The organism is Nocardiopsis sp. NRRL B-16309 (assembly GCF_001279585.1).
GTDB lineage: Bacteria > Actinomycetota > Actinomycetes > Streptosporangiales > Streptosporangiaceae > Nocardiopsis.
Genome location: NZ_LGEC01000002.1, coordinates 306,269 through 421,611, shown reverse-complemented (window position 1 = coordinate 421,611; position 115,343 = coordinate 306,269). Strand labels below are relative to the sequence as shown.

The 115,343-nt window shown below is 72.2% G+C and carries 84 protein-coding genes, 2 tRNA genes and 1 pseudogene (2 of these 87 running past the window's edge); 52 read left to right on the top strand and 35 right to left on the bottom strand.

Annotated elements, in window-relative coordinates; genetic code table 11:
• The 5 genes from ADL05_RS01590 to ADL05_RS01570 form a co-directional block, all read right to left on the bottom strand.
• On the bottom strand, nucleotides 1-82 hold the 5' portion of the coding sequence (locus ADL05_RS01590) for an alpha/beta fold hydrolase (protein ID WP_053615001.1). It extends 818 nt beyond the left edge of the window; 82 of the gene's 900 nt are visible here — the first part of the coding sequence; its start codon is at nucleotides 80-82; its stop codon lies off the left edge, out of view.
• 229 nt (nucleotides 83-311) lie between these two features.
• Nucleotides 312-773, bottom strand: coding sequence for a DUF4873 domain-containing protein (locus tag ADL05_RS32095; RefSeq protein WP_053615000.1), 462 nt, complete (start codon nucleotides 771-773; stop codon nucleotides 312-314).
• A gap of 115 nt (nucleotides 774-888) precedes the next feature.
• Nucleotides 889-2,391 carry an NAD(P)/FAD-dependent oxidoreductase gene (locus tag ADL05_RS01580; protein WP_053614999.1) on the bottom strand — a complete coding sequence of 501 codons (1,503 nt, stop codon included), beginning with the start codon at nucleotides 2,389-2,391 and terminating at the stop codon, nucleotides 889-891.
• 325 nt (nucleotides 2,392-2,716) lie between these two features.
• On the bottom strand, nucleotides 2,717-3,631 hold the full coding sequence (locus ADL05_RS01575; RefSeq protein ID WP_053614998.1) for a diiron oxygenase: 915 nt from the start codon (nucleotides 3,629-3,631) through the stop codon (nucleotides 2,717-2,719).
• 15 nt (nucleotides 3,632-3,646) lie between these two features.
• A complete protein-coding gene (locus ADL05_RS01570) occupies nucleotides 3,647-4,498 on the bottom strand; it encodes an SDR family oxidoreductase (RefSeq protein WP_053614997.1) in 852 nt (283 codons plus the stop codon).
• Between the two features lie 116 nt (nucleotides 4,499-4,614).
• Between ADL05_RS01570 and ADL05_RS01565 the strand changes: the two genes are divergently transcribed.
• Complete coding sequence (locus ADL05_RS01565) at nucleotides 4,615-5,397, top strand: MerR family transcriptional regulator (protein WP_053614996.1); 783 nt, start codon at nucleotides 4,615-4,617, stop codon at nucleotides 5,395-5,397.
• A gap of 252 nt (nucleotides 5,398-5,649) precedes the next feature.
• Here ADL05_RS01565 and ADL05_RS01560 read toward each other — a convergent pair.
• Nucleotides 5,650-7,470 (bottom strand): annotated as a pseudogene (locus tag ADL05_RS01560) (GMC oxidoreductase); the annotation flags it as partial.
• A 220-nt stretch (nucleotides 7,471-7,690) separates the two neighbouring features.
• On the opposite strand from ADL05_RS01560, the gene ADL05_RS01555 reads away from it, so the two are divergent.
• Complete coding sequence (locus tag ADL05_RS01555) at nucleotides 7,691-8,338, top strand: DUF6230 family protein (RefSeq protein ID WP_053614995.1); 648 nt, start codon at nucleotides 7,691-7,693, stop codon at nucleotides 8,336-8,338.
• Nucleotides 8,339-8,342: 4 nt separating this feature from the next.
• Nucleotides 8,343-9,680: a DUF6114 domain-containing protein gene (locus ADL05_RS01550; RefSeq protein ID WP_053614994.1), complete on the top strand. Its 1,338-nt coding sequence runs from the start codon at nucleotides 8,343-8,345 to the stop codon at nucleotides 9,678-9,680.
• 407 nt (nucleotides 9,681-10,087) lie between these two features.
• On the opposite strand, the gene ADL05_RS01545 is transcribed toward ADL05_RS01550, so the two are convergent.
• The 3 genes from ADL05_RS01545 to ADL05_RS01535 form a co-directional block, all read right to left on the bottom strand.
• The gene (locus ADL05_RS01545; RefSeq protein ID WP_053614993.1) at nucleotides 10,088-10,651 is read right to left on the bottom strand and encodes a DUF4232 domain-containing protein; all 564 of its coding nucleotides are present in this window, start codon (nucleotides 10,649-10,651) and stop codon (nucleotides 10,088-10,090) included.
• Between the two features lie 28 nt (nucleotides 10,652-10,679).
• The gene (locus tag ADL05_RS01540; protein ID WP_053614992.1) at nucleotides 10,680-11,240 is read right to left on the bottom strand and encodes a hypothetical protein; all 561 of its coding nucleotides are present in this window, start codon (nucleotides 11,238-11,240) and stop codon (nucleotides 10,680-10,682) included.
• A 653-nt stretch (nucleotides 11,241-11,893) separates the two neighbouring features.
• Nucleotides 11,894-13,702, bottom strand: coding sequence for a UvrD-helicase domain-containing protein (locus ADL05_RS01535; protein WP_053614991.1), 1,809 nt, complete (start codon nucleotides 13,700-13,702; stop codon nucleotides 11,894-11,896).
• 787 nt (nucleotides 13,703-14,489) lie between these two features.
• On the opposite strand from ADL05_RS01535, the gene ADL05_RS01530 reads away from it, so the two are divergent.
• The 3 genes from ADL05_RS01530 to ADL05_RS01520 all read left to right on the top strand — a co-directional run bounded on the left by ADL05_RS01530 (nucleotide 14,490) and on the right by ADL05_RS01520 (nucleotide 17,588).
• A complete protein-coding gene (locus ADL05_RS01530) occupies nucleotides 14,490-15,101 on the top strand; it encodes a DUF1707 domain-containing protein (protein WP_197285643.1) in 612 nt (203 codons plus the stop codon).
• 302 nt (nucleotides 15,102-15,403) lie between these two features.
• Nucleotides 15,404-16,009, top strand: coding sequence for a vancomycin high temperature exclusion protein (locus ADL05_RS01525; RefSeq protein WP_053614989.1), 606 nt, complete (start codon nucleotides 15,404-15,406; stop codon nucleotides 16,007-16,009).
• A 121-nt stretch (nucleotides 16,010-16,130) separates the two neighbouring features.
• Nucleotides 16,131-17,588 (top strand): hypothetical protein, encoded by a 1,458-nt coding sequence (locus ADL05_RS01520; protein WP_053614988.1) that lies wholly within the window; start codon nucleotides 16,131-16,133, stop codon nucleotides 17,586-17,588.
• Between the two features lie 88 nt (nucleotides 17,589-17,676).
• Here ADL05_RS01520 and ADL05_RS01515 read toward each other — a convergent pair whose 3' ends face one another.
• Nucleotides 17,677-18,483, bottom strand: coding sequence for a vancomycin high temperature exclusion protein (locus ADL05_RS01515; protein ID WP_231640559.1), 807 nt, complete (start codon nucleotides 18,481-18,483; stop codon nucleotides 17,677-17,679).
• 104 nt (nucleotides 18,484-18,587) lie between these two features.
• Here ADL05_RS01515 and ADL05_RS01510 point away from each other — a divergent pair, with 104 nt between their 5' ends.
• Together ADL05_RS01510 and ADL05_RS01505 are read left to right on the top strand one after the other, a co-directional pair.
• A complete protein-coding gene (locus tag ADL05_RS01510) occupies nucleotides 18,588-20,150 on the top strand; it encodes a DUF885 family protein (protein WP_053614987.1) in 1,563 nt (520 codons plus the stop codon).
• Between the two features lie 289 nt (nucleotides 20,151-20,439).
• Nucleotides 20,440-21,030, top strand: coding sequence for a class IV adenylate cyclase (locus ADL05_RS01505; protein ID WP_053615056.1), 591 nt, complete (start codon nucleotides 20,440-20,442; stop codon nucleotides 21,028-21,030).
• On the opposite strand, the gene ADL05_RS01500 is transcribed toward ADL05_RS01505, so the two are convergent.
• Nucleotides 21,020-22,435: a hypothetical protein gene (locus ADL05_RS01500; protein WP_053614986.1), complete on the bottom strand. Its 1,416-nt coding sequence runs from the start codon at nucleotides 22,433-22,435 to the stop codon at nucleotides 21,020-21,022. The genes ADL05_RS01505 and ADL05_RS01500 overlap by 11 nt on opposite strands.
• 164 nt (nucleotides 22,436-22,599) lie before the next feature.
• Here ADL05_RS01500 and ADL05_RS01495 point away from each other — a divergent pair, with 164 nt between their 5' ends.
• Both ADL05_RS01495 and ADL05_RS01490 read left to right on the top strand, forming a co-directional pair.
• The gene (locus tag ADL05_RS01495; RefSeq protein WP_053614985.1) at nucleotides 22,600-23,019 is read left to right on the top strand and encodes a PPOX class F420-dependent oxidoreductase; all 420 of its coding nucleotides are present in this window, start codon (nucleotides 22,600-22,602) and stop codon (nucleotides 23,017-23,019) included.
• A gap of 85 nt (nucleotides 23,020-23,104) precedes the next feature.
• Nucleotides 23,105-23,980 (top strand): glycoside hydrolase family 16 protein, encoded by an 876-nt coding sequence (locus tag ADL05_RS01490; protein WP_231640558.1) that lies wholly within the window; start codon nucleotides 23,105-23,107, stop codon nucleotides 23,978-23,980.
• Between the two features lie 102 nt (nucleotides 23,981-24,082).
• On the opposite strand, the gene ADL05_RS01485 is transcribed toward ADL05_RS01490, so the two are convergent.
• From ADL05_RS01485 to ADL05_RS01475, 3 genes are read right to left on the bottom strand one after another with little or no spacing between them, the layout of a single operon-like run.
• Nucleotides 24,083-24,364 (bottom strand): hypothetical protein, encoded by a 282-nt coding sequence (locus ADL05_RS01485; protein ID WP_231640562.1) that lies wholly within the window; start codon nucleotides 24,362-24,364, stop codon nucleotides 24,083-24,085.
• Nucleotides 24,365-24,369: 5 nt separating this feature from the next.
• Entirely contained in the window at nucleotides 24,370-24,588 is a 219-nt protein-coding gene (locus tag ADL05_RS01480; RefSeq protein ID WP_053614982.1) for a hypothetical protein, read from the bottom strand.
• Nucleotides 24,589-24,590: 2 nt separating this feature from the next.
• A complete protein-coding gene (locus ADL05_RS01475) occupies nucleotides 24,591-25,109 on the bottom strand; it encodes an ATP-binding protein (RefSeq protein ID WP_053614981.1) in 519 nt (172 codons plus the stop codon).
• A gap of 267 nt (nucleotides 25,110-25,376) precedes the next feature.
• Here ADL05_RS01475 and ADL05_RS01470 point away from each other — a divergent pair, with 267 nt between their 5' ends.
• From ADL05_RS01470 to ADL05_RS29235, 3 genes are read left to right on the top strand one after another with little or no spacing between them, the layout of a single operon-like run.
• On the top strand, nucleotides 25,377-26,228 hold the full coding sequence (locus ADL05_RS01470) for a DUF5753 domain-containing protein (protein WP_053614980.1): 852 nt from the start codon (nucleotides 25,377-25,379) through the stop codon (nucleotides 26,226-26,228).
• Nucleotides 26,229-26,414 carry a DUF397 domain-containing protein gene (locus tag ADL05_RS01465; protein WP_053614979.1) on the top strand — a complete coding sequence of 62 codons (186 nt, stop codon included), beginning with the start codon at nucleotides 26,229-26,231 and terminating at the stop codon, nucleotides 26,412-26,414.
• On the top strand, nucleotides 26,381-26,716 hold the full coding sequence (locus tag ADL05_RS29235; RefSeq protein ID WP_369800873.1) for a DUF397 domain-containing protein: 336 nt from the start codon (nucleotides 26,381-26,383) through the stop codon (nucleotides 26,714-26,716). Before ADL05_RS01465 ends, ADL05_RS29235 begins: the two co-directional genes overlap by 34 nt.
• A gap of 30 nt (nucleotides 26,717-26,746) precedes the next feature.
• On the opposite strand, the gene ADL05_RS01460 is transcribed toward ADL05_RS29235, so the two are convergent.
• Nucleotides 26,747-27,745 (bottom strand): N-acetylmuramic acid 6-phosphate etherase, encoded by a 999-nt coding sequence (locus ADL05_RS01460; protein ID WP_053614978.1) that lies wholly within the window; start codon nucleotides 27,743-27,745, stop codon nucleotides 26,747-26,749.
• 170 nt (nucleotides 27,746-27,915) lie between these two features.
• Complete coding sequence (locus ADL05_RS01455) at nucleotides 27,916-28,902, bottom strand: MurR/RpiR family transcriptional regulator (protein ID WP_053614977.1); 987 nt, start codon at nucleotides 28,900-28,902, stop codon at nucleotides 27,916-27,918.
• A gap of 200 nt (nucleotides 28,903-29,102) precedes the next feature.
• On the opposite strand from ADL05_RS01455, the gene ADL05_RS01450 reads away from it, so the two are divergent.
• The 6 genes from ADL05_RS01450 to ADL05_RS01425 all read left to right on the top strand — a co-directional run bounded on the left by ADL05_RS01450 (nucleotide 29,103) and on the right by ADL05_RS01425 (nucleotide 33,273).
• Nucleotides 29,103-30,830, top strand: coding sequence for an AfsR/SARP family transcriptional regulator (locus ADL05_RS01450; protein WP_053614976.1), 1,728 nt, complete (start codon nucleotides 29,103-29,105; stop codon nucleotides 30,828-30,830).
• Nucleotides 30,831-30,923: 93 nt separating this feature from the next.
• Nucleotides 30,924-31,109, top strand: a complete 186-nt coding sequence (locus ADL05_RS01445) for a hypothetical protein (RefSeq protein WP_053614975.1) — start codon at nucleotides 30,924-30,926, stop codon at nucleotides 31,107-31,109.
• Between the two features lie 120 nt (nucleotides 31,110-31,229).
• Nucleotides 31,230-31,303: transfer RNA gene (locus ADL05_RS01440), tRNA-Lys, on the top strand.
• Between the two features lie 174 nt (nucleotides 31,304-31,477).
• Nucleotides 31,478-31,551 (top strand) — tRNA-Lys (locus tag ADL05_RS01435).
• 343 nt (nucleotides 31,552-31,894) lie between these two features.
• The gene (locus tag ADL05_RS01430) at nucleotides 31,895-32,386 is read left to right on the top strand and encodes a septum formation family protein (RefSeq protein ID WP_053614974.1); all 492 of its coding nucleotides are present in this window, start codon (nucleotides 31,895-31,897) and stop codon (nucleotides 32,384-32,386) included.
• A 278-nt stretch (nucleotides 32,387-32,664) separates the two neighbouring features.
• Entirely contained in the window at nucleotides 32,665-33,273 is a 609-nt protein-coding gene (locus tag ADL05_RS01425; RefSeq protein WP_053614973.1) for a septum formation family protein, read from the top strand.
• Between the two features lie 55 nt (nucleotides 33,274-33,328).
• Here ADL05_RS01425 and ADL05_RS01420 read toward each other — a convergent pair whose 3' ends face one another.
• A complete protein-coding gene (locus ADL05_RS01420) occupies nucleotides 33,329-35,002 on the bottom strand; it encodes an alpha/beta fold hydrolase (RefSeq protein ID WP_053614972.1) in 1,674 nt (557 codons plus the stop codon).
• A gap of 330 nt (nucleotides 35,003-35,332) precedes the next feature.
• Here ADL05_RS01420 and ADL05_RS01415 point away from each other — a divergent pair, with 330 nt between their 5' ends.
• From ADL05_RS01415 to ADL05_RS01350, 14 genes are all read left to right on the top strand, one after another.
• Nucleotides 35,333-36,430, top strand: coding sequence for an ABC transporter permease (locus tag ADL05_RS01415; protein ID WP_053614971.1), 1,098 nt, complete (start codon nucleotides 35,333-35,335; stop codon nucleotides 36,428-36,430).
• Complete coding sequence (locus tag ADL05_RS01410) at nucleotides 36,427-37,311, top strand: ABC transporter permease (RefSeq protein ID WP_053614970.1); 885 nt, start codon at nucleotides 36,427-36,429, stop codon at nucleotides 37,309-37,311. Before ADL05_RS01415 ends, ADL05_RS01410 begins: the two co-directional genes overlap by 4 nt.
• Before the next feature lie 5 nt (nucleotides 37,312-37,316).
• Nucleotides 37,317-38,393: an ABC transporter ATP-binding protein gene (locus ADL05_RS01405; protein WP_053615055.1), complete on the top strand. Its 1,077-nt coding sequence runs from the start codon at nucleotides 37,317-37,319 to the stop codon at nucleotides 38,391-38,393.
• Entirely contained in the window at nucleotides 38,390-39,496 is a 1,107-nt protein-coding gene (locus tag ADL05_RS01400; RefSeq protein WP_231640556.1) for an ABC transporter ATP-binding protein, read from the top strand. The genes ADL05_RS01405 and ADL05_RS01400 overlap by 4 nt, the downstream gene beginning before the upstream one ends.
• Nucleotides 39,497-39,500: 4 nt before the next feature.
• The gene (locus ADL05_RS01395; protein ID WP_053614969.1) at nucleotides 39,501-39,689 is read left to right on the top strand and encodes a hypothetical protein; all 189 of its coding nucleotides are present in this window, start codon (nucleotides 39,501-39,503) and stop codon (nucleotides 39,687-39,689) included.
• Entirely contained in the window at nucleotides 39,686-41,488 is a 1,803-nt protein-coding gene (locus ADL05_RS01390; RefSeq protein ID WP_053614968.1) for an ABC transporter substrate-binding protein, read from the top strand. Before ADL05_RS01395 ends, ADL05_RS01390 begins: the two co-directional genes overlap by 4 nt.
• A 2,593-nt stretch (nucleotides 41,489-44,081) precedes the next feature.
• Nucleotides 44,082-45,767, top strand: a complete 1,686-nt coding sequence (locus ADL05_RS01385; RefSeq protein WP_231640555.1) for an ATP-binding protein — start codon at nucleotides 44,082-44,084, stop codon at nucleotides 45,765-45,767.
• An 88-nt stretch (nucleotides 45,768-45,855) separates the two neighbouring features.
• The gene (locus tag ADL05_RS01380; RefSeq protein WP_053614966.1) at nucleotides 45,856-46,281 is read left to right on the top strand and encodes a roadblock/LC7 domain-containing protein; all 426 of its coding nucleotides are present in this window, start codon (nucleotides 45,856-45,858) and stop codon (nucleotides 46,279-46,281) included.
• Between the two features lie 51 nt (nucleotides 46,282-46,332).
• Entirely contained in the window at nucleotides 46,333-46,692 is a 360-nt protein-coding gene (locus tag ADL05_RS01375) for a DUF742 domain-containing protein (RefSeq protein ID WP_082376014.1), read from the top strand.
• A 22-nt stretch (nucleotides 46,693-46,714) separates the two neighbouring features.
• Complete coding sequence (locus tag ADL05_RS01370) at nucleotides 46,715-47,272, top strand: ATP/GTP-binding protein (RefSeq protein WP_053614965.1); 558 nt, start codon at nucleotides 46,715-46,717, stop codon at nucleotides 47,270-47,272.
• 67 nt (nucleotides 47,273-47,339) lie between these two features.
• Entirely contained in the window at nucleotides 47,340-48,605 is a 1,266-nt protein-coding gene (locus ADL05_RS01365; protein WP_053614964.1) for a styrene monooxygenase/indole monooxygenase family protein, read from the top strand.
• A gap of 528 nt (nucleotides 48,606-49,133) precedes the next feature.
• A complete protein-coding gene (locus ADL05_RS01360; RefSeq protein WP_053614963.1) occupies nucleotides 49,134-57,278 on the top strand; it encodes a type I polyketide synthase in 8,145 nt (2,714 codons plus the stop codon).
• Complete coding sequence (locus tag ADL05_RS01355) at nucleotides 57,265-62,031, top strand: type I polyketide synthase (protein ID WP_053614962.1); 4,767 nt, start codon at nucleotides 57,265-57,267, stop codon at nucleotides 62,029-62,031. Before ADL05_RS01360 ends, ADL05_RS01355 begins: the two co-directional genes overlap by 14 nt.
• A 75-nt stretch (nucleotides 62,032-62,106) precedes the next feature.
• Nucleotides 62,107-69,327, top strand: a complete 7,221-nt coding sequence (locus ADL05_RS01350; protein WP_082376013.1) for a type I polyketide synthase — start codon at nucleotides 62,107-62,109, stop codon at nucleotides 69,325-69,327.
• 154 nt (nucleotides 69,328-69,481) lie between these two features.
• On the opposite strand, the gene ADL05_RS01345 is transcribed toward ADL05_RS01350, so the two are convergent.
• Nucleotides 69,482-70,522, bottom strand: a complete 1,041-nt coding sequence (locus tag ADL05_RS01345) for an NAD(P)-dependent alcohol dehydrogenase (protein ID WP_053614961.1) — start codon at nucleotides 70,520-70,522, stop codon at nucleotides 69,482-69,484.
• 169 nt (nucleotides 70,523-70,691) lie between these two features.
• On the opposite strand from ADL05_RS01345, the gene ADL05_RS01340 reads away from it, so the two are divergent.
• A complete protein-coding gene (locus ADL05_RS01340; RefSeq protein WP_053614960.1) occupies nucleotides 70,692-71,624 on the top strand; it encodes a helix-turn-helix transcriptional regulator in 933 nt (310 codons plus the stop codon).
• A 45-nt stretch (nucleotides 71,625-71,669) separates the two neighbouring features.
• Here ADL05_RS01340 and ADL05_RS01335 read toward each other — a convergent pair whose 3' ends face one another.
• Complete coding sequence (locus tag ADL05_RS01335; protein ID WP_053614959.1) at nucleotides 71,670-72,041, bottom strand: cupin domain-containing protein; 372 nt, start codon at nucleotides 72,039-72,041, stop codon at nucleotides 71,670-71,672.
• Between the two features lie 79 nt (nucleotides 72,042-72,120).
• Entirely contained in the window at nucleotides 72,121-72,336 is a 216-nt protein-coding gene (locus ADL05_RS01330; RefSeq protein ID WP_053614958.1) for a TetR family transcriptional regulator, read from the bottom strand.
• 173 nt (nucleotides 72,337-72,509) lie between these two features.
• On the opposite strand from ADL05_RS01330, the gene hrpA reads away from it, so the two are divergent.
• The 6 genes from hrpA (at nucleotide 72,510) to ADL05_RS01300 (ending at nucleotide 80,895) form a co-directional block, all read left to right on the top strand.
• On the top strand, nucleotides 72,510-76,463 hold the full coding sequence (gene hrpA / locus ADL05_RS01325) for an ATP-dependent RNA helicase HrpA (protein WP_053614957.1): 3,954 nt from the start codon (nucleotides 72,510-72,512) through the stop codon (nucleotides 76,461-76,463).
• 142 nt (nucleotides 76,464-76,605) lie between these two features.
• Entirely contained in the window at nucleotides 76,606-77,703 is a 1,098-nt protein-coding gene (locus ADL05_RS01320) for a lactonase family protein (protein ID WP_053614956.1), read from the top strand.
• A 130-nt stretch (nucleotides 77,704-77,833) separates the two neighbouring features.
• Complete coding sequence (locus tag ADL05_RS01315) at nucleotides 77,834-78,463, top strand: biotin transporter BioY (RefSeq protein ID WP_053615051.1); 630 nt, start codon at nucleotides 77,834-77,836, stop codon at nucleotides 78,461-78,463.
• Nucleotides 78,463-79,164 (top strand): energy-coupling factor ABC transporter ATP-binding protein, encoded by a 702-nt coding sequence (locus ADL05_RS01310; protein ID WP_053614955.1) that lies wholly within the window; start codon nucleotides 78,463-78,465, stop codon nucleotides 79,162-79,164. The genes ADL05_RS01315 and ADL05_RS01310 overlap by 1 nt, the downstream gene beginning before the upstream one ends.
• Complete coding sequence (locus ADL05_RS01305) at nucleotides 79,161-79,769, top strand: energy-coupling factor transporter transmembrane protein EcfT (RefSeq protein WP_053614954.1); 609 nt, start codon at nucleotides 79,161-79,163, stop codon at nucleotides 79,767-79,769. Before ADL05_RS01310 ends, ADL05_RS01305 begins: the two co-directional genes overlap by 4 nt.
• Nucleotides 79,770-79,920: 151 nt before the next feature.
• Entirely contained in the window at nucleotides 79,921-80,895 is a 975-nt protein-coding gene (locus ADL05_RS01300) for a serine hydrolase (RefSeq protein ID WP_053614953.1), read from the top strand.
• 88 nt (nucleotides 80,896-80,983) lie between these two features.
• Here ADL05_RS01300 and ADL05_RS01295 read toward each other — a convergent pair whose 3' ends face one another.
• Nucleotides 80,984-81,742 carry an SDR family NAD(P)-dependent oxidoreductase gene (locus ADL05_RS01295; RefSeq protein WP_053614952.1) on the bottom strand — a complete coding sequence of 253 codons (759 nt, stop codon included), beginning with the start codon at nucleotides 81,740-81,742 and terminating at the stop codon, nucleotides 80,984-80,986.
• Nucleotides 81,743-82,044: 302 nt separating this feature from the next.
• On the opposite strand from ADL05_RS01295, the gene ADL05_RS01290 reads away from it, so the two are divergent.
• Together ADL05_RS01290 and ADL05_RS01285 are read left to right on the top strand one after the other, a co-directional pair.
• Nucleotides 82,045-82,542 (top strand): ATP-binding protein, encoded by a 498-nt coding sequence (locus tag ADL05_RS01290; RefSeq protein ID WP_053614951.1) that lies wholly within the window; start codon nucleotides 82,045-82,047, stop codon nucleotides 82,540-82,542.
• A gap of 262 nt (nucleotides 82,543-82,804) precedes the next feature.
• Nucleotides 82,805-83,644: a helix-turn-helix transcriptional regulator gene (locus ADL05_RS01285; RefSeq protein ID WP_053614950.1), complete on the top strand. Its 840-nt coding sequence runs from the start codon at nucleotides 82,805-82,807 to the stop codon at nucleotides 83,642-83,644.
• Nucleotides 83,645-84,160: 516 nt separating this feature from the next.
• Here ADL05_RS01285 and ADL05_RS01280 read toward each other — a convergent pair.
• The 5 genes from ADL05_RS01280 to ADL05_RS01260 form a co-directional block, all read right to left on the bottom strand.
• Nucleotides 84,161-84,394 carry a DUF397 domain-containing protein gene (locus ADL05_RS01280; protein WP_053614949.1) on the bottom strand — a complete coding sequence of 78 codons (234 nt, stop codon included), beginning with the start codon at nucleotides 84,392-84,394 and terminating at the stop codon, nucleotides 84,161-84,163.
• A gap of 318 nt (nucleotides 84,395-84,712) precedes the next feature.
• Nucleotides 84,713-85,843 carry a metal ABC transporter substrate-binding protein gene (locus ADL05_RS01275; RefSeq protein ID WP_053614948.1) on the bottom strand — a complete coding sequence of 377 codons (1,131 nt, stop codon included), beginning with the start codon at nucleotides 85,841-85,843 and terminating at the stop codon, nucleotides 84,713-84,715.
• Nucleotides 85,844-86,019: 176 nt separating this feature from the next.
• Nucleotides 86,020-86,691 (bottom strand): TrkA family potassium uptake protein, encoded by a 672-nt coding sequence (locus ADL05_RS01270; protein WP_053614947.1) that lies wholly within the window; start codon nucleotides 86,689-86,691, stop codon nucleotides 86,020-86,022.
• Between the two features lie 19 nt (nucleotides 86,692-86,710).
• On the bottom strand, nucleotides 86,711-88,000 hold the full coding sequence (locus ADL05_RS01265; RefSeq protein WP_156365674.1) for a TrkH family potassium uptake protein: 1,290 nt from the start codon (nucleotides 87,998-88,000) through the stop codon (nucleotides 86,711-86,713).
• 371 nt (nucleotides 88,001-88,371) lie between these two features.
• Nucleotides 88,372-89,289 carry a cation diffusion facilitator family transporter gene (locus ADL05_RS01260; protein WP_053614945.1) on the bottom strand — a complete coding sequence of 306 codons (918 nt, stop codon included), beginning with the start codon at nucleotides 89,287-89,289 and terminating at the stop codon, nucleotides 88,372-88,374.
• 157 nt (nucleotides 89,290-89,446) lie between these two features.
• Between ADL05_RS01260 and ADL05_RS01255 the strand changes: the two genes are divergently transcribed.
• From ADL05_RS01255 to ADL05_RS30970, 3 genes are all read left to right on the top strand, one after another.
• The gene (locus ADL05_RS01255; protein WP_053614944.1) at nucleotides 89,447-89,806 is read left to right on the top strand and encodes a helix-turn-helix transcriptional regulator; all 360 of its coding nucleotides are present in this window, start codon (nucleotides 89,447-89,449) and stop codon (nucleotides 89,804-89,806) included.
• A 622-nt stretch (nucleotides 89,807-90,428) separates the two neighbouring features.
• Complete coding sequence (locus ADL05_RS01250) at nucleotides 90,429-93,674, top strand: efflux RND transporter permease subunit (protein ID WP_053614943.1); 3,246 nt, start codon at nucleotides 90,429-90,431, stop codon at nucleotides 93,672-93,674.
• Nucleotides 93,675-93,849: 175 nt separating this feature from the next.
• Entirely contained in the window at nucleotides 93,850-94,005 is a 156-nt protein-coding gene (locus ADL05_RS30970) for a hypothetical protein (protein ID WP_197285642.1), read from the top strand.
• Nucleotides 94,006-94,012: 7 nt separating this feature from the next.
• Here ADL05_RS30970 and ADL05_RS01245 read toward each other — a convergent pair whose 3' ends face one another.
• The gene (locus tag ADL05_RS01245) at nucleotides 94,013-94,450 is read right to left on the bottom strand and encodes an ATP-binding protein (protein ID WP_053614942.1); all 438 of its coding nucleotides are present in this window, start codon (nucleotides 94,448-94,450) and stop codon (nucleotides 94,013-94,015) included.
• A 669-nt stretch (nucleotides 94,451-95,119) separates the two neighbouring features.
• Between ADL05_RS01245 and ADL05_RS01240 the strand changes: the two genes are divergently transcribed.
• From ADL05_RS01240 to ADL05_RS01215, 6 genes are all read left to right on the top strand, one after another.
• A complete protein-coding gene (locus tag ADL05_RS01240) occupies nucleotides 95,120-96,766 on the top strand; it encodes a family 2 glycosyl transferase (protein ID WP_053614941.1) in 1,647 nt (548 codons plus the stop codon).
• 533 nt (nucleotides 96,767-97,299) lie between these two features.
• Complete coding sequence (locus ADL05_RS01235; protein WP_053614940.1) at nucleotides 97,300-98,280, top strand: ABC transporter permease; 981 nt, start codon at nucleotides 97,300-97,302, stop codon at nucleotides 98,278-98,280.
• 85 nt (nucleotides 98,281-98,365) lie between these two features.
• Nucleotides 98,366-99,277 carry an ABC transporter permease gene (locus ADL05_RS01230; protein WP_053614939.1) on the top strand — a complete coding sequence of 304 codons (912 nt, stop codon included), beginning with the start codon at nucleotides 98,366-98,368 and terminating at the stop codon, nucleotides 99,275-99,277.
• Between the two features lie 10 nt (nucleotides 99,278-99,287).
• Nucleotides 99,288-101,483 (top strand): ABC transporter ATP-binding protein, encoded by a 2,196-nt coding sequence (locus tag ADL05_RS01225; RefSeq protein WP_053614938.1) that lies wholly within the window; start codon nucleotides 99,288-99,290, stop codon nucleotides 101,481-101,483.
• A 65-nt stretch (nucleotides 101,484-101,548) separates the two neighbouring features.
• Nucleotides 101,549-103,252: an ABC transporter family substrate-binding protein gene (locus tag ADL05_RS01220; RefSeq protein WP_053614937.1), complete on the top strand. Its 1,704-nt coding sequence runs from the start codon at nucleotides 101,549-101,551 to the stop codon at nucleotides 103,250-103,252.
• A gap of 138 nt (nucleotides 103,253-103,390) precedes the next feature.
• The gene (locus ADL05_RS01215) at nucleotides 103,391-104,425 is read left to right on the top strand and encodes a polysaccharide lyase family 1 protein (protein WP_053614936.1); all 1,035 of its coding nucleotides are present in this window, start codon (nucleotides 103,391-103,393) and stop codon (nucleotides 104,423-104,425) included.
• Between the two features lie 171 nt (nucleotides 104,426-104,596).
• On the opposite strand, the gene ADL05_RS01210 is transcribed toward ADL05_RS01215, so the two are convergent.
• The 8 genes from ADL05_RS01210 to ADL05_RS29220 all read right to left on the bottom strand — a co-directional run bounded on the left by ADL05_RS01210 (nucleotide 104,597) and on the right by ADL05_RS29220 (nucleotide 114,445).
• Nucleotides 104,597-105,379 carry a hypothetical protein gene (locus ADL05_RS01210; RefSeq protein WP_053614935.1) on the bottom strand — a complete coding sequence of 261 codons (783 nt, stop codon included), beginning with the start codon at nucleotides 105,377-105,379 and terminating at the stop codon, nucleotides 104,597-104,599.
• A 1,113-nt stretch (nucleotides 105,380-106,492) separates the two neighbouring features.
• A complete protein-coding gene (locus ADL05_RS01205) occupies nucleotides 106,493-107,356 on the bottom strand; it encodes a hypothetical protein (RefSeq protein ID WP_053614934.1) in 864 nt (287 codons plus the stop codon).
• 96 nt (nucleotides 107,357-107,452) lie between these two features.
• Complete coding sequence (locus ADL05_RS01200; RefSeq protein ID WP_053614933.1) at nucleotides 107,453-108,565, bottom strand: pilus assembly protein TadG-related protein; 1,113 nt, start codon at nucleotides 108,563-108,565, stop codon at nucleotides 107,453-107,455.
• Nucleotides 108,566-108,910: 345 nt separating this feature from the next.
• A complete protein-coding gene (locus ADL05_RS01195; RefSeq protein ID WP_053615050.1) occupies nucleotides 108,911-111,358 on the bottom strand; it encodes a glycosyltransferase family 4 protein in 2,448 nt (815 codons plus the stop codon).
• A 541-nt stretch (nucleotides 111,359-111,899) separates the two neighbouring features.
• A complete protein-coding gene (locus ADL05_RS01190; RefSeq protein ID WP_231640554.1) occupies nucleotides 111,900-112,403 on the bottom strand; it encodes a hypothetical protein in 504 nt (167 codons plus the stop codon).
• 163 nt (nucleotides 112,404-112,566) lie between these two features.
• Nucleotides 112,567-113,073 carry a hypothetical protein gene (locus ADL05_RS31460; protein WP_231640553.1) on the bottom strand — a complete coding sequence of 169 codons (507 nt, stop codon included), beginning with the start codon at nucleotides 113,071-113,073 and terminating at the stop codon, nucleotides 112,567-112,569.
• 30 nt (nucleotides 113,074-113,103) lie between these two features.
• Nucleotides 113,104-113,955 (bottom strand): OmpA family protein, encoded by an 852-nt coding sequence (locus tag ADL05_RS30965; protein WP_197285641.1) that lies wholly within the window; start codon nucleotides 113,953-113,955, stop codon nucleotides 113,104-113,106.
• A 271-nt stretch (nucleotides 113,956-114,226) separates the two neighbouring features.
• Nucleotides 114,227-114,445, bottom strand: a complete 219-nt coding sequence (locus ADL05_RS29220; RefSeq protein ID WP_082376010.1) for a hypothetical protein — start codon at nucleotides 114,443-114,445, stop codon at nucleotides 114,227-114,229.
• Between the two features lie 513 nt (nucleotides 114,446-114,958).
• Here ADL05_RS29220 and ADL05_RS01185 point away from each other — a divergent pair.
• Nucleotides 114,959-115,343: the beginning of a TIGR04222 domain-containing membrane protein gene (locus ADL05_RS01185; RefSeq protein WP_082376009.1), read on the top strand. Its footprint extends 764 nt past the window's final position; only the first 385 of its 1,149 coding nucleotides appear in the window; its start codon is at nucleotides 114,959-114,961; the stop codon falls past the right edge of the window.

The window sequence follows — 115,343 nt, the reverse complement described above, 5'->3', positions numbered from 1 at the left end:
CGCGTACCTCGACGTGCAGCAGCGTGCCGTCGGCGGACGGGACCTGGAGTTCGCGGGCCCGGCCCAGGTGTCGGGTTGCCATCGCGGAAGACCTCTCGCTCGGGGGTCGGGGGTGGTGGAGCAGGGGGAGCGCCCGCGCCGTGCGCGGCCCGCCCCGGAGGCGCGGCCGGTCGGGGGTGCACCACCGGCGGGGTGGTCGGGCGGTGACGCGGATCGGCCGGTGCGGGCGGGGGTGCGGTGCGGACCGGCCTGGGGTCGGGGGCACGGGGGTGGATCGGGCGGTGCGCGCGGGGGCGGCACCGCGGTCGCGGTCAGTCGTCGATCTCGATCCGGGGGACGGCGAAGGGCGGGGTTCCGGTGCCGCGGACGGGGTGCCCGCCCCACAGGTTGGGGTCGTCCAGGACCCCATCGCCCTCGAAACCGTCGGGGGTGCGGACCACGACCGTGCGCACGCCGTCCCGGAAGGCGGCGGTGATCGCCTCGGACGCCGACAGCCGTCCCCGCCACCGGTAGTCGCCGGTCAGGGGGGAGAAGTGGCCCGCCAGGTGCGCCTGGACCTCGACCGGGACGGGCGCGGTCGGGGTTGGGGCCCGGCCGTCCGCAGCGGTCCCGCCGTTCCCGGCCCCGCCGTCCGTACCGGCCTCCCCCTTCCCGGCCTCACCGTCAGCAGCGGCCCCGCCGGTCCCGGCCTCACCGCCGTCCCCGGCCTCGCCGGGCAGGACGACCGTCACCGGCCCCTGGTACTCCTCTTCGTCGTCGCCGAACCCGCTCATGTGCTCCTCGCCCTCCTCCTCGGACGCCGGTGCCGCGGCCGTCGCCCGCGGCGCGGCCCACCCGTCGCCCCTCGTTCTCCCGGTGCCGCCGCGCGGGCGCGCGGGGCTCGCTCCCTCAGCGGACGCCCGCGGTGCGCCGGCTCTTGCGGAGGTCGTAGTTGTGGGGGTCGAACCAGCGGGTGCGCAGCGCGTAGTCCCAGGTGAAGGTGGGCCACAGCGTGGTGTTGCGGCCCTCCTCGTTCAGGTACCAGCTGTCGCATCCGCCGGAGACCCACACGGTGCCCTCCATGGACTTGGCGATCTTCTCGTTGTACGCGCGCTGCGCCTCGGGCCGGGCGTCCAGCCGGTCCATTCCGTTGCGGCACAGGTACGTGAGTGCCTGCATGGTGTACCGGATCTGGGCCTCGATCATGAACACCTGGGAGGTGTGTCCCAGGCCGGTGTTGGGCCCGGCCAGGATGAACGCGTTGGGGAACCCGGCCACGGTGGTGCCGCGGAAGGCCTGCGCGGTCGTCCCCCAGCGCTCGGCGAGGGAGACCCCGTCGGCGTCGTGGATGCGCTGGGCCACCGGCGGGTCGCTGACGTGGAAGCCGGTGCCCATGATGATCGTGTCGACCTCGTGCTCGGTCTCGCGGCCCTCCGCGTCGCGGGTGACGACGGCGTGCGGGCGGACCTCGACGATGCCGTCGGTGACCACGTCGACGTTGGGGCGGGCCAGCGCCGGGTAGTAGTCGTTGGACATCAGGATGCGCTTGCAGCCCGCGCGGAAGTCGGGGGTGAGCTTGGCGCGCAGCTCCGGGTCCTTGACGCTGCGGTGGATGTTGGCCCGGCCGAGCCGCTCCACGATCTTGAGCAGCCGCGGGTTCTTGGCGAAGCCGAGGATGTAGCTCTCCCGGCCCCAGTAGATGCCCTTGCGGGCGACCTGCTGGGCCAGCGGGACGTTCCGGTACAGCCAGCGCTCCGCCCGGGTGATGTCGCGGTCGTGCCGGAACATCACCCAGGGCGCCGTCCGCTGGAAGAGCGTCAGGGAGCCCACCTTCGGCTGGATCCGCGGCACGAACTGGATGGCCGACGCCCCCGTGCCGATGACCGCGACGCGGCGCCCGGTGAGGTCGTGCCCGTGGTCCCACTCCGCGGAGTGGAAGAGCCGCCCCTCGAAGGTGTCGAGCCCCTTGATGTCGGGGTAGGCGGGGTCGGCCAGGGGACCGGCGCCGCTGACGAGGAACTGCGCGGTGACCGTGCCCGCCGCCGTCTCGATCCGCCACCGGTTGCGGTCGGGCTCCCAGTGCGCGGCGGTGACGTCGTGGCCGTAGCGCACGTGCCGGTCGACGCCGTGCTCGCGGGCGACCCGCTTCATGTACTCCCAGATCTCCGGTTGCGGGGAGAAGGAGCGGCTCCAGGCCGGATTGAGCGCGAAGGAGAACGAGTACAGGTGCGAGGGGACGTCGCAGGCGGCGCCGGGGTAGTCGTTGTCCCGCCAGGTGCCGCCGAGGTCGTGGGCCCGCTCCAGGACGGTGAAGTCCGTCAGTCCCGCCTGCCGGAGCCGGACCGCCATGCCGATGCCGGCGAAGCCGGTGCCGATGACGGCCACCCTGTAATGCGGTGGTGCGTCGGTCATGTTCAGGTCCCTTCGTGCGAACCGGCGGTGGGGCACCGGTGCGGGTGAGACCCCGGGGGACGTGGCGCGTACGCCCCCCGGGGGGTGAGGCCCCCCGGGGACGTGGCGCGTTTCGCCCCCGGGGGAGTCTGTGCGGGGTCGGCACGGGGCCGACCCCGGTGGTGGAAGCGCCGGTGCGGTGTTCGGGGCACCGCCGGTGCGGCCCGAGCGCGGGCCCGGGCGCGGTTTCGGAGGTTGGGGGAGTGGCCCGGGGTCGGCCTCTGGCCTGCCCCATGTACGGCCCGGGTACGGACCCAACGCGGTCTCTGGCGGGGCCGGGTCGGGCTCAGCGGCCGAGCAGCCCGGCCTTGCGCCAGAAGTACCGGCCCAGACCCGTGATCGCGCCGGCGGTGCTCAGCGTGCCGACCACCTTGCGGGCGGCCCAGGTCTTGGTGTCGATCCAGTGCGGGTTGGCCTTGGCCACGCGATAGGCCTCCTTGGGGTCGAGGCCGACCTGCGCGTACACCTTCGGGTTGATCAGCCGGGTCGCGGAGTAGTAGGTGACCAGCCCGAGGATGATCCGGCTGTAGGCCCGGTTGAGGGGGCCGCGGCCGGCCCAGTCGCGGGCGAACTCCTCGCGGGCGTAGCGCATGTGCCGGGCCTCCTCCACCACGTGGATGCGGGCGACGGAGCGCACCAGGGGCAGGATCTGCTCGTCGGGCACGGCCTCGCGCTGGATCTGGTCCAGGACCTCCTCGACGAAGAGCGCCCCGGCGAAGATCAGCGGACCGTGCGCGATGGTCTTGAACAGCCGGCCGAGGTGGTGGGCGGCCGGGTCGAGCTTGTGGGCGCGCGACCCGAGCTTCTCGATCATCTTGGCGAACATGACCGTGTGCCGGCACTCGTCGGCGACCTCGGTGTAGGCGTACTGGACGTGGTTGGTGGTCGGGTCGTGGTCGTAGGCGTGGCGGACCAGCATCTGCATGAGGATGGTCTCGAACCAGATGCCGATGGTGGCGACGCTGGCGACCTCCAGGCGGGAGAGCTCCTTGCGCTGGGCGTCGTCGAGGCGGTCCCACAGGTAGGTGCCGTAGAGCGACACGCGCTCGGGGCGGATGGCCCACATGTCGGGGTCGACGGGCGCGTCCCAGTCGATCTCGACCAGGGGGTCGAAGGAGGCCTTCGCCGAGCCGCGCAGCAGGCGCTTGGCGATGTCCTCGCGGTCGGTGAGCTTGGGCTTGGCCGTGGTCTGGACGGTCATGTGTTCCTCTCCTCCTCAGGACGCGGCGGGCCGGACGGTGCCGCGGTGCCGCTCGTGCAGTCCCTGGGCGATCTCCGCGTCGCCGAAGGCCCCGTCCGCGAGGAGCAGGCCGACCTGGAGCGACACGATCTGTTCGGTGGTGCCCGGGAAGTGCCGGGTCAGGTGGAGCGCGGCCGTGCCGAGGGCCGTGGAGGCCACGTCGCGGGGCGCGCGCCTGGCGCCCGCCGCCCGGACCACGCTCATCACGGTGTCGCGTTCGCGCTCGGCTGGCACGAGGCCGTCCAGCGCGACGCCCGTGGCGCGGGAGCTGTCGTGGATGGGGGTGTCGACGTAACCCGGGTAGACGGTGGTGACGCCGACGTGGGAGCCGTACTCGGCCCGCAGGCAGTCGGCGTAGGCGGCCAGGGCCCGCTTGGACACGGTGTAGGCGCCGGCGAAGGGCAGTTGGAGGTGGGCGAGCAGCGACGAGGTGAGGACGACCCGGCCCCGGGTGTTGAGCAGGGCGGGCATCGCGGCGGCGGTGACCCGCCAGGAGCCGAGGAGGTTGACCTCCAGGGCCTGGTGCACGTGGACGTCGGGCTCGCCGCCGATGTCCACGGCCGGGCCGACCCCGGCGTAGTGGATCAGCAGGTCGAGGGTTCCGCCGAGCCGGTCGAGGGCCTCGGCCATCGCCTGGCGCACCTGGGCGTCGTCGGTGATGTCGCATTCGACGACGCCGGGGGCGGCCTTGCGGTCGAGGCCGACGACGTTGACGCCGAGGTGACGGAGGACGGCCACGGTGGCGCTGCCGAAGGCGCCGGACGCGCCGGTGACGACGGCGTTCTGGCCGGGCAGGCGCCGCAGGTGGCGCGGCAGGGGGGTCGTCATGTGATCTCCTCCACAGTCATTGCCGGAACGTTACAACGAGCATTGTCACAATGCAATGGGCTGTCGTCGGAAATTTACTGACGAGTAGCGTCTTCCGGTGTCTCTAGTCTTGGTCCATGGCCGAATACCGCATTGACGAACTCGCCCGGCTCGCGGACACGACTGTGCGCAACGTCCGGGTGTACCAGGACAGAGGTCTGCTGGCGCCGCCGCGCAGGCAGGGGCGTGTGGGGATCTACTCAGAGGCACATCTGGCGCGTCTTCGGCTGATCGGCCAGCTGCTGCGTCGCGGCTACACGTTCGCCAACATCGGCGAGATGTTCCAGGTGTGGGAGCGGGGCGGCGACCTCTCCGAGATCCTCGGCTTCGAGTCCGCGATAGGGGACGCCTGGTCCGACGAGATCGCCGACTACATCACGCTGGGGGACCTGCGCGAACTCTTCGGCAAGGGGGTGACGCCCCGGACCATAAAGCGTTCGCTGGACCTGGGCGTGCTCGAACGCGACGGCCTGCGCTTCCGCGTGCCCAGCCCGCGACTGCTGCACGCCGGCGGCGAGCTGGTGCGGCTGGGCATGAGCGTGGACTCGGTGCTCGACATCGCCGAGAACCTGCGCGACAAGGTCGGGCACGTCGCCGAGCACATGGTCCGGCTCGTGGCCGACCACATCATCGCCGAGCACACCCCGGGCACGGTCGTCCAGAGCGAGGAGACGGCCGAGATCGCCGAACTCGTCCGCCGGGTGCGCCCCCTCGCGCAGCAGGCGGTGGACGCCGTCCTGGCCCAGGCCATGGCCGAGCACCTCAACGACGTCATGGGGGAGCACTTCGCGCAGGCGATGGAGCACCTGCGCGGCGAGAAGGACCTCCAGCGGGGAGCGGGCGGCCCGCCTCCTCCCTGAGAACCGAACACCCGCCCCGCCGGAGGCCCCGAACGCACGGTTCGGGCCCTTCCTGCGTCCGGACGCCCACGACGGGTCCTCGGAACCGGGCGCCCGTGCGACCCGGAAGCCGGGGCCACTCGTGCACCTCCGGGCGCCTTCGACTCCTCAGGGGCCCGCGGGGGCCGTGCGCCGCCGTCCGCGGTCGTCCTTCCCGCACCTCCGGGCGCCCGTGCGCCCTCAGGAGTCCTGCGGGGCAGCGGCGGGCGGATGAGCCGTGTCGGCCGCGGGCTCGACCACCGTCAGCGGCAGCGGCGCCGTGTGGCGCAGCTCGGCGAAGGCGCCCGCCGGAACCGCGGGCGCGTGCGGGTACACCGGCCGGACCCGCTCGTATCCGGCGCCCTGGGCGGGCCGCGTGTCCGGCTCGCCCTTGTTCGGCCACATCGCCATCGCGCGCTCGGCCTGCGCGGTGATCGTCAGCGACGGGTTGACCCCCAGGTTCGCGGTGACCGCGGACCCGTCCACCACGTGCAGGTCCGGGTAGCCGTAGAGCCGGTGGTAGGGGTCGATGACGCCGTGTTCCGCGCTGTCCCCGATCGGGCAGCCGCCCAGGAAGTGCGCGGTCATGGGCACGTTGAACACGTCCCCCCAGGTGCCCCCGGGGTGGCCGTCGATGCGCTCGGCCAGCCGGGTGGCCGCCTCCTGTCCCGCCGGGATCCACGTCGGGTTGGGCTCGCCGTGGCCCTGCCGGGAGGTGAGCGTCTTGCGTCCGCCGAGGAGCCCGCGCCGGACCGACGTGGTCAGCGAGTTGTCCAGCGACTGCATCACCAGCCCGATGATCACGCGCTCGGACCAGCGGCGGTTGGAGAAGCTGCGGGCGAACACCGCGGGATGGCGCAGGGCCAGGCCGAGGAAGCGCAGCCAGCGGGGCACCTTCCCGCCGCCGGGCACCTGGATCGCGGTGAGCAGCCCCATCGCGTTGGAGCCCTTGCCGTACCGGACCGGTTCGATGTGGGTGTTCTCGTCCGGGTGGATGGAGGACGTGATCGCCACGCCCCGGGTGAGGTCCTCCGGCGGCGGGACCTGGTTGCTCATCGCGCCGACGAGCGCCTCGGAGTTGGTGCGCGTGAGCGTGCCCAGCCGTTCCGACAGCCGCGGCAGCAGACCCGCGTCGCGCATGCGGTGCAGCAGCGTCTGGGTGTTGTAGGTGCCCGCGGCCACGACGACCTGGCGGGCGGTGAACGTCCGCGCGTTCTCCCGGCGGCGCGGGGCGTCGGTGCGGACGGTGTCGACGGCGTAGCCGCCGCCCGGCAGCTCGCGCAGGCGCTCGACGGTGGTCAGTGGGTGCACCCGCGCGCCGTCGCGCTCGGCGAAGTACAGGTAGTTCTCGGTCAGGGTGTTCTTGGCGCCGTGGCGGCAGCCGGTCATGCACTCGCCGCACTCGGTGCACGCCCTGCGCTCGGGTCCCGCCCCGCCGAAGTACGGGTCGCCGACGCTCTCGCCCGGAGCGGCCTCGGCGCCGTCGCCGTCCCGCCCGTCGCCGAAGCACACGCCGACCGGGGTGAGCCGGAAGGTGTCGCCGACCCCCATGTCCTCGGCGACCGAGCGCAGGTGCACGTCGGAGGGGGTGACGGTGGGGTTGGTGCGCACTCCGAGCATGCGCCGCGCCTGGTCGTAGAAGGGCGCGAGCTCGGACTTCCAGTCGGTGATGTGCCGCCACTGCGGGTCGTCGAAGAAGGGGTCCATCGGGTGGTAGAGCGTGTTGGCGTAGTTGAGGGAACCGCCGCCGACGCCCGCGCCCGCGAGGATCATGACGTCCCGGAGCAGGTGGATGCGCTGGATGCCGTACATGCCCAACCGGGGAGCCCACAGGAAGTTGCGGAGGTCCCAGGAGGTGGCGGGCAGGGTCTCGGGGGTGAAGCGGCGGCCGGCCTCCAGGACGCCGACGCGGTAGCCCTTCTCCGTGAGGCGAAGGGCGCTGACCGAGCCGCCGAAGCCGGAGCCGACGACGATCACGTCGTAGTCGAACCGGTCGTCGTCCTGCCCGGACGCGGGGTCGGGGGCGGTGGGGGAGCCGATGCGCTCTGTGGCCACGATGTGGTCTCTCTCCTGGTCAGATGCGGGGAGCCCGTACTGCGCCGGATACGAGTCCGCAATATTCACGCTGTCATCTGGAAATGCGACATTGACTATTGTAATGTTCGTCACTACCGCCGAGTAAGGTGTGTCACAAGTAACACACGAGGCGTGCATCGGCGCAAGTCAACTCCCCCCTCGCCGCACCCCCATCAGCGGCGGAACACTGGAGGTACTCATGCCCAAGGCCCCCGACGAGGCGCTCGCACCGCCCGAGGACGTGCCTGAGCAGAACCCGGTCGCCGCCGGCACACGGTGGCGCAGGTTCGCCCTGATCGCGGTGCCCGGACTGGCGGCCGCGGCCGTCCTGGGCGGCATGACCACCCAGGGCCTGCTGGCCGCGTCGTTCGCCGTCTCCGGCGACAACTTCAAGATGTCGGCCGACGAACTCGTCGGCCAGGGCTTCTCGCAGTACGGGGACGTGGCCAACTCGGTCGACGGCTCCGCCCGGCCGATCGGGCTGTCCACGGTCAACACCGCCGAACTGGACAACCTGTGCATGTCCTCCCTGTGGGACCTGCCGATCGGCGACGCCACACTCGTCATCACCGCGGGCGAGAGCGACCCGGTCGAGGGCACCAACCTCGTCATCGACATCGAACAGCTCCAGGGCAACGCCGAGTTCAGCGCGATCGAGATCGGCCGCGACGCCAGCACCCTCGACAAGGCGGACGGGGGCCAGGGCCCCGAGGGCGGCTTCGGCCTGCAGTCGGACAGCATCACCGTGACCGACATGCAGATGACCACGTGGGCGGTCACGTCCGGCTCGCTGCGCCTGTCCGGGCTGAGCCTGGCGGTCAGGCCCGGAAACCACGAGTGCTTCTGATCCCATGGCCCACGCACTCACCCTGATCCGCTCCTGGTGGGGCCGGTTCCGCACGTGGCGGAGCCGGCGCCCCTTCCTGGGCGGGTCCCTGCTGTTGGCGGCCGGCGTCGAGCTCCTCGTGGCGCCGACCGCGCAGACCCTGGTCCTGCCGATCGACCTGATCATCTACTCCGGCATCGCCGGGATCTCCGGTAGCCTCATCGGTCTGCTGCTGATCGCGATCGGCGTGCTGAGCTGGTTCCAGCCCGCGCAGAACAGCTTCTTCGGGCTGGTCGGCCTGCTGCTGGCCCTGGTGTCCTTCGTGACCTCCAACTTCGGCGGGTTCGTCATCGGGATGCTGCTCGGCATCATCGGCGGCGCCTTCGTGTTCGCGTGGGGCCCCCGGACGGCGGCCCGCCCCCGCCGCCGGGGACGCAGGCGGGCGGACCCGCCCGCCGACCCCGCCGACCCCGCCGATGCGGATGTTCCGGGTGAGGCGGACGGGTCGGGCGGGTCGGTACGCCGCTCCGGTCCGGACCCGGTGGCGGCGGTGGCCGCCCCGCTGGCCCTGGCCCTGCTCCTGGCCGCGGCGCCCGCTCCGTCCGTCGACTGGCCCTGGGACTGGTTCACGCCCCCGGACGGGGACGAGGAGTCCACCGAGGAACCCTCCGACGAGCCCTCACCCGAACCCTCCGCCTCGCCCGGGGACGGGACCGGCGAGGAGGAGGCTCCCGAGGGGGAGGAAGAGGACACCGAGGAAGAGGACGCCGAGGAGGAGACCGGGGACGAGGAGGCCGAGGAGACCGACGAAGCCGACGCGGCCGACTGCGCGCTGCTCACCGGCCGGACGGCCCTCGCCGACACCGAGGAGGAGTTCCTGGACGCCGTCCGCGACTGCCAGGCCGCGGAGGACGAGGGCGACCTGCCGGAGGTGCCGGTGGACGCGGCCTACGACTGCTCCCGCGGTTCGGTCCGTACGTCCGGGCTGACCTCGCAGACGCTCATCATGAGCGGCGCCAGCTACGACGGCGTGGTGGAGTGCCCGACCGCCGACGGCCCGCGGCGCTACCTCCGGCTCACCATGAGCCGGGCCGATTTCACCGACGCCGAACTGTGGTTCGAGGACGCGGGCGTCCGGATGTCGCTGGGCCTGCCCACGATGGAGATGAACGGCGACGTCCGGATGCACATCACCCGCATGCACGTGCGCATCCTGGGGATCCCGCTGACCTTCACCCCGGACTTCCCGCCGCCGCTGCTGCTGCCGTACATGATCGTCACCGACGTGGACGTGGACAGCCCTCTTGCCTCCACCGACTCCATGGTCATCCCGGGCCTCAACTCCCAGCACGGGGGGACCTGAGCCCCGCCGGGTCCGAGAACGCGCACCGGCGGGACCGGGCCGAAGGCGGGAGCACCCGGCCGGTTCGCGGGGCCGGGGGCGGGAGGCCCCCGTTCGTGGGCCCCGCCCCCGGAGGGACGCGGCCTCACCGGCGAAGGGGCCCCTGGGGGCAGGAGTACCCCCAGGGGCGAACCCTCGATCGCGCAGCCCGGCCCCGCGTGTCCGGGCGCCCGCGCAACCCGGCTCGGCCGTGTGATCCCAGGGCCGTCTGAGGCCGCGGGACACCCGTGTGCTCCCGGGGTCGTCTGGGGCTTCGGGGCCTCTGCGTGACCCGGGGCCAGCTGAGGCAGTTGGACCCCACGCGCCCCCGGGGCTGCCTGAGTCTTCGGGACCCCTGTGTGATCCCGGGGCGGCCGGGATCGGAGGCCTCAGCTCCCGCCCGGTTCGATGGTGTACCGGGGCACGGCGACCTCGGCGTTGGCGCAGGCGGTGTCGTGGCCCCCGGTTGGCACGACGACCGGTTCCTCGGCGATGTAGAGCGACACCGCGAGACCCGACACGGCAGTCGGCTCGCACAGCTCCGGGTCGTAGTTGGCCGGGTTGGGCTGCGCGACGGTCAGGAGCACGGTCCCGTCCGGCTCCACGGTGTACGAGCCGCTCCCGCCCTCGCGCTCGGCCCAGGCACCGACCAGTTCGCCCTGGTCGTCGACCCAGATCAGATTGGCGTACCGGTAGAGGTGGCACGGCTCCTCGGCGGGCGTCTCCCCCTCGCCGTTCCGCGCCATGGTGAACTCGATGTAGGCGGTGCCCGCGGCCGCGCGGCGGTCGGTCTCGACGATCTCGAAGTCCGAGACGGTGCAGTCGGGCATGGACTCCGGAGCGGTGGCGGCCGCGGCGGGTACGGCGGCGACGGCGGGCGCGGCGATCATCGCGGCGGTGAGCACCGCGAGCCGGGTCCGGACACGGGCGGTGGTCGTGGTCTTCCTCGTCATGCTCATCCTCCTGTGGTCGGTTTGGCGGTCAACGGGCAGCGGTGACGTATCCGGCGATCTCGATGAGTTCCTCGGCTTCGATGCTCGACGTGAAGTAGGTGCTGACCTCGACGGTGAATGGCCCCTCCTCGGAGGGCGTCTCCTGCGGGTCCAACCGGATCAGCACCGCACCGTCGCCGAGGAGCCCCGGCCTGCCCTTGGCGTCGTGGATCTCCTCGGCGCCGTCGAAGCGCTCGTCGCCCTGGGCGATGTTCTCCGGGGTCAGGTCCACGACACCGTCCTCGTAGGCGGTGACCCTGAGGTTGGTGCCGTCGTCGAAGGCGTAGACCCGCTTGGCCCCTTGGAGCTGACCCGTGTCGAAGCGCCGGGTGTCGTCCAGCCAGTCCGCCGTCCGGCCCGCGGGCAGCAGGCCCACGCAGTAGCTCATGACGACTCCGTGCAGCGGTCCTCCGAGACACTCGGCGTCCTGGGGCGCCGGGGCCTGGGCGGCGGCGGGAGCAGCCGTGCCCAGCAGCCCGCAGGTCAGTGCGAAGGCGGCGGCGAGCGCCGTACCCCCGGTCCGGGCGGTGGTCGTGGTCTTCCTCGTCATACTCGTCCTCCTGTTGTGGTTCCTCGATCGGGTCCGGCGGCCTGTGCCGAGAGCCCCGTACTCGGAGAGCGTCGCCCCGTGCGGCCGTTCGGCCGGGAAGGGCTGGTCACGCGGTGGGACCTCGGGGCCCGGGGAAGGTGTTCGCCAAGGGGAGTCACGCATCCGGTCAGGAGTGCGGGTGTGGACCCGGGGAAGCCGGCGGCCTTCGGTGTCATGGCGCGCCCCTCTCGCGTGTGCGTCACGGAGGAGGACGGTCAGGGCACCGTCCGCGGTTGACCGACGCGCGGTCCGCGTTCGTGCCGCTTCCGGTCATGGGGCCAGGTCAACGCGCTCCCGCCGACCGCGTCGGTACCGTCGGAGCGGGTTTCGGAGGAGGAACGCGGACACTGGTGGGACGTCCGAGGCGCCCGTGGCGGCCCGCCGAGCCGGGAGGTGCCCGCGCGGCTCCGCCTTCCCCCGCTGCGCTCTCGGGCCACTTGGGGACCGGGTCCACGGGAATCGAGGGCGACCGGCCGCCGTCCTCTGGACGCCGCAGGGCCCGGGCCGGTCGGTACCGGTCCCGGGCCCTGGCGATCCGGCCCGCGGTGAGCCGGTCCGGGCGTCCGGACCGGCTCACCGGGGCGGCGCTGCCCCGCCCCCTCAGGGGCGGCCGTTCACCACTGCTCGGTGATCAACCGGCTGGGCCGTCCCACATGCGACACGTAGAGCGCGTCGCGGGCGCGGGTGCACGCGACGAACAGCAGGGTGCGCTCCTGCTGGACCGCGTGCTCCAGCGCGACCTGGTCGCCGTCGGCGGCCTCGATGGCCGCCTTGGGCGGCAGCAGGTGGTCGCTGACCCCGACCAGGGCCACGCAGCGGAACTCCTGCCCTTTGAGCCGGTGCAGCGTCCCCACGCGCACGGCCTCGGCCCGTCCGGTGCCCTCCAGCGGCGCGGTGGCCACGCCGCGCGCCTCCAGTTCCTTGGCGATGCCGCGCACGATCCAGTGGTTGCGTCCGGCCACCGAGATGTCGGCCGGACGCACGCCCGCCTCCAGCCACACACGGACCCAGTCGCCCAGGGCGGCCAGTTCCTCCGCGCGGTCGGCGCAGCCGCGCACCACCGGCGCTGGACCGCGCAGCAGCGAGCGGTAGCCGGCCAGGGTGTCGGCGTTGTCGTCCATGCCCAGCGCCGAGCGGCGGCCCAGGATCGGCATGCTCCAGTCCAGGATCTCCTGGGTGACCCGGTAGCTGACCCGCAGCCGGTGCCCGCGCCCGCGCACGTTGATGCCGAGCGAGGCCAGGGAGACCCGGTTGTCGGACACCCTCTGGTGCGGGTCGCCGACGATGAACAGGTCGTCCTCGCCCTCGGGGACGGCCGCCCGCAGCATCCGCCACTGGGTCGGGTGCAGGTCCTGCGCCTCGTCCACCACCGCGTGCCGGAACAGCGGGCCGTCGGCCGCGAGCAGCCGGGCGGCCTCGGCGGCCAGCTGCGGGTAGGCCCACAGCCCCTCCACCCGCATCGCGCCGACGTAGCGCCGCACGGTCTCCCAGACCTGGCGGCGGTGCTCGGGCGCCAGGTGCTGCACCCGTCCGCTGCGCTCGCAGCGGATGTAGGCGGGCAGCAGGTCCAGGCCCTGGGCGAGGATGACCTGTTCCCACTCGTCCACCAGGAAGCGGCCGGAGAAGGGCAGGCCGTCGGCGACGGCGACCGCCCGCCAGCGGCGCGCCAGCTCGTCCTTGCCGATCATCCGGGGCGCCACGCTGCTGTGCGCCTGGACGACCGACCGGGCGAGGCTGTCGATGGTCACCACGCGGACCCGGCCGCGGACGGCGGGGTCGGGGAGGAGCTGGTCGAGCCGGTCGGCCAGGGACTGGGCGAGCGCCCGGTTGTAGGTGGTGAGCAGAACGGACTCGCGGGTGTCCGACGGGTGCGCGGCGGCGTCGAGTTCGGCCAGGTGGGCGGCGCGGTGCAGGGCGATCACGGTCTTGCCGGTGCCGGGCCCGCCGGTGATCTGCGTGGCCCCCTTGTAGTGCGCCTCGGTGATCCGGTGCTGGTCCGGGTGCAGGGTGAGCTGCCACTGGTCGAAGGGTGCGCTGAGGGCGCCCGCGAGCTCGGGCGGGCCGGTGGGCGTGGGCGGGTCGACGCGGGCCGGGCCGCCGGTGTCGACGGGGGTGTCCGCGCGCAGGCCGCGGGCGTAGCGGAGCGCCTCGTCGCGCGGCCGCACGGTGATCAGGCGGTATTGGGCGTCGGACGGCTCGGGCCGGTCCCCGTGGGCACGGGGCGCGGGGACGACGACGCCGGACCAGTCCGGGTCGATGGCGACGACGCGCACGCGCGGGTCCGCGGCGTCGGAGACGGATTCCAGGTCCGCGAGGTCGCCGGTCTGGTAGGCGCGCATCGCGGCGAGGGTGTTGAGCTGGACCTCGGGCGTGAGGCGGGAGAAGTCGTCGAGAAAGGTCGGGGTGATCGCGAGGGCGGACACGTCGTGGATTCCTCCGGTCTTCGACCTGGTGGTGTCTGCGGTGCTGTGCGGTCGGAGCGGATGGTGTCGCGCGCGTAGCTGCTGGCCAGGCTGTTTTCGCGTGCACATGAAAGATGCTCGGTGGGCAATTCCGGCAAACGCCGTCACACAGGCGATGAACGCCAGAAACCAGGCTCGTGGTGAACGCCGTATCGACGCAGGTCACACGGCTGTTTCCGGAAGTGCGTTCGAGTGCTGGGCCCAGGTTTTTTCGGGGTCGGAGCGAGGGTGTCCGTGACCTGCGGTTCCGCGACCGAAGCCAATGTCCGAAAGCGGATTAGATGACTGGCCGAAACTCGGCGCCAAGGGGCGGGAAGGCCAGTTCCGAGCGGGATTCGTGGGGCATCTGTGGCGCGTCGTTCGCGTGGGGATGGAACGACCGAAACCAGCCACGGGGGTCGGGGCGCGAGTCGGGCCGCGACGGGGTAGGTGTGGGCCCTGGCCGGTTGCGGACACGGCCTGTCCAGGGGCGCCCCGACGCGAGATCGTGGGCGGGCGGGAACACGGCACCACAGTGGTTCAGGACTCTGCCGGGGTCCGTCCTGCCCCGGCAGAGTCCTCAACCACTCCAGAGGAGCGGTACCCAGTCCCCGACCCGCCCAAAGCGCCGCACCCGGCCGAAGCGTCGGCGGGGCGGGGCATTCCGGTTTCGGCCGCCGCGCCCGTCTCATGCCCATGCTCTACCGTGGGTGTGACAAGAGCGGAAAGGACCGGGACGAGCACAGTGGCCCCCAATGACATGAACCGCATGCGCGTATCCGACGCGGAACGGGACCAGGTCGCCGAGATCCTCCGTGAAGCGGCCGCGGAGGGTCGGATCACCCTCGAAGAGCTCGACGAGCGCCTGGACGGCACCTACGCCGCCAAGACCTACGCCGACCTCGAACCCCTCACCGCCGACCTGCCGGGCTGGTCCGTGGCCGGCACCGCGTCCGCGGCGCAGGCGTCGGTGGTCCGGCCGGACCCGGTCTCGACACCGAGGCCCGCCAACGGCGGTGTCCTCGTGCTCGACGCCATGGGCGGCACCATCAAGCGCAACGGCCGCTGGCAGGTACCGCCCCGGGTGGAGGTCACCAACAAGTACGGGTCGACCAAGCTCGACTTCCGCGAGGCGGCCCTCGTCACGCCCGTCGTGGAGGTCTTCGTGGACGCGTCCTGGGGTGAGGCGGACCTGCTCCTGCCGGAGAACGCCACCGCCGACATCGACGTCGACAGCTCGTGGTTCGGCAGCCTGAAGGTCGACGTCAGCACGCTGCGCGGCCCCGGCGCCCCGCACTTCGTCATCACCGGCACCTGCCAGGGCGGCGGCTTCAAGGTCCGCTATCGCCGCGCGGCCTTCTGGGACATGTTCGACGCCTGACCACCGGGCACGGGCGGGGAGGGCGGCTGCCCGCCCGCCCGCCGAGCCTCGCGCGCGCCCGGTGCCCCCCCGGGCTTCCGCCGTCGCCCGGCAGTCCCTGCCGCTGCCGCAGAAGCCCCTGGGCGCCCGCCACCGGGCCCGCCGGCTCGCCCTCCACCGGCCCGCCCGCTCGTCCGTCGCACGTCAGCCCGTGCCCGCGCGCCCGTCGGCGGCGGGGCGCCTCCGCTCCCGCGGTAGGCCATGATGGTGTCCCGCGTGACCGCGTGCGGCAGAGCGCGCGGGCGGAGGAGAGGACGGCGGGTTTGGCCATCTGGATCGTCGTGGCGGGCGTCGGCGGCTGTGCACTCGCCCTGACCCCCTTCACCTGGCCCTACCTCGCCAGCGCCGGGCGCCGCCGCCGCGTGGAGACCGTCCCCGCCCGGCCCGTGGCCGTCGTCCTGGGCGCCGCCGCCTGGCCCGAGGGGCCCTCGCCCCTGCTCGCCCGCCGCCTGGACCTGGCCGTGCGCCTCTACGAGGACGGGCGGGTCGAACGCGTCATCGTCTCCGGCGACAACCGCGAGGTCTCCCGGTGCGAGACCGACGTCATGACCGCCTACCTCGTCGAGCGCGGCGTGCCCGCCGACCGGGTCGAGGCCGACCGCCACGGCTACCGCACCTGGGACACGTGCGTGCGCGTGCGCGACCTGTTCGGTGTGCGGTCGGCCGTCATGGTCACCCAGGCCTTCCACCTGCCGCGCACGGTCGCCCTCGCCCGCGCCGCCGGGATCGACGCCGTCGGGGTGGGCGACGCCAGCCTGGGCGCGCGCCGCCGCTCCACCGTCATCGGCTACGCGCGCGAGTTCGGCGCCGCCCTCAAGGCCCTGCGCGACGTCGTGGTGCGCCCCGCGCCCGCCAGCGACGAGCTGTGAGCCGCTGCGGCGCCGCCCTCCGCGCGGCCGGCGGGTTCCCGCCCGCCCGGTGACATGCCCGACGCCGCCCGCGCGGTCCACTCGGGTGCGTCGCGACCGCCGCGGGCGGGATAATCGGCGCATGAACGCGACCACGGACAACGACCCCAACGACGGTGCCGACGACGGCGCAGCCGCAGTGAACTGGACCGAGCTGGCGCCCGAGGGCGGGGAGCGCATCCCCGAACTGCTCGGACGGCTCGCCGGCAGCGACGCCGCGCTCTCCGAGCTGCACGACCTCATCGACTTCCCCGCGCCCGGCCACCTGGCCGCGCCCGCGGCCGTCGACCTCCTCGTCGACATCGCCTGCCACGAGGAGACCCCGCCCACCGACCGCTGGCGGCCCCTCAGCCTCCTGCTCGAACTCGTGACCGCGCACGCCGAGGACCGCTTCCCCCAGCCGCGCGACCTCGACCAGTGGCGCGACGAGGTGGCCTGGGCGACCTCCACCGACATCGAGAAGGTCCGCGAGCAGTACCGCGCCTGGGCCGAGGAGGCGCCCGACGAACAGCACTACCTGCGCATGCGCAACCGCCTCGCCGCCATCGACGGCCCCGCGGGCACCGCCGTGCTGCGGGCGGAGCTGGAGACCTTCGAGGCCGTGTGCGCGCGCGTGCCCGACCTCGTCGCGCTGCTCAAGGGCGCGGCGAACCGGCGCGGCCTGGACCGCGCGGGCGAGTGGGCGAGCTACCTGCTGGCCTTCCTGACCCCCGAGTCCGAGCGCGTGAGCGCCGAGATCACCGGCGCCTCCCAGATCCTGCTGGCCAAGGACCTGCGCCCGGCCCCGCAGGCCCCGACCTCGCTGCGCGACGCGATGTCCGGCATGCTCGACGACGGGGGCGAGCCGCTGCCCGCCGAGATCTTCGCCCTCGGCCTGGCCGCCAGCCCCCACGACATCGACACGACCGTCGGCCTCACCCACCAGATGGCCGGCGGCAACCTGTACAACTCCTTCGCCGCGTCGGTCGCCGTGGTGCTGATCCACGGGGAGAACACCCCGCGCGAGGGGCTGCGGCGCATCGGGCGCGGCGGCGGCACGACGATGGGCTACGAGGGCCTGTTCAACGAGTCCTGGCCGCACTGCGGTGTCCGATCGCCGCAGGTCCTGGGCTTCCTGGCGCTCGGACGCGCCGGGGACCGCGCCCGGCGGCTGCGCCTGGACATCCTGCCCGGCCTGATCAGGGGCGAGGACGACTCGCGCGCCCTGGTGACCGGCGTCGGCCTGGAGATGGTGCTCGGCCCGCGCTCGAAGGGGTACTCCGCCGAGGAGCACGCCGGCGCCGAGTACGACGAGGAGACCCTCAAGGTCCTGTGGGCGATCGCCGAACTGCCGGAGCCGGCGTGGGAGGACGAGGAGTTCACCGACACCCTGCGAGCCTGGGCGCTGCCGGGCGAGCGGGAGGAGTTCTGCGCCCTGGTCGGGGTGGACCCCGACGCCGAGGAGGTCGAGGAGGCCCCGGCGCAGGCGCAGGCCCCGGCCGCACCGGAGATCGGCGGGCTGCTCGGGCGCCTGTTCGGCGGCGGTGGCGGGCGCCGCTGAGTTCCGGGGTGGCGGGCCCGCGGCCACGGTGTGCCCGCCATCCGCCACCCCTACGGGTGGCCCGCCCGCACGGCCGCCACGATGGGGCCTAGCCTCGTCCCCCGCCGGTGTCCGCGGCGTCGTCGGCGAGGGCGTCCTGGACCCCGGTCTCGTCGTCGCCGAGGAAGGTCGGGTCCGGCCGCAGCAGCACGGTGCCCGCGGCGGCCACGGCGGCGGGGACCTCCCTCAGCCACCCGTAGACGGTGGCGAACCTGCGGTCGTGCAGGCTGGAGTCGGCCACGCCCACCGCGTCGATCCCCGCCGACCGGCACAGCCCGACCGCGCGCGGCAGGTGGAAGTCCTGGGTGACGACCGTGGCCTCCTCCACCCCGAACACCTCGCGGGCGCGCACGCACGACTCCCACGTGGAGAAGCCCGCGTAGTCGCCCACGATCCGGTCGGCCGGAACGCCCGCGTCGACCAGGTAGTCGGCCATGGTGTCGGTCTCGTTGTAGTGCTCGACGCTGTTGTCGCCGGTGACCAGGATGACCGACACCCGTCCGTCGAAGTAGAGGTCGGCGGCGGTGTCCAGGCGCCGGGCCAGCAGCAGGGTCGGCAGGCCGTCCGAGCGCACCCCGGCGCCCAGGACGAGCGCGACCGGCCGGTCCGGCACGGTCTCGGCGGTGTGGCGGTGCCCGGCGGTGGACGCCAGCGTCCACACGAACGGCAGGAACGCCAGCAGGACGGCGGCCACGGCCACGGCGGCGACCAGCCGCACACGCCGCCGGGACCGTCGGCCCGCCGCGGGTCCGGACGCGGATGCGGGCGTGTCCGTGGGCCGGTCGGCCTCGGACGCGGCCGTGCGGCGGGCGTCGTCGGAGTTGGTCTCGGGGGTGGCGCGGTCGGAGGTCGTCACACCCGGGAAGACGCCCGGGACGGCCGGTGAGTTCCGGGTTCCGTGCGGTCCCGTGGCCGGAAAGCGGGGTGCGCACACCCGGAGGGCCTGGTTAGAGTCGCGGCATGCCATCACAGAGAGACGCACTCCACCCCCGGCTGCGTGCCATCACCGACCTCACCCCCGGCGCGACCCGCGAGGGCGCCGGCCTGCACGAGTACGACGGTGAGGTGGCCGACCTGTCCCCGGACGGCGTGCGATCCGCGCTGTCGCGGCTGGGCGGGCCGCCGCTGGAGAACGCCCACGACGAGGCCCACCTGGCCGCGTTCGAGCGGGCGCTCCGGCTCGAACTGGGCGAACTCGAACTCCACCGCTCCAACCCGCTCTACCACCTGGGCGAACTCGACGTGTCGGTCTACGACCGCGAGTACGCGCCCAAGGAGGCCCGCGACCGGGCCCGCGTCGCCCACCTGGCGCGGTGGCCGGAACTGGTCGAGCACGCGATCGCCGCGCTGGACCGCGTCCCGGCGCCGGTGGCGCGGTCCCTGGGCGCGGCGATCGCGGGCGCCGCCGACGGTCTGCCCGCGGACCTGCCGGAGGACGTGCGCACCGCGGCGCTGGCCGCCCACGCGCGCCTGGTCGCCCACATCGAGCACGCCGCGGAGCACGGCCCCCAGAGCGCGGCGCTGGGGGCGGCCGACCTCAGCGCGCTCATGGGGACCGGTGAGGCCATGGAGGTGGACCTCGCGGACCTGGCGGCCCGCGCCGACGCCGAGCGCGACCGCCTGCGCTCCCGCCTGGCCGAGGCCACCGCCCGGCTGTCACCGGGACAGGAGCCGATGCAGGTCGCCCGGGGGCTGGCCCGGATGCACCCGGGCGCCGACGGAGTCCTGGACGCGGCCCGCCGGTGGACCGGACTGGCCCTGGAGTTCACCGCCGAGCGCGACCTGGCGCCCTACGGCGACGGCGAGTGCCGCATCGACGTCTCGCCGCCCTCCCAGCGCTGGGCGACGGCGATGATGGCCTGGTCGGGGCCGTGGGAGGCGGACACGCCGTCCTTCTACTACGTCACCCCGCCCGACGCGTCGTGGACCGAGGAGGAGGCGGGGGAGTGGCTGGAGATGTTCAGCCACACGACGCTGCCCGCGATCAGCGTCCACGAGGTCGCGCCCGGCCACTTCTCTCACGGGCGGGCCCTGCGGCGCGCGCCCGGGCAGGTCCGGCAGGCACTGCACTCGATGACCTTCGCCGAGGGGTGGGCGCACTACGCCGAGGAGATGTGCCTGGAGGAGGGCTTCGGGGAGTACGCGGCCGAACGGCTCGGCGACCCCGTGTGGTCCGCGACGCACTACGAGATCGGCGTGTGGGTGGAGGCCCTCATCCGGGTGACGCGGCTGTCTGCCGCCATCGGCGTGCACACCGGCGGGATGACCGTGGAGGAGGCGGCGGCGCGCTTCGCCGAGGACACGCCCCTCCAGGGCCCCGCGGCGCTGTCCGAGGCCCGCCGGGCCACCTTCGACCCCACCTACGGGCGCTACACGTGGGGCAAGCTGGAGATCCTCGCCCTGCGCGACCGGGCGAGGGCCGAGTGGGGCGCGGACTTCTCGCTCGCCCGCTTCCACCGGGCCCTGCTCGACCTGGGGTCGCCGCCGCTGGGCCTGATCGGCGCCGCCGTGGACCAGGGTTAGCGACCTCAGTCCGGCACCCGTCGCCGCCCGGGACCAGGAGTGGCGACTTCCGTTGGTCACCCGCCGCCGCCCGGGACCTGGGGTGGGGACATCCGTTCGGACCCGTCGCCGCTGGTGCCCGGTCCTGACCCGGGCGCCGGCGGCGGCCATGGCGCGGGGACCGGGCAGGACCGATCCCGGGGCACGGCGGCGGCCCGCGTCGCCCGATCCGCGTAACCACCCCTGGTGACCGCCCGATCTCGGTATGCTCCCGACGATGACGGTCGAGCTGGGACATGAGGGGCGCCTGATGCGGGAGATCGAGACCAAGTACCGGGTGGGGAGCCTCGGCGCGCTCCTCGACGCCCTCGACGCGGCCGGAGTGGACCTCGGCGGCCCGGCCTTCCAGGACGACCTGGCCTACGCGCCCGCGGGCTGGGAGCCCGCCATGGGCAAGCCCGGTCACACCTTCGCCCGACTGCGCAGCGTGGACGGCGGCGTGCACGTGTTCACCACGAAGACGCCCCTGGCCAACGCCATGGAGTACCGCGAACACGAGACCGTCGTGGCCGACCGGGAGCAGATGCACCGGGCCGTCGTGGCGATGGGCTTCGTGCCGCACGTGCGCATCGTCAAGCACCGCCGCACGGGCACCGCCGGGGAGATCACGGTGTGCGTCGACGTGGTCGAGGGCGTGGGCGCCTTCCTGGAGCTGGAGCGCGTCGTCGACGACGACCGCGACGGCGCGGACGTCCAGGCCGAGCTGGACGCGTGGGCGCGCGGGCTCGGCGTCGCACTGGAGCGCACCACGGACACCTACGACACGCTCGTGCACGGCGCGGAGGTCCACCCCGGGGACGGCCGCTCGGCCCCGCGGCTCGGCGACTCCGTCAGGACGTGAAGGCCGCGCTGTCGAAGGACGACTCGTCCTCCGTCCCGTCGGTGACCCACCACCGCACCGGAGAGGTGTCGTAGGGTCCGACGCCGTAGACGAGGACGAGCTCGTCGGAGCCGTCCGCGTCGTAGTCCGCGCAGGAGAACAGGCGGGCCACCCGCGCGGTCTCGTCGTCGGTGCCGATCGGACCGCTCTCGGGACCGCGACGCGTCAGGCGATCGCCGGTGACCGCCTCGATCCGGCCGTCCGCGACGCGCATCAGGTCGACACCGAGCCCCTGCGCGCCGACCGCGAGTTCGTCCTGCCCGTCGCCGTCCAGGTCGCAGGCGGCCAGGCCGTGTACCGAGGAACCGGCGGACTCCGCGTCCGCCGCGGGCAGGTCACCGGAGACGGGGTCGGGCACCGGTGCGGTCACCGCCCCGGGGTAGACGTTCACCCTGTGGTCGACCTCGGGCGCCTCGGTCCCGAACCCGGGTTCGTTGTTGCGGGAACCGTTGTCGGCCAGCGCCAGGTCGGTCCCGCCGTCCCCGTCCAGGTCGGCGAACGCCGCCAGGGCGCCCGCGCGCAGCTCCGACTCCTCCCAGGCCGCCGGATCTCCCGCGCCGGTCCGGAGCAGGCTGTTGCGGGGCTGTTCCCCGTCGTCGCCCCAGCGGATGAGCAGCCGGGTCGGTCCGCCGTTGACGAGGAGGGGCTCGGGGACCAGGGCGCCGACCCACCCGTCGAGCGGGCGCCGGCCGGTCCGCGCCGGGGCGCCGTCGCGGTCGAAGGGGCCGTACAGGACCCGCAGGAGCGACCCGTCGGCCTCCGTCACCGATTCCTGGACCACCACGAGGTCGGCGGCGCCGTCCCCGTCGAAGTCGCCCGCGACGGGCGGGAGGAAGGAGTCCAGCCACTCGTCGTCCGAGGGCGCGGCCAGAGCGGTGGGCGCGGTGTCCGGGTCGGGTCCGGCGGGGGCACCCCAGACCACCGCGTGGCCGCCGCGCGGATCGCCGCCGAGGTCGGCCCGGACGGGGATGTCGGTGAAGCCGTCCCCGTCCAGATCGGCGGTGCCCGCACGGTCGGGGCCGCCGCGGCCGGAGGCGGACACGGCGAGCACGGTCCTGCGGGGCAGGACCGTGCGCGTGGCCGGGTCCAGGCCGTCCGAGGATCCGTAGACGATCATCAGGCGCCGGAGCTCGTCCAGGGCGCCCAGTCCTTCGGCGTTCGGGTTCTCGGCGTCGTGGTCCGTGAGGAAGAGCAGGTCGGCGAACCCGTCGCCGTTGACGTCGTCGGCTTCGTACTCCCGGGGCCGCGGCGTGCTCTGCGAGCCGCTTCCGCCGCTTTCGTCCTGTGTTGGAACCCCGGGGTCGTTTCCGCAGGCCGCGATGACGAGGAGAAGGCCGGTGAGGGGTACGAGTCGGCGAGGGGACAACGGGGGCTCCGATCGGTCCGCGCTGGAGGAGGCCGTGGGCACGGCACGCGTAGGGGCGAGGGTAGTCGCGCCGGGACCCGTAGGCTCGCCGTGACCGGCGGTCGCCCCGTTCGGGCGCACCGCGCGACCACGACGCACCACCCAGGAACCACAGAGGAGCCGCCATGTCCAGGCCACCGCTGCCCGCCGAGGCCGTCGACCTGCTGGGCCGCGCCAACCCGGCCACCGTCACCACCCTGCGGTCGGACGGCGCGCCCGTGTCCACACCCACCTGGTACCTGTGGGAGGACGGCCGGGCGCTGATCAACATGGACGGCGGCCGGGTGCGGCTCAAGCACCTGCGCCGTGACCCGCGGGTCTCCCTCACCGTGCTCGACCGGGACGACTGGTACACCCACGTCACCCTGCTCGGCCGGGTCGCGGAGATGCGCGACGACGAGGGCCTGGCCGACATCGACCGGATCGCGCGGCACTACATCGGCGCGCCCTACCCCGACCGGGAGCGGGGCCGGGTCAGCGCGTGGATCGAGGTCGAGCGCTGGCACGGCTGGGGCGCGATGAAGGACAGCGACCAGCCCGGCTGAGCGCCCGTCGGGCCCGGGGTACACGGCGGGAGCACACGCGCTCGCCGACGCGCTCCTGTCGGGGCCGTCCTCTACGCTCGCCGCCATGAACCAGAAGCACCCGATGACCGCCGAGCCCGACCCCGGTCCGAGGCGCGACCCGATCACCAAGGCGGGCTACGTGCTGGAGTTCGACGAGGACTTCGCCGGGGAGCGGCTCGATACCTCGCGGTGGGTTCCGCACTACCTGCCGCAGTGGTCGAGCCGTGCAGCGTCCGCGGCTCGGCACCGGGTCGGAGGTGGGCACCTGGACCTGCGCATCGAGGCCGACCAGGCGCCGTGGGAGTACGACCTGGACGGCCCCATGCGCGTCTCCAACCTCCAGACGGGCCTGTTCGCGGGGCCGGTCGGGAGTGACATCGGCCAGCACGGCGTCCACTCACAGGCCCGGGTCCGCGAGGAATGGGAGAACCAGCGGCTCTACACACCGCACTTCGGAGTCATCGAGATGCGCGCCAAGGCCATCGCCGACGAGAACTGCATGGTGGCGCTGTGGCTGATCGGCTACGAGGAGGTCCCCGAGCACTCGGGTGAGATCTGCGTCGCCGAGATCTTCGGCCGCGACGTCACACCGGAGTCGGCGGCGGTCGGTATGGGCATCCACCCCTTCGACGGCCCGGCTCTGCGCGACGACTTCACCCGGGTCCAGGTCCCCATGGACGCCCGCCTCTTCCACACCTACACCATGGAGTGGACTCCCGACCGCGTCTCGTTCTTCGTCGACGGTCGCCTCCGACGCAGCCTCGACCAGTCCCCGGACTATCCGATGCAGCTCATGCTGAACATCTACGAGTTCCCCACCGAGCCCCGGGAACCGGCCGCCGCCTACCCCAAGCACTTCGTCGTCGACCACGTGCGGGGCTACCGGCCGCTCGACCGGCCCGCGAACCGGCTGCGCGGAACCGCCGCCCTCGCCGACTGACCCCCGCCGACCGGTACGTGGCGCGGGCGGTCGACGCCCGTCCGCGGAGGGCGCCGCCGCCCTCGGCCGGGGCGCCCCCGCGGACATGCTCGGGCCCGGATCTCACAGGGTTCCCGGCTCCCGGAGGGCCACGTGGCGCAGTTCCTCCTGAGTATCGGCACAGACCAGGCGCATGCGGCCGGTGTGCGCGGCCCAGTACTGGCCCGTGTGTCGGCCGAACCAGACCGTCCAGCCCTGGCGGGCCAGGGACACGAGTGGGGCATGCCGTTCGGGAGCCGGATCGGGTGCGGGTTCGAGTGCGGGGGCCGGGTCGGGAGCGGGCTCGGGCCGGGTGATGCGGCTCGGCCAGCGGGGGAAGGGCTCCGTTTGTCGGGGCCGGTCCATGACGATCACCGCGCCTCCCACATCGGGGAGGCCAGCGATCGGCGCAGGGCGGCCGGGGTACCCGCGGTGACCAGGTCGGGCGGGCACGGGCAGCGGCGGCGGCACAGGGTCGCGGTGAAGACCGGGCGGCCGGACTGGTCGTGGAGTTCGCAGATGAGGTGGTCGGGGAACTCCGAGCGCAGGCGTGCCACCTCGTGGCTGGGATAGAGGGCGTAGCCGGGCACGCCTACCTCCCGATCGAGTCGTGGTGCGCCGACCGGGGTCGGGGGATTGACGTTGTCCGTGATGGCTCGGGATCGTCCCATTCCAGGGTGAAGTAGACGGCCGGTCCGGAGCGGGTGCGCTCGACGCCCCAGGTGGCGGCCAGGGCGTCCACGAGGAAGAGGCCCCGCCCGTTCTCGGCCTCCGGTGCCGCGCGGACCACTTCCAGACAGGGGATCGATGACGTGTTGCGGGTGGTGCGCACACTGATCCGCATGCTGTTGCGATAGGTGAACACCGAAACGACGAACGCCCTGCCGGGCTCCCCCTCCGGGGCGTGCAGCAGGGCGTTCGTCGTGAGCTCGCTGAGGATCAGCAGGGCGTCGTCGGTCGGTGGCGCGGGTATCCGGACGAGGTCGAGCCGCTGGCGCAGCCAGTCGCGCGCGTCCCGGACGGAGGCCGGACGGCTGGGGAAGAGCCCCAGGAAGCGCCGCATGCCCGGCCACTGGGCGGTTTCGGGCGCAGGGGTACTACGCTCGTACATAGGTCCTCACCTGTCCTTACCAGGTTCGAGGGCTGAGGCCCTGGCCAGGTGCGGACACACCTGACCAGGGCCGTTCTGTTGCGCACGGACAGCCACGGACTTCGAGAAGTCACCCCTGCGGCGTGCGCTTGATCTCTATCATCATCACTACAGACGGTTAGTGCAAGGCATCTTTAATAGTTCGTCGCACTTTTAGTTCGCGCAGGGTGGCTGGAGGCTGGCAGGATGAACCGACGCACAGTGATCGACGCACCGAGTGGAGTGAGTATGAGGACCCGGCTCAGCCTGTCAGTGCGGGGCAAACGCCTGTTGCGCGAGCTGCGTCGTCTCCGGGACGAGCGCCAGATGAGTCCGGAGGACGTGGCCGGGCAGCTCGGCTGGCACAAGACGAAGCTCTACCGGATCGAGCGGGGCGAGAGCCGACTGATCCTTGACGACCTGGACGAGCTGCTGGAGCTGTACGGGGTGCGGTCGCCAGAGCGTGAGTCGCTCTTCAAGCTGGGTAAGGACGCCTGGAAGCGCGGCTGGTGGCTGGCGTACCGGGACCTCTACCAGGGCGAGAGCTTCTTCGTGATGGAGAACGACGCGGCCAAGATCAGCGTCTTCGCTCCGAACCTGCTCCCGGGGCTCCTCCAGACGGAGGAGTACGCACGCGAGGTCATCGCGGCGCTGGATCCGCAGGGACAGGATGCTGAGGTTGAGCGTCAGGTCGCGGTCAGGATAGAGCGGCAGGGCATCCTTGCTCGACCAGAGCCGCCAAAACTCATCGCGTTTCTTGATGAGGGAGTTCTCCGAAGGGCTGTGAGTGACCCCAGGGTGCAGCGTGACCAGCTGAGCAGGCTTGTTGAGTTGGCTAGGCGCCCTACTGTCAATCTTCGAGTGGTTCCGTTCGGTTCGGGCATCTACATGGCACAGTCAGGGCAGTTCACGATCTTTGAGTTTCCGGACCCTGAAGACACGCCGGTTGTCTACCAGGAGGGCCTGTTCGGTGACGTCTATGTGGAGGACCCGGCGGATGTTGCGCGGTATAGGCTGGCAGCCTCAAAAACTGCCGGGGTGGCGCTGGATACTGACGAAAGCATCACTCTGATACGCGGCTTGTTGAAGGAGACGGAATAGATGACGGTCGAGCCCACCTACCTGCTTTGGCGGAAGAGTAGTTACAGCGGAGCGGGCAAGGAGTGCGTCGAGGTGGCGGACGTGGAGTCCGGTGCCCTGGTGCGGGACTCCAAGCAGCCTGAACTGGGGCACTTGACGTTCGTCTCGACCGAGTGGAGTGTGTTCGTTACTTCCGTCAAGGAGTAGCGAAGGTGGAACCCTCGGTGGTCGGAGATCTGGTCTTCCGTAAGTCGTCTTACAGCGGTGCAGGAAACAACTGTGTTGAGGTGGCTAGCTGGCGTGCGAGTAGCCACAGCGGAGCGGGCAAGGAGTGCGTCGAAGTCGCTAGCTGGCGTGCGAGCAGCTACAGCGGTGGAGGCAAGGACTGCGTGGAAGTGGCGGACGTGGAGTCCGGTGCGCTCGTCCGTGACTCCAAGCAGCCTGAGCTGGGGCACCTCTCCTTCGTCTCCGGTGAGTGGAGCATGTTCCTCACCTCGGTGAAGCGGTAGCCCGGAGCGCCTGCGCCTGGGCCGGCGCGGCTAGTGCGGGTCGGCGGCCACTCCCAGGTCGGCGAGGGCGTCGCGCACCCGGCCCCGTGACGTGGCCAGGGCACGTGCCGCGCTGGCCGCGTCCACGTCCGCCAGCAGCGACACCAGCGCCACGCGGGTGTCGCCGTGCGCGGCGGTCAGCGCGTCGGCGCACTCCCGTTCGGGCATCCCGGTGGCCTGCACGAGGATCGTGACCACGCGCCCGCGCAGCTTGGCGTTGCTCGCGTCCACGCCCACCATGAGGTTGGAATAGGTGCGTCCGGAACGCACCATGACCGCCGTGGAGAACGCGTTGAGCGCGAGCTTCTGCGCCGTCCCCGCCTTCATCCGGGTCGAACCCGCGATGACCTCCGCGCCGGTGTTCATCCCCACGTGCACGTCGACGTCGCGCCCCAGCGGCGCCTCGGGATTGGCGCTGATCAGCACCGTCGTCGCCCCGCGCTCACGGGCCGCCTCCAGCGCTCCGCCGACGTAGGGCGTCCTCCCGCTGGCCGCCAGGCCGACCGCGAGCGCGCCCGCCCGGACGTCGGCCGCGTCGGCGCGACCGGCCTCCCAGTCGTCCTCGATCCCCTCCACGGCGCGCGCCAGGGCGTCACCGCCGCCCGCGTGGTGCGCCACCACCCACTCCGGCGGGATCCCGTAGGTGGGCGGCAGCTCGGCCGCGTCCTGCGCGGCGATCCGACCCGAGGTCCCCGCGCCGAAGTAGTGGATGGCCGCCCCGCTCTCCAGCGCGGCCAACCCCAGCTCCACGGCCCGCGCCAGCTCCGGCAGCACCGCGCCCACCGCGGCCGGAACCGTGGTGTCCTCCGCGTTGATCTGCCGCAGGACGCCGATCGCCGGGAGCAGGTCGATGTCGTACGTCCCCGAGTTGCGGGCCTCGGTCGGGGCACGCACGATCACGGCCTCACCGCCGCCCCGAGCCCGCGGCCCGTCTCCGGTGTCCCCGTGTCCGGTCTCTCCGTGCACAGCGCCCTCCTGGTCGGTCCGCACCCGTGCCGTTCCCTTCCGCTCGTCCCGCTCGTCGCGATGGCATCACCGCCGGGCCGGTTCCCGGCGGCGGCGCGGAGCACCCGCGGCACCTGTCGGGAGCCCGTCAGGCCCCGCGCGGCACCCGCCCGGAGCACCCGCCCGGCGCCCGCTCGGCACCCCTCCGGCACCCGTCAGGCCCCGTCCTGCTCCTCCGGCTCCTCCGGCGGTGCCGCGCTCCGGCGCCGACGGCGGTCGTCGCTGATCCGCAGCCCGCGGACCGCCTCGTAGGTGGTCTCCAGCGCCGTCCGGCTCTCCGTGTACCGGATCTGCGCCAGACCCACGAACAGGCAGTCCACGACGGTCAGCTGGGCCAGCCGGCTGGCGGTCGCCCCCGACCGGAACGTGGTCTCGCGGGCCGCCGTGGTCAGGACGTGGTCGGCGAACCCGATCGGTGAGCGCGGGAAGTTCGTGATGGCCACGGTGCGGGCGCCGCGCCGCTGGGCCTCGTTGAGCGCCTGCACGGTGTCGGTGGTGGCTCCGCTGTGCGAGATGCCGATCGCCACGTCCCGCTCGTCGAGCACGGCCGCGCTGGTCAGCATCACGTGCGCGTCCGACCACGCGAAGGACGTCAGGCCGATCCGGTGCAGCTTCTGCTGAAGGTCCGCCCCGACGAAGGCGCTGGCCCCCACCCCGTACACGTCGATCCGCCGCGCCCCGGCCATCGCGTCGACGACCTCGCGCAGCGCGTCCACGTCCAGTGCGGCGCCGGTCTCCTCCACCGCGCGGGCGTCGGTGTAGGCGATCTTCTGCACGACCGTGACCAGCGTGTCGTCCGGGTCGATGTCGCTGGCCATCTCCGGCGTCACCGACCGGGCGCCCCGGGCCTGCCCGGCCTCGGTGGCCAGCGCCAGCCGCAGCTCGCGGTATCCGCTGAAGTCGATGGTGCGGCAGAAGCGGATCACCGTGGCCTCGGAGGTGGCGCAGTCCTTGGCGAGCTGGGTGATCGACGACGCCGCGGCCCGCTCGGGATCGTCCACGACGTACTGGGCGACCCGCCGCTCGGCCGGGGCCAGCGACGGGATCAGCGACCGGATCCGCAGGACCGTGGTGGGCACGGAGGACGAGGACGCCCCGCCGCGCTCCGAGCGAGCGTCCGAGGGCTTCGGAATTTGCGCCATGGAGGAAAGTTTCTTTCGGTCGCGGTGCAGAGTCAACGCAGGGACGGGAAATATCGGGAGAATCCAGGATTTCAAGCGTGGGCCGTGTCGGCAAGTGTTCGCGACCCGATTGCGATATCCCAGCTCAGGCGGCACTCTGGGGGACAGAGCGGAGGCGGCTCCTCTCCCCGACACGCGCCCGCCTCGCACGGGAGGGTGAAGTGTCGCTGAGTGTGTCGGCGCGGCGGGACCCCCGAGGGCTGTACGTCGGGCTGCTCGGCCAGTTCGTCGTCGAAGTGGACGGAGTCCCCCTGCGCCTGCGGGGTGACAAGAGGCGTACGGTCCTGGCGACCCTCCTGCTGAGGGCAGGGCAGACCGTCCCGGCGGACCACCTCGTCGCCCGGGTCTGGGGCACCCCGGCGGGCCAGGTCAACCGCAGCGCCCTCCAGGTCCACGTGGCGCGCGCCCGCGCCATCTTCGACGACCACTGGGGACGTCCCCTGATCCACGGCGGCGACGGCGGCTACCGCGTGGACCTGGCGGAGGGCGAGTCCGACCTGCTGGCCTTCCGCGCCCTGGTCGCCGCCGCGGGCGAGGCCGACTCCAGAGGCGATCCGGCCCGCCACGCCGACCTGCTGCTGCGCGCCCTGCGCTTGTGGCGCGGCCCGGTCCTGGCCGACGTCCCCAGCCCCCTCCTGCACGAACGCGACGTCCCGCCCCTGCACGAGGAACTCCTGCGCGCCGCCGAGGCGGGGTGCGAAGCCGCCCTGGCCCTCGGCGAGCACGCCCGGGCCGCCGAGCACATCGGCCCCCTCGTCGCCGACCACCCCGAGCGGGAGTCCCTCATCCGCCTGCAGATGATCGCCCTCCACCGCTCCGGGCGCCCCAGCGAGGCCCTGCGCCTGTACGCGCGCACGCGCGACGTCCTGGCCGAACGCCTGGGGACCGACCCCGGGCTCGACCTCCAGGAGACCTTCCACGCCCTCCTGCGCGGCGACCTCGACCGGCCCGCGCGGGTGCCCCGCCAACGCGTCGAGCCCGCGCCCGCCGCCGCCCGCGCCGCCCGCCCGGCCGCCCCGGTGCCCCTGCCCTCCACCACCCCCGCCGAACTCCCGGCCGCGCCCGCCGTCCTGGTCGGCCGCGGTGCGCACCTCGCCGAACTCGACCGCCTCGTCGGCCCCGCCGGCCCCGTCCCGGGGAACGTGCTGGTACGCGGCGCCGCGGGCACGGGTAGCAGCGCGCTCGCACTGGCCTGGGCGCACACGGCCACCCCGCACTTCCCCGACGGCCAGGTCTACGTCAACCTGCGCCGCGACGACGGCACCCCGCGCGACCCCGCCGAGGTGCTGCGGCGGCTGGTCCGCTCCCTGTCCGGGGGCCGCGACGGCATCGACGACCTCTCCGTGGACGAGTCGGCCGCCCGCGCCCGCTCCCTCCTGGCCCGGCGCCGTGTCCTGCTGGTACTGGACAACGCCGTCTCCACCCGCCAGGTGCGTCCGCTGCTCCCCGGCTGCCCGGAGTGCGCGGCCGTGGTCACCAGCCGGTACTGGCTCACGGACCTGCTGGTGCGCGACGGGGTGCGCGCCCTGCCCGTGGGCGCCCTGACCGCCGACGACGCCGTCGTCCTGCTGCGCTCGCTCCTGGGGGAGGGCCGGTGCACCGAGGCCGCGCTGCGCCGGGTGGCCCACCTCACGGGATGCCTCCCCCTGCCCCTGCGGATGGCCGTGGCCTGGCTCGACACGCACCCGGCCCGGTCGGGCTCCGACCTCGTCCGGCGCCTGGAGGGGGTGGACCCGGCGCGCTGCGGTACGCCGACGGCCCGGATGGCCGCGGTGCTGCACGCCGGGCCCGAGGACGTCAGGCACGGTCGCGGGGAAGTACCGACCGGCCGAGTTCCTCCGGATCCGAGTCTGGGTGACGGATCTTTCGTTCGGCTTTCGCCTGGGTGAGGGGGGCGGGACTCGGCAAAGACCGTGCGTGGAAGTGGCCGGATCGGCCCCGGGGGGTGCTCACGGGTCTGATGAGTCGCTAGTGTCGAATACATGACACAGAACCAAGAGCCGTACCAAGACCCGGCGGGGAACACACAGCACTTCCGCCGTTTCGTCGACGAGAACCCGCAGCCGGAGGAGCCCGCACGCCGCCCGGTCCTGCCGATCGTGCTGGCCGCGGTCGGCCTGATCCTGGCCGTGGCCGTGGTCGTCGCCCTGGTGATGGCCTTCACCTGAGTCGGGACGACGACCGGTCGAGTCGGGACGACGACCGGTTCGCGGTCGCTTCTCGGCCCTGCTAGAGTTATCGACGTCGCCACGAGGCGCGGCCCAACGGGCGGCGCCGGTGAGCAGCGCGCGTCATTAGCTCAGTTGGTCAGAGCAGCTGACTCTTAATCAGCGGGTCCGGGGTTCGAGTCCCTGATGACGCACCCAGGAGGGCCCCGGTCGATACGGCCGGGGCCCTCGGTGTTCGTGCCGCTCCGCCGCAGGACCCCTCCGCGCACGTGGTGCGGCCCACAGGGCACCTGGTGCGGAGTGCTCCGAGCCTCCGGTAGAGTTGGGAACGTCGCCGCGGGGGAGTGCAGCTCCCACCAACGCCACACGCGCCATTAGCTCAGTTGGTCAGAGCAGCTGACTCTTAATCAGCGGGTCCGGGGTTCGAGTCCCTGATGGCGCACCCACGAGAGGCCCCGGTCACCACGACCGGGGCCTTCGTCGTTCTCCAGGGGGCCGGATCGGGCCGTGACCGATGGTCGGTGCTCGACGTTATCCTTCCACCCGCTCCGCACAATGCCCTACCGGTAGGCAATTCCGGCACCCGGTGCCGCCCGGTCGGAGGTGCCACCGCTCCTGCCAGCACGGACACCCGCGCGCCGTGTCCTGGTCACACAGCGTCGTGAGAGTTTCGTATTTCGCCGAATTCCTGTCAGAGAATTGACAGATGCGTCTGATGTGGTGAATTCTAACCATTCTCCGCCTGATCTTCGGCGGACTCTCCCTGCCATCCACCCGGAGTCCCCATGCCTTCGTGTTCCCCCGCCCTGCGCACCGCCGCGCTGTCCACCCTCGCCGTCGGCGCGGCGGTCGTCCTCAGCGGCTGCGGTGTCGTCACGCAGATCCTCGGCGGCGCGGACAACAACGTCTTCGAACTCAACGTCGGCGACTGCTTCATCGAGAGCGAGATGAGCGCCGTGCTCGGCGGCGGCGAGGTGAGCGAGGTCCCCCTGGTCGACTGCGCGGAGCCGCACGACGCCGAGTTCTTCTTCTCCCACGAGATGCCGGACGGGGACTACCCGGGTGACGCGGCGGTCACCGCCGAGGGCTCGCAGGTGTGCGAGGGCCAGGCCTTCACCGACTTCGTCGGTGTCCCCTACGAGGAGTCCCTGCTGCACTCCTACGCGCTGACGCCCACCGAGGAGTCGTGGAACACCCTCGACGACCGCGAGGTCATCTGCTACGTGTACCACCCCGACGAGATGGTCACCGAGACCCTCGGGGGCGCCGCCTACTAGGGCGTCTCCCGCGGACTCGCCCCCTCGGTTCGCGTCCGTCGGGGAGGCCCCCGGCGAGCGGGGCGGCCGCACGGCCCCTCCGCCCGCCGGGGGCCTCGTCGTCCCCGGACCACGGGCCGCCCTCGGGCCGCGGGCGGAACCGGCCGATCGGGACCGGACGGCCGGAACCGGATCGGCCGGTGTGGGCGGATCGCGGAACCATCGGCGCTGCGGGAGCATCTGTACAGGTGTCGCCGACGCTCCTCCCGTCGGCGAGGCCGACGAACCGTGGAGTCGCGATGTCCACCGAAACGCGCCGCCGGAACCGCACCGCCCTGGGCTTCCTGGCGGCCGGCGCCGCCCTCTCGCTCACCGCGTGCGGTCCGCTCCCACTGCTGCCGCCCGCCCTCAGCGGAGAGGGGGAGGAGACCGCCTCGCCCTCCCCCGAACCGGAGGCCACCCAGGTCGCGGAACCCGAACCCGAGCCGAGGGCGACCATCTCGTCCCGTCCGTCGCCCACCGACCCCGGGGACGACGCCGAGTCCGTCGGCGTCTTCGACCTGGAGGAGGGCGACTGCACCAACGAGGTCGAGGAGCAGGACAACATCGTCGAGGTCCCGCTGGTGGACTGCGACGATCCCCACGAGTTCGAGGTCTACGTCAAGGACGACCTCGACGCGGACGGGGAGTACCCCGGCGACCAGGAGGTCAGTGACATGACCGCCGAGCTCTGCAACGACGAGTTCGAGGACTTCGTCGGCATGGAGTACCTGGACTCCGAGCTGCTGTTCACGTCCTACTTCCCCACCCCCACCAGCTGGAACCTCTACGACAACCGCGAGTACCTGTGCCTGGTCTACGACCCGGACGGCCCGGTCGAGGGGACCCTGGAGGGCTCCGAGCGCTGAGCCCGCCGCGGGACCGGGCGGCCCGCGCCACCACCGGCGCGGGCCGCCCGCCGTGTCAGCGGACCACCGGCACTCCCAGCGGCGGCGCCTCCCGGTCCGCGCGGGCGCGGGCGATCGCCGCACCGGCCGTGTCCGGGTCCCCGCCCGGGGCGGAGAGCGTGCCGTTCGCCCGCGGGTCCGGGACCGGCGTACCCGGGCACGCGAGGTCACCGGGCGCCTCGCCGTCCACCAGGTAGGCGTCCACCGCCCGGGTCACGCAGTCCAGCCCCGCGACACCGTAAAAGCCGTGTCCGCCCTCGTCCTCGACGGTGAGCAGCGCGGCGCCGAGCCGGTCGGCCAGGGCGGGGCCGCCCTCGTAGGCGGTCTGGGTGTCGAACTCGGCGGCGATGACCAGCCCGGCCGGGTATCCGTCGCGCTCCAGCTCCACCAGCGGCTCGGCCGGCGCGGAGGAGTCGAACGCGCACGGGTGCGGCGCGTGCCAGACCACTCCGACTCCGAAGGGGTGGTCCTCGCGGACCCGGCGCATGTCCCGGTAGTAGTCCGACAGGCGCTCCGGCCAGTCGGCCTCGCACAGCACCGCCGTCAGCAGGTCCGTGTTGCCGGTCAGTTCGGGTGCCGGCTCGGGAGCGGGCGCGGGGTCGTCGGCCGCCACCGGGGCCTCGGGGAAGGGCACGTCGTGCACGAAGTAGGCCAGGTCGCCGGTGAACACGTCCCACTGGCCCTGGTACCGGGCGGCCACGCCCACCAGGAAGTCCCACTCGTCGTCGCCGTAGGCGCCGCCCTCGGGCAGCCCGGGGACGTCGTCGCGGGGCTCCTCGGCCAGGCGCCGTGAGGTCTCCTCGAACACCGCCACGACCTCTTCGGGGGTGGCCCCCATGCCGTAGACGTCGTCGTGCTCGGCCACCCAGGCGGTGTAGCGCTCCACGTTGCGGCTGTAGGCCGGGGCCTGGAGGGTGAACACGTCCCGCCAGATGCCGCCGGGGTGCACCGCGGAGTCCATGACGCTGCGGTCGAGCCGGTCGGGGAACAGGCTCCCGTAAACCGCGCCCAGGTAGGTGCCGTAGGACCAGCCGATGTAGTTGATCCGCTCCTCGCCGAGCGCGGCGCGCACCACGTCCATGTCCCGGGCGGTGTTGGCGGTGGTCATGTGGGGCCGCAGATCACCGTCGGCCTGGGCGCAGGCGCGCTGGTAGGCGATGACGCCGCGCGTGAGCCCGGAGAACTCGGAGTCGTCGGGCCGGGGCGGCGCCATCGGGTACTCGGCCCCGCAGTCCAGGCGGGGGGTGGACGCGCCCGTGCCGCGCGGGTCCATGCCGATCAGGTCGTAGACCTCGGCGACCCGTTCGCCGCCGATGATTCCGGCGCCGCCCGTCTCGGCCGGAGAGACCGGGACGATGCGTCCGGGGCCGCCCGGCCCGCCCGGGTTGGTGAGCAGGACGCCGCGGCGGCGGTCGGGGTCGGAGGCGGTCCGGCGGCTGACGGCGACCGTGGCGCGGGCGCCGCCGGGGTCGGCGTAGTCCAGGGGGACCTCGATGTCGGCGCACTCCAGGGTCCGGAGCACGTCCTCCTCGCACCGGGTCCAGTCGACCTCCTGGTCGTGGAAGGCGGCGAGGGCGTCGTCGGGGGCCGGGCGGGGGTCGGCGGCGGCCGGGGCCGCCGCGGCGAGGGAGGCGGCGAGGGAGGCCGCCAGGGCGACCGCGACCGCGGTGGTGGTGCGTGCTCGGCGCACGTGTCCTCCACTTCCGTGTCCGGACTCGGGGGTCCGGGGCTGTGTGGGTGAGCCGTCACCGTACGAACGGGGCGATGCCGGTCGATACCGACCAAAGTTGTGGGTGCGGGCATCTGGCCGCATCCGGCCACGAAGCGGCAGGGGCTTTGTCCGGATTCGTGTCGGGAAAAGCCTTGCCCGGTCGAGAACGGGTCGCGCCGAGGACGCCGTTCGGTCACAGGGGTGGCGTACGCCACACCCGCGCCGTTAGCGTGCTGTTCTATTAGGAAAGTTTCCTAATAAAAAATGCGCTCCCGCCCTCCGCCCCCGCTCGTCGCCCCAAGGAGCCACGTGGCCACCGACATCGCGGCGTCCCCACCGCCCCCCGACGCCCCGGCGTCGGCCGCCGACCCGCCCCCGCTGCCGCTGCGCGTCTGGCGCCACCACCTGTTCGTGAAGGTCCGCAAGTCCGCCGTCGTCGTGTTCGTGGTCGCCAACGCGACCTTCTTCCTCGCGCGGGCCATGCCCGGCGACCCCATCGACGTCATGGCGGGCCGCCTCACCCAGGGCGGCATGAGCATGGCCGAGGCCCGCGTGATCGCCACCAACTCGCTGGCCTTCGACCCGGACGCGCCCCTGTGGCGGCAGTGGTGGGACTTCTTCGTCGGCCTGGTCACCCTGGACCTGGGCAACACCATCACCCGGCCCGCGGTCGGCGTCGCCGAGGCCATCGCGGCCTACCTGCCCTGGACGCTGTTCAGCATCGGCGTGGGCACGGTGATCTCGATCGTCCTCGGACTGAGCCTGGGCATGGTGATGGCCTACCGGCGCAACCGGTTCCTCGACCACGCGCTGAGCGTGGCCGCCTCCGTCCTGGGCGCGGTCCCCAACTACCTCATCGCGATGCTGCTCGTGGTCGGCGGCGGGCTCTACCTCGGCTGGTTCGACCCCGTCGCCCTGCGCGGCACGGTGAGCCCCGGCGTCAGCCCCGGCTTCACCGCGGAGTTCGTCGGCGACGCGTTCTACCACGCCGGACTGCCGATCCTCACCTACGTCCTCGCCATCATCGGCACCTGGATGCTCGTCATGAAGGCCTCCACGACCGAGGTGCTGAGCGAGGACTACGTCACCGTCGCCCGGGCCCGGGGGCTGCGCGACGGCCGCATCGCCCTCGCCTACGTCGGCCGCAACGCGGTGCTGCCGCTGGTGGCCCAGATCGCGATCTCCTTCGGCACGCTCGTCGGCGGCGCGGTCTTCGTCGAACGGGTCCTGGTCTACAAGGGCGTCGGCGGCCTGCTGCTGGACGCCGTCAACTACCGCGACTACCCGCTCCTGCAGGGGCTGCTCATCATCGTCACCGCCTGCGTCGTGGCCGCCAACCTCGTGGCCGACCTGCTCTACGGCCGACTCGACCCGCGCATCAGCGACCAGGGGGCCGCGACACCATGACCTCCACCACCGCTGCCACCACCGCTCCCGCCGGCGCCTGGGGCGCCGTCTGGCAGGGCCTGACCCGCAGCACCAGCGGCTTCCTGGGGCTCTGCCTCGTGCTGAGCGTGCTGCTGTTCTCCTTCGTCGGCCCCCTGCTCGTGGACACCCGCAACCCGACGGACATCGACCTCATCTGGGGCCCGATGAACGCCGAGCACTGGCTCGGCACCAACCACGAGGGCAAGGACACCTTCGTCCAACTCGTCCTCGGCGGACGCGAGCCCATCTGGGTGGGCGTGGTCGCCGCGCTGATCACCGTGGCCATCGCCGTCGTCCTCGGCGGGATCGCCGGCTACGTGCGCGGACGCGTGGACCACCTCCTGCTCCAGCTGACCGACATCACGATGACCATCCCCTTCATCGTGCTCATGCTGGTCATCGCGTCCTTCTACCGCACCGCCTCACCGCTGATGGTCGCCTTCATCATCGGTCTGGTGACCTGGCCCTACCTGATGCGCTCCATCCGCGCCCAGGTCCTCAGCCTGCGCGAACGCGAGTTCGTCGAGGCGGCCCGCCTCCAGGACCTGGGCACCGCCCGGATCCTCTTCGTCGAGGTGCTGCCCAACATGGCGGGCTACGTGTTCATCAACTTCATCATCGCCATCACCAACGCGATCTACGCGGTCGTCGGCATGTACCTGCTCGGACTGCTGCCGAGCACGGCCGACAACTGGGGGCTGATGATCCAGCAGGCCTGGGACAACAACGCGTTCCTGCTCCCCACCGCCACCCCCTTCCTCATCGCCCCGATGGTGATGATCATGCTCTTCCAGATCGGGCTGGTCACCATGTCCCGCTCCCTGGAGCAGGCCCTCAACCCACGACTCCGGGACAGGTGAGCCTCGTGCACGACCGCCCCGCCCCGCCCCCGGGCCCCGCCGACGACGGCCCCCTGCTGTCCGTGCGCGGCGTCGACATCGCCTACCGGACCGGACGCAGAAGCCGGGTCACGGCCGTGCGCGGTGTCGGCTTCGACCTCCATCCCGGCCAGTCCATGGCCCTGGTGGGCGAGTCCGGCTGCGGCAAGACCACGCTCGGCCTCGGCCTGCTGCGACTCCTGCCGCGCACCGGGGTCGTCTCCGCCGGGCAGGTCCTCTTCCGGCGCAAGGACGGCCGCAGGGTCGACGTGCGCGCCCTGGCCAAGGAGGAGCTGCGCCGCTTCCGCTGGAACGAGGCGGCCATGGTCTTCCAGGGCGCGATGAACGCGTTCAACCCGGTGCTGACCGTGCGGGACCACTTCCTGGACACCTTCCGCGCCCACGAGGGGCGCGGCGCCCGCCGCCCCCGCGCCGCACTGCTCGAACGCTCCGCCGAACTCCTGGAACTGGTCCGGCTCGACCCCGCACGGGTCCTGGCCGCCCATCCGCACGAGCTTTCGGGCGGCATGCGCCAGCGCGCCCTGATCGCCCTCGCGCTGGCCCTGCGGCCGCAGCTGCTCATCCTCGACGAGCCGACGACCGCGCTGGACATCCTCACCCAGCGCGCCATCGTGGAGCGCCTGACCGAGCTCCGCGAGGAGCTGCGGTTCGCGATGCTCTTCATCACCCACGACCTGGGCCTGGCCGCCGAGCTCGCCGACCGCGTCGGCACGATGTACGCCGGCCGGCTGATCGAGACCGGCACCACGCGCGACATCTTCCACCGATCGCGCCACCCCTACACCCGGGCGCTGATCAACTCCGTGCCGCCGGTCGCGGGCGACCTGACCGTTCCGGAGTCCCTGCCGGGCGGGCCGCCGAGCCTGGGGGCGCTGCCCGCCGGCTGTTCCTTCGCGCCGCGCTGCGCCCACGCCCAGCCCCGCTGCTCGCGGACCCGTCCCGAGCTCGACGTCCTCAGGGCCCGCCCCGAGGGGCTGAGCCACGCCGCCGCGTGCCTGCGCGCCGACGACGCCGCACTCTTCACCGAGGGGGCCACCCGATGACCGACCCGACCGTGCAGCACGATCCGTCCGCCATGGGAGAGGAAGCCGCCGGGGCGGGGCCGACCGCTGGGGCGGGACTGACCTCTGGGGCGGAGCCGACCGCCGGGGCGGGGAAGACCCCCGGGAACGAGACCCCGGTCCTGGGCCTGCACGGCGTGCGCCAGGTCTTCTCCACCCCGCGCGGCGACGTCCCCGCCGTGGCCGGGGTCGACCTGCGGGTGCGCCCCGGCCGGGTGCTGTGCCTGGTGGGGGAGTCCGGCTGCGGCAAGACCACCACGGCACGGATGGCCGCGGCACTGGCCCGGCCCACCTCCGGCACCGTCCGCTTCCGCGGCCGTGACGTCGCGGCCATGGACCGGGCCGAGCGCGCGGTCTTCCGCCGGTCCGTCCAGTACATCCACCAGGACCCCTACGCCTCTTTGAACCCGGTGCGCACCGTCTACTCCACGGTCTCCGCCGGACTACGGCGCCACCGGATGGTCAGGGACCGCCGCGAGGCCCGCGCGGCCACCGCCGACCTGCTGCGCCGGGTCGAACTCACTCCCGCCGAGGACTACCTGGACAAGTACCCCCACCAGATGTCGGGCGGACAGCGCCAGCGGGTCGCGGTCGCCCGGGCCCTGGCGATGGACCCGGAGGTGATCATCGCCGACGAGTCCACCTCGATGCTGGACGTCTCCATCCGGGTCAGCCTGCTCAACACCCTGGGGCGGCTGCGCGACGACCTCGGCGTCGGGTTCCTGTTCATCACCCACGACCTGGCCGTGGCCAAGTACTTCGCCTGGGACGGCGAGATCGCGGTCATGTACCTGGGCCGGATCGTGGAGCAGGGGCCCACCCGCCGGGTGGTCAACGACCCCCGCCACCCCTACACCCGGGCCCTGGTCTCCGCGGTCTGCGAGCCCGACCCCGACCTGGCCCGCACCAAGGAGCGGGTGCGGCTGCGCGGCGCCGACATCCCCGACCTGACGGACCTGCCGCCGGGCTGCGAGTTCCACCCGCGCTGCCCGCTGTTCGAGCCGGGCCGCTGCGACACCGCCCGGCCCGCGCTGGCCCCCGGCCCGGACCGCCTGCTCGCCTGCCACGTCGTCAACGGCGGGTGACCCCGTGCTGCTCATCGGCCGCTTCGGCCTCCTGGTCGGCGCCTTCCTGGTGCTGGCCGGCGCCCTGTCGGCACTTCTCAACCCCCCGGGCACGGCCGAGTTCGTCATCAGCGTCGTCACGGTCGGTCTCGGCCTGCTGAACGTCGTCCTCGGACTGCTCGCCGTCCTCCTGGAAAGGAAGCGTCACCCATGACCTCCACACCCCCCGAGCACGTCCTGGAGATGAGCCGGCGCAACGTCCTGCGCGCCGTGGGCGCCGGTGCCGCCGCCACGGCGGCCGCCGGTGCGCTGAGCGGGTGCGCGGGCGGCGACGCGGGTGCCGGCGGCGCCCGGCGGTTCACCGGCGTCTTCGACTTCGACCTGGACTCCAACACCCGCAACGTGGCCGTCGAGGACGGCGCCCTGCTGCTGAACTCGGTCTACAAGGACCTGTTCCTGATGACCGGCGGGTTCTACAACTGGCGCGAGCACACCTGGGACTACATGCTGCTCGAAGGCTCCGAGTGGGACGGGGACGACCTGGTCGTGACCCTGCGCCCCGGGCTGGGGTGGAGCGACGGCAGCGACCTCACCGCCGACGACATGATCCAGAGCTACGCGATCGCGATCATGGAGGTCGCGCCGTGGTCGGTGGGATTCCCGCAGGTCACCGAGCTGGAGAAGCTCGACGACCTGAGCGTGCGGCTGGGCTTCGACTCCCCGTTCCCCAACATCGAGCGCAGCATCATCAAGCACCGGATCGTCGCCAGGTCCACCTACGCCGACTTCGGGGAGCGCGCCCTGGAGCTGGTGCGGTCGGGGGTGCGCTACGGCGACGACGAGCAGAGCGAGTTCATCGCCGAGTTCGTGGAGTTCGCGCCGGAGGAGATCGTGTGCAGCGGGCCGTACATGTTCGACCCCGAGCAGATGTCGGACGCCCGCATCACGCTGGTGCGCAACGAGAACGGCTACCAGGGCGGTGAGGTGCTCTTCGACGAGGTGGTCGTGCACAAGGGCGACAACCGGCAGTCGGCGCTGCTCGTCCAGCAGCGCGAGGTCGACTACTCGACGGAGGCACCCTCGGCCGCCGACCAGCAGGCCTTCCAGGGCGTGGAGGGGTTCAAGTGGATCGAGCACGCGGGCTACGACGGCTGCGGGCTCATGTTCAACTACGCGGCCAAGCCCGAGCTGGAGGACGTGCGCGTGCGCAAGGCGCTGGCGCACCTGCTGGACACCGAGACGATCGGCCAGGTCGCCCGCGGCGAGGCCTACAGCGGGGTGGAGTACTACGCGGGGCTGGTCGACCTCCAGGCGGAGGAGATCATGACGGAGGAGGAGCTGGCGGAGTTCGAGCACTACGGCTACGACCCCGCCCGGGCCACGGAGCTGCTGGAGGACGCGGGGTGGACCCTGCGCGACGGGGTCTGGCACCTGCCGGACGGCGAGGCGGCCAGCTACGAGATCATCGGCGTCGCCGGCTGGGGCGACTTCGAGCTCACCGCCTCGCAGGTGGAGGAGGCGTGGAACACCTTCGGGATCCGGTGCGAGGCCCGCAACGTTCCCTCGGACAACCCGTGGGGGATCTGGGGCGCGGGTGACTTCGAGGTCGCGGTGCGGCACTGGGGGAACCCGGAGATCCCCGACTACTGGGGCGCCTTCCAGATGAACTTCCTGCTGGAGAACTCCGGCGACGAGGACAACCCCGGGCAGTCGTTCGACCTGAACGTGGACAGCCCCTCCCAGGGGGAGGTCGACGTGGCGGAGCTGATCGAGGAGGCCAAGCGGGCCGGGACCGAGGAGGAGCAGCACGCGGCGCTGAAGCGGTTGGCGATCATCTTCAACGAACTGCTCCCGCGCATCCCGATCTGGACCTACCGGTACCTGGCGCCCGCGATCGAGGGCGTGCGCGTCGAGCACTTCGCCGCGGACCACCCGGCGGCCAACAACGAGCAGTACCAGGACAACCACGTGATGCTGTCGCTGATCCAGGGGGACCTGGAACCGGTCGAGTAGGGCCGGGAAGCCCGGTGGCACGGGGGCGGAGGCCGTTCGGCCCCGCCCCCGCGGTGTGCGTGGGGACAGTGTTGCGGAAGTGGTGAATGTGATCCTGACCACGGTGAGTGAATCGGTCATTTCTCCACAAGGCAGACATAACACTCAAAAGCCACAAAATAACTTTTCGGGAGTTCCCGCACGTCATCCGTGTCCCGCTGGGGTGTTTCCCGGTGCTTTCCCGATTCGACTGCCAAGCCCCACGGCCTTTGTTAGTCTGACGAACCGAAAGACGGTTCTCGGCGGAAGTACAGGAATTGTTCCGGACGTGGATACTTGTCGCCGGATGGGTGTCGACCACCCCGGCCGGGGTATCCGAACGCGCGCCTGTGCCCTACCGGGAACGTCGAGGCGTTCCCCCTGCGCCCGGGATGCTGCGTCGGCGCAGGATCCCGGCGCGGTCCCGTCGCCCCTGTCTCCTCGATCGGGCCGAAGGCACGGGGCCACCGCCGCGCCGCCCGGCTGATTCCAAGGAGACGAGATCGTGTCAGAGGAGCCGCCACCACGAGACAGCCCAGACCCCGCGCAGCCGGGGATGGGTCGAGGCAGGTTTCGCAGGGCCATCTCCCGGATCGTCAAGTCCCAGGAAGTCCCACCCCCGGAGCCCGAACGAGGACATCCCGTGCATCAGCCCGTGCATCCGCACAACCCGGACCCGGCGTCGGAGCGGGACCAGACCACGCCGGTGAAGAACGAGGACGCGGCGCCGACGCCGCCCGTCGGCCCCTTCTCCGGCCCGGCCGAGAACGGCTACCGCCCGGCGGCCAGGGTGAACGTGCCCAACCCCTACACGCGCCCGCTCAAGGTCGACGACGTCGACACCGGGGCCAACCCGGTGGGCCAGTGGCGCGGGGTCGGCCTCAACGAGCCCGAGCCGCGCGTGCTCCCCGTGCGCGCGCCCGAGCCCGGAGCCGCGCGGTCCGCGGGACGGGCCGAGCCATCGCGTCCCGACGCCACCCCGGCCGGGTCCGAGGCGGCGAAGGGCGGTGCTCCGGAGGCCCCCGCCCCGGTCGAGCCGGGTGCGGGCCAGGACGGCGACCCCGCCGCCGAGCGGTCCCCTGCTCCGGGGAAGGGCGCCGCCCAGGCGCCCGCTCCAGCTGAATCCGTCCCCGCGAAGGCGAGCGCTCCGGACGCCTCCGCCCCGGCGGCTCCAACGTCCACTGCTCCCGAGCCCGACCGGTCTCCGGCTCCGGTGAAGGCCGAGGCCGACACGGGTCCGAAGGCCGATGACCGGGAGCGGAGCGCTTCCGGTCCCCGAAAGGCCGTGCCGGGAGCCGCCGAGGCCCGGAAGCGAACCGCTGCCCCTTCCTCCGAGCGCACGACCGACGTGTCCGGGTCCACCGCCGACCGGTCTGCGGCTCCGGCGAAGGCCGAGGCGCGGAGTGCCTCCCCTTCCTCCGAGCGCACGTCCGCCGAGCGGTCCCCTGCTCCGGGGAAGGGCGCCGCCCAGGCGCCCGCTCCCGTGGAACCCGTTCCTGTGAAGGAGAGCGCTCCGGGCGCTTCCGCTCCGGCGACTCGAACGTCCACGGCTCCCGAGCCCGACCGGTCTGCGGCTCCGGCGAAGAGTGGCGCGCAGCCTTCCGCGGCTCCTGCTGACCGGAAGCCCGCTGTGTCCGACTCTGCCACCGACCGGCCCCCGGCACCGGCGAAGGCCGCTACGCCGACCGCCTCCTCCGAGCGCGTGTCCGCCGAGCGGCCCCCGGCTCGGGAGAAGAGCGGCGGGCAGGCTTCCGCTCCCGTGGAACCCGTTCCTGTGAAGGCGAGCGCTCCGGGCGCTTCCGCTCCGGCGAAGAGTGGCGCGCAGCCTTCCGCAGCTCCTGCGGACCGGAGGCCCGCCGCATCCGACTCTGCCGACGACCGGTCCCCGGCACCGGCGAAGGGCACAATGCCGACCGCCTCCTCGGAGCGCACGTCCGCCGAGCGGTCCCCGGCCGAGCCCGCCGCGGGTCCGGCTCCGGCGACCGACGGCCGTGGGCCGAACGCCACCGGCACGGCGGCCTCCGGTCCGGCGAAGCCCGGTGCTCCGGCCGAGCGGACGGAGGCCGGTTCCGCCTCGCGCACGGCGGCGTCCCGGGGCGGGACACCGCCGCCCACCGTTCCGCCGCTCCGGCCGATCCGCTCCCGCACGCGTCCCGAACGGGCCGACCGCACGGGAGCCCCGGCCGACCCGACCCCCCGATCGGGCGACACCTCACCCCCAGCGCCCGACCAGACCAGCACCGACGACCGTTCCGGCCGTCACGGCACCCGCTCCCCGCGGGTCCCGGCCGGACAGGACGGGGCCCGGCCCCCGGAGGGAGCTCCGCCCATGGCCGACCACACCCACACGCCCTCGGACGAACCGGGGGAGCAGCACGAACGACACAGACCGCACGCCGCCGGCGCTTCCATGAGCCACCAGGCGGCGGACCACACCGCGTGGGGCCACGGGCCCGCCGGACCCGCGGGGCCGCAGGCCCCGGGAGGGCCCCACCACACGTATGACGAGCAGGGATGGCGGGGCCCCCAGGGGCCGCAGCCCGCTCCCCCCTCACCAGGACGACAGGGGTACCAGGTGCCACAGGAGCCCACAGGCCTGCCGCAGCCCCCCGCGGGGTACGGCCACGGCCCCCAGCAGTACCCGCCCGCCCCGGACCCGCGCGGTCCGTGGCAGGACGGCCAGCAGCCGCACGGCTACCCTCCGCCGTACCCCTACGGCGCCTACCAGCAGGCGGCCCCCCCGCCCCAGCCGATGCCGCAGTACCCGGTGCCCTACCCGGCTCCGCACCCGATCGTGACCTACCAGAGCGCCTACCCGGCCCCCTTCCAGCCGCCCGGCTACGTCATGCCGGGGCAGCCGATGGTCTACCCGGTTCCGTACCAGACGCACGGCCAGCCGATCCAGCACGTCATCGTGCTCACCCCCGGCCAGCCGCCGCAGGTCCTCACCGCCGAACCGGTCCAGGACCGCGCCGAGCGCACGGAGCGCCCGGAGCGCGACGACCGTCCCGAGGAGTCCGCGCGCGAGCGCATCGAGCCGGCCGAGCAGCCCAGGGCCCTGCCCCGGCCCGAGGCGGCGGCACCGAGCGCGCCGGCGCCCGAGGCCCCCAGGGCCGAGCGTGCGCCGGAGGCCGCGAGCGCCCCCGCCGCCTCCGCCCCCGAGGTCCCCGCCGCTCCCGCGACCGGTTCCGCCGGGCAGACGGAGACGATCCTCAACGAGGCCCTCGCCGGTCTGGCCATGCGGGACCTGTCGCTGGTGGACGCACTCCTGGAGATGGTCGAGGAGCTGGAGACCGACGCCAAGGACCCCGACCTCCTCGACAAGCTCTTCCAGATCGACAACTTCGCCACCCGTATGCGCCGCAACGGCGAGAACTTCCTCGTGCTGACCGGCCACGACGGGGGCGAGTCCGACGCCCACGACGAGATCGTCCCCCTCCTCGACGTGGCCCGCGCCGCGACCTCCGAGATCAAGGACTACCCCCGTGTCCGCCTCGGGAAGCTGCCGCAGACCTCCATCACCGGTATGGCGGCCGACGACATCAGCCACCTCCTGGCCGAGCTGCTGGACAACGCGACGGCCAACTCGCCCGAGCACTCCCAGGTCGTCATCAGCGCCCGGGAGATGGACGACGGCCGGTTGATGATGATCGTCGAGGACGAGGGCGTGGGCATCCCCGAGCACCAGCTCGGCGAACTCAACGACCGGCTCAGCGGCTCGCCGAAGCTCGACGACGACGTGCCCCGGCACATGGGCCTGTACGTCGCGAGCCGGATCGGCCGCAAGCACGGCCTGGAGACCCGGCTGGAGTCCCGCGCGTTCCGCGGGGTGAACGCCTACACCATCATCCCCAAGGAGCTGCTGCGCGTCGCGACGCCGCCGACCCCGGGCAAGCCCCGGACCTCGGCGGTCCCCTCGACGCCGGGCCCCTCGGTCGGAACCGGGTCCCAGGCCCTCACGCCCCCTCCCGTGACGGGAACCAACGGAGTGAACGGCAGCTCTGCCTCCAAGCCCACCAACGGCGGAGACCCCTCCGTCACCGCCGCGGGCCTGCCCCGGCGCAGCGCCACCCCGCACGGCTCGCCGCTGCGGATGATGCCGCACCCGAAGTCGGTCCCTCCGCCCTCGCAGGCGCCGGACACACCCAAGCTGACTGGCGACGCAAGAGCCGAGCAGATCCGAGACGACCTCGGCGACTTCCTCGACGGCGAGCGCGAGGCACGCGAGGAGTCCGACGGCCAGGAGGGCGGCGCCACGTGAGCCCCCACCGGACCGACGCGACGCCGGCGCCTATGCGCACCACTGACCACCAGCGAAAACGACACACGGCCGAGGCAGGTTATCCGCGATGACTGAACCCGCAAACGACAGCGTTGAGAACTTCTCGTGGCTCATCGACAGGTTCGTCCGCGACGTCCGAGGAGTCGAGCACGCCGTGGTCGTCTCCTCCGACGGCCTGGTGCTGACCCACTCCAGTGACTTCCCCGAGGAGCACGCCGAGCAGCTCGCCGCCATCGCCAGCGGGCTGCACAGCCTCGCCGTCGGTGGAGCGAACCTGTTCCAGCGCGGGGACTGCGAGCAGCTCCTGGTGCGCTTCAACCAGGGACACCTGTTCATCATGGCGATCAGCGACGGCTCCTGCATGGCCGTCCTGACCGCGCCGGGCACGGAGTTGAAGCTCGTCGGCTTCCAGATGACCAAGCTCGTGGAGAACGTCGCCCACGTGCTGACACCGCAACTGCGCTCGCAGCTGCGGGAAGTCATCCAGAACTGACGACGGCGACCCGAAACGGTTCACAGGGATCATGAGAAGGTTGCCACTGAAATGAGCTTCCGCAGGCGAAGGAGCAACCGCGTCCGCCCGTTCACCTTCACGGGTGGCCGGACGCGATCGCGGCATCCGCTGATGGTGCAGACCCTGGTCTCGACCTCTGAGCCGGGCCAGGAACCACCGAGCACCCTCATGCCGGAGTCCATCAACATCTACAGACTGTGCCGGGAGACGCGGTCACTCGCCGAGGTGTCGGCCGAGTTGAACATCCCCCTGGGCGTCACCCAGGTCCTGATCAGCGACCTGGCCGAACAGGACCTGGTGTACATCCACCCGACCATCACCGGCAGCAGTCCATCGGAAAACCAGGTTCTGGAGAGGGCTCTTCGTGGTCTCGAACGACTTTTCCAGTGACAGCAGGTCGAATCGCAAGAAGATGTCGAGCAAGATCGTCATCGCCGGAGGCTTCGGCGCCGGCAAGACGACCTTGGTGAGCTCGGTGTCGGAGATTCCGCCGGTCACGACCGAAGCGATCATGACCGAGGCCAGCATCGGTCACGACGACAACTCGATCACACCGCACAAGACGACCACCACCGTCGCGATGGACTTCGGCCGCATCACCGTCGACGACGAACTGATCATGTACATGTTCGGGACGCCGGGCCAGGCCCGGTTCTGGTTCATGTGGGACGATCTCGTACGAGGCGCGGTCGGCGCCGTCGTCGTGGTCGACTGCCGCAGGCTCGCGGACTCCTTCGACGCGGTGGACTACTTCGAGACGACCAAGCGCATCCCCTACATCGTCGCGCTGAACAAGTTCGAGGGCCTCCTGGAGTACACCCCCGAGCAGGTTCGCGAGGCGCTGGAGATCAGCCCCGAGGTGCCGATCATCGACTTCGACGCGCGCCACCGGAGCTCCGGCGGCGACGTGCTCAAGACGCTGCTCCGGTACGCCCTCGAACACAACCGCGCGAGCGAACCCGTCGCCTGACGGGCGGGGAGCGGTCCAGCACCGGTCCCCTCGTCACCGTTGATTCCCCCAGGAAAGTTAGCGACAGATGCGCAAAATCCTTATCGTCGGAGCGGGCCACGCCGGCCTGCACCTGGCCCATGGCCTTCTGACCGAGGGCTATGACGTCACGGTGATCACGGGGCAGTCCTCGATGGAGATCCGGACCGGCAAGCCCTCGGTCTCGCAGCTCACCTTCCCGACGGCTCTGAACTACGAGCGTGAGCACAACCTGGACCTCTGGAGCGCGCTGTCGCCGCAGATCAGGAACCAGAGGGTGCATCTGTACCCGAAAGGCGACGAACCCGTCCGCACGTTCACCGGCAGGACCGGAGAGGGGAACGACTACACGGTCTCGGTGGATCGCCGCGTCAAGATGGCCGACTGGCTGGAGTACTTCGAGGACCGCGGCGGCAAGGTCGTGATCCACGGCGTCACCGTCACCGACCTCGACTACTTCTCGCGCATGTTCGAGCTGATCATCGTGGCGGTCGGGCACGGCGAACTCGGCCAGCTCTTCGACTACGACGAGAGCCGGTTCAGCGGGGCCAGGCCCCGCTCCATCGCCCAGGCCCAGATCTACGACGTCTGGCCCTGGGACGACGATGACGAGAACATCGGCTGGGCGGCGTCGGCGGCCGACGCGGGCAACATCATCTTCATCCCGATCCTCACGCAGGAGGGGCCCTGCCACAACCTGCTGATGGTGGACAAGCGCGGGGGTCCCATGGACGCCTGGCCCGACCGGCCGGGCCCCGAGGAACAGCTCCGCCGGATGAAGGACCTGCTCCGCCAGTACGCGCCGGAGTACTTCGAGCGGGTCAAGGACGCGGTCCTCTCGGACGGCCGCAACAGCACGCTGGTGGAGGAGCTGACCCCGCAGGTCCGCAACCCGGTCGGCGTGCTGCCGTCCGGAGGGCGGGTGCTCGGCATGGCGGACGTGGTCGTCACGATGGACCCGTACGTCGGGCAGAGCTGGAACAACTCGACCAGGTGCGCCAAGGCCTACCTGGAGAGCATCATCGAGCACGGTGACCGTGAGTTCGACGACGCGTTCCTGGTGCGCACGTTCGACCGCTTCTGGGAGTTCGGCCTGCACAACCAGCTCTGGTCCGAGATGAATTCCACATTGTGGGACAGCGGTGACCTTCCGTCGTACTTCTACGATCTGCTCGACGCGGCCCGGGACTTCCCCGAAGTGGGCAACCGCTGGATCCAGGGATGGGACTACCCGCCGGACTTCGGGACCTGGCTCCTTGATCCCGACCGCGCCATGCAGTTCGTCGCGGAGGTCCGGGCGCGGTCGGGTTCCTGACCTTCGGCCGCTGCGGCGAGAAGCCCGATGCCCCAGGCGCATCGGGCTTCTCGCTGTCCGAGAGCAGATGGCATCAGAGTTACGTCTATGACCGAATGCCTGCCCCGTTTGACCGAAAAGAAGCAGTTCGTTGTCATGCGTCGTGGCCAGCGGTTACGATCCCTCATGTTGAAGTCTGTTGCTGTAAGTGGCATATGAAAGACGATGGGGCTGATGTACGTCTAACTGTGGTATGGCGACTATTTGTCGTGTATGTCTACCTTCGGGTAGACGTTTTCGGCTCGATCAGGAAGGTGCTCCGTGTCTCCCCGCGCGTCCTCCTCGCACCTGTCCCGTGTCACCTTCCCTGCCCCTGAAGACCGCGACCCCCGTTCCGTGGGCGAACCGCGCGTCGTAGCCCAGTAAATACTGTTCTGACCTGCGGAAATATGCGACGCGCTCGTGCATTTGCACGGCACGCGCACAATGGCGTCCATGGGCCGGCGTGCGAACGGCGCGAGAACGTGAAGCGTGATCGGAGCTAACGCGATGAGTAGTGACCATCCGTCCGGCAGGCTGGAGGGCCCAGAGGCCCTCGTCGCGGTGGTCGGAGTCTCCCTCCGGCTCCCGGGGGCGTCGACTCCCGACAGCTTCTGGAGACTGCTCTGCGAGGGCCGGGAGTCCATCTCGGCGCCACCGGAGCGACTCGGTGTCACCTCCCCGTCGCGGGACCACTACTGGGGTGGATACCTCGACCGGGCCGAGGACTTCGACGCGGCCTTCTTCGGCATCTCTCCGCGTGAGGCCCTGGCCATGGACCCCCAGCAGCGCATCATGCTCGAGCTGAGCTGGGAGGCCGTGGAGCACGCCCGGATGTCCCCGGACGCCCTGCGCGGTTCGGACACGGGCGTGTTCACCGGCGCCATCGCCTCCGACTACGCGCTGCTCCAGCAGCGGGCCGGCCACGGCGGTGCCACCCACCACACCCTCGTCGGCACCCAGCGCGGCATGATCGCCAACCGCGTGTCCTACTCGCTGGGACTGTCGGGCCCGAGCCTGACCATGGACAGCGGGCAGTCGTCCTCCCTCGTCAGTGTGTACATGGCCATGGAGAGTCTGCGCCGCGGCGAGTGCGGACTGGCGCTGGCGGGCGGAGTCAACCTCATCCTGACCCCGGAGAGCACCGAGGGCGTGGAGAGCTTCGGCGGACTCTCGCCGGACGCCCGCTGCTACACCTTCGACGCGCGCGCCAACGGCTACGCCCGCGGTGAGGGCGGCGCCGTAGTCGTCCTCAAACCCCTGGAACGTGCGCTGGCCGACGGCGATCCGGTCCACGCCGTGCTGCGCGGTGGCGCCGTGAACAATTCTGGACAGACCTCCTACCTCGCGCGACCTGACGTTCACGGACAGGAGTCGGTCCTGCGTGCGGCCCACCGCCGGGCCGGGATCGACCCGGCGCAGGTGGGCTACGTCGAACTCCACGGCACCGGCACCCCCGCGGGGGACCCGGTCGAGGCCGCCGCGCTCGGCGCGGTGTTCGCCGACGGCCGTGAGGAGCCGCTGCGCGTCGGATCGGCCAAGACCAACATCGGGCACCTGGAGGGCGCCGCGGGCATCGTCGGCCTGGTCAAGACCGTACTGAGCCTGTCCCACGGGCAACTGCCGCCCACCCGCAACTTCGCCGAACCCCACCCCGACATCGATCTGGAGGCGTTGCGGCTGAGCCCGCAGACGCGCCGCGAACCGTGGCCCGCGGACGCGCCGCTGGCCGGGGTGTCCTCCTTCGGGATGGGCGGCACCAACTGCCACCTGGTCCTCGGCCCGCCCCCGCCGCCCAAGGCCCAACGCTCGGGCGCCACCACGGGGGAGACGGTCCTGGACCCCGTTCCGTGGGTGCTGTCGGCGCGGTCGGAGGAGGCGCTGCGCGCGCAGGCCTCGGCCCTGCACCACTTCGTCTCCGCCCGCCCCGGCCTGCTCGCCCACGACGTGGGCCTGTCCCTGGCCAGGACTCGTACCGTCTTCGAGCACCGGGCCGTCATCTTCGCCTCCGGAGGCTCGGAGGCCCGGGAGCTGGAGGCCGTGCGCGCCGACCGGGCCGCCGGCGCGGCCGGGCGGGCCCGGCCCGTGATGGTCTTCCCCGGCCAGGGCGGACAGTGGGAGGGCATGGCCCGCGAGCTGTTGGACGACGACAGCGCCCTGGCACGGGCCTTCGCCAAGCGGCTGCGCGAGTGCGAGCGGGCACTGGACCCCTACGTGGACTGGTCGTTGACCCGCGTGCTGCGCGGCGAGCCACAGTCCCCGTCACTCACCGGGACCGGCGCGCGCGTGGACGTGATCCAGCCGGTGCTGTGGGCGGTGATGGTCTCCCTGGCCAGGGCGTGGGCGGAGCTGGGCGTCGAACCCGCCGCGGTGATCGGCCACTCCCAGGGGGAGATCGCCGCCGCCTGCGTGGCCGGGATCCTGACGCTGGAGGACGCGGCGCGGGTGGTGGCCCTGCGCAGCCGGGCCCTGATCGCGCTCGCGGGCAGCGGGGGGATGGCCTCCCTGGGGCTGTCGCCCGACCGTGCCGAGGCGCTGGCCGAGGCCGACCCCGAACTCCACCTGGCCGCCGTCAACGGCCCCGAGTCGGTCGTGGTCTCGGGGACGCCCGCGGCGGTGCGCCGCGCCGTGGAGCACTGCGCCGACGCGGGCGTGCACGGCTCGCTCGTGGACGTCGACTACGCCTCGCACTCGGCGCACGTCGAACGCATCCGCCAGGACCTCCTCGAACGCCTCGGTGAGGTCGCGGCCCGGCCCGGCCGGGTCCCGTTCTTCTCCACGGTCCTGGGCCGCCGGCCGACACCGGACGACCCGCCCATGGACGCCGAGTACTGGTTCCGGAACCTGCGCGGCACGGTCCGGTTCGCCGACGCCGTGCGGGCGGCGGCCGTGTCCGGGCACACGTCGTTCATCGAGGTCGGCCCGCACCCCGTCCTGACGTTCGGTATCGAGCGCACACTGGCCGCGGACGGGATCGACGCCGCGGTCCTCAAGACCCTGCGGCGCGACTGCGGGGACCGGGCCCAGCTGCTCGCGGCGGCGGCCCAGGCGTTCACCGAGGGCGTGGACGTGGATTGGGAACGCCTGTTCCGCGGGACGGGGGCACGCAGGATCGACCTGCCCACCTACGCCTTCCAGAGGCGGAGCTTCTGGCCGGGAGCCGAGCAGGAGCCCGAGCCCGGAGAACGGGACGCCGCCGAGGACGGCACCAGGGACCTGATCACCGCGCTCGTCGTGCGGGTGCTCGGACAGCGCGCGCTCTCCGCCGCCGACGAGCAACGGGCCTTCCGTGACCTGGGTTTCGACTCGGTCATGCTGCTCGAACTCGCGGCCAGGGTCAGGGACCGCACGGGTGTGCCACTGGAGGCGACGACCCTGTTCGACCTGTCCACGCCCGCGGCCCTGGCCGACCACCTGGTCGCGGAGTTGGGTGAACGGGTGCCGGCGGCGCCCGGGGCCGCGGAGGACGCCGACCCCGAGTCCTCCCCTCCCACCGCGCCGCCCTCGAAGGTCCGGGCCGAACGATCCCCCGCCCCCGCGGCCCCGGCCCCGGACGACGACCCGGTCGCCATCACGGCCATGGCCTGCCGGCTGCCCGGCGGGGTCCGCACCCCGGAACAGCTCTGGCGGCTGGTCGAGGACGGGGTGGACGCGATCGGCGACTTCCCCGACAACCGCGGCTGGGACCTGCCCGGCCTCTACGACCCCGAACCCGGCACCCCCGGCCGCACCTACGCGCGCGCGGGCGGCTTCCTCTACGACGCCGACCTGTTCGACGCCGACTTCTTCGGCATCAGCCCCCGCGAGGCCGACGCGATGGACCCGCAGCAGCGGCTGCTGCTGGAGACCTCCTGGGAGGCCGTCCACCGGGCCGGGATGAGCACCGACGACCTGCGCGAACGCCAGGTCGGGGTGTTCGTCGGCGCCATGCCCACCGAGTACGGGCCGCGGTTGGCCGACCAGGGCGCGGGGGGCGACGGCGGCTACCGGCTGACCGGCAGCACCCTGAGCGTGGCGTCGGGCCGCATCGCCTACGTCCTGGGCCTGCGCGGACCGGCGATGACCATCGACACCGCGTGCTCCGCCTCGCTCGTGGCCCTGCACCAGGCGGCCCAGGCCATCCGCCGGGGCGAGTGCGAGATGGCCCTGGCCGGCGGCGCCACCGTGATGGCCACCCCCGGCATGTTCCTGGAGTTCTCCGCCCAGCGCGGGCTGTCCCCGGACGGGCGCTGCCGCGCCTTCGGCGCCGGGGCCGACGGCACGGCCTGGGCCGAGGGCGCGGGCATGCTCCTGCTGGAGCGCGCCTCGCAGGCCCGCCGTGCGGGACGTCCCGTGCTGGCCCTGGTCAAGGGCAGCGCGGTCAACTCCGACGGTGCCAGCAACGGCCTCACCGCGCCGAGCCGCGACGCCCAGGAGCGGGTGATCCGCCAGGCGCTGGCCGCGGCGGGACTGGAACCGGGCGAGGTGGACGCGGTGGAGGCGCACGGGACCGGGACCCGGCTGGGCGACCCGATCGAGGCCAAGGCGCTGATCGCGGTCTACGGCGCCGCCCGTGCCGACGGTTCCCGGGAGGACCTGCGACTGGGCTCGCTCAAGTCCAACATCGGACACGCCCAGGCCGCCGCCGGTGTGGCCGGGGTGATCAAGACCGTCGAGTCCCTGCGGCACGGGCGCCTGCCCCGGACCCTGCACGCCGAGGAGCCCACGGACCGGGTCGAGTGGGACGGCAGCGGGCTGCGCGTGCTCTCCGACACCGAGCCCTGGCCGGACACCGGTCGGCCCCGCCGGGCCGCGGTGTCCTCGTTCGGGATCAGCGGGACCAACGCCCACGTGGTGCTGGAGGGCGTGGCCGACGAGGGCGCGCCCGTCACCGTGCCCGAGGACCCCTTCCGCCGCCAACGCCACTGGGCCGTGCCGCCCGCCCCGGTCGCGGCCGCCCCCGAACGCCCCGCCGAACCGCTCATCGACGACGGACTCGCCCTGGCCGACGGCCGCACGGTCTTCACCGGCCGCCTCGGCCTCGACGGCCAGCCCTGGGTACGCGACCACGGCGTGCTCGGCCGTGTCGTCCTCCCGGGTACCGCGCTGGTGGACCTGGCCGCCCACGCGGGCGCGCGTGTGGGCGCGCCCGCCGTCGCCGACCTGACCCTGGAGGCGCCCCTGGTCCTGGGCCGCGGCGCGGGCCTGCGGCTCCAGGTCACCGTGGGCACCGCGGACGAGCGGGGCCGGCGCGACCTGGCCGTGCACGCCCGTCCCGCGGACGCGGCTCCGGACGCCCCGTGGACCCGCCACGCGTCAGGGGCGGTGGCCGCGGACGAGGCCCCCGCCGCCGGCGCCGCGGGCGGTTCCGTGCCGGGTGCCCCCGCCGACACCGATTCCGGGTCCGCGCACGCCTCCGCGTCGGCGGCCCCCTGGCCGCCCGCGTCCGCCGAGTCGCTGGCCGTGTGGCCCGACTACGACCGCCTGCTCCGGCGCGGCTACACCTACGGGCCGCTCTTCCAGGGCCTGCGCGGCGTGTGGCGGCACGGCGACGACCTGCTGGCCGAGGTCGAAGCCCCGGTGCCCGCCACCGGCGGCCCCTTCCACGGACCCCATCCGGCGGTGGTCGACGCCGCGCTGCACGCCCTCCTGCTGCACGGCGGCGACGAGCGCTCCCTGCTGGTGCCCTTCGCCTGGACGGGCGTGCGCGTGCGGCCCGCCGCCGAGGCCGACGCCTCCGGCCGCCTGCGGGTGCGCGCCACCGAACTGGGGCCCGACCGGTACCGCCTCGCGGTCACCGACGCGTCCGGGGCCGCGGTCGTCTCCGTCGACGAACTCGTCCTGCGCCCGCTCGACGAGGACGCCCTTCCGCCGCGCGACCCCGCCGAGCTGCCGGGCCTGTACGAGCTGGTCTGGGAGAAGGCCGACGCGCCGCCGCCGTCGGCGATCGTTCCCGCGGGCCTGCCCGACCTCGACGGGCTGGACCTGGACGGAACCGTGCCGCCGGTGGTCTACACCGAACTGCCCGCCACGGCCGTCTACTCCGACGAGGCGAGCATCCCCGACGCCGTCCGCGAGGGCCTGGACTCGGCCCTGTCGACCATCCGCGCCTGGCTGACCGACCCCCGCACCGAGCACGCGCGCCTGGTCGTGGTGACCTGGCGGGCCGTGGCCACCGACCCCGCCACCCGGCTCACCGGTCTGGCCGCCGCCCCCGTGTGGGGGCTGTTGCGGGCGGCCCAGCGCGAGTACCCCGACCGCCTCGTGCTCGTGGACTCCGACGGGTCGGAGGACTCGCACCGGGTCGTGGCCGGAGCGGTCGGCCTGGGCGAACCCCAGCTCGCGCTGCGCTCCGGCACGGTCCTTGTGCCCCGCCTGGCCAGGGCCGGCTCCGACGACCGGTCGGCCCCGCCGGGAGCGCTGTGGCGGCTGGACACCCGCCGTCCCGGTTCGCTCCAGGAGCTGGAGCTGCTGCCGGCGCTGGAGGCCGGCGGCCCGCTCGGCCCGCAGGAGGTGCGCCTGGCCGTCCGCGCCGCCGGAGTGAACTTCCGCGACGTCGTGGTGGCGCTGGGCCTGGTCGAGAACGAGACCGGCATGGGCATCGAGGGCGCCGGCATCGTCCTGGAGACCGGCGCGGACGTGGTCGGCCTCAGCCCGGGCGACCGGGTCACCGGGATGTTCGACGGCGCGTTCGGCCCGATCGCGGTCGCCGACGCCCGCAAGCTCGCCGCCATCCCGCGGGGCTGGTCGTTCGAGCAGGCGGCGGCGGTACCGGTGGCCTTCCTCAGCGCCTACCACGGCCTGGTGGACCTGGCCGCGGTCCGCCCCGGCGACAGCGTGCTGGTGCACGCCGCCGCGGGCGGTGTCGGCACGGCCGCCGTGCAGCTGGCCCAGCACATGGGCGCGTCCGTGTTCGGCACGGCCAGCCCGCACAAGTGGGCGGGGCTCTCCGCCTACGGCCTGACCGAGGACCGCCTCGCCTCCTCCCGCGACCTGGAGTTCGAGGAGCGGCTGCGCGAGGCCAACGGCGGGCGCGGGATGGACGTGGTCCTCAACTCGCTCAGCGGCGAGTTCGTGGACGCCTCCCTGCGCCTGCTGCGGTCGCCGGGCGACGGCGACGGCCCCGGCGGCCGGTTCGTGGAGATGGGCAAGACCGACATCCGCGCCGCGGAGGACGTCGCCGCCGCCTATCCGGGCCGCGGGTACCAGGCGTTCAACCTGCCCGACGTCGCCCCGGAACGCGTCGGGCAGATGCTCACCCGCGTGATGGAACTGCTCGCCAAGGGCGTGCTCTCCCCGCCGCCGACCGTCGTCCACGACCTGCGGAGCGCCCAGGACGCCCTGCGCTCGCTCCAGCGCGGGGAGAACATCGGCAAGCTCGTGCTGTCGGTGCCCGCGCCCTACCCGCAGGAGCGCACGACGCTGGTCACCGGCGGCACCGGAACCCTGGGCCACCGGCTGGCCCGCCACCTGGTCACCGGCTACGGCGTGCGGCACCTGCTGCTGATCAGCCGCAGCGGCCCGGAGGCCGGGGGCCAGGCCGCCCGCACCGCCGAACTGGAGGGGCTCGGCGCCCGCGTGGAGGTCGTGGCGTGCGACGCCGCGGACCGCGCCGCCCTGGGCGCGGTGCTCGCGAACATCCCCGAGGACCGGCCGCTGGGGGCCGTGGTGCACACCGCCGGCGTGCTCGACGACGCCACCATCGCCACCCTCACCCCCGAGGGGATCGACCGCGTCCTGCGCCCCAAGGTGGACGCCGCGTGGAACCTGCACGAGCTCACCGCCGACACGGAGCTGGGGTCCTTCGTCCTCTACTCGTCGGCGGCGGGCGTGCTGGGCAACCCGGGGCAGGCCAACTACGCGGCCGCCAACGTCTTCTGCGACGCCCTGGCCCACCACCGGCGCGAGCGCGGGCTCCCCGCCACCTCACTGGCCTGGGGGCTGTGGGCCGGCGAGAGCGGGATGACCGCGCACCTGGACGACACCGACCTCGGCGTGCTCAGCAGGGGAGGGCTCGCACCGATGCCCCCCGAGGACGCGCTGGTCCAGTTCGACACGGCCCTGCTGTGGGGCCTGGTCAACGGTGTCCCCGCGCTGCTGGAGCCCGACGGCGCCGCCGACGTCCCGGTCCTGCGCGGACTGGTCGCGCCGACCGCCACGGCGACGGCCGCCGGTACGGCCACCGGCGCGGAGGCCGGATCCGGGCCCGCGCCCGCCGACCGGTTCACCGGACTGCCCGAGGCCGACCGCGAACGCGCCCTGCTCGCCGAGGTGCGCGCCCACACCGCCGTCGTGCTCGGCCACGCGCCGGAGGCCGGCCCGGCGCGGATCGCGTCGGACCGGCCCTTCACCGAACTCGGCCTGGACTCGCTCACCGGTGTGGAGCTGCGCAACCGGCTGAGCTCCGCGACGGGTGTGCGGGTCCCGGCCACCGCGGTCTTCGACCACCCCACCCCGCGCGCCCTGGCGCACTTCCTGACCGGACTGCTGGAGCCCGACCAGAGGGAGATCCCCTGGCAGAGGCAGGCCGACCCCCGCGTACCCGCGTCCTCGGAGGATGACGGCGAGCGGGACCGGAACATCGATTCCATGGGGGTGGACGCTCTCGTGGACCTCGCACTGCAGGGCGAACCCCCAGCCGCACGTGGACAGGAGACAGCACATGACTTCCGATGACCACCGTCTGGTCGCGGCGCTCAGGTCCGCGCTGAAGGAGAACGCGCGACTGCGCGAGGAGCTCGACCACGTCGCCCGCCCCGAGCCGGTCGCCATCGTGGGGATGGGCTGCCGCCTGCCGGGGGGCATCGGTTCCCCCGAGGCACTGTGGGAGCTGGTCGTCCACGGGCGGGAGACCGTCGGACCGCTGCCCGACGACCGCGGATGGGACCTGGCGGCCCTGCGGGGCGAGGGCGGCGGAGCGCCCAGGTCGTCGATGGCCCAGGGGTCCTTCCTGGACGCGGCGGCCGCCTTCGACCCGGGGCTGTTCAGTATCTCCCCGCGGGAGGCCGAGGCCATGGACCCCCAGCAGCGCCTGCTCCTGGAGGTGGCGTGGGAGAGCCTGGAACGCGCCGGGATCAGCCCGTCCTCACTCAGGGGAACCGACGCGGGGGTGTACGTCGGCACGACCGCGCCGGAGTACGGCCCCCGACTGTCCCAGGCGCCGGAGGACGGCCTGGCGATGACCGGTACCGCCCTCAGCGTGGCCTCCGGGCGCATCGCCTACACGCTGGGGTTCACCGGTCCGGCGATCAGCCTGGACACGGCCTGCTCGTCGTCGCTGGTGGCCGTCCAGATGGCGGTACGCGCGCTGCAGGCGGGCGAGTGCTCCCTGGCCCTGGCGGGCGGGGCCACGGTGATGTCCTCGCCCGGACCGCTCACGGAGTTCACCCACCTGGGCGGGCTGGCGGCGGACGGCCGCTGCAAGGCCTTCGGAGCGGCCGCCGACGGCGCGGGCTTCTCCGAGGGCGTCGGCCTGGTGACCCTGGAACGCCTGTCGGACGCCCGCCGCAACGGCCACCGGGTCCTGGCGGTCATCCGGGGCGGGGCGGTCAACCAGGACGGCGCCTCCAACGGCCTCACCGCACCCAACGGGCCCTCCCAGGTGCGGGTGGTCCGCAAGGCCCTGACCGACGCCGGACTGACGGCACAGGACGTCGACCTGGTGGAGGCGCACGGCACGGGGACCACGCTCGGAGACCCCATCGAAGCGCAGGCGCTGCTGACCGCCTACGGGCAGGAGAGGCCGGCCGACCGCCCGCTCTGGCTCGGATCGCTCAAGTCCAACATCGGCCACACCCAGGCCGCCGCCGGTGTCGCGGGACTCATCAAGGTGGTGGAGGCCCTGCGCCACGGGGTGCTCCCCAGGACCCTGCACGCCGACGATCCCACGCCGCACGTGGACTGGGACTCCGGAGCCGTCCGGCTGCTGACACGGGAACGGGCCTGGCCGCGGACGGACCGCCCCAGGCGGGCCGGCGTCTCCTCGTTCGGGATGAGCGGTACCAACGCCCACGTCATCGTCGAACAGGCACCGGAGGCCGTCGGCGAGTCGCGTCCGGACCGTGCCGCCGCCCCCCGGCGGAGCCTGCCGTGGATCCTGTCGGCACGGGACGACGAGACGCTGCGCGCGCAGGCGGCCCGGTTGCGCGACCACGTCCTCGACCACCCGGACACGGACCCGGCCGACACGGGATGGTCGCTGGCCACCACACGCGCCCAGCTCGAACACCGCGCCGCCGTCGTCGCCGAGGACCGCACGGCCTTCGCCGCGGCACTGCGGGCGCTGGCCGAGGGACACCCGGAGCCCACTACCGTGCTCGGCCGGGCGCGCGGCGATCGCCACCCGGTCTTCGTCTTCCCCGGCCAGGGCGGCCAGTGGGCCGGCATGGCCGTCGAGCTCATGGACACCTCCCCTTCGTTCGCGGAGCGCCTGGCCGAGTGCGAGAAGGCGTTGGCGCCCTACGTCGACTGGTCCCTCACGGACGTCCTGCGCGGCAGGGCGGACACCGCCCTGACGGAGCGGGTGGACGTCGTGCAGCCGGTGCTGTGGGCCGTGATGGTCTCGCTCGCCGCACTGTGGAGCGGCCACGGAGTGCGGCCGGCGGCCGTGGTCGGGCACTCCCAGGGGGAGATCGCGGCGGCCTGCGTGGCCGGGGCGCTCTCGTTGGAGGACGCCGCGAAGGTCGTGGCCCTGCGCAGCAGGGCGCTGCTGGAGCTGTCGGGCACCGGGGCGATGGCCGCGGTCGCCCAGGGGCCGGAGGACGTCACCGAGCGCGTCGCCGGGCTGGGCGGACGTGTGCACCTGGCGGCGGTCAACAGCCCGGCGTCGACGGTGGTCGCCGGGGAACCGGAGGCCGTGCGCTCACTGGTCGAGGAGTATGAGGCCGCGGGGGTGCGGGCACGGACGATCGCGGTCGACTACGCGTCGCACACCCCGCACGTGGCGCGCATCCGTGAACGCCTGAGCCGGGAGCTCGCGGGGATCGGTCCGCGCCGGCCGGACGTTGCGATGTACTCCTCGCTCACCGGCGCGCGGCTCGACGACACGGTCCTGGACGCCGCCTACTGGTACCGGAACCTGTCGAACCCGGTCGAGTTCGCCGAGGTCACCCGTGCCCTCCTGCGGGACGGGCACGACGTGTTCGTTGAGGTGGGCCCGCACCCCGTGCTGGCCGCCCACGTCCAGGAGACCGCCGAGGCGCACGGCGCCCCGGACACGGTCGTCCTGGACACCCTGCGCCGCGACGACGGCGGCCTGCGGCGGTTCACGGCCTCGCTGGCGCGGGCGCACTGCCACGGCGTCGACGTCGACTGGGCCGGGGTGTTCGGTGAGGACCCCCGTGTCGTGGACCTGCCCACCTACGCCTTCCGGCACCAGGACTTCTGGCGGGCGGGCGGCGGGGACGGCTCCGCGGCCGGCGCCGGGGCGGCCCCGGCCGCCGCCGACGGCGGAGGGGGCCCCGACCCGGCGGCGGACTGGGTCTACCGGGAGGAGTGGGTGCCGGTCGGCGCGGTCGCCGGACGGCCCGCGCACACCGGTACGTGGCTGCTGCTCGGCTCGGACCCGTCGGATCCGCTCGTCACCGACATCGTCGCGGCTTTCGACCGCAGGGGGTGCCGGACCCGCATCGTGGACGCACCGGCCTCCGTCGACCGCGAGGGCCTGGTCGGCCTCCTCGCCGACGCCCAGGGGAGTACGGGCGCGGTCGCCGGTGTCGTGGCACTCAACGCCGTGGACGGGGCCGACCGAGGCGGCGGACTCACGCGCCCCACGGCCTCCACCGCTCACCAGAGCACCGTCCTGCTCCTGCAGGCCCTCGGCGACGCCGCGGTGACGGCACCCCTGTGGTGTGTGACCCGGGGCGCCGTCACCGCCGGGGGCACGGTGAGCGACCCCACGTCCGCCCTCGTGTGGGGGCTGGGCCGGGTCGCGGCGCAGGAACACGCCGACCGTTGGGGCGGCATGGTCGACCTGCCGCCCGCGGACGCGCAGGGCACGGGCGAGAGCCTCGTCTCGGTCCTGACCGGGGAGAGGGGCGCGGACGAGGACCAGCTCGCGATCCGCGACGGCGGCGTCCGGGCCCGCAGACTCGTACGGGCACCCATCGGCGGGACCCGGGCCGTCCGGCGCTGGGAGCCCTCCGGCACGGTGCTGGTCACGGGCGGAACCGGGGCGCTGGGCGCGCACACCGCCCGCTGGCTGGCCCGGCGCGGCGCGCAACACCTGCTCCTGCTGAGCAGGCGGGGGAAGAAGGCGCCCGGGGCCCGGGCCCTGGAGGCGGAGCTGCGTGCGACCGGGGCCGAGGTCACCATCGCTTCCTGCGACGTCGCCGACCGGGCCGCCCTCGCGGCCGCCCTGGAGCGCGTGCCCGAGAAGTACCCGCTGCGCGCGGTGGTGCACGCCGCCGCCTCCCTGGACGACGGGGCGATCGACGTCCTCACCCCGGACCAGGTGGCGTGCGCGCTGCGCGCGAAGGGCGACGCCGCCGTGCACCTGCACGAACTCACCCTGGGCATGGACCTGTCGGCGTTCGTGGTGTACTCGTCGGTCTCCGCGGTGTTCGGCGTGACCGGCCAGGGCAACTACGCGCCGGGCAACGCCTTCTGTGAGGCGCTGGTGCACCACCGGCGCGCGCTCGGGCTCCCGGCCACCTCGGTCGCCTGGGGCGCCTGGGCCGGCGGCGGGATGGCCGAGGACACGGCGGTGGCCGAACTCCTGCGGCGGCACGGGCTTCCGACGATGGACCCGGAGGCGGCGATCACGATGCTCGAACGCGCGCTCGACCGGGACCTGCCCGCGCTCGCCGTCGCGGACGTCGACTGGCCCCGCTTCCGGGCGGCGTTCACCGTGCACCGGCCCAGCCCCCTCCTGCGAGCCCTCGAACCCTCCTCCGCCGACCGGGCAGGCAGCGCAGCGGCCGTGTCCGGCGGCCTGGAGCCACAGCTGGCCGAACTCGACCGGGCCGGACGCCGAAGGGCGCTCACCGAGCACGTCCGCAGGGAGGCCGCCGCGATCCTCGGCTACGCCTCCGGGGACATGCTGGACGACGACCGCGGATTCAAGGACCTGGGGATGGACTCGGTGACCGCCATCGAGTTGCGCAACCGGCTGTCCGCGCTCACCGGGCTGAGCCTGCCCGCCGGGCTCGCCTACTCCTACCCGGCCTGTGCGGTGCTCGGCCGACACCTGGAGGAGCGCCTGTTCGGCGACGCCCAGCAGATCGTGATGACGCGGATCGACGGCATCGAGGAGGCCCTGAGCGAGGACGGGGACCCGGGCGTGGACCGCGAGGCCGTCGCCCGGCGGTTGCAGGACCTGCTGAAGCGGCTCACTCCGTCGCTGGCGGGGGCGGACGCGGCCGACGGGGACCTGGAGTCGGCGAGCAGGGAAGAGCTGTTCGCCTTCATCGACGACGCCCTGCGTGACTGACCGCTTTCCCGACCCCCTGACCCCTCCGCGATCCGCCATGGGTCGTGGGCCATACGAATCGGTGAGGCGACGCCAATGACGGAAGACACGCGGCTGCTCGACTACCTCAAACGGGTCACCGCCGACCTGCGCCGTACCCGGGCCGAACTGGACGACCTGCGTTCGCGCGACCGCGAACCGATCGCGATCGTGGGCATGGGCTGCCGGCTGCCGGGAGGGGCGGACACCCCCGAAGCGCTGTGGGACCTGTTGCGCGACCGCGTCGACGCGGTCGGCGACCTGCCGACCGACCGCGGGTGGGACCTGGCCTCACTCGTGGACCGACCCGGCGCGACCCGGGCGGGCGGCTTCCTGGGCGACGTGGCCGGGTTCGACGCGGAGTTCTTCGGGATCTCACCGCGTGAGGCGGCGGCCATGGACCCGCAGCAGCGCCTCCTGCTCGAAGTGTCATGGGAGGCGGTCGAGCGCTCGGGAATCGACCCCTCCACCCTCGCCGGGAGCGCGACGGGCGTGTTCACGGGGATCAGCGCCACCGACTACGCCGGCGGCGCGGCCTCGGGCGCGCTTCCCGTACCGGAGGAGGCGCGGGGATACCTCCTGACGGGAACCGCCCCGAGCGTGGCCTCCGGGCGCGTGGCCTACTCGCTGGGACTGGACGGGCCCGCGCTGACCGTCGACACGGCCTGCTCCTCCTCCCTGGTGGCCGTCCACCTCGCGGTGCGCGCGCTGCGCCGGGGGGAGTGCTCCATGGCCCTGGCGGGCGGTGCCACGGTGATGACGGCTCCGGCCCTGTTCACCGAGTTCGCCCGGCAGGGCGGGCTGTCGGGCGACGGTCGCTGCAAGTCCTTCGGCGCGCACGCGAACGGCGCGGGATTCGCCGAGGGCGCGGGCGTGGTGGTACTGGAGCGGCTCGCGGACGCCCGCCGGCACGGACACCGTGTCCTCGCGGTGATCCGGGGGAGCGCGGTCAACCAGGACGGCGCGTCCAACGGGCTGACGGCCCCCAACGGGGCCGCGCAGGTCCGGGTGGTCCGTGCGGCCCTGGAGGACGCCGGCCTGTCCGCGGACGACGTCGACGCCGTCGAGGGGCACGGCACGGGCACGGAACTGGGGGACCCGATCGAGGCCCAGGCGCTGGTCGACGTCTTCGGCGCGGACGGCGGTACGGGCACGGTGGGCCTCGGTTCGCTCAAGTCGAACATCGGGCACACCCAGGCGGCGGCCGGCGTGGCCGGGATCATCAAGATGGTGCTGGCGCTGGGGCACGGGCTGCTCCCCGCGTCCCTGCACTCCGAGGAGTCCACTCCGCTGGTGGACTGGTCGGCCGGGCGGATCCGCGTGCTCTCCGAGCCCAGGCCGTGGCCCCGCGGTGAGCGGACGCGACGGGCCGGCGTGTCCTCCTTCGGGATCAGTGGGACCAACGCGCACGTCATCGTCGAGGAGGCCCCGCTGGACGTCCCCGACGAGTCGGAGGAGGGGGCGCCCGCCCTCACGGACGGTGCCCCGCCCTGGGTCCTGTCCGCGCGTTCCGCACCGGCCCTGAGGGAACAGGCGGCGCGCCTGCTCGGCCACCTGGAGTCGACGGACGAGCCGGAACCGTCCGGTATCGCCCGGGCCCTCGCCACGACGCGGACGGGCTTCGCGCACCGGGCCGTGGTCTGCGGGGCCGATGGGGACGCCCTGACCGAAGGGGTCCGCGCGCTGGCGGAGGGCCGGTCCGCGGACGGTGTCGTCACGGGAACCGCCGGCCGGGCCGGACGGGGCGCCTCCACCGTGTTCGTGTTCCCCGGCCAGGGCGGGCAGTGGGCCGGCATGGCTCAGGGCCTCCTTGAGTCCTGCCCCGTGTTCGCCGAAGCCGTCGACGCCTGCGAGGCGGCACTGGCACCGGTCGTCGACTGGTCCCTGACGGCGGTGCTGCGGGGCGGCCCCGGGGCTCCGGCCGTGGTCGGCGCCGGCGCCCGTGTGGACGTGGTGCAGCCCGTGCTGTGGGCGGTGATGGTGTCGCTCGCACGCGTGTGGGAGTCGGCGGGAGTCGTGCCGACCGCCGTGGTGGGCCACTCCCAGGGGGAGATCGCCGCCGCCTGCGTGGCGGGAGCCCTGTCCCTGGAGGACGGCGCGCGGGTCGTGGCCGTGCGCAGCCGGCTGCTGCGGGACCTGGCCGGACACGGCGGCATGGCCGCCGTCGCCGTCGGCCCCGAACGCGCCGTGGACCTGATCGCTCCCTGGAAGGGGCGGATCGGCGTGGCCTCGGTGAACGGTCCCGCGTCGACCGTCCTGTCGGGGGACGAGGAGGCGGTGGCGGAACTCGTCACCACCTGTGAGAGGGAGGGCGTCCACGTGAGGCGGGTGGACGTGGACTACGCCTCGCACTCGCCCCACGTCGAGCGGATCCGAGCCGACCTCCGTTCGGCGCTGGCGGACCTCCGCCCGCGCAGGGCACGGCTGCCCATCCATTCCACCGTCGCGCCGTCCGCGGAGTGGTCGCCCGGTTCCGCTGCGGGGGGCGGGCGGATGGCGGGAACCGAGTTCGACGCGGACTACTGGTACCGCAACCTGCGCCATCCGGTGCTCCTCACCCCGGTGATCGACGAGCTCTCCCGGCGGCCCGGGGCCTTCGTCGAGATCAGCCCGCATCCGGTGCTGTCCCTGGCGATCGAGCAGACGCTGGAGTCGGCCGACCGCACCGACCGGGCGGTGCTCTCCACGCTGCGGCGCGGCGACGGAGGGCCCGCACGGCTCCAGACCGCCCTGGCCCAGGCCCACTGCGCCGGAGTCGGCGTCGACTGGGCGCGGGTCGTCGGCGGCACCGGCACCGGCCGACCGGCACCCGAACTGCCCACCTACCCGTTCCAGCGCCGCCGCCACTGGCTGTCGGAGGTCCCGCCCGCGGCCGACCCCGCCGCGCTGGGGGTGGAACGGGCCGGGCACCCGCTCCTCGGTGCCAGGATCCCCGTGGCCGACACCGGGCAGACACTGTTCACCGGCGTACTCGACCGCGCCCGGGACGGCTGGCTCGCCGAGCACACGATCGGTGGGCGGATCCTCCTGCCCGGAACGGTCGTGGTGGAACTGTTCCTGCACGTCGGACGCGAGTGCGGATGTCCGGAGATCGCCGACCTCACTCTCACGGCCCCCGTGGAGGTCCCGTCCGCGGAGGGCGCCCCCGGGCTCCGGGTCCAGGTCATGGTCGACACGCCCGACGGCACGGGAAGGCGCGTCGCCCGGCTGCGGACGCTCCCCCCCGGGGAGCGGGAGTGGAAGCTGCACGCGGAGGGCGACCTCGTGCCGCGGACCCGGCACCGGCCGCTTCCCGACACGGCGCGGGGCGCCGGCGCCGTGGAACTGCCGGTGGACGGCGCCTACGACACGTTCGCCGAGAACGGGTACGACTACGGTCCGGCCTTTCGCGGGCTGCGCGACGCCTGGGAGGACGGGGCCGGGCTGGGGGCCGAGATCGAACTGCGCGCCGCCCCGCCCGGAGCCGCGCGGATGGCGGGTCCGCACCCCGCCCTGACCGACGCGGGACTCCAGACGCTCCTGCTGAGCCACCTGTGGTCGAGCGCGGGACCGGATCGGCCGCTGCCCTACTCCTGGAACGGGGTGCGCCTGCACACGTCCGAGGCGCCGTCCCGACTGCGCGTGCGCGCCGCCCGCACCGGGACCGACACGTGGACCGTGGCGTTCACCGGCACCGACGGCGCTCCGGTGATGTCCGTCGACCGCCTCATGGTGCGCCGTGCGCCGACCACCGCCGACACCTCTCCCGGCGCCCTCTTCCACCAGGACTGGACCGAACTGGAGCCGCCCGCGGACGGGGCGGGCCGGACGGGCGGGGCCCCCGCGGGCACCTGGGCCGTGCTGGGCGAGGCCGGTCCAGCGGGAGCGACCAGGTACGCCGACCCGGCCGGGCTGGCGTCGGCGCTGGACGCGGGCGCGCCCGCGCCGGACCTGCTCGTGGTGCCCGCGGGCGGTGGCGACGGACCCGCGCCCGAGCGGACCAGGACCGAGCTGCTGCGTGTGCTGGACCTCGTCCGCCGCTGGTTGGCTGACGACCGCCTGGGTGCCACGAGGATCGCGTTCGTCACCGCCGGTGCGGTGCGGCCGGAGGAGACGGGTGAGGCCCTCCCCGTGGACGTCGTCGGGGCGGCGGTCTGGGGGCTCGTCTCCTCCGCGGAGACGGAGAACCCGGGGCGCTTCCTCCTCGCGGACGCGCCCCGGATCGACGAGCCGCTGATCGCGCTCATGGCGCGGACGGGGGAGCCGCGGGTGGCCGTGCGCGACGGACGCGCGTACGTTCCGCGGCTGACTGAGACCGCGGCCGACGACGGCGGTCTGCGGCTGCCCCAGCGGCGCACGGACTGGCGTCTGGACGTGCGCGGGACCGGCAGTGTCGACGACCTGGTGGCGGTGCCCGACGGTGAACAGCGCAAGCCCCTGGCCGAAGGCGAGATCAGGGTCGCGGTGCGCAGCGCCGGGCTCAACTTCCGCGACGTCCTGATGGCCCTCGGCATGCACCCGGAACCGGGCGCCATCGGCAACGAAGGGGTGGGGACCGTCCTGGAGACCGGCCCGGGAGTGCTCGACCTCGCGACCGGGGACCGGGTGATGGGAATCTTCTCCGGTGCCTTCGCGCCGACCGCCGTCATCCGGCGCGAACGGGTGACACGGGTTCCGGAGGGGTGGGACGACGCCTCGGCGGCCGCCGTACCCGCCGTCTATCTGACCGCCTATCTCGCCCTGGTCGAGGACGCCGGTCTCCGTCCGGGCGAGCGGGTCCTCATCCACTCCGCGGCCGGCGGCGTGGGCCAGGCCGCGGTGCACATCGCCCGGCACCTGGGAGCCCGTGTGCTGGCCACGGCCAGCCCGGAGAAGTGGGACGTGCTGCGGTCGATGGGTGTGGCCGGCGATCACCTCGCCCACTCCCGCCGACTCGACTTCGAGGAGCGGTTCCGGGCGGTCTCCCCGCCCGTGGACGTGGTCCTGAACTCGCTCACTGGCGAGGCGATCGACGCGTCGCTGAGGCTGATGGCGCCCGGTGGGCGCTTCGTGGAACTGGGGCACAAGGATGTCCGTGACCCGGGCCGTGTGGCGGCCGACCACGGCGGCGTCGACTACCGGACCTTCGACCTGTCGGCACTGGATCCGGAACGCCTGCAACGGGCGTACGGGGTGATCGTCCCCCTCCTGGAGAAGGGCGAACTCCCCGGTGTGGACGTGACCCGCTTCCCCGTCGAGCGGGCCGTGGACGCCTTCCGCCTCATGCAGCGGGGCCACAACGTCGGCAAGATCGTCCTGGACATGGCCACGCGGTTCCGTCCCGGCGGTACCGTCCTCGTCACGGGGGGCACGGGGACGCTCGGCGCACTGGTGGCACGCCACCTGGTCGTGCGGCACGGAGTCACCAGCCTTCTCCTGGTGGGACGCCGCGGGCCGGACGCCCCCGGGGCCTCGGAACTCGCCGAGGAGCTGGGCGCGTTGGGCGCGCGGGTCCGTGTCGAGGCGTGCGACGCGGCCGACCCGGAGCAGGTGCGCGCGCTCCTGGACGATCTGCCCGCGGACCACCCGCTGACCGCGGTCGTGCACGCCGCCGGCGTGGTCGGCGACGCCACCGTCACCACGCTCGGCCCCGACGTCCTGGACCGCGTCCTGCGGGCCAAGGCCGACGCGGCGTGGAACCTGCACGAGGCCACCGCGGACCACGACCTCGACGCCTTCGTCCTGTTCTCGTCCGCGGCCGGGGTGTTCGGATCGGCCGGGCAGGGCGGTTACGCCGCGGCGAACGCGTTCCTGGACGCCCTCGCCCTGCACCGCCGCTCCCTCGGGCTCCCGGCGCAGTCGCTCTCCTGGGGCCGGTGGGAGGGCAGGAGCGGCATGACCCGCGGCCTCGGTGACACCGAGACCGCGCGGATGGCGCGTTCGTGGGGCATGGAGGGCCTGGGCGACGACGAAGGGTGCGCTCTCATGGACGCCGCGGCGGCCACGGGCCGGGCGCACGTGCTGCCGGCGGCGCTCGACCTCGCGGGCCTGCGCGCGCGGTCGGCGTCGACGGGACCGGTGCCCCCGCTCCTGCGCGGACTGGTGGGCGGCCCGGCCGCGGTCGCGGCGGCCGACGACCCCGGAGGGGACCGGTGGCGCCTCCCGCCGGCCGGCGAGGAGCGCCGGGCCCAGCTCGCCGAACGGATCGGCGAGCGGGCGGCCGAGATCCTCGGCCACCCCGCCGGGCAGCGGCTGGAACCGGACCAGGACTTCCTGGAATCGGGGTTCGACTCACTGACGGCCGTCGAGCTCCGCAACCGCCTGGGCGAGGCCACGGGGCTCCGCCTGCCCGCGGCGGTCGTCTTCGCCCATCGGACACCGAACGCCCTGGCGGCCTACGTGGACGGCGAACTGGCGGGGCAGGGCGCCCAGCCGGCACGAGCGCCCGCGCACGCCTCCGGAGACCTCGTGGACCTGTTCCGGCGGGCCTGCGCGGCGGGCCGGGCCGAGGAGGCGATCGGTCTCGCCCGGACGGCGGCCCGGTCCCGACCGGTCCTGGCCTCCGACGACCCCTGGCCGAGCGCGACGACCTCGCTCGCCTCCGGTCCCCGGCGTCCTGTGCTGATCTGCGTCCCCTCGCTGGTGATGACCTCGGGGAGCCAGGAGTTCGCCCGGTTCGCCGAGGCGTTCCGGGGCAGGCACGGCGTCCGGGCCCTGGAGATGCCGGGATTCCTCGACGGCGAGCCGTTGCCCGCCGATCGGACGGTCGTCGCCCGAGGACTCGCCGCCGCCGTTCTGCGCGCGGCGGACGGGGAGCCGTTCGTCCTGGTGGGGCGGTCCTCGGGAGGGTGGGCCGCGCACGCGGCCGCGGAGGAGCTGTGCCGCCGGGGACACGAGCCCCTGAGGCTGGTGCTGGTCGACACGCCCCTGCCGGACGAACCCGGCGTGATGCCGATCGTCACGGAGGCGGTGAACGCGCGCGCGCAGGAGTTCGGGCTGCTGGACACGGCGAGGCTCACGGCGATGGGCGCTTACACGGGCCTGTTCACCGACTGGTGCCCGGGCCCGCTGACCTGCCCGACCACGCAGGTCCGGCCGGTCGACCCGATCCGGGTGTCGGACGGACGGGACCTGGGCCGGGGATGGGACTGGCCGGTCGACCACGAGCGGGTCGAGGTACCGGGCGACCACCTCACCATGCTGGAAGCGCACGCGGGCACCACGGCGGAGGCCGTGCTGGGGGTCCTGCGCGACGCGAAGCAGCGACGGCGGGGTTTCGGCGTCCGGCGCTGGATGCGCCCGGCGAGGAACCGGGTGTGAGCCGGGGGCCCCGGTGTGATCCCCGCTCCGGGTGAGCCCCGCGTCTCCCGTGCTCCGGAGCACGGGAGACGCGGGGCGGCGGGCCCGGAGTTCCGCGGCCCGCCGCGATCCCACGGGCCGCCGCGATCCCACGGGCCGTGAGCGAGGGCCCCGGTCAGATGGTGGCGGTGTCGATGACGAAGCGGTAGCGCACGTCGCTGGCGACCACGCGCTCGTAGGCGGTACCGATCTCCTCGGCGCCGATCACCTCGATCTCCGATCCGATGCCGTGCTCGGCGCAGAAGTCCAGCATCTCCTGGGTCTCGGCGATGCCGCCGATCATCGACCCGACGATGGCCTTGTTGCCACCGATCAGCGAGAACAGGTTGATGGAGACGGGCTCCTCCGGCGCACCGACGTTGGCCAGCACGCCCTCGGGCCGCAGCAGCCCCAGGTAGGCGCCGAAGTCCAGGGGCGCCGACACCGTCGACAGGATCACGTCGAACCTCCCGGCCAGTTCCTCGAACGTCGCCGGGTCGTTGGTGGCGTAGTAGTGGTCCGCGCCCAGGCGCAGCCCGTCCTCCCTCTTGCGCAGCGACTGGCTGAGCACCGTGACCTCGGCGCCCATGGCGTGCGCCAGCTTGACGCCCATGTGGCCGAGCCCGCCCATGCCGAGTACGGCGACCCTCGTGCCCGGACCGGCCTTCCAGCGCCGCAGCGGCGAGTAGGACGTGATGCCCGCGCACAGCAGCGGCGCGGCCGTGTCCAGGGGCAGGGCGTCGGGGATGCGCAGCGTGTAGTTCTCGTCGACCACGACGGCGGTCGAGTAGCCGCCGTAGGTCGGCCGGCCGGAACGGTCCAGGCCGTTGTAGGTGGGGGTCATGCCCCGCTCGCAGAACTGCTCGGTCCCGGCGCGGCAGGGCCCGCACTCGCGGCAGGAGTCGACGAAGCAGCCCACGCCGACGCGGTCGCCGACCGCGTGGCGGGTCACGCCGGAGCCGACCTCGGCGACCACGCCGGCGATCTCGTGCCCGGGGACCATGGGGAAGATCGCCTCGCCCCACCCCTCCCGGACCTGGTGGATGTCGGAATGGCAGATTCCCGCGTACTTGATGTCGATCAGGACGTCGAACTCGCCGACGGGTCGGCGCTCGATGGTCGTGCGCTCCAGCGGTGCCTTGGCCGCGGGAGCCGCGTAGGCGGCGACGGTGCTCACAGGGTGTTCTCCTCGGCGGTACTGCGGACTCCCGGCCGGAACCGGCCGGGACGCCTACGAGGCTGCCAAGGATCGGCCCGGCCACCCAGACCCCTGTGCCGCGTAGGACCGGCGTGCCTACGTCCAGTGGGGTCAGGCTCCTGGTCGTGGGACGGGGAATACTGGGAGCATGGATCACGAACCGGGCCCAGGGAGCACGACCGGACGCCACGAGCCGGAGGCGGTCCTGCACCGACGCGCCGAACTCGGCGAGTTCCTGCGCACGCGGCGGGCCAGGCTCACGCCCGAGGACGTCGGCGTGCCGCGCCTGGGCCGCTACCGCCGGGTGCCCGGCCTGCGGCGGGAGGAGCTGGCCCAGGTCGCGGGCGTGTCGGTCGCCTACTACACCCGCCTGGAGCAGGGGCACGGCCGCAACGTGTCCGCGGAGGTGCTGGACGCCATCGCCCGCGCGCTGCGGCTCACCGACGCCGAGCACGCCCACCTGACGCACCTGGCCAAGCCCCAGCGGAACCGGCGCAGGGCACCGGTGCGCTCGCAGCGGGTGCGGCCCGCGCTCAGACAGCTGATCGACACGCTGGAGGGTGTCCCGGCCTATGTGGTGGGACGGCGGTCGGACATCCTCGCGTGGAACCGGATGGCGGCGTCGCTGTTCGGGGACTGGGGCCGGATCCCGGCCAGGGAGCGCAACTGGGCGCGCATGGTCTTCCTGCGCCCGGAGTCCCGCGATCTGTTCGTCGAGTGGGACGCCAAGGCGGCCGACATGGTCAGCTTCCTGCGCCTGGAGGCGGGGCGCCACGCCGACGACCCGGAGCTGGCGGCGCTCGTGGGGGAGCTGTCGGTGCACAGTGACGAGTTCCGCCGCCTGTGGGCCGAGCACGACGTCAAGGAGAAGGGGCACGGCGTCAAACGGCTCCTGCACCCATTGGTGGGGGAGCTGACGCTGTCCTTCGAGACCCTCGTCCTGCCCGACGACGCCGACCAGTACCTGGTCACCTACCACGCGGAGCCCGGCTCGTCCTCCGCCGACGGCCTGCGCCTGCTGGGCAGCTGGGGCGCGGACGCGGCCCACCTGGACGTACCGGAGTCCCGGCCGGAGGGCTAGGAGCCGGGGCCTCGCACGCGGGCGCCGTCGGCCGAAGGGCCGTCCCTAGGGGCGGGGGAGGGCGATGTGGTAGGCCTTGCGCAGCGTCTCGTGGACGGTCCAGGTGGTCCGGTCGCCCTCGCGCAGCACACAGGCGTCGCCGGGTCCGACCTCCAGCACGGGGCCGCCCTCCACCTCGATGGTCGCCCGCCCGCTCACCACGACGAACAGCTCGTCGGCCTCGGTGTCGGTGACGACACCGGGCGTGATCTGCCACAGGCCGCGGAGCTGCGTGCCGTCGGCCGACTCCCACAGCACCCGACCGGTCACCACCGGATCGCCGGAGACGATCTGGGCGGGGTCCAGCGGTTCGGGCTCCAGGTCCGCGTCGGGGACGTGCAGGGCGAAGGGGACGGGAGCCTGTTCGTTCGTCGTCATGGGACGCCACTCTTCCAGGCGGTCCCCGGTTCGGCGGGAGCCAAGGTGTCAGGAGATCGAGCGCGGTCTTGACCCTGTGTCACGCCCCGCGGGAGTCCCGCGACTGCCGGGCCGCCTCGTCGACGATGCCGCCGAGCCGCCGCGGCTCGCGTCCGGCCACCGCCGCCAGCAGGGACTCCTTGTCCGCGAAGTGCTCGTAGGGCGCCATGCGCGACCCCCCGCTCAGAGGGCCGACCTCGCGCAGGGCCACCGCCTCGGTGCCGCCCGCGTCCAGCAGGCCGGTGGCCGACGTCACGAGAGCCGTACGGGGCCATCCATCGTAGGGCGTGTCCCCTCCGGACGTGGGCGGAACAACGCCCGCCCCCGGAGCGTTGGCACCCAGGGCGGCCGACACCGGGACCGCCCCGACCACGTACCGCCCGAGCCGGGTGAAAAACCGGTTGCCGACCCTCATAACCTTGAGAACTGATGAGCACCACCACGCCCGCGCCCGGCGCGGACACACTCCGTTCCCGGCTCCGCGACCTCATGCCGGCGGACCGGCACCGGCTCCGCCGCCGTATCGACGGCCTCGCGAAGATCGGTGACGAGCGGCGGCGCGCCTCCGTCACCGCCCAGATCGCCCGCGACATCGACGAGGCCGTCCTTCGCGTGGACGTGCGCCGCGAGGCGGTGCCCGAGCTCAGCTACCCCGAGGCACTCCCGGTCAGCGCCCGCCGCGAGGACATCGCGGCGGCCATCCGCGACCACCAGGTCGTGATCGTCGCCGGTGAGACCGGCTCGGGTAAGACCACGCAGCTGCCCAAGATCTGCCTCGAACTCGGGCGCGGCGTCATGGGCACCATCGGCCACACCCAGCCGCGCCGCTTGGCCGCGCGCACGGTCGCCGAGCGCATCGCCGACGAGATCGGCACCCCCCTCGGCGAGACCGTCGGCTACAAGGTGCGCTTCACCGACTCCTCCAGCGAGAGCACGCTGGTCAAGCTGATGACCGACGGCATCCTGCTGGCGGAGATCCAGCACGACCGCATGCTGCGCGCCTACGACACGCTCATCATCGACGAGGCGCACGAGCGCAGCCTCAACATCGACTTCCTGCTCGGCTACCTCAAGCAGCTGCTGCCCAAGCGCCCCGACCTCAAGGTCGTCATCACCTCGGCGACCATCGATCCCGAGCGCTTCTCCCAGCACTTCGACGACGCCCCCATCGTCGAGGTCTCCGGCCGCACCTACCCCGTCGAGGTCCGCTACCGGCCCATCTACGACGAGATCCTCGACCCGGACGAGCAGGGGCCGGGCAAGGACCGCGACCAGACCCAGGCAATCCTGGACGCCGTGGAGGAGCTGGGCCGCGAGGCGCCCGGCGACGTGCTGGTCTTCCTCAGCGGAGAGCGGGAAATCCGCGACACCGCCGAGGCCCTGGAGAAGAAGAAGCTGCGCGGCACCGAGGTGCTGCCGCTCTACGCGCGCCTGTCGGTCGCCGAGCAGAAGCGCGTGTGGTCCTCGCACTCCGGCCGCCGCGTCGTCCTCGCCACCAACGTCGCCGAGACCTCCCTGACGGTGCCCGGCATCAAGTACGTCATCGATCCCGGCACCGCGCGCATCTCCCGCTACAGCCACCGCACCAAGGTGCAGCGCCTGCCCATCGAGGCCGTCTCCCAGGCCTCGGCCAACCAGCGCAAGGGCCGCTGCGGCCGGGTGTCCGAGGGCATCTGCATCCGGCTGTACTCCGAGGAGGACTTCCTCTCCCGCCCCGAGTACACCGACCCCGAGATCCTGCGCACCAACCTCGCCTCCGTCATCCTCCAGATGGCCGCGCTGGGTCTGGGCGACGTCGCCGCCTTCCCGTTCGTGGACGGCCCCGACCACCGCCAGATCAAGGACGGCGTCAACCTCCTCACCGAGCTGGGCGCCCTGCACCCGGACCCCTCCGGCGCCAAACGCCGCCTCACCGCCCGGGGCCGCACGCTGGCCCAGCTGCCCATCGACCCCCGGCTGGGCCGCATGGTGCTGGAGGCTCAGGAGCGCGACTGCCTGGCCGAGGTCCTGGTCATCACCTCCGCACTGTCCATCCAGGACCCGCGCGAGCGCCCCTCGGACAAACAGCAGCAGGCCCAGGCCATGCACGCCCGGTTCGCCGACAAGGAGTCGGACTTCCTGGCCTTCCTCAACCTCTGGAACCACCTGCGCGACAAGCAGAAGGAGCTGTCGGGCAACCAGTTCCGCCGGATGTGCCGGGACGAGTTCCTCAACTACCTGCGCGTGCGCGAGTGGCAGGACATCCACGGCCAGCTCCGCCAGGTGCTGCGCACCATGAACGTCGAGGTGCCGGCCCCGCGGGAGGCCGCCGCCGACCCCGCCGAGGTGCACAAGTCGCTGCTCGCCGGGCTGCTGTCGCACGTCGGCCTGAAGGACCCCGACAAGCACGAGTACCTGGGCGGGCGCGGCGCGCGCTTCGCGATCTTCCCCGGTTCGTCGCTGTTCAAGAAGCAGCCCCGCTTCGTCATGGCCGCCGAGCTGGTGGAGACCTCCAAGCTCTGGGGCCGCATGGTCGGCCGGATCGAACCCGAGTGGGCCGAGGAACTGGCCGGGGACATCGTCAAGCGCAGCTACAGCGAGCCGCACTGGGAGCGCAGGCGCGGGGCGGTCATGGCCTTCGAGCGCGTCACCCTGTACGGGGTGCCGATCGTCGTGCAGCGCAAGGTGCAGTACGGGAGCATCGACCCGGCGCTCTCCCGAGAGCTGTTCATCCGGCGCGCCCTCGTGGAGGGCGACTGGGAGACCCGGCACCACTTCTTCCACGACAACCGCAAACTCCTGGAGGAGGTCGAGGACCTCGAACACCGGGCCCGCCGCCGCGACATCGTCGTGGACGACGAGGCGCTGTTCGACTTCTACGACCGCCGCGTCCCGGAGTCGGTCGTCTCGGCCGCGCACTTCGACTCCTGGTGGAAGAAGGCCCGCCGCGAGGACCCGGCGCTGCTCGACTTCACCCGCGAGGAACTGATCAACGACGGCGTCGGCGCCGTCAGCGAGGACGACTACCCGGACGTGTGGCGCCAGGGCGAGTTCGTCTTCCCGCTGAGCTACCAGTTCGAGCCGGGCAGCGACTCCGACGGCGTCACCGCCCGGGTCCCGGTGAAGTTCCTCAACCAGGTCGAGGACACCGGGTTCGACTGGCAGATCCCCGGCCTGCGCGACGAACTCATCACCGCGATGATCCGGTCCCTGCCCAAGCCGCTGCGCCGCTTCTTCGTCCCGGTGCCCGACCACGCCGCCGAGGCGCGGGCGGGACTGACCCCCTATGAGGGGCCGCTGAGGGAGGCGCTGGCCGCCGAACTGACCCGCATGGCCGTGCCCAAGGGCGGGGACAGGGTGCCCGCGAGCGCCTTCCAGCTGGACCGTGTCCCCGACCACCTGCGGATCACCTTCCGGGCCGTGGACGACCGGGGGCGGACCCTGGCCGAGTCCAAGGACCTGGAACAGCTGCGGGCCAAGCTCAAGCCGCGGCTGCGCGAGGCCATCTCCGCCGAGGCCAAGGGCGTGGAGAGGAAGGGCCTGACTTCCTGGGACTTCGGCCCCCTGGAACAGACGCTGGAACGCAAGGCCCTGGGCCCCAAGGTCAAGGGCTACCCCGCCCTGCTCGACGAGGGCGAGAGCGTCGCGATCCGGATCTTCGACACCCGGCCCGAGCAGCGCGCCGCCATGTGGGCGGGCACGCGCCGCCTGCTCCTGCTCACCGTGCCCTCCCCGGCGCTCGCGGTCAGCAAGGGGCTCAACAACCCGGACAAGCTCGCCCTGGCCGACAACCCGCACGGGTCGGTCAAGAAGATGCTCGCCGACGCCGAGTCCGCGGCGGTGGACCACCTGCTGGCCCGCGAGGGCGGACCGGTGTGGAACGGCGAGGACTTCGCCAAGCTGGCCGACCGCGTGCGCGCCGACCTCGGCGACACCCTCGCCGAGGTCCTGGACAAGGTGGCCCGCGTCCTCGTGCTCTGGCGCAAGGTGTCCAAGAAGGTCAAGGGCACCACGTCGCTGGCGGTCCTGCCCTCGCTCAACGACGTGCAGGGCCAGCTCGGCGACCTGGTGGGCGACGGGTTCGCCACCGCCGCGGGCGCCTCGCGCCTGGACGACGTGCACCGGTACCTGCGCGGGATCGAGTACCGGCTCACCAAGCTGCCGGACAACCCGCGCCGGGACCAGGTCAACATGGCCAAGGTCGAACAGATGCGCCAGGCGGTGCGCAAGGTCGTGGGCGCCCTGCCCGCGGGCCGGTCCGCCGACCCGGACGTGGTCGAGCTGCGGTGGATGCTGGAGGAGTACCGCGTCAGCCTGTTCGCCCAGGAGCTGCGGACCGCCTACCCGGTCTCGGACAAGCGCATCATGAAGGCCCTGGAGGCCGTCAAGACCGCCGGCAGGTAGCGCGGGCCGTGCGTCCCCCTGCTCGCGGGGAGTCCTGAGGGGAGCGGACCGCTGCCCTTCGCCTCGTGGACGCGGTGCCGACGGCCGGGCGTCGGGCGATAGCATGCCGCTGGTGGTGTAGACCACCTTCGGTACAGGCGCGATGAGAACGAGGTTCCCGGTGGGCGACTCGGTGCACGGACGGCGACTCCTGTTGGTGGGCACCTACACCCCCGACTCCGAGCCGCCCGGCGAGGGGCAGGGCATCCACCGGGTCTGGTTCGACCCGATGACCGGCCAGTTGACCGACGGAGGCGTGGCCGCGCACACCACCGGCCCCTCCTTCCTCGCCTACCGCGCCGACCCGCCCACGGTCTACGCGGTCAACGAGAGCGAGAAGGGCACCGTCACCGCCTGGCGGATCGACGCCGACGCCGGGCTCTCCGAACTCGGGCACGCCCCCACCGGGGGCGCCTCGCCCTGCCACGTCCTGGCCACGGACACCGCGCTGACGGTCGCCAACTACGCCAACGGCGTGGTGGCTCAGTTCGCCCTGGCCGACGACGGGGCCATCGCGCACGAGGCGGCGCGGTTCGCGCACACCGGCTCCGGGCCGGTCACGGACCGCCAGGAGGGCTCCCACGCGCACAGCGCCGTCGCGGTCGACCAGCACCACGTGCTCGTGGCCGACCTGGGCACCGACGAGCTGCGCGTCATCCGAGGCGGCGAGCAGACCGGCACGATCGTCCTGCCCCCGGGCACCGGCCCCCGGCACGCGGCGGTGGCGGGGGAGTACGTCTACGTGGCGGGCGAACTGGACTCGCGCGTGCACGTCCTGCGCTGGGACGGCGACACCGGCACCGCGGAGTACCTCGGCTCGGAGCACGCCACCGGTGAGCGCGCGGCGGGGGTGAACTTCCCCGGCGAGATCCTCACGCACGGGGAGCGCGTGTACGTGTCCAACCGGGGCGCGGACGCGGTCTCCACGCTGGCGGTCCGCGACGGCGGCGCCCGTCTGGAGCACCTGGCGAACACCCCGGCCGGCGGCGCCTGGCCGCGCAACTTCACCGTCGTTCGCGGGCACCGCGACGAACCCGACCACCTGGTGGTCGCCGCCCAGAACGGCGACGCCCTGGCCGCCCTGCTCGTCGACCCCAGGACCGGCGTGCCCGCCGACACCGGCCACCGCCTGTCGGTCCCCGCCCCCGTGTGCGTGCTCCCGGTCCCCATCACCCGCATCCGCCGCGCCGCGCGTCCCTGACCTGGGCCGGGGGCAACTCCTACAAGCTTCGGGGCCCGGGATCTGTCGGCTCCGGACTCCCGCCGCGAGGTCGGCATATCGGACAATGGGTGCGATCATCTCCCACGAACTCCCCGGAGGGGACACACCCATGCCCGCCCTCGCGTCGACACCGGTCCAGTACAAGGGCCTGACCGCCCGCGATCTCGCGCTCATCGCCGTCTTCGCGGCGCTGATCGCCGCCCTGAGCGTCACGGTCGCCATCCCGATCCCGTTCTCGCCGGTCCCGATCACGCTCCAGACGCTCGGCGTCATGCTCGCGCCCAGCCTCCTGGGCTGGAAGCGCGGCACGCTGGCCGTGGCGGCCTTCCTCGCCCTGGGATTGGCCGGGCTGCCGCTGTTCGCGGGCGGGCGCGGCGGCGTCGCCGTCCTGGCCGGGCCCTCCGCCGGGTTCATCGTCAGCTGGATCTTCGCCGCCCTGGTCATCGGCTACCTCACCGACCTGATGGTCCGCCGCCGGAAGTACAACTTCTGGGTCGGCGCGGGCATCAACGTGCTCGGCGGCATCGTGGTGATCTACGCGATCGGCGTTCCCTGGCTGGCCGTGGCCCTGGGCGACGGGGTCCTCGCGGCCGCCTACTCCATGGCCGTCTACCTGCCCGGTGACCTGGTCAAGGCCGTGCTGACCGCCGCCATCGCCGCCACGGTCGCCCGCGCCTACCCGATCCCGCCCGCCGGCCGGCCGGTCGCCGTCGCCGCGAAGCAGGCCGAGGACGCCTGATGCTCCGTCTGGAGGGCGTCTCCCACTCCTACGACGGCCGCGCGGTCCTGCGTGGCGTCACCCTCGACCTCGCCGAGCACCGCATCGGCGTGATCGGGGCCAACGGCTCGGGCAAGTCCACGCTCGCCCGCACCCTCAACGGCCTCGTCGTCCCCGACGAGGGCCGGGTCAGTCTGGGGGAGTGGGACACCCGGCACCACGCCCGGCGGATCCGCCGCCGGGTGGGGTTCGTCTTCTCCGACGCGGCCAACCAGATCATCATGCCCACGGTCGCCGAGGACGTGGAGATCGGGCTGCGCCGGCTCCGGCTCGGCCGCGCGGAGACCGCCCGCCGGGTCGACGCCCTGCTGGAGCGGTTCGGGCTCGACGGCCACCGCGACCACCCCGGCCACCTGCTCTCCGGTGGTCAGAAGCAGCTGCTGGCCCTGGCCTCGGTGATGGCGACCGAACCCGGGATCCTGGTGTGCGACGAGCCCACCACCCTGCTCGACCTGCGCAACACGCGCATGGTGCACCGCACCCTCACCGGCCTCGACCAGCAGCTCATCCTGTTCACGCACGACCTGGACCTGCTGGCCGACTTCGACCGGGTGCTGGTCGTCGACGACGGCCGGGTGGTGTTCGACGGCTCTCCCGACGCGGCCGTGGCGGCCTACACCGGCGGCATGCTCGACGAGGAGCGGGACGGGGCGGGCCGGTGACGGGCCTGTACGTTCCCGGCGCCGGGCCGCTGCACCGCCTCACCGCACGGACCAAGCTGCTCGCGCTGCTGGCCGTGAGCGTCGTGATCATCGTCGCGGGAGATCCGTGGGTCTCCGTCGGCGCCCTGGCCACGGCCCTGGCCGTCTACCCCCTGAGCGGGCTGGGCCTGCGCCGCGCCTGGCACGTCCTGCGGGTGCTGTGGCCGTTCCTGCTGGCCATCGCCGTGTTCCAGACCCTGTTCGGCGACGGTCCGACGGCCGTGCGCCTGGTGGGTCAACTGGCCGCCCTGGTCCTGCTCGCCAACGCCGTCACGCTCACGACGCGGGTGCGGGAGATGCTCGACCTGTTCGAGCGCGCGGCCCGGCCGCTGCGCCACGTCGGGGCCGACCCGGACCGGGTCGCCCTGGTGCTGGCCCTGACCATCCGGTCCATCCCGATGGTCGCCGCGGCCTGGCGGGCGGCCCGCGAGGGCTACGTGGCGCGCGGCCTGTCCGGGCGGCCCCACCTGCTGGTGGTACCCGTGATCGTGCAGTTGCTGCGGATGGCCGAGGCGACGGGCGAGGCGCTCGTCGCGCGTGGGATCGACGAGCCCGACCGGCCCTGAACCGTCGTATGTGACGCGGGAATCGCCTTCTGAAAACGCATTGTGTGCAGTTGGTGCCGATTCAATATCAGATATGTTCGCTGGTCCGGGTTCGGGTGGATAATCGCAGGCACACACCATCCCCCCGCCGTGCGAACGAATCGGTGATCATGTGCCCTGGCGCATTCCCGGTGCTCATCGGGTCCGGCCCCTGGCCGTGGCGGCCGCCGTGCTCGCCGCCGCCATGGTGCTGAGCGTGTCGGGTGCGGGATCGGCCGCGGTCGGCGTTCCGGAGCCGGATCCGCGCCGGCTGGAGAGCCTGCTGTCCGGGCACGATCTCCCCCTGGTCCCCTTCGCGCCCGTCACCGCCCCGGCCACGGGCGGCTCGCCCCTCACCCCCGAGGACCGCGCCGACCTCACCGCGCGGATCGACGCCCTCGTGGCCGCCTCCGGGGCCGACGCCGGCGTCGCCGTCCAGGACCTGCGCACCGGCGCCGCCTACGGATACCGGGCGCACGAGCCGGTCTACACCGCCAGCGTCGTCAAGCTCAGCCTGGTGGCCATGCTGCTGGCCCGTGCCCGGGAGGAGGGGCGCGAACTCACCCCCGGCGAGCGCGCCCAGGCCGAGGAGGTGATCCGCTACAGCGACAACGACCTCACCGACGCCCTCTATCAGAGCAACGGGTTCACCGACGGCTTCATGGCCGGAACGCGCGCCTTCGGGCTGCGCGGCACCGAACCCAACCCGGTCGGGGTGTGGGGCGCCACCCGGACCACCGCGGCCGACCAGCTGCGCCTGCTGCGCGCGCTGTACACCGACGACAGTCCACTGGCGGAGGAGGACCGCGCGTTCGTGCGCGGCCTGATGGAGGAGGTCGCCCCTGAACAGGCCTGGGGCGTGTCGGCCGCGGCCGGTCCCGAGGACACCGTGGGCGTGAAGAACGGCTGGACGCCGCGCGAATCCAACGGCGGGCGGTGGAACGTCAACAGCGTCGGCTTCGTGGCCGGTCCCGAACGCGAGTACCTGGTCGCCGTCCTCACCGACGGCAACAGCGACTACGTCGGCGGCGTCGGCCTCGTGGAGGACCTCGTCCGCCTGGTCACCGGCGCCCTGGAGGGCACACCGGCCGAGGAGGTCGGGCGTTGATCCGCCCGCAGCGCGGACGCAAACCCCCGGGCCCCGCGGGCGCCGTCCCCTTCCTGGGACACGCGCCCGCGGAGCCTCCGAGCACTCCCTAGTCGAGCGGACCGCCGGCCACGTAGATGACCTGGCCGGAGACGAACCCGGCGTCCTCACCGGTCAGGAAGGCGACCGTGTTGGCGACGTCGGCCGGAACGCCCGCGCGGCGCACGGGGATCTCCTTGGCCTTGAACTCCTTCATGGCGTCGAAGTCGATCCCGATCCGCTCGGCGGTCGCCCGCGTCATGTCGGTCTCGATGAACCCCGGAGCCACGGCGTTGCAGGTCACGCCGAACTTGCCGAGCTCGATCGCCAGGGTCTTGGTGAAGCCCTGCAGGCCGGCCTTGGCCGCGGAGTAGTTCGCCTGGCCGCGGTTGCCCAGAGCCGAGGAGCTGGACAGGTTGACGATGCGGCCCCAGTTGTTCTCGGTCATGTGCGCCTGGGCGGCCTTGCTCATGAGGAAGGAGCCCCGCAGGTGCACGTTCATCACGGTGTCCCAGTCGTCCGGGGACATCTTGAACAGCAGGTTGTCGCGCAGGACGCCCGCGTTGTTGACCAGGATCGCGGGCGGGCCGAGCCGCTCGGCGACGGTGGCCACGGCGGCGGTGACCTGGTCGGCGTCGGAGACGTCGCAGCCCACCGCGACGGCGCTGCCGCCGTCGGCCGTGATGCGGTCCACGACCTCCTGGGCGTCGGACTCCTTCAGATCCAGCACGGCGACGGCCCGGCCCTCACGCGCCAGGCGTTCGGCGGTGGCGGCACCGATACCGCGGGCCGCTCCGGTCACGATCGCCACACGAGGCGTTGGGGACATGTGAAACCTCCAGTAAGTCACGTGGTGGGCGCGGGTGAATCCTATCCGCATGCCTACCGGTCGGTACGCGTCCGGGGGGTCCTCTCACCGTGCGACCTGGTGGCCTGGTTCGGCACTCCCACCTGTGTTTCGGCCAACCCGCCGATTCGGTATCGCGGTTTGCCTGCAAGCGGGCGGGAGGTGGCCTACGATTGCCGAACAGAAGCAAGATGCACGTGCATTCGATCCGTGCAGCAGCACACGCCCGCGGCGGCAGCGCCGCGCCGGAGACGGCCACGTCGCATCAGTGAGGAGTGGATGGCATGGAGTGTGCGGAGGCGGTGGCGGAGCCGACCGGGGGATGGTGGCTCAAGGTCCTGACGCACGGTTCCCGCCGCTGGAACACGCCGGTCTGCGGCGACCGCCACGACGCGGTGACGTGGGGGCTGGAGGCCCAGGCCCACGCTGTGGGGGCCGCACGCGAGATTTCGGAGGCCCTTCTCCGAGAATGGGACATGGAGTACTTGACCGGGGATGTCGCCCTGGTCGTTTCCGAATTGGTCACCAATGCCGTACGCCACGGCGGCCCGCTGGCCTTGACCAGGCGCAGCGCCGAGGGCATTCAGCTGTCCCTGATGCGCAGCGGGCGTGAATTCATCTGTGCCGTCCGTGACGGAGGAGATCGCCTGCCGAGCAGAAGGGAGCCGGATCCGGCGGTCGAGGGCGGGCGGGGGCTTGCCCTGGTGAGCGCTTTCGCGCGAGAGTGGGGTGTGATTCCCACACCGCCGGGCGGAAAGTTCGTTTGGGCGCAATTCGTGTGACCGGGTACCGTCGCCGCCGGCGTCGCCTCGGAACCACCGCGCCGATGACCGATGGAGGGGTCCGAGGTCGGTCGGCGGGTTTGCCGCATCGCACCTCCGGAGCGGTGGCGGGGGGACAATGCGTCCATCGTGTACATGTAGTGTCGTGACCGCACGGCAGGTGTATCCGGCGGTTCCGGATACTCTTGTGGGGAATGACAGAGAGGCGGCGAACGTGGATATCGCTCGATTGCGCAAGGGGAGTGGCCCCACCGTGCGTCGCATGCTGCTTGGGCACGAGCTACGGAAGTACCGCGAACAGCGCGGTATCACCCGCGAGGACGCCGGGAACCGGATTCGGGCGTCGGCGTCGAAGATCAGCCGGATGGAACTGGGCCGGGTCGGATTCAAGCTGCGCGATATCGAGGACCTCCTCAAGATGTACGGGGTCTCCGACCGCACGGTGATCAAGCAATTCCTCGAAGTGGCCCGCGAATCCAACAAGCCCGGGTGGTGGAAGGAGTACGGCGACTCCCTCCACAAGTGGCTCGTGAGGTACGTGGGGTTCGAGGAGGCCGCCGACCACATCCGCATCTACGAGTCGCAGTTCGTCCCCGGCCTGCTCCAGACCGAGGAGTACGCGCGGGAGATCATCTCCGGCGGTGTCGAGACGGACCTGGTCACGGAACAGCGGATCGAGGCGAGACTGCAGAGACAGAAACGCCTGGACCGCGACCACGACATGCGCATGTGGGTCATTCTCGACGAGGCGGCCGTGCGCCGTCCGATCGGCGGCAAGGCCCGCGGCCGGGAGATCATGCGCGGCCAGATCCGGCGGCTCATCGAGTTCTGCCGGGACTACGACAACATCACGCTGCAGATCGTCCCCTTCGAGGTCGGCGCGCACGCGGCGGAGGCGGGCTTCACCCTGCTGCGCTACTCGGAGTTCGAGCTGGCGGACCTTCTCTACCTGGAACAGCTCACCGACGGCGAGATCGTGGACCGTCGCAGTGTCGTGGAGGCCTACACCAAGGCGATGACCAGGCTGAGCGTCGCCGCGGCCACACCGGACGAGACGCTGGAGATGCTCGAGGAAATGCTGGAGGACCTGGAGAAGGAATGACATCCGTCGCCCGCGGGGGGCGGAGACGGGTGTGACACGAGGGTACGGGCTCGCCGAGGCGGGCCCTTCGTGTGCTTCGGGCCGTGATGGAGGGCTCCGTTCGGGAGGCGGAGCCCTCCATCGCCATGTCCGCCCACCCGGCGGACCGAGCCATCCCCTGGACGTTCCCGCGTCCCCCGAGGCCCGGTCCTGCACCAGCCGGGAGGGGCCGCGCCGTCGGCGTCCGTCGTGGGTGGTGGCCCACCCGTTCGGCTCAGCGCCCCCGTGGGCGCCCACCCGTTCGGCTCAGCGCCCCCGTGGGCGGTGGCGGGCGACGGTCGGGGAGGGCTGCGCCGTTGGCGTCCGTTGAGGGTGGTGGCCCACCCGTTCCGCGCAGCGCCCCCGTGGGCGATGGCGGGCGACGGTCGGGGAGGGCTGCGCCGTTGGCGTCCGTTGAGGGTGGTAGCCCACCCGTTCCGCGCAGCGCCCCCGTGGGCGATGGCGGGCGACGGGTGGGCGTTGCCCGACGATCACCGTCTAGCTGACCAGGTTGTCGAAGTCGCCGTCCTTCGCGCCGTGGATGAGGCAGTCGATCTCCTCCTGCGTGTACACGAGCGCTGGACCCGAGGGGAAGCGCGAGTTGCGTACGGCGATGGAACCGTCGGACAGGCGGGCCATTTCGACGCAGGCGCCCTGGGAGTTGCTGCGCTTGGCCTTCTGCCAGGCGGCGCCGGTGAGCTCGGTGGCGCTGATGCCGTTGTGAGCGGTCATGGTCGTGCTCCTTCTACGTGTGGGGAACGTGCGTGCCGATGCACTGCCAGATGCACGTGCATAAGCACCGGCACGTTCACAAGCTTAGCGTGACGAACACCACCTGTCCCTGACTTTGGTCTGATGTAAGCGCCGTGTAACCCGATGGGCGTCCGGCGGTGACACTGCTCCTGTGAGGCGGCGGGCCGGAAACGTCCGGTCCCGTGCCGTATCGAACGGGATGCGCGCAGAAGAAGGCCCCACCGATCCGGAGGGATCGGTGGGGCGCGCAAGGTGTGGAACCGGTGGTGCCGTGGGACCGACGGCCCCCGGCGTGGATCAGGAGCACTCCAGGGCGGTGGTCAGGGCCGCCAGGTTGCCGCGCATGATCGAGGGGTAGTCGTCGCCGGGGGAGTCCTCGGTGATGCCCTCCAGCGGGTCGAGCACCTCGACCTCGGCGCCGGACTCGGCGGCGATGGTGTCGGCGGTCGCGTCCGGCATCAGGGGTTCGGTGAAGACCGTGGTGATGCCGCGCTCCTCGACGATGTCGGAGATCGCCGCGATCTGGGAGGGGGAGGGCTCGGTCTCGGGGTCGACCCCGCTGACACCGATCTGCTCCAGCCCGTAGGCGTCGGTCAGGTACGTGAACGCGGTGTGCCCGACGACCACCTCGTCATGGGCACAGGAGGCCATGCCCTCCTCGTACTCCTCGCCGATCGCCGCCAGCTCGGCGGTCACGGCCTCGGCGTTCTCCTCGTAGGAGGCGGCGCCGTCCGGGTCGACCTCGGCCATGCGCTCGGCGAGCGCGGTGGCGGTCTGGGACATCAGGTCGACGTCGAGCCAGAAGTGGGGGTCGAACTCGCCGTGGTCGTGCCCGTCGCCCTCTTCGCCTTCGTCGTGGGCGTGCTCGTCCTCGTGGGAGGCCTCGTCCTCATGGGATTCGTCCTCCTCGTGGGCGTGCTCGTCCTCGTGCGCGGCTTCGTCCTCGTGGGCGTGCTCGTCGTCATGGGAGTCCTCCTCCTCATGAGCGTGCTCGTCCTCGTCCTCGTGGGCGTGGTCCTCGCCCTCCTCGTCCTCGTGCGCCTCCTCCGGGTTGGCGGGGCGCAGTTCGACGATGTCGGCGACGTCGAGGGCGGCGTCGGCGGCCTCCTGCTCCACGGCGTCGTCCACGGCGGGCTGGAGGCCGGAGACGGTGAAGGCGATGTCGGCCTCGCTCACCTCGGCGACCTGTCGGCCGGTGAGTTCCAGGTCGTGGGGCTCGACGCCCGGTTCGGTGAGCTGGACGACGGCGGCACGCTCGCCGCCGACCTCCGTGGCCAGCCACTCCAGGGGGTAGACGCCCGTCACGACGGTCAGGGAGGCGTCGGCGGGTTCGGTGCCGGACGCTTCCTCCCCGCCGCCGGCGCAGGCCGCCAGTGTCATCATGGCGGCGCCGACGGCGGCCGCACGCAAGGTTGTCCCAGTTCGCATGGGTCCATCATCGGGAAAATGAAAACGGTTGTCAATTTGTCCGCATTCGCACGGCTTCCACGAGCCACCGGCCGCGGGCCCGTTTCCCCGGACCGGCGTCCCGAACCGGCGTCCGGGACCGGCGTCCCGGAACATCGTCGCGAACCGCCGTCCCGCCCGCCGCCGGGTCGGCGGCCTCAGTTGGACTCGGCGAAGCGCTCCACGTCCTCGGTGCGCCCCGCGACCACGATCAGGTCGCCCTTGTGCAGCACGGTCTCCTCGGTGGCGTACGTGAACTGCTCGTTCAGCCGCTTGACCGACACCACCGTGATCCCGTACTTGTGCCGGACCCGGGTCTCGCGCAGGGACTTGCCGAGCAGTTCCCGGGGCGCCTTGGTCTTGCCGAGCGAGAACCCCTCCTCCAGCTCCACGTAGTCCAGCATCCGCCCCGACACCAGGTGGGCCACGCGTTCACCCATGTCGTGCTCGGGCAGGACCACGTGGTGGGCGCCGACCTGTTCCAGGATCCGGCCGTGGCGGCGGCTGACGGCCTTGGCCCAGATGTCCGGCACACCCAGGTCGACCAGCTGCGAGGTCGCCAGGATGCTCTCCTCCAGGTGCGTGCCGATCGCGACCACGGCGTGGCTGAACTGCGCGGCACCGATCTGGCGGAGCGCCTCGTCGTCGGTGGCGTCGGCGATGACCGTGTGGGTCAGGGCGTCCGAGAACATCTGGACCAGCCGGGGGCTGGAGTCCATGCCCAGGACCTCCCAGCCGTGGTTGACCAGTTCCAGGGACATGGAGCTGCCGAACCGGCCCAACCCGATCACCAGGATGCGCTTGTCGGACACCTTCTTGCTGTGCGGCACGTGGCCTCTCCTCGTTCTCTCAGCCGATCATCGGCCGCGCTTCGGCGAAATCGTAACGCCGCTTGCGCTCGCGGAACGCCAGCGCGGTCACGAATGTGATGGGGCCCATCCGGCCGGCCATCATCAGGACCGCGAGCAGGGACTGCGCCCACGGGGCCAGTTCCGGGGTGATGCCCGTGGACAGCCCGACCACGCCCACCGCGGAGACCACCTCGAAGAGGGTGTCCATGAAGCTGAACGGTGTGGCCTGGAGGAAGAACACCGTCGTGACGGCGACCACGGTCATCGACAGGAAGGTCAGGCTCAGCGACTGCCGGATCACGTCGGGCGCCAGTCGGCGGGAGAACACGTGCACCCGGTCGTGCGCCCGCACCTCTGACCACACCACCAGGAACAGGACCGCGAGCGTGGCGACCTTGATGCCCCCCGCCGTCCCGGCGCTGCCGTTGCCCACGAACATCATCATGATGGTGAGCAGCAGCGTGGAGTCGCGCATCTCCCCGGTGTCGGTGGCGTTGAAGCCGCCGCTGCGCGGCATGACGCCGTGGAAGACTCCGTCGGTGATGCGCGCCCACCAGTGGAGTCCGCCGAGCGTGTCCGGGTTGTTCCACTCCATGAGGATGATCAGGACCGCCGTGGCGGCGAAGAGCAGACCGCTGGTGATGAGTGTGAGCTTGGTGTGCAGGGTCCAGTGCTCGGGCGCGCGCCAGTGGTGGCGCATCTCGATGAGCACGGGGAACCCGATGCCGCCGAGGATCACGGCCATGGCCACCGAGAACAGGATGACCCCGTCACCGGAGAAGCGCATCATGCTGTCGTCGTAGAGCGACAGGCCGGCGTTGTTGAACGCGGAGACGGAGTGGAACAGGCCGGAGTAGGCGGCCTCCCCGAGCGTCATGTCGTGACCCAGCCACATCCGCGGCGTGATGATCAGGAACACCAACGACTCCAGCACGAAGCACACCTTGACCACGCGGGTCACGATCCCGCCGACGTCGCCCACCGCGAGCGCCCGGTTCTCCGCCTGCACGTTCAACGTCATGCGCAGGCTGAACCGCTGTACGACGGCCACGCCCAGGAGCGACGCCAGGGTCATGATGCCGAGCCCGCCGGTCTGGATGAGGACCAGGACTACGAGGTGGCCGAACACCGTCAGGTCGCCGCCGATCGAGATGACCGACAGGCCGCAGACGGCCAGCGAGGAGGTCGCGGTGAAGAAGGCCTCGACGAAGGTCAGCCCCTCCTCGCCGGTGGACGCGGCCGGGGTCATGAGCAGCAGGGTGCCCAGCGCGTCGACGGCGAGGAACATGACGAGGAAGGCCCGCGCGGGCTTGTCCCAGGCGGAACGGGGCCGGACCAGGGCCTCCTGGTCGCGGCGTCGTTTCCGCAGGTTGAGGGCGTCGCGCAGCGCGGACAGGCGGCGGCCGACCACGGCCGTCCACAGTGCGGCGCGCTCGCGCGTCGCGTCTGGCACCCACCTCATCGTCGCGTATCCACCCGAATCTCCGCGCCATCACTCCGGACCGGACCGATTCTGCCAGTTCGGCGGGGGTGCGTGGCACGGGGCCCGCCGGATGGCGGGAGTGCGCGGCCGGGGCGCGGAGCCACCACCAGGCACGGCGCGCCCGGACGGCCGTCCGGGACCGGCCGTCCGGGACCGGGCGGTGGCCGGGTGGCGGCTCAGGCGTGGCTGGCGCCCTCGTGGTCGGCGTGGCCGGGCGGCTCCAGCTGGAGGGTGGAGTGATCGACGTCGAAGTGCCCGGCCAGGCACTCGTGCAGTTCGTCCAGCATCCGGCCGGAGTCCTTGAGGTCGGTCTCGGCGACCACCACGTGCGCCGACATGACGGGGAGTCCGGAGGTGATCGTCCAGGCGTGCAGGTCGTGGACGTCGATGACGGCGGGGTGGCCGAGGAGGTGGCCCCGCACCTCGTCCAGGTCCATGCCCCTGGGGGCCGCCTCCAGCAGGATGTGCACGGCCTCGCGCAGGAGCGACCAGGCGCGGGGGACGATGATGGCGGCGATGAGCAGGGAGACCACGGTGTCGGCCTGCGCCCACCCGGTGATCCAGACGATCAGGCCGCCGAGGATGACGCCGACGGAGGCCAGCGCGTCGCCCAGCACCTCGACATAGGCGCTCTTGACGTTGAGGCTCTCCTTGGCGCCGCTGCGCAGCACGAGCAGTCCGACGACGTTGACGACCAGGCCGAAGGCGGCCACGGCCACCATCCCGAGTCCGGAGACCTCGGCGGGCGACTGGAGGCGTTCGACCGCCTCCACCACGATGAACCCGCACAGGACGAACAGGACCAGCGCGTTGACGGCGGCGGCGAGGATCTCCGCGCGCTGGAACCCGAAGGTCCGCTGCGTGGTGGCCGGGCGGCCCGCGACCCACACGGCCACCAGGGCCAGGGCGACGCCCAGGGAGTCGGTCACGGTGTGGCCGGCGTCGGCGAGCAGCGCGAGGCTGCCGCTGAAGGCGGCGCCCAGCACCTGGGCGACGGCGACGCAGAGCATGAGCGCCAGGACGATCGCCAGCCGCGAGCGGTTGGCCGCCCCCGCCGTCGCCATGCCGTGGCCGTGCCCGTGTCCCGCACCCATCGGTTCCCCCGTCGTCTCGGTCCGTCGGCCGCCGTGTGCCCGTGCCCGTGCCCGTCCGCGTCCGTGCGCGTGGCCGTGCCCGGGGCTCGGACAGTTCAGTCACGACTGTTTATACAGTCCAGGCTGTCTATACAGCAACTTATGTACAATGATTTTCATGTTGACCGCCGAGCAGCGCCTCTCCGCCATCCACCGTCTCGGCCGCGCGCTGTCGGATCCCACGCGCAGCCGTCTCCTCCTCGCCCTCCTCGACGGTCCCCACTATCCGGCGGGGCTGGCCGACCAGCTCGGACTGACGCGCCAGAACGTCTCCAACCACCTGGCCTGCCTGCGCGACTGCGGCCTGGTGCGCACCCATGCCCGAGGGCGCCAGGTCAGCTACGAACTGGTCGACGACTCCCTCGCGCACGCGCTCGACGACCTGCTGAGGGTCGTGTGGGGCACCGCGCAGCCGCACGAGCCGCACGAACCGCACGAACCGCACGAGCCGGCCGAGGAGCGGGCGCGGACGGCCTGACCGTCCGACGGCGTGACGGCCGACGTCCGTCCCGCGCCCGGGCGAGCGGTCGAAAGGCGCCTTTCGCGCCCGCGCCGATTCGCCCGCGCGTTGACACAGAGTTCTCGGACGTGTCATTCGGGTATGCGAAACGGCGCGCGTTCGGTCGGAAAGCAAATGTGACGTGCACAACTCCTGTGCGCCCGCGAAGGGCCACGCCACACGGCGAAATGCGGGGCTCCCGGAGAACGCCTCCGACTTTGGTCGGGGTGGACCCTGACAGAAGGCTGACGCGACCCTGAGACTTCCCTGAACCGCGCCCGACGGACGCAACTTCCGATATGTCGCGAAGTAGGGTGAGAAGCGCGCCCCGGCGAAAGCACCGCCCGCGAGCGCGGGCCGGGCACTTGGGCTCGGAGCCAGTATCTCCCACACAACTTTCGAGGACCGGTCACGTGATCGGCACACCGGCGTGCGTCGGCTTTCGGGCTCGCGACACGGGACGGTCCGGCGGTCCGTACGGCAGCGAACCAGCAGCGAACTAGGAGCGAGAAACTCTCATGTCCAGATCGGCCATCAGGGTCCGTGGCACCGACCGTCCCCCCGCGGGGACGGTCGGCCACTCCACGAAGGGAGCGACCGCATGAATCGACTCTCGGTCGTGTCGCTCGGCAACCGGGCGCTGGTCCTCCTCATCACTCTGGCCATCCTCTTCTTCGGGGTCCTCGCGGCCATGTCGGCCAAGCGCGAGCTCTTCCCCGAGTTCTCGCTGCCGATGGTCATGGTCTCGGGGACCTACGAAGGCGCCACCCCCACGGTGATGGAGGGCCAGGTCACCGAACCGCTGGAGCAGGCCGTCCAGGGTGTCGAGGGCGTCACCTCGGTCAACTCCACCAGCAGCACGGGCTCCGTCCAGATCATGGCGGAGTTCGACTACGGCCAGGACCAGGACGCGCTCGTACGCGAGACCCAGGTCGCGGTCGACCAGGTCGCCGGGTTCCTGCCCGACGGGGTCGACACCAACGTCATGTCCATGAGCACGGACATGTTCCCCGTGGTCATGCTCGCCGCCAGCACCGAGAGCGGCGACGAGCAGGCGATGGCCTCCACCGTCGAGAACGTGCTCCTGCCCGAGCTGGAGTCCGTGCCCGGCGTGCGCGCCGCCAACCTCACCGGGGTGCCCGGCGAGGACGTCGAGGTCGTCCTGGACGAGGACGAGATGGAGGACGCCGGCGTCACGTCGAACGACGTCGGCCAGGCCCTGGAGACCAGCGGCCTGCTCATGGCCGGCGGCTCCATCGACGAGGACGGCCGCTCCCTGAGCGTCACCACGGGTGAGCAGCTCACCTCCCTGGAAGCGGTCGAGGAGCTGTGGGTGCAGCCCCAGCAGGGCGTCGACCAGTCGGCCGCGGTCCCCGGTGCGCCCCCGGCCGCCGCGCCCGAGCCCGTCCAGATCTCCGACGTCGCCGAGGTCGAGCTCGTCTCCCAGGACTCCGGCAGCATCGCCCGCCTGGACGGCGACCCCAGCATCGCGCTGATGATCATGGCCATGCCCGACGGCAACACCGTCGAGATCTCCGAAGGCATCCAGAACGTCCTGGACGAGCAGGCCGACGTGCTCGGCGACGACATCAACGTCTCCGTCGTCTTCGACCAGGCGCCCTTCATCAACGACTCCATCACCGACATGTTCGAGGCCGGCGGCTACGGCCTGGTCGCCGCGGTCATCGTCATCCTGGTGTTCCTGCTCTCCATCCGCTCCACGCTGGTCATCGCGGTCTCGATCCCGGCCTCGCTGCTGGTGTCCTTCCTGGGCATGCAGGCGTTCGGGTTCACCCTCAACATGCTGACCATGGCCGCGATCACGATCGCCATCGGCCGCGTGGTGGACGACTCCATCGTGGTGCTGGAGAACATCCGCCGCCACATGGACTACGGCAAGGAACGCATGACCGCGGTCAAGGACGGTGTGCGCGAGGTCGCCACCGCCGTGGCCTCGTCCTCCTTCGCCACCATCGCCGTCTTCCTGCCGCTGGCCTTCGTCGGCGGCATGGTCGGCGAGCTCTTCACACCCTTCGCCGTGACCAGCAGCCTGGCGCTGGCCGCCTCGCTGCTCGTGGCCCTCACCATCACGCCGGTGCTGTGCTACTGGTTCCTGCGCCCGCGCCAGGTCGGCGACGTCTCCCAGGAGGAGCTCGAACGCCAGGAGAGCGAGCGCGAGAAGCGCCGTCCGCTCCAGCGCGCGTACCTCCCGGTCATCCGGTGGATCACCACCAAGCGCAGGAGCGCCACGGCGATCACTCTGGCCGCCTCGGTCGTCATCGTGGGCGGAACGGTCGCCATGGCCACCACCGCGGAGACCGACTGGCTCGGCCAGGCCGAGGAGAACACCTACATGGCCGTCCAGGAGCTGGAGCCCGGCACGTCGCTGGACGCCGCGGACGAGGAGGCGGCCAAGGTCGAGGAGGTCCTGGCCGGGATGGCCTGGATCGACTCCTACCAGGTCAGTGTCGGGGGCAACGACCCGATGATGGGCGGGGGCTCCGACGAGATCTCCTACACCATCACCGCCGACCCCGAATCCGACCAGCTGCGCAACCGCGACGTGCTGCGCGACGCGTTCGCCGAGATCGACACCGAGTTCGAGCCGCGACTGGACTCGTCCGGCGGCATGGGCTCCACGTCCGACATCGTCGTCCAGGTCACCGCCGAGGACCAGGAGACCCTGACCGAGGCCACGGACGAGGTCGCCCGGGAACTGGACGGGATCGACGGTCTCGACGACGTCGTCAACGGCGTCTCCGCCTCCCAGTCCGCTCTGGAGGTGCACGTCGACGCCGAGGAGGCGGCCGACCAGGGCCTGTCCGAGGCGACGGTCGGCCAGGCGGTCACCGCCGCCTTCCAGGGCCGGCGCGTGGGCACCGCGACCCTCGACGACGCCCGCCACGACGTGGTGGTCCGCGTCCAGGACGCGCCGGAGACCGTGGAGGAGCTGGAGGAACTGCCGCTCTCCACGCCCGCCGGAGAGGAGATCGAGCTCTCCGAGGTCGCCGAGGTCGAGGAGGTGCTCCAGGCACCCGAGCTGACCCGGGTGGACGGGGTCACCAGCGCGAACGTGTCGGCCACCGTGACCGGGTCCGACCTGGGCACGGTGAGTGCCGAGGTCATGCAGGCCGTGGAGGCCCTGGACCTGCCCTCGGGCGCCGCCGCCACCATCGGCGGTGTCAGCGAGGACCAGACCGAGGGCTTCATGCAGCTCGGCCTGGCGCTGCTCGCCGCGATCGTCATCTGCTACCTGATCATGGTGGCGACGTTCAAGAGCCTGATCCAGCCGCTGCTGATGCTGGTCTCGGTGCCCTTCGCGGCCACCGGCTCGCTCGCCCTGCTGCTGCTGACCGGCACACCGCTGGGCGCCGCGGCACTGATCGGCATGGTGATGCTCATCGGCATCGTCATCACCAACGCCATCGTCCTGCTGGACCTGATCAACCAGAACCGCAACAAGGGCATGGAACTGGGCGAGGCGATCGTGGAGGGTGCCAGGCACCGTCTGCGGCCGATCCTGATGACGGCGGCGGGGACCATCGCGGCCCTGCTGCCCATGGCCACCGGCCTGGCCGGCGGCGGAGCGTTCGTCTCGGCCCCGGTCGCGATCGTGGTGATCGGCGGACTGGTGTCCTCGACACTGCTGACGCTGATCCTGCTCCCCGTCCTCTACCAGCTGGTGGAGTGGCGCAAGGAGCGCCGGGCGGCCAAGCGGGAGGCGCGCCGTGAGCGCCGCGCCGCCCGGAAGGGCCGGGCGGGTTCGGTCACGACGGCCGCGGAGTCCGGCGGAGCGGACGGCGGAGGCGGTGCGCACGAGCGCGCCGAGGAGCCGGTCGGTCGCTGACCGTCCACCGTGAGGGCGCCCCGTGGAAGCCACGGGGCGCCCTGTGCTTTACAGGGGCCTCCGCTCGTTCCGGGGCGCGTGCGAGGTCGCGGGAAGCCGGGGACCACCGGGCGCGATCGTGCGTCACCGGGGCGGCGATTTGTGCTATCCGCGCACTACAGGCAGGCTGCGTCACATGGATGACACGAACAAGAGCCTTGACGACCTTGTCCGCGCCGAACTGGGGGAGGAGCCCTCGCAGGCGGCGAAGGACTACGCACGCGAACTGTACGAGCGCTACCGGCTGACGCCGACCGACGGTGACGGCGAGGTGGAGGCGCCCGAGAAGTAGGCGTCCGCTAGTCCTCGTCCCACGTCAACTCGAACCAGACCATCCGGCCCATGCCGTCCACACGGGGCTCGGATCCCCATGTGCTGGCCAGCGCCTCGACCAGATCCAGGCCCCGACCGTGTTCGTCGGTGTCGTAGGGGTCCCGGTGCTGGGGCTGGGGTGCTTCCATCACGTTGCCCAGGTCCCGGACCTCCACCCGCGCCCATCCCGACGACAGGCGCACGCACACCTCGAACTTGCCGGTGGCCATCCCCGACGCGCTGTGCGTGATCGCGTTCGTGGCGAGCTCACTGGTCAGGAGGGTCGCGGTGGTGAGTTCCGGTGAGTCCGCCAGCTGCCGGGCCACGAACCTGCGGGCGTAGGCGATCTGGCTGGGCAGCCCGGGGAACCGCCGTCTCAGGGTGCGGGGGACGGTCTCGGTGCTGTGCGGTGTGCGCTCTTCCATGGAATTCGCCGGACGTTGTAAGGGACGGGACGAAGCGGGCGTGCCGGGGCCCGGCCAGGAGGGGCCGACGCGCGAGGTCGGGTCGTGCGCGTGGCAGGTGACGACGGTGCTGCGCGGTCGTGCGGTCTCACACATGTGGGTGTACTCCCCGGTGACGTGTGTTCGCGTAGGGCATGGCATGTGAACGCCTGGCCCTCGCGGCGTCCATGCCCGCGTGGTGCGGGTCACGGCGCTGACTGGACACACAGGTCGGAGCCCCCTGGGGCAGGGAGGGATGCTTTGCTGTGCCGCGGGGTGCGCGGTTCGAGGGCGGCGACGAGCGGTGCGGGAGAAGCCGTCGGGCTTTCCGTCGAAGGGTGGTGCCGGTGGGAAGGTGGGTCATGACAGCGGTCGCATGTGCCCTGCGACACTGAAGGGCGTAGTCGGGCATAGCATACGCTCCGTACCTCCCTGGGCACCCGGCCGACCTGGCTTGGCCAGGATAACCCCGCTTGAACTGGTTAAAGAGGATCTCTACCAGAGTCACAGGTTCGGTCAGGGCCGGATATCGGCGAGGTTTCGCCGTCCCAGGGGCCTCCGCAGCAAGATAACAATTAGGTCACGCGCTGCTGAATTCTGGGACACGCCCGGTCTTGCGTCCCCCGTGCCGGACGCGACAGGGTATGAAGCATGGCTTCCCCCTCCCCCCTGCCGCCCGGCCTCGGCGTCGAGATCGACCGGGCCGTGCGGCTGGCCGACGAAGGCCACGTCCTGGTGGGCGGAAGCCCGCCGCGCGCACTGCGGCTGACGCCCTCGCAGCTCAGTGCGGTGATCCGCTGGTCGAGCGGGTCCGCCCCCAGCGGCTGGACCGAACGCGTCCTGGCGCGTGTGCTCATCGAGGAGGGGCTCGCCCACCCCCGCCCCCTGCCGCCGGTCCCGTTTCGGTCCGCCGCGGACGTGGACGTGGCCGTGGTGGGCCAGGCCGGCGCGCACGGGCTGGCCCGGACGCTGGACCGCCTCGCCGAACTGCATCCGGACGTCCGGCCGGTGGTCGTCGGCGCGACCGGGCCCCGCGCCTGGGCCGCGCGCGCTCGCGGCGCCCGGATCGTGCCCGGGCCCTCCGGCGGCCCCGAGGCCCGCGCCGAGGCCCTGCGCGTGTGCGCGGCCGAGTTCGTGGCGCTGCTGGAGTCCGGATCCCGTCCAGGCCGCGGGTGGCTCGACGCCGCCCTGGGACACTTCGCCGATCCCGCCGTGGCCGCCGTCGTCCCGCGCGTGCTGACCGAACGCCCCCGGGCGGCGGGCCACTGGCGCCAGGTCGTGGCCGCCGTCGCCGCCGCTCGCACGGGGGCGGACCGCGGCGCGGACCCGGCGCCGGTCCTGCCGTGGGGCCAGGGCCCGGGACAGCCGGGTGCCGCCAACGAGCACACCGCCGCGGACCCCCTGCGGCCCCTGCCCGCCCTCGTGCTGCGCCGGTCCGCGCTCGACGGCACTTCCACGGCTTCGGGGGCGCAGGACGGGTCGCGGCGGGCCGGTGCGACCGGCGGGTGGGCGCTTCGGCCCGAACTGCGGTCGGGCGCCGAACTGGACCTGGTGTGGTGCCTGGCGGGGGAGGGCAGGACGGTCCGCTACGAGCCGCGCGCCCGCGTCTGGGCGCGCCCCGTGACCGATCTCGGCGGCTACCTGCGCGCCTGCTTCGCCGCGGGGGCGCGGGCGGCCCCGCTGGCCCGGCGGCACGGACGCCGGGCCGCGGGCCCCGAGCTGTCCCCGGAAGGCGCCGTGGGCCTGGCGCTGGCGGCGTCGGGGCGTCCCGGCGCGGGGGCGGCCGTCGCGGTGCTCGCGGGCGTCGCGGCGGTGCGGGAGGAGCCCGACGGCGCGGTGCCGCCCTGGCCGGAGACGGTGCGGCTGGTGGCCGGGGACGTGGCGCACACGGCTCGCCTGGGCGCGCGTGCGGCACGGGAGGCGTGGTGGCCGGTGGCCGCGTCGGTGGCCGCGTCGGTGGCGGTGGCGTGTGCCCTGCGGCGCGGGCGCGGCGGTCGGCGGATCGCCCTGGTGGCCGGTGCCGCGCTGGTACTGCCGCACCTGGCCTCCTGGCGCGCCGACCGGGGCGCGGTGCTGGTCGGGCCCCTGACGTGGACGGCGCTGGGCATGGCGGGGGACGCCGCGCGCTCGGCCGGGACGTGGTGGGGCGCGGCGCGTACGGGGTCGGCGGCGCCGCTGATCCCGCGCCTGCGGACACGGGCACGCGTGGCCGGTGTTCCGGCCGAGTCCCCGGACGGGCCGGCCGCGCCCCATTCCAGAGTGAAGACGGTGTCACTGCTGCTGGTCAGAGGCGTCTGACGCCCGCCGCCGTGGCTGCCGTGGGGACACGATTGACGCCAGTGGTCGGGGTCGCCGTGGGGACAGGATCCGCCACGGGAGGCGCTGCGCCCGTGCGCCCGAAGCACGACGTGGCGAAAACACGATCCGTTCTACGATGGTTTGTCATTCTCTGTGGGCTTTGGTCGTTGTTTATGTTCTTCACGTATCCTCATTTTCGAGTTCGCCGTGATGTGGGCGCCGGTGGCCGTGGGTGTGCCGTAGAAGGCGCATTCCACCGGCAATGAGGATTATTTGGACATCCCGAATTTAAGCGGAATCTGCTCTAAAAAGCACACAATTCACCTTGTGGTGACGCGTGAATCCGGTACCGTTGTCTATTCTTGATTCAGTGGTTACCGTCGAGTGCCCCGTCGTCCCGCAGGCTCGTGACATTCCGGTCACAGATCGTGAATCGGAGGGCAGGACGCCTGGTCGGCCACAGGCACCCCCGAAGGCGGCCGCGCACACCACACGTCGGGCGCCGAACGGGGCTGGGAGGTTCGGAGATATTCTTGGGCAAGTTCCTGGCCAGGCGGATGCTGAACTACGTCGTACTGGTCTTCATCGCGACGAGTTTCGCCTACGTGCTCGCCGCCACCCATCTGGACCCGCGCGCGTATTTCGAGCAGATGCAGCCACCGCCTTCCCCCGAGGCGGTCAACGACCAACTCGACTCGCTGAACCTCAACGACGAGACCCCCATCGCCGAGCGGTACGCCACCTGGATGAGCGGCGTTCTCACCGGCGACTTCGGCCGCAACATCCAGGGCGGCGACGTCGCCTCGCAGATGTGGATGAAGGCCGGGGTCACCCTGCGCCTGATCACGGTCGCCACCCTCCTGGGCAGCGCCGTCGGCATCGCCGTGGGCGCCTACGCCGCCGTGCGCCAGTACCGCGGCTTCGACAAGGCCGCCACCGCCGCCTCCTTCGTCGTCCTGTCGATCCCCACGGTGGTCATCGCGATCGTCGTCCAGGTCATCGCCTCCTCCGTCAACGACGGGCTGGGCACGCAGCTTCTGCGCTACTCCGGCGAGTACTCGGCCGGATTCGACGGCACGTGGTGGGAACTCCTGCTCAACCGCCTGCACCACGCGATGCTGCCGACATTCGTCCTGGCCGTCGCGCTGTTCGCGGCCTTCGCCCGCTACCAGCGCAACATGATGCTGGACGTGCTCGGCGCCGACTTCGTGCGCACCGCGATGGCCAAGGGGCTCACCCGCCGCCAGGCCCTGTTCAAACACGCCCTGCGCACCGCGCTGATCCCCACCATCACCTACTTCACCTTCACCTTCGGCGCACTGGTGGCGGGCGCGACCTTCACCGAGAAGATCTACGGCTGGCACGGCATGGGCGCCTGGCTCATCGACTCCATCTTCCGCCACGACGTGCACGTCGTGGCCGCCGTCTCCTGGTTCATGGCGATCACCATCATGGCGGCGTCGTTCCTCTCGGACCTCCTCTACGCCTGGCTCGACCCGAGGGTGCGGGTGTGACCGTGCGGCACAGCCCGCTGGTCCACCGGCACCGCCGTCCGCACGCCCCGCGCCCCGCCGCGGCGCCCCAGTTGGAGAGCACCCCATGAGCACGATCGAAGAGAGCAGGGCGCCGGCGCCGGTGCCGGCCGCGCCCCCGGCACCGAGCAGGCTCAGGGACCTGGGCCGCCGGCTCATCGGGACCCGCCGGGTCGTCGTCGGGCTCCTCCTCCTCGTCCTGCTGGCCGCCGTCGCCTTCCTGGGTCCCCTCGTCAGCCCCTGGGAACCGGGAGAACGCGACTTCTCCGCCATGCTCGAAGGGCCCACGACCGAGCACTGGGCGGGCACCAACCGCACCGGCCAGGACATCTTCACCCAGGCCACGGCGGGCCTGCGCAAGTCCCTGCTGATCGGTCTGCTGGTCGCGGTCTTCTCCACCGGGTTCGCCGCCCTCGTCGGCGCCTTCGCCGGCTACGTCGGCGGCGTGACCGACCGGGGCCTGATGTGGACCGCCGACCTGGCGCTGGTCCTGCCGAACTTCGTCATCCTGGCGATCCTGTCCACGCACTTCGCCGGTGACGGGGGCTGGCTGGTCCTGGTCGTCCTGCTCGCCGCGTTCAGCTGGATGGTCACCTCGAAGATGGTGCGCGGCCTGACCATCTCGCTGCGTGAGCGCGAGTACATCCACGCCGCCCGCTTCATGGGCGTGCCCGCGCACACGATCGTCCTGCGCCACATCCTGCCGAACATGTCGTCCCTGCTCATCGCGGACGCCACCATCATGGTGAGCGGCGCGATCATCGGCGAGACCGCGCTCAGCTACTTCGGTCTGGGCGTGCAGTCGCCCGACATCAGCCTCGGCATGGTCATCGCGGCCGGATCCGCGTTCGCGACCACGGCGCCGTGGGTGTTCGCCTTCCCCACGCTCCTGCTGATCGTGATGGTGCTCGCCGTGAACATGGTCGGGGACGGTCTGCGCGACGCCCTCGACCCCCAGTCCACGTCGCGCCGGCCGTAGGAGACCCACCATGAGCACTGACACCGTCGCGGCCCACCGGGCGGCGCACAGCGGCCACACCGGCGACACCCCGGTCCTGGAGGTCACCGACCTCACCGTCACCTTCCCCGGGACCAACGGCAACCCCGACGTCCACGCCGTCCGCGGCGTCGGCTACTCCGTCTCCCGCGGGGAGGTCCTGGGCATCGTCGGCGAGTCCGGATCCGGCAAGTCCGTCTCCTCCATGGCCGCGATGGGACTCCTGCCCGACCACGCGCGGATCACCGGCTCGGTACGGCTGCACGGCGAGGAACTCCTGGGCCTGGACGACCGCGCCATGGCGCGCAAGCGCGGCAGGGTCATCTCCATGGTCTTCCAGGACCCGCTGTCGGGACTGACGCCCGTCTACACCGTCGGCGACCAGCTCGCCGAGGCCGTCCTGGTCCACGACGCCAGGACGCCCAAGGCCCAGGCGCGCGCCCGCGCGGTGGAACTGCTCGACCTCGTGGGCATCCCCAACCCCGCGTCGCGCTACCGCTCCTTCCCGCACGAGTTCTCCGGGGGTATGCGCCAGCGCGTCATGATCGCGATGGCGATGGCCAACCACCCCGACGTCATCATCTGCGACGAGCCCACCACCGCACTGGACGTCACCATCCAGGCGCAGATCCTCGATCTGCTGCGCACCGCCCGGCGCGAGACCGGGGCGGCCATCGTGATGATCACCCACGACCTCGGCGTCGTCGCCGGGTTCGTCGACCGCGTCCTGGTGATGTACGCGGGCCGCGCCGTGGAGACGGGCGGCGTCGACCAGATCTACCACGGCAGCCGGATGCCCTACACCATGGGGCTGCTCGGCGCCGTGCCCCGCGTGGACGCGGAGCGCCGGGGCGCGCTCGTCCCCGTCCGGGGCAACCCGCCGTCGCCGTCCGACCTGCCGACCGGGTGCACCTTCGCGCCGCGCTGCCCCATCGCCGAACCCGAGTGCGAGAGGAGCGAGCCGGCACTGCTCGCCGTCGGCTCCCAGCCCTCCCGCGACGACGTGCGGGACTCCCGCCCGGGCGCGCCACCGGAGGACGACACGGGCGGAGCCGGCGCACATCGCTCCGCGTGCCTGCGCTCGGGCGAGATCGCCCGGAACCGGTGGACCGCCCTGGACATCTACCCCGTGCCCGAGATCCCGGAGCCCGCGGCGTCGGCCGCACCGCGCGCGGACCGCCCGGAGATGCTGCGCGTCACCGGCCTGGTCAAGCACCACCCGCTCACGAAGGGCACGGTGTTCAAACGACGCGTGGGAACCGTGTACGCGGTCGACGGCATCGACTTCGACATCCGCGAGGGCGAGACGCTCGCCCTGGTGGGGGAGTCCGGCTGCGGGAAGTCCTCCACCCTCATGGAGATCATGGGGCTGCACGAACCACAGCGGGGCAGAGTCGAGGTGATGGGACGGGACACCGCGGGCCTGAGCAGATCCGACCGCTTCCGGTTGCGGCGCGACATGCAGATCGTGTTCCAGGACCCGATGAGCTCCCTGGACCCGCGCATGACGGTCTTCGAGATCATCTCCGAGCCGCTGCGCACCCACGGAACCCCCCGGGCCGAGACCACCGCGCGGGTCTACGAGCTGCTCCGCCTCGTCGGACTCGACACCGAGCACGCCACCCGCTTCCCCGCCGAGTTCTCCGGCGGCCAGCGCCAGCGCATCGGCATCGCCCGCGCCCTGGCCCTGGAACCCAGACTGCTGGTGCTGGACGAGCCGGTGTCGGCCCTGGACGTGTCCATCCAGGCCGGTGTGGTCAACCTGCTGGAGGAACTGCAGGCGCGGCTCGGGCTCTCCTACCTGTTCGTGGCGCACGACCTGTCCGTGGTGCGGCACGTCGCCGACCGGGTCGCGGTCATGTACCTGGGCCGGATCGTGGAGATCGGCGACACCGAGTTCGTCTACACCCGGCCCTCGCACCCCTACACCCAGGCGCTGCTGTCGGCGATCCCGATCCCCGACCCGGAGAAGGAGCGCGCTCGCACGCACATCGTCCTGGACGCGGACCCGCCGAGCCCCGCCGACCCGCCCTCGGGTTGCGGGTTCCGGACCAGGTGCCAGAAGTTCGGCACCCTCTCCGAGCCGGAGCAGGAGCAGTGCGTGAGCGACGAACCCCTGGTCACGCCCGTCAACCGCGGCGACCAGGCGGTCGCCTGCCACTTCCCGGAGCGGCAGGCGGGCGTCTGAGCCCGCAGGCACGGCCGGCGCCGCCCCGCGCGTCGGCCGCATCACCCCACAGGAGGAGGATCCCCATGCGGTTCGGGAAGGTGCGCCACCTCGCCCCCCTCGCGGCCCTGGCCCTGGTGGCCGGCGCCTGCGGCGGCGGTGACGACCAGGAACACGCGAACGTGCGGGCGGGGTCCCTCGCCGCCCAGGACCTGAACCCCGCGCCCCGCGAGGACCTGCGGGAGGGCGGCACCTTCGTCTGGGCCCTCAGCGCCTACGACGAACAGCACAACATGCACCACGTCGACGGCAACCTGGCCAACGTGCGCCGGGTGGCCGCCGCCGTGCTGCCCAGTCCGGCCGAGTACGACGGCGAGGGCGCGGCCTCCCCCAACACCGCGTACGTGACCGACTTCGGTGTCAGCGACGACGGCCTGGAGGTCTCCTACGAGCTCAACCCCGACGCGGTGTGGTCCGACGGTGAGCCCGTCACCGCCCACGACTACGAGGCCAACCTCGAAACCCTCAGCGGTGAGCGCGACGGCGACTGGGAACTCGGCGGCATCGACGGCTACGACCGGGTGTCGGCGTTCGTCCCCGGCGAGGACGAGTACTCCTTCACCCTGGAGTTCGAGGAGCCCTATGCCGAGTGGCCCTCCCTGTTCTCCCCCCTGTACCCCGCCGAGTACATGGAGGACGAGGAGAAGTTCAAGGACGGCTACCGCAAGGCCTACCCCGTCACCGCGGGCCCGTTCGGGGACGTGGAGTTCGACGACGTCACCGAGCGCGTCACGATCACGAGGAACGAGGACTGGTGGGACACCGAGCCGCTGCTGGACGAGATCGTCTTCGACGCCATGGGCAGTGACGCCATGGCCGCCGCCTTCAACAACGGCGAGATCGACGGCTTCTACCTGGGCTACGACGCCGCCGGCTACGAACTCCTCAAGGACCGCGAGGGCGACGGCGCCTACTTCACCCAGGCCGTCAACCACGGCCACCGGTTCGTCTCGCTGAACGCCGCCAGCCCGCGGCTGGAGGACGTCCGCGTCCGCCACGCCATCTCCCTGGCCATCGACCGCGATGCCCTGGCCGAGGTGGCCCTGGGCGCGGTGGACTGGCCGATCACGGGCCAGGTCAACCGACTGCTGCGTTCCAGCCAGCACGGCTACCAGGACAACAGCGAGGGGTACGGCGAGTTCGACCCCGAGCAGGCCGGCGCGCTGCTCGACGAGGCCGGCTGGACGCTGGACGGGGGTGCCGAGTTCCGTACCGACGAGGACGGCGACACGCTGACCCTGGACTGGGTGGCCTCCGAGGACCTGGACATCGCCAAGGACGAGGCCGAGATCGGTCGCGACATGCTCGCCGAGGTCGGCATCGAGGTCGAGGTCCAGCAGGTGCCGTCCAACGCCCTGTTCTCCGAGTACATCATCCCGGGCAACTACGAGCTCGCCACCTACGTGCTCACCGGTTCGAACCCGTACGCGGGTGACTCCCAGGAGAACTACGGCATGCCGAACGAGGACGGCGAGTGGGGCAACAACCTCGCGCGCACGTCCACCCGGGAGATCGACGACGCCTACGTCGCGCTGCGCTCGGAGACCGACCCCGACCGCTACGCCGAGATCGCCAACGAGATCGACCGCATGCTGTGGGAGGAGGTCGTGAGCATCCCCCTCTTCGAGCGCCCGGGCCTGTACGTGGTGAACGAGGACCTGCACAACTGGGGCGAGTACGGTCTGGCCTCGGACTACGTGTACGAGGACATCGGCTGGGCCGCCGAGTAGTCCGACGCCCCGGCGGAGGCGGCCCCGTCACCGGTGCGTCCGGACGGACGTCCGGGGTCGGCTTGGGACTGGGGGTCGAGCTGTGACAGGCTCGGAGAACGGACAACACCCCCTTGGCCCGCTCGTGGAAAGCCCTCGATGAGACTTCACCCGTTCGCCGCCGCAGGCGCGGCGGCACTGCTGTGCGCCGCACTGGTCTCCTGTTCCGGCGATGACGACCCTCTGGACGCGGATCCGGTGAACGCCGACGTGGCCCCGGAGCCCGAGCAGGAGAGCGCCGCTCCCTCCGACACGGTCGAGGAGGAGGTCACCGCACTGGGCTGGGCCGGGCATCCCGGCGAGGTGGACGGCGAGGAGCACCCGGGTGTGACCGGGGGCGCGGACGGCGAGACCGTCACCGCGTCGGACGCCGACGACCTCGCCGAGCACCTGTCCTCGGACGAACCCCTGACCGTCGAGGTCGACGGCACCGTCGATCTCGACGGAACGCTGGAGGTCGGTTCGGACAAGACCCTGGTGGCCGGGGAGAACGGTGCGGAGCTCACCGGCGGGCGCCTGGTGCTGGACGGCGCGGACAACGTCGTCCTCGACGGACTGCGCGTGGACGCCGACGGAACGGCCCTGGCCCTGCGGGGCGGCAGCCACCACGTGTGGGTGGACGGTTCGACGTTCTCCGGGAGCGACGACGGCCCCCTGGTGACGGTGGACGACGGCTCCGACTACGTCACCCTGTCCTGGAACCACTTCAGCGACGCCGAGTCCGCTCTGGCGGTCGGCGGCGAGGACGACGAACCCGGTGCCCTGCGGGTGAGCATCCACCACAACTTCTTCGACGGCACGGCCGGGGCCCAACCCCGGGCGCGCAACGCCGAACACGTGCACGTGTTCAACAACTACTTCCGCGGCAACGCCGAGTACGGGGTGCTCTCCGCACACGGTTCCCTGGTCCTGGTCGAGGGCAACTACTTCGAGGACACGGCGATGTCGGTCTCCAGCGGAGACGAGGACCCCGGCAACGTGGTGACCAGGGACAACCTCCTGGTGGACACCGAGCAGCCGGAACTGCGCGGAGACGTGCCGGACCCCCCGTACGCCTACGAGGTCGACGACACCGTGGACGTGCCGGACCTCGTGACCAACGGCGCGGGCCGCGGGTCGGCCGTCCGGCCGTGAGCGATCCGCACCCGCGTCCACGCGCACCGGCGGCGGTGGCCGGGTCTCCTGCGCCGAGGGTTCACCGGCGGCAGCGGTGGTAGCGGTGGTAGCGGCGGCAACGGGCGGGACTCCGCCGCTGAGGATCACCTGAGGAAGGGATGGGTGGGACTCCGCCGCCGAGGTCGTTCCTCAGGGCATGCCGAACCCGTGGTACTCGTAGCGTTCGCTGTGACCGTCCGGTGAGCTGTAGTCGAACCTGCGCGGATAGCCGCGCGGATCGATCCACAGCTCGAACTCCGCGTCCTCGACGGCGCGAAGCGTGTTCGTGCCGTCGTCGAAGTCCGCGCGCATCGCCGTGAACGTCCCCGTGTACCGGTACGCGGCGTGGCCGGCCTTCCTCCCCGGCCACGCCGTGCGTTCCTGTTCCCACCCGGCGAACTCCAGGTCGGTGGAGGTGTTGAGCACCTCGCGCAGCCGGGCCGACGCGAAGGCGCGCGAGCACAGGTACCGGTCCGCGGCACTGGGCGGCTCCAACACGAGCAGTCCGGGGAGCGCGGTCTCCGAGGTCATCATGTACTGGCCGTCCATCTCGTACCGGTAGACCTCCTCTCCGCCCGCGGCGTCGACATAGTGCTCGAACGCCGGCTCGGCCCCGTCGTCGTAGACCGCGTGCCCGTGTCCCACCGCCGGGGCCATGAGCGAGACGGGAATCGTGCTCCCCATGACCGCGGCCGCACCCACGGGCACGGCTCCCCCGTCGCTGAGGGTGAAGGTGATGTGGAAGTGCGTGGCGGCGTCCACGAGGTCGGCCGCCGCGCGTATGGTCCCGCGAGCGTTCTCGGGACCCTCGTCGGTGGTGGCGAAGGGGTTGGTGAGCGCCGAGAAGCCCGCCGGGTTCGGCAGGGGCTCGTCCGTGGCCAGCCGGGTCAGACCCCACCCGCTCGCGGTCGCGGCGAAGCAGGCCAGGAGCACGGTCAGGCACAGGAGCCAACTCGGCCGGAGGTGGTCGGGCCCTGGGGTCTGAGGCGGCCTGTGATCGGTGGGGGAGGTGTCCGGCATCGACGTCGACACGGGTGGGACCTCGATTCTGGGGGGCGTGGGTGTGAGCGGGGCCCGGGCGGCGCACGGAGGCTGAGATCGAAGAGCGCTCCGTTGATTCCGGAGAGTACTTGCTCGGGAGCGCGGTGTGGTCGGGATCGGGTGCAGGTTCCAGCGTCGCTCGGAGGTGTTCACCTCCGGCGGACACGAAGCGCAGCACGTATTCGCTGTGAGGGGAGTCGAGGGCGGGTCCGACGAACTCGAAGGTACGGGTTCGGGCCAGCATGCGCAGGGTTTCCTCCGAAGCGTGTTCCCACAGTGTCCGAATCGCGATCCGCGCGGCCAGGGACCCGGTGAATCGGCGGGTGGCGAAGAGTTCCAGCCACTCGTCGGCCTCCAGCCGCAGGACCGTGGCCTCCAGCACCTCGGAGTCCAGCAGGCCCAGGACGGCCAGGGCGCAGTCGACCCGCCCGACGGCCGACACCTGGCCCCGCGCGCACCGCAGCACCGCGTCGGCCGCCGCCACGGGATCCAGCGTCCACTCCTCGCCGGACCCGGACCCGGACCCGGACCCGGACTCGGACCCGGACCCGGAGTCCGGTCCAGGGCCGGTGTCGGAGCCCGGACCGGGGCCGCCGCCGTTCCCGGGTGCGTAGTCCTGCCCCACAGCGCCTGTACCGCCGCCGGGAGCAGGGCCGTCGCCGTTCGGGTCAGCCGGAACACCCCCGATTCCGTCCCCCGGAACGTGCCCGTCCCCGCTTCCGTTCTCGTGCTGGTCGCCCGCCGCGCCCCCGTCGTCGACCCCGCCCGGATCGGTGCCGCCGTCACCCGGCCCGGGGCCGGTCCCGATCGGTCCCGGGCCGGTGTCCTGCCCGCCCAGGACGCGCTGGACGGCGCCGCCCAGCGCCACCGGTGTCCGGGGTACGAAGGAGAAGGCCGCCACGGCCAGGGACACCACCACCAGGAGCAGGGCCGCGTGCTCCACCAGCGCACTGCCCCGTTCCCTGCCGTGTCGATCCGCGCCGCCCCGGTCCCTGCGGCGCCACCTCATCGCAGCCGCGGCGGGTGTCGGTCGAACCTGAGGGCGTCCCGCTGGAGGGCCTGCTCGTCCTCCGGGGAACACGTCCACCCCCGCGCGGTGAGTTCGTGCTGGAGCCGGCGCAGCAGTCGACCGGGGTGGGCGCACAGGTCGTGGATGCCGATGGGCACGATTCCCCATCCCTCGTCCGCCATCGCCGCGTACCGGTACCGGTCCAGCGCCCGGGTCCGCGGCTCCGCGTGGTGTTCCCGGCTGTCGTACTCCAGCGCGAGCCGGTAACGCGGCCAGCCGAGATCGGCGTGGAAGAGCCCTTCCCGGGTCGGAACGGGGCACTGCGGTTCGGGCGCGGGCAGCCGGGTCGAACGCACCAGGACCCGTGCCCACGACTCGGCGGGGGAGTGGCTCAGCCCGGAGCACAGCCGCACGGCGCTGCGCAGTCTCGCGTGCTGGCCCGCCGGTCGGCGACGCCGGGTGGCGGCGACCAGTTCGTGCCGGTGCACCAGGCCGCGGGCCAGGAACATGTCGAGCCTCGACGTGGCCAGGAACACCGAGGGTGCCCGGGCGGCGATGTCGGCGGCGGTGCGGGCGGGCGCGGTGATCCGCGCCCCCTCCACCTCGACCCGCTCGTGCGCTGGCACGGGTTCGGGGTGCGCCACCACCGCCTGTGTGCCGACACGGCGCACGCCCCGGGGTACGGCCACGTGCAGCCGCGTGCGCGTGACCCGGGTGCCGTGCGGGTAGGCGTCCACACCCCACACGTAGGCGGCGGTGATGTCGCACGCGACGGCGTCGGCGGAGAGCAGCCCGAGCACGGGGACGAGCGTGCGCAGGAGAAGGGAACGGTCGGGGAGGGTGTCCTCACTGACGGTCATACATCCAGGTTCGGTGGTGGACGACGGCCCGACAAGGGCCCGCCCGCGCCTGTGGACAACCGCTTCCGCGGGGCGAAGTCCGCCGCGGCCCGACCGCTACCGCATCGGGCCGTCGCCGGCCGCGACGTGGATGTGGTCCACGTGGTCCAGCGTGATGTTGCCGTAGTGCGGGTAATGGCGGGCGACACGGGGCCACTGGCCCACCCGGTCCGGTGGGAAACGGGTGTTGTTCCAGATCAGGCGGTCGTAGATGATGCCCTTGACCCCGAGTCGGTCGGCGTTCTGGATGAGCCAGTTGATGACGGTCACGGCCGTGGCGTCCATCTCGGACGAGGGCTCCTGCCCGATGCCCGCCATCATGTAGTCGATCGCCTCGCCCGTGTTGTGGTCGCTGCCGGTCTCGGCACGATAGCCGCCCGCCGTGAGGTAGAAGCCGCCGAACTCGTCCTGGAGGGCCTGGTGGACCGCGCACATGCGCGGATGCAGCCGCCCGAGTGAGTCGCAGTCGATGATGGCTCCTCCTCCGAACACCCGGGAGGGATCGAAGCGGTAGGCGCCCTCCTCGTCCACCAGGTTCACCCGGATCATGGACAACGCGGTGTCGAGGCTGTCGACGGGGCCGTTCACGCACTCGATGACGCCGTCCGAAGACCGGCCGCACTCGTTGGGAGGGTGCACGATGGCGATGGCCGAGGCGTTGCCCACCACGGTGTCGGCGTCCTCCTCGGAACCGTCGCAGGCGACGTCGTTCCACGGAACCGAGCCGTCCTCCTCCAACTCCTTCTGGCAGATCGCGCCGCGTACCTCGACGCGCACGATGTTGCCGTTGCGCCCCTGGACGTTGTCGCTGGCCCGGATGTCGGTGAGGACCGCGCCGTTCTCGCGCGCGTACTCCTCCGCGCGGGCCTCGGCCTTCTCCTCGTCGAACCACGGCATCGGGTAGGCCCCGTCGAACAGGTCCTGGGCGGCCTGGTCCCGCAGAGCGCTCACCGCGGCCAGCGCGGCGGCGTCGGCGGCGGTCTGCACCTGGCTGCGCTGGTCGTTGGCCGCGCCCACCCGCACGAAGAGCAGGGTCAGCGACAGCAGGGCGAGCGTGAGGCCGAACAGCAGCAGGACGTTGGACTGGCCGGCGTCGTCACGGCCCAGCGGGAGCCGACGCCGGGAGCGCACGGCCGTGGCCGCGCGCCGTGGGGACCTTCGCGGTGCCATACGCGTTCCGGGGGGTCGTCCGCGCGTACGCGGTGAGGCAGGGGTCGGCGGGGGGCGGTGACGGAATCCGCTCCCTGGCGTAGCTTATCCGGGCCTGTCCGTGATCGGTAGGCCCTGTGGACGGCCGCGGCGCGGTCGGCGGTGCCCGGTCGCGCGTCAGCCCGGCCGGGGCCGCCCACCGGTGGGGCGCGCCGCGGAGCCGGCGTGGGCGTGCGTCGGCGTCCCCTCGCCGAGTCCCGTCCAGGTGTCGGCCCAGAGCCGCCGGGGCGGAGGACTCGGGGCGCGGCCCCGGTCGCTCCGCCCCAGGCCCGGCCGCCGGTCAGTCCTCACACCCCTGGGGGTTCGCTACATGTGGCGCCGCAGGGCCTCCCACGCGTGGACGTCGGCCACGGTCACCTTGACGTCGCCGGAACCGACGGCCGACGCGGTGACCGACCGGACGAAGGGCCCGTGCGCCCACCGGCGTGCCGTGCGCAGGGGCACGGACTTGGCTCCCACGCGCCCCAGCGCTCCCGGCGGTCCCACCAGCAGGCGCAGCCGCCACGTCGCTCGCAGCCCCGGCACCCCGCCGAACTCGGCGCGCCCCAGGAGCGGCAACCGCCCCGTCAGCCGCGATCGGTCGGCGGTCGGGACGAGACGCAGCGGATACCGCTGTCCCGCGCACGAGCCGCGCACGACCTCCACCGCGCACTCGACCCCGTCGGGCAGAGCGTCCCCCAGCTGCACGTCCAGACGGAGATCGTCGCGGCGGCGTCCCACAGGGCGCACCCGCACCTCGTCCACCTCCAGCGTGGGTGCCAGTGGTGACGTCCTGAGCCCCAGCCGGTCGTTGACCGTGTAGTACGGGCGGACCCTGGACCCGCAGCCCCGGTTCTGGTGCACCTTCTGCACCGGGTACTCGATGATGTTCTTGTAGCCCACCACTCCCGACAGGTGGCGCCCCACCGAGCACTCGGTCCCGTCGGAGAGCACGAGCCGGATCTCCCAGGTCTCGGACTCCGCGTGCCGCCCGCGTACGACCGCCTCCGGGTCGACGACGGCCGTGAAGCGCCCGTCACCGGCCACCGGCGCGGAGAACTCCCGCAGGGTCCGCGGCGACGCGCGCAGCCGCACCGCGAGCCGCGCCCGCGCGTCGGCCCGGTCCCGGCCCAGGACCCTCCCCTGCACGGTGATCAGACCGTCGGCGACCTCCACGTGGTCGACCTCCGCGTGGTGGTCCGAGCGGCGCACGTGCAGGGCCAGCCTTCCCTTCGCGTTGCGGGTGGGCAGGACCAGGGCCAGCCTGTCGACGTCCGCGGCACTGAGCGGAAACCCGTGCTGGTGGATCACCACGTCCCGGACGGGCGTCTCCTTCTCCCCGTCGGGCCCGTCGTCGACCCGGAACACCTCCCAGGTGCGCGCCGCCAGCCGCCGCGCCTCCGGGTCGACGACGACCTCACCGCGCTCGTCGGGCGTCAGGGTCACGCGCGCACCGGGATGGGTGAGCACGACGTGCGCGGGCGGGTCGGCGAACGTCAGCACGGCGTGCCCGTCGCCTCCGGCCCGCACCCGGCAGGCGGCCGGCAATTCGGTCCGGGGGGCCGGGATCCTGGGTTCGGGAGGCGCGCTCATCTTGTGCAGCGGGGTGCCCAGCAGGTCGGCGAACAGCTCCTCGTGCATCCGGCAGACGTTCGCCGGGTCGAACCGCTCGGAGTCCAGCAGCGCCGCCTGGGACATCTTCCGGCGCAGTTCGTCGTCGGCCATCAGCTCCGCCAGTCCGTCCGCGATGCCCGGCGCCGAACGGTTGGGCACCAGCAGCCCGTCCTCGCGGTCGCGGATGATCGACGCGGGCCCGTGCGGACAGTCCGTGCTCACCACGGGAAGGCCCGAGCGCATCGCCTCCACGATCGTCATCCCGAACGGCTCCTCGCTGGACGTGACCGCGGCGAACGCCCCCTGGGCCCAGGCCTCCTCGACCCGGGGGTGTGGCCCCATCAGCCACACGCGGTCGTGCAGGTCCAGCGACGCCACCAGACGGGCCAACGAGCCGCGCCGGTCTCCGCGCCCGTAGATGCGCAGGGTCCACTCGGGGAACTCGTCCGCCACCATGGAGAACGCCTGCACCAGCAGGTCATGCCGTTTGCTCGGCGCCAGGCGGCCCGCGGAGACGATGGTGTGCGAGTCGAGCCCCTCGGTCGTGAACGGCGGCGCGGGGACCGAGTTCGGGATCGACAGCAGCCGCACGCCCGGCAGCGCCATCCGGTCGGCGTACGTACGCGCGTCGGCCTCGGTCACGGTGACGAAAGCGTCCAGGTTCGGATACTCCGTCTCCATCACCCGGCGCAACGCCTGCGAGTGCTGTTCGTAGGTGAGGTGCTCCTGGCCGACCTTCGCCACGTGCCGGGGCGCGGCCCGGGCGATGACGGCGTTGAGACCCGGCCTCGTGCCCACCACCACGTCGGCGTCGGTGGTGGTGAGGTACTCCTCCAGCCGGTCGTCGGTCAGACGGCTGTGGGTGGACCCGCGCGCGTCCTCCGGCGGGAAGAGCAGCGGCGGAAGCCCGGCCCGTTCCGACCCCTCGTACAGCGGGCGCCCGCCGACCCCGATGCCATCGCCCCTCGACTCCTGACGCACGTCCACGAGCGGACGCAGGCGCACCCGGGCGGGCACCGGCAGGACCGGCTCCGCCCGGTGCTGGAACACCGAGACGATCTCGACCTCGTGGCGCTCGGACAGTGCCGAGGCCTGGTTGGCGACCGTGCGTACGGTGCCGCCGATGCCGTACATGTCGTTGATCAGATAGGCGATCTTCACCGAGCCCCCCATATCCGTGGGCTCCGCCCCGCGCCCCCGCGAGACGGAGCCGTCCCCGTCGACCCCGCGCCGGTCCCGCCCCGAGTGGTCGGGCAGCGCGGGGATGAAGGATCAGGCTATGGGCGGGATTTCCGGAAAAAGCCCTGTTTGCGCTACTCGTCCCGAAGGTTTGCGACCATCTGTGAGGGTTTTGCGCAGTGTTCAGACTGTGGAGACCTACCGCGAGCCGGAGGGCTGGCGCGAGGGACAGGAGCACGGGGCGCTGACCGTACCGGAGCGGCGCCCGGTCCACGGGCTCAGGAGAGGTAGGGCGACTGGCGCCGGTCGCGGGGCCCGCTGCATGGCGAGCCGTGGCGCGCGTGGTCCTCTTCCCGTGCGCGGACGGGTCCTGGAGGGGGCCGTCCTCGCGTACTGCCGGCGCAGGCGTGGCGGATGCTCCGACCGCGGCCCGCGGGTTCCGAGGCCATCGATGCGGGCGTGGCCTGGAGTCGACGGGGGTGTGCGTGGCGTGCGTGAAAGCCCGCCCACGGGCTGTGGCGGGTCAGTAGGTCTTGGTGTTCTCCCAGGACTCCCAGGCGACGCAGGGCAGCGTGTGGTGGTCCTCGATGTAGTCCAGCCCCCAGGAGATCTGCGTTCGCGTGCTCCCCGCGAACCCCTCGGGCATCTCACCGTGGACAGCCGGATTGAAGCCCGGGATCCCGGCCGCGCCGGTATTCGGGTCCACGAGCGTGTGGTCCCAGTTGGACGTGCTGGTCCACAGGTTCTGCAGACACGTCCATTCTTCGTCTTCCCAGCCTTTTGCCGCGGCCATGTTGAGGGCGACCGCCTCGTTGTCACTCTGGTTGGAGTTCCCACTTCCCCATTCGTACTCCTCGGGCTCGTCCGGGCGATCGGCGTCCACCCAGGTCTCGTCCCCGCAGTCGGGTCCTTGGACCAGGCACACCATCTGTCGGACCCCGTTGTTGAAGGTCTGGCTGAGCTCGAGTTCGTACACGGCGAGCATGACGGCCGCCGCCAGGACGGTCACGACGGCCAACTCGACCATCGATGCACCCCGGTCGGAGTGCGCTCTTCGGACCGGCCGTAGGCGACCGACCACGCGCGGGGGTCCGCTGCGCTCACCAGAGCGCCCGGGCGGCCCCGTGGGGGAGGGCCGTCGGGTGTCCGCTGGCTCGGAACGGTGAGGGGTGGGCAAGGCCGCCTCCGGATCAGGAAATCGGAACATCCTCGATGGGTTCGAACCCAGGGATCTCAATCGATACAGACTCAACACCACTCGGCACGGAGAACATTGACCAATACGCCATAGATTCTCCGGGTTCAACGCGCTCACTAAAATTTGAGGAGGTATTTCCAGAGCATAGGCATTCTCCCGATCCGTCCATGATCGGATGGAATCGAGTGCTCCCGTCTGAAGATAGAGCTGTGACAGCGGAGAAATACGGCCCGGAGTAGGTGTACGTGCGGTCGGCAAGCCATGTGACGACTACTGGATCCGTGGTCGGGTTCTCGATGCTCCAAGTCACAGACAAGAGATTTCCGGCGTCATTTCTCTCGGCATGGTGCACGTTCGCTGTCAATTCGGACTGAGAGTCGATTCCATTGGCGCTTCCAATGCTGTCGAGATCTGTTGCGTTCGGGGCTATTGCTGCAGCGCCTGGCCCCGCATACGTGAGCACGAGCAGTGCACTGGATACCGTGATTATGCCGATCATGCGACGGATTGATCGTTTCATGTTCCACCTCTACTTCTCGAAGGTGACGGTCACACGGCGGTTTCTCTCGCGCCCTTCCTCCGTGCTGTTGTCGGCGATTGGGTCAGAAGAACCATGTCCCTCCACTTCGAACGAAACTCCGCTGCGGGTGATCATTTCATCCAGCGTGGATTCTACCGACTCGGCACGTTCCTCAGATAGTGGTATATTTACAGAGTCGCTGCCGGTGTTGTCTGCATGGCCGTCTACTCTGACCGTGGATGATTCTGCGTCATCGATTTCGCGGGCAACTTGCTCAAGGATCTCTTGTGCTTCCTGCTGCAGCTCAGCGCTGTCAGTTTCGAACAATACGTCCGAAGAGAGGATGATGCTGACTTCGTCGTTGTTTTCCGAGCGGCCAGTTTGGTCTTCTGTGTCATCGGACAGCATCGTAAGGTCTGAAATTTCTGGATTAGCTAATTCGGCTTCGTCTGCTGAATCTGATGATTCCGTCAATGGTACATCGAGAATTGGCGGTGCCAGTGGCGTTGTGATCGTCATGGAGCTGATTTCTGGTGGTGGTTCCGGATAGATCACCCACATTTCGGCAGTTGTGCCGCTTCCAATGGCGCCGGATAGTGGTGCCGAGCAGTAGCATTTCCCATCGATCCTCTTGTAGCTGCTGTATCTTTGCTGGTTTTCGGCGTCAATCAGGGTGATGGCTCCTGCTGTTCCCTGATCTGTCGCACTGGATAGGCCATCAAAAAGAACAAATGACTCGTTGGAGTCGTTTTTAATTCCTATCCTTAAGCGAAGGAGATCATTGTCAAGTCTTTCGAGGGCATAGACTTCGATTTTTAGATCATCACCCAAGGAGCTGCTGGATGTGATGCTGGAAGCCATCTGCTCTGGAGACTCTGACGGATTTCCGGATGAAGTGGGTGTGTTTGTGGTTTCGGGGGTGTTGTTATCTGGTTGATCGGGGTCCGTTGATACAACGCAGCCAGATAGCAAGAAGGATAGCAATATGGTTGTTGAGCTTGCGACAAGTGGTGCCTTGAGTCGCCGATATATGGGATAGGCGTTCTTGGGCAACAAGGCCCTCCCGTTGTTCTGGTGTCTTCCCGTGAGAAGCTCTGAGTGAAGCAGTATTATTACTATTTGGTCCGCAAGCTCAGGGCCCGGATGGCCCGTTGAGGACGTTGGACACTGCAGTACCAATCGATCCGCTGATATTTTCGACCAGGCCGAGTTGGTAAATAGCTACTGCGATGGCGGCGACCAGGATCACGATAGCGGCGTATTCCACTATTCCAGCGCCGGTGTCGGATTTCCTTGACGGGGGGCTCGCGTAGGTGCTGAGGGTTACCCACAGGCGGGTCAGGCTCTTCACGGGGTCGACTCCTTGGGGGCGGGTGTTCCTGGTGCCACTGCGTTGTGGCCTGGGGTGGCCGGGTTGCGGCGGCATCCGGACCGTGGGGGCGCTGAACCGAGGTCATGGGGACAGCAGGGGCCTGTGAGTCGATGACTCGCACCACGGATCCCCACTATCGGGCACGACCATCGGTGTTGACTTCGGTGCTGACCGGATGTGGCCACGTGTTTCCATGATGCCCTCCGGCGAGGCCGAGCACACGTTGTCCACAGGCGGAGTGAGAGCCCAGGTTCGGGTGGGGCTCGGTGTGCGTGGGCGCCCATGGGCAGGCCATCCGGGGGTGACGTTCGGTGTTCGACGGGTGACCATGATGGCAGACGCGTCATTCGGGCGCCATGGGTGCACTGGTAATGCCAGGTCGCCCGCATTCCCGCGCGGGGCCGTGCGGTGCTTGAATTGGCCGATGGCCCAGAGGGCCGAACAACGGTGGTCGGCTCGGAGCCGGGCGCGGACGCGGAAAGGCGGCGGAGCGTGGACGGCAGCACGGTCGTGTCCTTGGTGATCGCGGTGGTCGCGGGACTGGCGGTCGGAGCGGTCCCGCTCCTGACCGTGCTCCGCAGTCGTGCGGCTCTGAACGCCGCCATCGGGCGCACGCCCGCCGTGAGCCCACCCGATCCCGATGACCTCGATCCCGAGGAACTGGCCTATCTCGCGGGCGGTCCGGTTCGCGTGGCGGAGACCGTCGTGATGGAGCTGCACCTCTCGGGGCGGATCCGTCACCAGGCCGCCCAGGGCTTCTTCACGCTGGTCGGCCCGTCCACGCCCTACACGCACGAGAAGTCGCTGATCCGGCGCACCATCATCCGGGGCTACCGTGACCGCACGGGCCTGACCGCCCGCGAGATGATCCGGCGCG

Bases quoted from the DNA above. Each gene is read 5' to 3' on its own strand.
- ADL05_RS32095 (WP_053615000.1), bottom strand. From the start codon at position 773: ATGAGCGGGTTCGGCGACGACGAAGAGGAGTACCAGGGGCCGGTGACG.
- ADL05_RS01580 (WP_053614999.1), bottom strand. From the start codon at position 2,391: ATGACCGACGCACCACCGCATTACAGGGTGGCCGTCATCGGCACCGGC.
- ADL05_RS01575 (WP_053614998.1), bottom strand. From the start codon at position 3,631: ATGACCGTCCAGACCACGGCCAAGCCCAAGCTCACCGACCGCGAGGAC.
- ADL05_RS01570 (WP_053614997.1), bottom strand. From the start codon at position 4,498: ATGACGACCCCCCTGCCGCGCCACCTGCGGCGCCTGCCCGGCCAGAAC.
- ADL05_RS01565 (WP_053614996.1), top strand. From the start codon at position 4,615: ATGGCCGAATACCGCATTGACGAACTCGCCCGGCTCGCGGACACGACT.
- ADL05_RS01555 (WP_053614995.1), top strand. From the start codon at position 7,691: ATGCCCAAGGCCCCCGACGAGGCGCTCGCACCGCCCGAGGACGTGCCT.
- ADL05_RS01550 (WP_053614994.1), top strand. From the start codon at position 8,343: ATGGCCCACGCACTCACCCTGATCCGCTCCTGGTGGGGCCGGTTCCGC.
- ADL05_RS01545 (WP_053614993.1), bottom strand. From the start codon at position 10,651: ATGACGAGGAAGACCACGACCACCGCCCGTGTCCGGACCCGGCTCGCG.
- ADL05_RS01540 (WP_053614992.1), bottom strand. From the start codon at position 11,240: ATGACGAGGAAGACCACGACCACCGCCCGGACCGGGGGTACGGCGCTC.
- ADL05_RS01530 (WP_197285643.1), top strand. From the start codon at position 14,490: ATGCGCGTATCCGACGCGGAACGGGACCAGGTCGCCGAGATCCTCCGT.
- ADL05_RS01520 (WP_053614988.1), top strand. From the start codon at position 16,131: ATGAACGCGACCACGGACAACGACCCCAACGACGGTGCCGACGACGGC.
- ADL05_RS01510 (WP_053614987.1), top strand. From the start codon at position 18,588: ATGCCATCACAGAGAGACGCACTCCACCCCCGGCTGCGTGCCATCACC.
- ADL05_RS01505 (WP_053615056.1), top strand. From the start codon at position 20,440: ATGCGGGAGATCGAGACCAAGTACCGGGTGGGGAGCCTCGGCGCGCTC.
- ADL05_RS01495 (WP_053614985.1), top strand. From the start codon at position 22,600: ATGTCCAGGCCACCGCTGCCCGCCGAGGCCGTCGACCTGCTGGGCCGC.
- ADL05_RS01490 (WP_231640558.1), top strand. From the start codon at position 23,105: ATGAACCAGAAGCACCCGATGACCGCCGAGCCCGACCCCGGTCCGAGG.
- ADL05_RS01485 (WP_231640562.1), bottom strand. From the start codon at position 24,364: ATGGACCGGCCCCGACAAACGGAGCCCTTCCCCCGCTGGCCGAGCCGC.
- ADL05_RS01475 (WP_053614981.1), bottom strand. From the start codon at position 25,109: ATGTACGAGCGTAGTACCCCTGCGCCCGAAACCGCCCAGTGGCCGGGC.
- ADL05_RS01470 (WP_053614980.1), top strand. From the start codon at position 25,377: ATGAGGACCCGGCTCAGCCTGTCAGTGCGGGGCAAACGCCTGTTGCGC.
- ADL05_RS01465 (WP_053614979.1), top strand. From the start codon at position 26,229: ATGACGGTCGAGCCCACCTACCTGCTTTGGCGGAAGAGTAGTTACAGC.
- ADL05_RS01455 (WP_053614977.1), bottom strand. From the start codon at position 28,902: ATGGCGCAAATTCCGAAGCCCTCGGACGCTCGCTCGGAGCGCGGCGGG.
- ADL05_RS01445 (WP_053614975.1), top strand. From the start codon at position 30,924: ATGACACAGAACCAAGAGCCGTACCAAGACCCGGCGGGGAACACACAG.
- ADL05_RS01430 (WP_053614974.1), top strand. From the start codon at position 31,895: ATGCCTTCGTGTTCCCCCGCCCTGCGCACCGCCGCGCTGTCCACCCTC.
- ADL05_RS01425 (WP_053614973.1), top strand. From the start codon at position 32,665: ATGTCCACCGAAACGCGCCGCCGGAACCGCACCGCCCTGGGCTTCCTG.
- ADL05_RS01410 (WP_053614970.1), top strand. From the start codon at position 36,427: ATGACCTCCACCACCGCTGCCACCACCGCTCCCGCCGGCGCCTGGGGC.
- ADL05_RS01400 (WP_231640556.1), top strand. From the start codon at position 38,390: ATGACCGACCCGACCGTGCAGCACGATCCGTCCGCCATGGGAGAGGAA.
- ADL05_RS01390 (WP_053614968.1), top strand. From the start codon at position 39,686: ATGACCTCCACACCCCCCGAGCACGTCCTGGAGATGAGCCGGCGCAAC.
- ADL05_RS01380 (WP_053614966.1), top strand. From the start codon at position 45,856: ATGACTGAACCCGCAAACGACAGCGTTGAGAACTTCTCGTGGCTCATC.
- ADL05_RS01375 (WP_082376014.1), top strand. From the start codon at position 46,333: ATGAGCTTCCGCAGGCGAAGGAGCAACCGCGTCCGCCCGTTCACCTTC.
- ADL05_RS01370 (WP_053614965.1), top strand. From the start codon at position 46,715: ATGTCGAGCAAGATCGTCATCGCCGGAGGCTTCGGCGCCGGCAAGACG.
- ADL05_RS01365 (WP_053614964.1), top strand. From the start codon at position 47,340: ATGCGCAAAATCCTTATCGTCGGAGCGGGCCACGCCGGCCTGCACCTG.
- ADL05_RS01360 (WP_053614963.1), top strand. From the start codon at position 49,134: ATGAGTAGTGACCATCCGTCCGGCAGGCTGGAGGGCCCAGAGGCCCTC.
- ADL05_RS01355 (WP_053614962.1), top strand. From the start codon at position 57,265: ATGACTTCCGATGACCACCGTCTGGTCGCGGCGCTCAGGTCCGCGCTG.
- ADL05_RS01350 (WP_082376013.1), top strand. From the start codon at position 62,107: ATGACGGAAGACACGCGGCTGCTCGACTACCTCAAACGGGTCACCGCC.
- ADL05_RS01340 (WP_053614960.1), top strand. From the start codon at position 70,692: ATGGATCACGAACCGGGCCCAGGGAGCACGACCGGACGCCACGAGCCG.
- ADL05_RS01335 (WP_053614959.1), bottom strand. From the start codon at position 72,041: ATGACGACGAACGAACAGGCTCCCGTCCCCTTCGCCCTGCACGTCCCC.
- hrpA (WP_053614957.1), top strand. From the start codon at position 72,510: ATGAGCACCACCACGCCCGCGCCCGGCGCGGACACACTCCGTTCCCGG.
- ADL05_RS01320 (WP_053614956.1), top strand. From the start codon at position 76,606: ATGAGAACGAGGTTCCCGGTGGGCGACTCGGTGCACGGACGGCGACTC.
- ADL05_RS01315 (WP_053615051.1), top strand. From the start codon at position 77,834: ATGCCCGCCCTCGCGTCGACACCGGTCCAGTACAAGGGCCTGACCGCC.
- ADL05_RS01310 (WP_053614955.1), top strand. From the start codon at position 78,463: ATGCTCCGTCTGGAGGGCGTCTCCCACTCCTACGACGGCCGCGCGGTC.
- ADL05_RS01295 (WP_053614952.1), bottom strand. From the start codon at position 81,742: ATGTCCCCAACGCCTCGTGTGGCGATCGTGACCGGAGCGGCCCGCGGT.
- ADL05_RS01290 (WP_053614951.1), top strand. From the start codon at position 82,045: ATGGAGTGTGCGGAGGCGGTGGCGGAGCCGACCGGGGGATGGTGGCTC.
- ADL05_RS01285 (WP_053614950.1), top strand. From the start codon at position 82,805: ATGCTGCTTGGGCACGAGCTACGGAAGTACCGCGAACAGCGCGGTATC.
- ADL05_RS01280 (WP_053614949.1), bottom strand. From the start codon at position 84,394: ATGACCGCTCACAACGGCATCAGCGCCACCGAGCTCACCGGCGCCGCC.
- ADL05_RS01275 (WP_053614948.1), bottom strand. From the start codon at position 85,843: ATGCGAACTGGGACAACCTTGCGTGCGGCCGCCGTCGGCGCCGCCATG.
- ADL05_RS01265 (WP_156365674.1), bottom strand. From the start codon at position 88,000: ATGTTCCTCGCCGTCGACGCGCTGGGCACCCTGCTGCTCATGACCCCG.
- ADL05_RS01260 (WP_053614945.1), bottom strand. From the start codon at position 89,289: ATGGGTGCGGGACACGGGCACGGCCACGGCATGGCGACGGCGGGGGCG.
- ADL05_RS01255 (WP_053614944.1), top strand. From the start codon at position 89,447: ATGTTGACCGCCGAGCAGCGCCTCTCCGCCATCCACCGTCTCGGCCGC.
- ADL05_RS01250 (WP_053614943.1), top strand. From the start codon at position 90,429: ATGAATCGACTCTCGGTCGTGTCGCTCGGCAACCGGGCGCTGGTCCTC.
- ADL05_RS30970 (WP_197285642.1), top strand. From the start codon at position 93,850: ATGGATGACACGAACAAGAGCCTTGACGACCTTGTCCGCGCCGAACTG.
- ADL05_RS01245 (WP_053614942.1), bottom strand. From the start codon at position 94,450: ATGGAAGAGCGCACACCGCACAGCACCGAGACCGTCCCCCGCACCCTG.
- ADL05_RS01240 (WP_053614941.1), top strand. From the start codon at position 95,120: ATGGCTTCCCCCTCCCCCCTGCCGCCCGGCCTCGGCGTCGAGATCGAC.
- ADL05_RS01230 (WP_053614939.1), top strand. From the start codon at position 98,366: ATGAGCACGATCGAAGAGAGCAGGGCGCCGGCGCCGGTGCCGGCCGCG.
- ADL05_RS01225 (WP_053614938.1), top strand. From the start codon at position 99,288: ATGAGCACTGACACCGTCGCGGCCCACCGGGCGGCGCACAGCGGCCAC.
- ADL05_RS01220 (WP_053614937.1), top strand. From the start codon at position 101,549: ATGCGGTTCGGGAAGGTGCGCCACCTCGCCCCCCTCGCGGCCCTGGCC.
- ADL05_RS01215 (WP_053614936.1), top strand. From the start codon at position 103,391: ATGAGACTTCACCCGTTCGCCGCCGCAGGCGCGGCGGCACTGCTGTGC.
- ADL05_RS01205 (WP_053614934.1), bottom strand. From the start codon at position 107,356: ATGACCGTCAGTGAGGACACCCTCCCCGACCGTTCCCTTCTCCTGCGC.
- ADL05_RS01200 (WP_053614933.1), bottom strand. From the start codon at position 108,565: ATGGCACCGCGAAGGTCCCCACGGCGCGCGGCCACGGCCGTGCGCTCC.
- ADL05_RS01190 (WP_231640554.1), bottom strand. From the start codon at position 112,403: ATGGTCGAGTTGGCCGTCGTGACCGTCCTGGCGGCGGCCGTCATGCTC.
- ADL05_RS31460 (WP_231640553.1), bottom strand. From the start codon at position 113,073: ATGATCGGCATAATCACGGTATCCAGTGCACTGCTCGTGCTCACGTAT.
- ADL05_RS30965 (WP_197285641.1), bottom strand. From the start codon at position 113,955: ATGGCTTCCAGCATCACATCCAGCAGCTCCTTGGGTGATGATCTAAAA.